General features: G+C 72.4%; 101 protein-coding genes, 1 tRNA gene and 3 pseudogenes (1 of these 105 running past the window's edge). 48 read left to right on the top strand and 57 right to left on the bottom strand.

The genetic code is table 11. From position 1 onward, the window contains the following. Positions 1 to 91: 91 nt before the first annotated feature. The 5 genes from thpR to FXF50_RS11925 form a co-directional block, all read right to left on the bottom strand. Positions 92 to 670 carry an RNA 2',3'-cyclic phosphodiesterase gene (gene thpR / locus FXF50_RS11905; protein WP_148427279.1) on the bottom strand — a complete coding sequence of 193 codons (579 nt, stop codon included), beginning with the start codon at positions 668 to 670 and terminating at the stop codon, positions 92 to 94. 3 nt (positions 671 to 673) lie between these two features. Continuing rightward, on the bottom strand, positions 674 to 1,183 hold the full coding sequence (locus FXF50_RS11910) for a hypothetical protein (RefSeq protein ID WP_148427280.1): 510 nt from the start codon (positions 1,181 to 1,183) through the stop codon (positions 674 to 676). 119 nt (positions 1,184 to 1,302) lie between these two features. Next, positions 1,303 to 2,589: an MFS transporter gene (locus FXF50_RS11915; protein ID WP_148427281.1), complete on the bottom strand. Its 1,287-nt coding sequence runs from the start codon at positions 2,587 to 2,589 to the stop codon at positions 1,303 to 1,305. Positions 2,590 to 2,665: 76 nt separating this feature from the next. Further along, on the bottom strand, positions 2,666 to 3,115 hold the full coding sequence (locus tag FXF50_RS11920; RefSeq protein ID WP_187399635.1) for a MarR family winged helix-turn-helix transcriptional regulator: 450 nt from the start codon (positions 3,113 to 3,115) through the stop codon (positions 2,666 to 2,668). Positions 3,116 to 3,179: 64 nt separating this feature from the next. After that, entirely contained in the window at positions 3,180 to 4,661 is a 1,482-nt protein-coding gene (locus FXF50_RS11925; protein WP_148427282.1) for an NCS2 family permease, read from the bottom strand. An 89-nt stretch (positions 4,662 to 4,750) separates the two neighbouring features. Between FXF50_RS11925 and FXF50_RS11930 the strand changes: the two genes are divergently transcribed. Next, positions 4,751 to 5,011: a DUF2530 domain-containing protein gene (locus FXF50_RS11930; RefSeq protein ID WP_148427283.1), complete on the top strand. Its 261-nt coding sequence runs from the start codon at positions 4,751 to 4,753 to the stop codon at positions 5,009 to 5,011. Between the two features lie 18 nt (positions 5,012 to 5,029). On the opposite strand, the gene FXF50_RS11935 is transcribed toward FXF50_RS11930, so the two are convergent. Beyond that, a complete protein-coding gene (locus tag FXF50_RS11935) occupies positions 5,030 to 5,869 on the bottom strand; it encodes a DUF3027 domain-containing protein (RefSeq protein WP_148427284.1) in 840 nt (279 codons plus the stop codon). A gap of 87 nt (positions 5,870 to 5,956) precedes the next feature. Here FXF50_RS11935 and FXF50_RS11940 point away from each other — a divergent pair, with 87 nt between their 5' ends. Then, positions 5,957 to 7,549 carry an MFS transporter gene (locus FXF50_RS11940; protein ID WP_148427285.1) on the top strand — a complete coding sequence of 531 codons (1,593 nt, stop codon included), beginning with the start codon at positions 5,957 to 5,959 and terminating at the stop codon, positions 7,547 to 7,549. Further along, positions 7,546 to 8,196: a futalosine hydrolase gene (locus tag FXF50_RS11945; RefSeq protein WP_148427286.1), complete on the top strand. Its 651-nt coding sequence runs from the start codon at positions 7,546 to 7,548 to the stop codon at positions 8,194 to 8,196. Before FXF50_RS11940 ends, FXF50_RS11945 begins: the two co-directional genes overlap by 4 nt. Here FXF50_RS11945 and FXF50_RS11950 read toward each other — a convergent pair. Further along, positions 8,168 to 9,025, bottom strand: coding sequence for a GNAT family N-acetyltransferase (locus FXF50_RS11950; protein ID WP_255510002.1), 858 nt, complete (start codon positions 9,023 to 9,025; stop codon positions 8,168 to 8,170). The two genes, FXF50_RS11945 and FXF50_RS11950, sit on opposite strands and share 29 nt — an antisense overlap. Positions 9,026 to 9,604: 579 nt before the next feature. On the opposite strand from FXF50_RS11950, the gene FXF50_RS11960 reads away from it, so the two are divergent. Continuing rightward, entirely contained in the window at positions 9,605 to 10,435 is an 831-nt protein-coding gene (locus FXF50_RS11960; RefSeq protein ID WP_148427288.1) for a 1,4-dihydroxy-6-naphthoate synthase, read from the top strand. On the opposite strand, the gene FXF50_RS11965 is transcribed toward FXF50_RS11960, so the two are convergent. Both FXF50_RS11965 and FXF50_RS11970 read right to left on the bottom strand, forming a co-directional pair. Then, the gene (locus tag FXF50_RS11965; protein ID WP_026267952.1) at positions 10,396 to 10,782 is read right to left on the bottom strand and encodes a cold-shock protein; all 387 of its coding nucleotides are present in this window, start codon (positions 10,780 to 10,782) and stop codon (positions 10,396 to 10,398) included. The two genes, FXF50_RS11960 and FXF50_RS11965, sit on opposite strands and share 40 nt — an antisense overlap. A 27-nt stretch (positions 10,783 to 10,809) precedes the next feature. Then, on the bottom strand, positions 10,810 to 11,433 hold the full coding sequence (locus FXF50_RS11970; RefSeq protein WP_148427289.1) for an HAD family hydrolase: 624 nt from the start codon (positions 11,431 to 11,433) through the stop codon (positions 10,810 to 10,812). A 61-nt stretch (positions 11,434 to 11,494) separates the two neighbouring features. On the opposite strand from FXF50_RS11970, the gene FXF50_RS11975 reads away from it, so the two are divergent. Beyond that, positions 11,495 to 13,960: a helicase-associated domain-containing protein gene (locus FXF50_RS11975; RefSeq protein WP_148427290.1), complete on the top strand. Its 2,466-nt coding sequence runs from the start codon at positions 11,495 to 11,497 to the stop codon at positions 13,958 to 13,960. Here FXF50_RS11975 and FXF50_RS11980 read toward each other — a convergent pair. Next, entirely contained in the window at positions 13,957 to 14,193 is a 237-nt protein-coding gene (locus FXF50_RS11980; protein ID WP_148427773.1) for a hypothetical protein, read from the bottom strand. The two genes, FXF50_RS11975 and FXF50_RS11980, sit on opposite strands and share 4 nt — an antisense overlap. Positions 14,194 to 14,296: 103 nt before the next feature. Further along, positions 14,297 to 15,163, bottom strand: coding sequence for a L,D-transpeptidase family protein (locus tag FXF50_RS11985; RefSeq protein ID WP_148427291.1), 867 nt, complete (start codon positions 15,161 to 15,163; stop codon positions 14,297 to 14,299). Positions 15,164 to 15,338: 175 nt separating this feature from the next. Between FXF50_RS11985 and FXF50_RS11990 the strand changes: the two genes are divergently transcribed. Further along, the gene (locus FXF50_RS11990; protein ID WP_148427292.1) at positions 15,339 to 17,018 is read left to right on the top strand and encodes a DNA repair helicase XPB; all 1,680 of its coding nucleotides are present in this window, start codon (positions 15,339 to 15,341) and stop codon (positions 17,016 to 17,018) included. Between the two features lie 58 nt (positions 17,019 to 17,076). On the opposite strand, the gene FXF50_RS11995 is transcribed toward FXF50_RS11990, so the two are convergent. Then, a complete protein-coding gene (locus tag FXF50_RS11995; protein ID WP_255510003.1) occupies positions 17,077 to 19,929 on the bottom strand; it encodes a hypothetical protein in 2,853 nt (950 codons plus the stop codon). Positions 19,930 to 20,135: 206 nt separating this feature from the next. Between FXF50_RS11995 and FXF50_RS29825 the strand changes: the two are divergent. Then, positions 20,136 to 20,385 (top strand): annotated as a pseudogene (locus tag FXF50_RS29825) (helicase); the annotation flags it as partial. A 223-nt stretch (positions 20,386 to 20,608) separates the two neighbouring features. Here FXF50_RS29825 and FXF50_RS12005 read toward each other — a convergent pair. Next, positions 20,609 to 20,839, bottom strand: coding sequence for a winged helix-turn-helix domain-containing protein (locus FXF50_RS12005; protein ID WP_148427295.1), 231 nt, complete (start codon positions 20,837 to 20,839; stop codon positions 20,609 to 20,611). A 359-nt stretch (positions 20,840 to 21,198) separates the two neighbouring features. On the opposite strand from FXF50_RS12005, the gene FXF50_RS12010 reads away from it, so the two are divergent. Next, positions 21,199 to 21,477, top strand: a complete 279-nt coding sequence (locus tag FXF50_RS12010) for a DivIVA domain-containing protein (RefSeq protein WP_255510016.1) — start codon at positions 21,199 to 21,201, stop codon at positions 21,475 to 21,477. Then, positions 21,474 to 21,716: pseudogene (locus FXF50_RS12015) on the top strand (hypothetical protein); the annotation flags it as partial. The gene FXF50_RS12010 and the pseudogene FXF50_RS12015, both read left to right, overlap by 4 nt. 342 nt (positions 21,717 to 22,058) lie before the next feature. On the opposite strand, the gene FXF50_RS12020 reads toward FXF50_RS12015, so the two are convergent. Continuing rightward, positions 22,059 to 22,913, bottom strand: coding sequence for a GNAT family N-acetyltransferase (locus FXF50_RS12020; RefSeq protein ID WP_148427297.1), 855 nt, complete (start codon positions 22,911 to 22,913; stop codon positions 22,059 to 22,061). Between the two features lie 99 nt (positions 22,914 to 23,012). Between FXF50_RS12020 and FXF50_RS12025 the strand changes: the two genes are divergently transcribed. Further along, positions 23,013 to 23,453 (top strand): DUF1801 domain-containing protein, encoded by a 441-nt coding sequence (locus FXF50_RS12025; RefSeq protein WP_148427298.1) that lies wholly within the window; start codon positions 23,013 to 23,015, stop codon positions 23,451 to 23,453. A 40-nt stretch (positions 23,454 to 23,493) separates the two neighbouring features. On the opposite strand, the gene FXF50_RS12030 is transcribed toward FXF50_RS12025, so the two are convergent. The 4 genes from FXF50_RS12030 to ligD (FXF50_RS12045) form a co-directional block, all read right to left on the bottom strand. Beyond that, positions 23,494 to 24,339 (bottom strand): patatin-like phospholipase family protein, encoded by an 846-nt coding sequence (locus FXF50_RS12030; RefSeq protein WP_148427299.1) that lies wholly within the window; start codon positions 24,337 to 24,339, stop codon positions 23,494 to 23,496. Positions 24,340 to 24,399: 60 nt separating this feature from the next. After that, the gene (locus tag FXF50_RS12035; RefSeq protein ID WP_148427300.1) at positions 24,400 to 25,137 is read right to left on the bottom strand and encodes a TIGR03089 family protein; all 738 of its coding nucleotides are present in this window, start codon (positions 25,135 to 25,137) and stop codon (positions 24,400 to 24,402) included. 110 nt (positions 25,138 to 25,247) lie between these two features. After that, positions 25,248 to 26,162, bottom strand: a complete 915-nt coding sequence (gene ligD / locus FXF50_RS12040) for a non-homologous end-joining DNA ligase (protein WP_148427301.1) — start codon at positions 26,160 to 26,162, stop codon at positions 25,248 to 25,250. Further along, positions 26,152 to 27,090 (bottom strand): non-homologous end-joining DNA ligase, encoded by a 939-nt coding sequence (gene ligD, locus FXF50_RS12045; protein WP_148427775.1) that lies wholly within the window; start codon positions 27,088 to 27,090, stop codon positions 26,152 to 26,154. Before ligD (FXF50_RS12045) ends, ligD (FXF50_RS12040) begins: the two co-directional genes overlap by 11 nt. An 84-nt stretch (positions 27,091 to 27,174) precedes the next feature. Between ligD (FXF50_RS12045) and FXF50_RS12050 the strand changes: the two genes are divergently transcribed. After that, the gene (locus FXF50_RS12050; protein WP_148427302.1) at positions 27,175 to 28,212 is read left to right on the top strand and encodes a Ku protein; all 1,038 of its coding nucleotides are present in this window, start codon (positions 27,175 to 27,177) and stop codon (positions 28,210 to 28,212) included. Between the two features lie 38 nt (positions 28,213 to 28,250). Here FXF50_RS12050 and FXF50_RS12055 read toward each other — a convergent pair whose 3' ends face one another. Continuing rightward, the gene (locus tag FXF50_RS12055) at positions 28,251 to 28,643 is read right to left on the bottom strand and encodes a PPOX class F420-dependent oxidoreductase (protein ID WP_148427303.1); all 393 of its coding nucleotides are present in this window, start codon (positions 28,641 to 28,643) and stop codon (positions 28,251 to 28,253) included. Between the two features lie 180 nt (positions 28,644 to 28,823). On the opposite strand from FXF50_RS12055, the gene FXF50_RS12060 reads away from it, so the two are divergent. The 4 genes from FXF50_RS12060 to FXF50_RS12075 all read left to right on the top strand — a co-directional run bounded on the left by FXF50_RS12060 (position 28,824) and on the right by FXF50_RS12075 (position 32,350). Next, on the top strand, positions 28,824 to 29,483 hold the full coding sequence (locus FXF50_RS12060) for an FKBP-type peptidyl-prolyl cis-trans isomerase (RefSeq protein WP_148427304.1): 660 nt from the start codon (positions 28,824 to 28,826) through the stop codon (positions 29,481 to 29,483). Between the two features lie 139 nt (positions 29,484 to 29,622). Further along, positions 29,623 to 30,480, top strand: coding sequence for a hypothetical protein (locus FXF50_RS12065; protein WP_187399660.1), 858 nt, complete (start codon positions 29,623 to 29,625; stop codon positions 30,478 to 30,480). Positions 30,481 to 30,524: 44 nt separating this feature from the next. Continuing rightward, positions 30,525 to 31,178 carry an HAD family phosphatase gene (locus FXF50_RS12070; protein WP_148427306.1) on the top strand — a complete coding sequence of 218 codons (654 nt, stop codon included), beginning with the start codon at positions 30,525 to 30,527 and terminating at the stop codon, positions 31,176 to 31,178. A 158-nt stretch (positions 31,179 to 31,336) separates the two neighbouring features. Next, positions 31,337 to 32,350 carry an NADPH:quinone reductase gene (locus tag FXF50_RS12075; RefSeq protein ID WP_148427307.1) on the top strand — a complete coding sequence of 338 codons (1,014 nt, stop codon included), beginning with the start codon at positions 31,337 to 31,339 and terminating at the stop codon, positions 32,348 to 32,350. A 186-nt stretch (positions 32,351 to 32,536) separates the two neighbouring features. On the opposite strand, the gene FXF50_RS12080 is transcribed toward FXF50_RS12075, so the two are convergent. Continuing rightward, entirely contained in the window at positions 32,537 to 34,186 is a 1,650-nt protein-coding gene (locus FXF50_RS12080; RefSeq protein WP_148427308.1) for a fatty acid--CoA ligase, read from the bottom strand. 84 nt (positions 34,187 to 34,270) lie between these two features. Here FXF50_RS12080 and FXF50_RS12085 point away from each other — a divergent pair, with 84 nt between their 5' ends. Continuing rightward, entirely contained in the window at positions 34,271 to 34,762 is a 492-nt protein-coding gene (locus tag FXF50_RS12085) for an NUDIX domain-containing protein (RefSeq protein ID WP_148427309.1), read from the top strand. On the opposite strand, the gene FXF50_RS12090 is transcribed toward FXF50_RS12085, so the two are convergent. After that, positions 34,755 to 35,651 carry a DMT family transporter gene (locus FXF50_RS12090; protein WP_148427310.1) on the bottom strand — a complete coding sequence of 299 codons (897 nt, stop codon included), beginning with the start codon at positions 35,649 to 35,651 and terminating at the stop codon, positions 34,755 to 34,757. The two genes, FXF50_RS12085 and FXF50_RS12090, sit on opposite strands and share 8 nt — an antisense overlap. Positions 35,652 to 35,734: 83 nt before the next feature. On the opposite strand from FXF50_RS12090, the gene FXF50_RS12095 reads away from it, so the two are divergent. Next, entirely contained in the window at positions 35,735 to 36,628 is an 894-nt protein-coding gene (locus tag FXF50_RS12095) for a LysR family transcriptional regulator (protein WP_148427311.1), read from the top strand. Positions 36,629 to 36,632: 4 nt separating this feature from the next. Here the strand turns inward: FXF50_RS12095 and FXF50_RS12100 are convergent, their stop codons facing one another. Further along, the gene (locus FXF50_RS12100) at positions 36,633 to 38,306 is read right to left on the bottom strand and encodes an MDR family MFS transporter (protein ID WP_148427312.1); all 1,674 of its coding nucleotides are present in this window, start codon (positions 38,304 to 38,306) and stop codon (positions 36,633 to 36,635) included. 51 nt (positions 38,307 to 38,357) lie between these two features. After that, complete coding sequence (locus FXF50_RS12105) at positions 38,358 to 38,906, bottom strand: type 1 glutamine amidotransferase domain-containing protein (RefSeq protein ID WP_148427313.1); 549 nt, start codon at positions 38,904 to 38,906, stop codon at positions 38,358 to 38,360. A gap of 121 nt (positions 38,907 to 39,027) precedes the next feature. Between FXF50_RS12105 and rfaE2 the strand changes: the two genes are divergently transcribed. Together rfaE2 and FXF50_RS12115 are read left to right on the top strand one after the other, a co-directional pair. Then, a complete protein-coding gene (rfaE2, locus tag FXF50_RS12110; RefSeq protein WP_148427314.1) occupies positions 39,028 to 40,875 on the top strand; it encodes a D-glycero-beta-D-manno-heptose 1-phosphate adenylyltransferase in 1,848 nt (615 codons plus the stop codon). Continuing rightward, the gene (locus FXF50_RS12115; protein ID WP_148427315.1) at positions 40,872 to 41,750 is read left to right on the top strand and encodes a glycosyltransferase family A protein; all 879 of its coding nucleotides are present in this window, start codon (positions 40,872 to 40,874) and stop codon (positions 41,748 to 41,750) included. Before rfaE2 ends, FXF50_RS12115 begins: the two co-directional genes overlap by 4 nt. Positions 41,751 to 41,753: 3 nt before the next feature. Here the strand turns inward: FXF50_RS12115 and FXF50_RS12120 are convergent, their stop codons facing one another. From FXF50_RS12120 to FXF50_RS12130, 3 genes are all read right to left on the bottom strand, one after another. Continuing rightward, positions 41,754 to 42,860, bottom strand: a complete 1,107-nt coding sequence (locus tag FXF50_RS12120; protein ID WP_148427777.1) for a glycosyltransferase family 9 protein — start codon at positions 42,858 to 42,860, stop codon at positions 41,754 to 41,756. Between the two features lie 61 nt (positions 42,861 to 42,921). Next, positions 42,922 to 43,458, bottom strand: a complete 537-nt coding sequence (locus tag FXF50_RS12125; protein ID WP_148427316.1) for an Hsp20/alpha crystallin family protein — start codon at positions 43,456 to 43,458, stop codon at positions 42,922 to 42,924. Beyond that, positions 43,455 to 43,961, bottom strand: coding sequence for a DUF2231 domain-containing protein (locus FXF50_RS12130; protein ID WP_148427317.1), 507 nt, complete (start codon positions 43,959 to 43,961; stop codon positions 43,455 to 43,457). Before FXF50_RS12130 ends, FXF50_RS12125 begins: the two co-directional genes overlap by 4 nt. Before the next feature lie 165 nt (positions 43,962 to 44,126). Here FXF50_RS12130 and FXF50_RS12135 point away from each other — a divergent pair, with 165 nt between their 5' ends. Next, complete coding sequence (locus FXF50_RS12135) at positions 44,127 to 44,747, top strand: pyridoxamine 5'-phosphate oxidase family protein (RefSeq protein WP_148427318.1); 621 nt, start codon at positions 44,127 to 44,129, stop codon at positions 44,745 to 44,747. A 36-nt stretch (positions 44,748 to 44,783) separates the two neighbouring features. Here FXF50_RS12135 and FXF50_RS12140 read toward each other — a convergent pair whose 3' ends face one another. Continuing rightward, positions 44,784 to 46,889, bottom strand: a complete 2,106-nt coding sequence (locus FXF50_RS12140; protein ID WP_255510004.1) for an acyltransferase family protein — start codon at positions 46,887 to 46,889, stop codon at positions 44,784 to 44,786. 325 nt (positions 46,890 to 47,214) lie between these two features. Between FXF50_RS12140 and FXF50_RS29830 the strand changes: the two genes are divergently transcribed. From FXF50_RS29830 to FXF50_RS12160, 4 genes and pseudogenes are all read left to right on the top strand, one after another. Further along, complete coding sequence (locus FXF50_RS29830) at positions 47,215 to 48,111, top strand: SAP domain-containing protein (protein WP_255510005.1); 897 nt, start codon at positions 47,215 to 47,217, stop codon at positions 48,109 to 48,111. A 139-nt stretch (positions 48,112 to 48,250) separates the two neighbouring features. Next, positions 48,251 to 48,700, top strand: a pseudogene (locus FXF50_RS29835) (SRPBCC family protein); the annotation flags it as partial. 365 nt (positions 48,701 to 49,065) lie between these two features. Then, positions 49,066 to 49,653, top strand: a complete 588-nt coding sequence (locus FXF50_RS12155; protein ID WP_148427321.1) for an N-acetyltransferase — start codon at positions 49,066 to 49,068, stop codon at positions 49,651 to 49,653. A 14-nt stretch (positions 49,654 to 49,667) separates the two neighbouring features. Further along, on the top strand, positions 49,668 to 50,339 hold the full coding sequence (locus FXF50_RS12160) for an ElyC/SanA/YdcF family protein (protein WP_187399636.1): 672 nt from the start codon (positions 49,668 to 49,670) through the stop codon (positions 50,337 to 50,339). 58 nt (positions 50,340 to 50,397) lie between these two features. Here the strand turns inward: FXF50_RS12160 and FXF50_RS12165 are convergent, their stop codons facing one another. Both FXF50_RS12165 and FXF50_RS12175 read right to left on the bottom strand, forming a co-directional pair. Continuing rightward, positions 50,398 to 50,934, bottom strand: a complete 537-nt coding sequence (locus tag FXF50_RS12165) for a GrpB family protein (RefSeq protein ID WP_148427322.1) — start codon at positions 50,932 to 50,934, stop codon at positions 50,398 to 50,400. A 548-nt stretch (positions 50,935 to 51,482) separates the two neighbouring features. Then, the gene (locus tag FXF50_RS12175; protein WP_187399637.1) at positions 51,483 to 52,331 is read right to left on the bottom strand and encodes a hypothetical protein; all 849 of its coding nucleotides are present in this window, start codon (positions 52,329 to 52,331) and stop codon (positions 51,483 to 51,485) included. A 120-nt stretch (positions 52,332 to 52,451) separates the two neighbouring features. Here FXF50_RS12175 and FXF50_RS12180 point away from each other — a divergent pair, with 120 nt between their 5' ends. The 5 genes from FXF50_RS12180 (at position 52,452) to FXF50_RS12200 (ending at position 59,208) form a co-directional block, all read left to right on the top strand. Beyond that, positions 52,452 to 53,180 carry a hypothetical protein gene (locus tag FXF50_RS12180; RefSeq protein WP_148427324.1) on the top strand — a complete coding sequence of 243 codons (729 nt, stop codon included), beginning with the start codon at positions 52,452 to 52,454 and terminating at the stop codon, positions 53,178 to 53,180. Positions 53,181 to 53,352: 172 nt separating this feature from the next. Next, entirely contained in the window at positions 53,353 to 54,081 is a 729-nt protein-coding gene (locus FXF50_RS12185) for an ALF repeat-containing protein (protein ID WP_148427325.1), read from the top strand. A 1,325-nt stretch (positions 54,082 to 55,406) separates the two neighbouring features. Then, positions 55,407 to 55,817: a hypothetical protein gene (locus FXF50_RS29545; RefSeq protein WP_148427326.1), complete on the top strand. Its 411-nt coding sequence runs from the start codon at positions 55,407 to 55,409 to the stop codon at positions 55,815 to 55,817. A gap of 745 nt (positions 55,818 to 56,562) precedes the next feature. Further along, a complete protein-coding gene (locus FXF50_RS12195; protein WP_148427327.1) occupies positions 56,563 to 58,044 on the top strand; it encodes an MFS transporter in 1,482 nt (493 codons plus the stop codon). 369 nt (positions 58,045 to 58,413) lie between these two features. Beyond that, positions 58,414 to 59,208, top strand: a complete 795-nt coding sequence (locus tag FXF50_RS12200) for a hypothetical protein (RefSeq protein WP_148427328.1) — start codon at positions 58,414 to 58,416, stop codon at positions 59,206 to 59,208. A gap of 1,237 nt (positions 59,209 to 60,445) precedes the next feature. On the opposite strand, the gene FXF50_RS12205 is transcribed toward FXF50_RS12200, so the two are convergent. Together FXF50_RS12205 and FXF50_RS12210 are read right to left on the bottom strand one after the other, a co-directional pair. After that, positions 60,446 to 60,685, bottom strand: a complete 240-nt coding sequence (locus tag FXF50_RS12205; RefSeq protein WP_148427329.1) for a hypothetical protein — start codon at positions 60,683 to 60,685, stop codon at positions 60,446 to 60,448. 188 nt (positions 60,686 to 60,873) lie between these two features. Next, positions 60,874 to 61,386, bottom strand: coding sequence for a hypothetical protein (locus tag FXF50_RS12210; RefSeq protein WP_148427330.1), 513 nt, complete (start codon positions 61,384 to 61,386; stop codon positions 60,874 to 60,876). A 498-nt stretch (positions 61,387 to 61,884) separates the two neighbouring features. Between FXF50_RS12210 and FXF50_RS12215 the strand changes: the two genes are divergently transcribed. From FXF50_RS12215 to FXF50_RS12225, 3 genes are all read left to right on the top strand, one after another. Continuing rightward, positions 61,885 to 62,352 carry a hypothetical protein gene (locus tag FXF50_RS12215; protein WP_148427331.1) on the top strand — a complete coding sequence of 156 codons (468 nt, stop codon included), beginning with the start codon at positions 61,885 to 61,887 and terminating at the stop codon, positions 62,350 to 62,352. Positions 62,353 to 63,067: 715 nt separating this feature from the next. Beyond that, the gene (locus FXF50_RS12220) at positions 63,068 to 63,820 is read left to right on the top strand and encodes a hypothetical protein (RefSeq protein ID WP_148427332.1); all 753 of its coding nucleotides are present in this window, start codon (positions 63,068 to 63,070) and stop codon (positions 63,818 to 63,820) included. Positions 63,821 to 64,013: 193 nt separating this feature from the next. Next, on the top strand, positions 64,014 to 64,742 hold the full coding sequence (locus tag FXF50_RS12225) for a site-specific integrase (RefSeq protein WP_148427333.1): 729 nt from the start codon (positions 64,014 to 64,016) through the stop codon (positions 64,740 to 64,742). 92 nt (positions 64,743 to 64,834) lie between these two features. Here FXF50_RS12225 and FXF50_RS12230 read toward each other — a convergent pair. Continuing rightward, positions 64,835 to 64,911 (bottom strand) — tRNA-Thr (locus FXF50_RS12230). 133 nt (positions 64,912 to 65,044) lie between these two features. Here FXF50_RS12230 and FXF50_RS12235 point away from each other — a divergent pair. Further along, positions 65,045 to 66,781 (top strand): metallophosphoesterase, encoded by a 1,737-nt coding sequence (locus FXF50_RS12235; RefSeq protein WP_148427334.1) that lies wholly within the window; start codon positions 65,045 to 65,047, stop codon positions 66,779 to 66,781. Positions 66,782 to 66,919: 138 nt separating this feature from the next. On the opposite strand, the gene FXF50_RS12240 is transcribed toward FXF50_RS12235, so the two are convergent. The 6 genes from FXF50_RS12240 to tmk form a co-directional block, all read right to left on the bottom strand. Continuing rightward, entirely contained in the window at positions 66,920 to 67,756 is an 837-nt protein-coding gene (locus tag FXF50_RS12240; protein ID WP_148427335.1) for a regulatory iron-sulfur-containing complex subunit RicT, read from the bottom strand. Between the two features lie 289 nt (positions 67,757 to 68,045). Continuing rightward, complete coding sequence (locus tag FXF50_RS12245; protein ID WP_148427336.1) at positions 68,046 to 68,714, bottom strand: hypothetical protein; 669 nt, start codon at positions 68,712 to 68,714, stop codon at positions 68,046 to 68,048. After that, a complete protein-coding gene (locus FXF50_RS12250; protein WP_148427337.1) occupies positions 68,714 to 69,019 on the bottom strand; it encodes a hypothetical protein in 306 nt (101 codons plus the stop codon). Before FXF50_RS12250 ends, FXF50_RS12245 begins: the two co-directional genes overlap by 1 nt. A 1-nt stretch (position 69,020) precedes the next feature. After that, positions 69,021 to 69,350, bottom strand: a complete 330-nt coding sequence (locus FXF50_RS12255) for a YbaB/EbfC family nucleoid-associated protein (RefSeq protein WP_148427338.1) — start codon at positions 69,348 to 69,350, stop codon at positions 69,021 to 69,023. A 125-nt stretch (positions 69,351 to 69,475) separates the two neighbouring features. Further along, a complete protein-coding gene (locus FXF50_RS12260; protein WP_148427339.1) occupies positions 69,476 to 70,792 on the bottom strand; it encodes a DNA polymerase III subunit delta' in 1,317 nt (438 codons plus the stop codon). Further along, positions 70,789 to 72,945, bottom strand: coding sequence for a dTMP kinase (tmk, locus tag FXF50_RS12265; RefSeq protein ID WP_255510006.1), 2,157 nt, complete (start codon positions 72,943 to 72,945; stop codon positions 70,789 to 70,791). The genes FXF50_RS12260 and tmk overlap by 4 nt, the downstream gene beginning before the upstream one ends. A 217-nt stretch (positions 72,946 to 73,162) precedes the next feature. On the opposite strand from tmk, the gene FXF50_RS12270 reads away from it, so the two are divergent. After that, positions 73,163 to 74,371 carry an amino acid deaminase/aldolase gene (locus FXF50_RS12270; RefSeq protein ID WP_148427341.1) on the top strand — a complete coding sequence of 403 codons (1,209 nt, stop codon included), beginning with the start codon at positions 73,163 to 73,165 and terminating at the stop codon, positions 74,369 to 74,371. 118 nt (positions 74,372 to 74,489) lie between these two features. Here FXF50_RS12270 and FXF50_RS12275 read toward each other — a convergent pair whose 3' ends face one another. After that, entirely contained in the window at positions 74,490 to 75,065 is a 576-nt protein-coding gene (locus tag FXF50_RS12275) for a TetR family transcriptional regulator (protein WP_148427783.1), read from the bottom strand. A 226-nt stretch (positions 75,066 to 75,291) separates the two neighbouring features. Between FXF50_RS12275 and FXF50_RS12280 the strand changes: the two genes are divergently transcribed. Further along, entirely contained in the window at positions 75,292 to 76,599 is a 1,308-nt protein-coding gene (locus tag FXF50_RS12280) for a D-arabinono-1,4-lactone oxidase (RefSeq protein ID WP_148427342.1), read from the top strand. 207 nt (positions 76,600 to 76,806) lie between these two features. Further along, on the top strand, positions 76,807 to 77,673 hold the full coding sequence (locus FXF50_RS12285) for a DUF559 domain-containing protein (protein ID WP_255510007.1): 867 nt from the start codon (positions 76,807 to 76,809) through the stop codon (positions 77,671 to 77,673). Between the two features lie 61 nt (positions 77,674 to 77,734). Here FXF50_RS12285 and topA read toward each other — a convergent pair whose 3' ends face one another. From topA to FXF50_RS12315, 6 genes are all read right to left on the bottom strand, one after another. Then, a complete protein-coding gene (gene topA, locus FXF50_RS12290) occupies positions 77,735 to 80,560 on the bottom strand; it encodes a type I DNA topoisomerase (RefSeq protein ID WP_148427344.1) in 2,826 nt (941 codons plus the stop codon). Positions 80,561 to 80,873: 313 nt separating this feature from the next. Then, positions 80,874 to 81,485 carry a hypothetical protein gene (locus FXF50_RS12295; protein WP_148427345.1) on the bottom strand — a complete coding sequence of 204 codons (612 nt, stop codon included), beginning with the start codon at positions 81,483 to 81,485 and terminating at the stop codon, positions 80,874 to 80,876. Further along, positions 81,476 to 82,015 (bottom strand): hypothetical protein, encoded by a 540-nt coding sequence (locus FXF50_RS12300; RefSeq protein ID WP_148427346.1) that lies wholly within the window; start codon positions 82,013 to 82,015, stop codon positions 81,476 to 81,478. The genes FXF50_RS12295 and FXF50_RS12300 overlap by 10 nt, the downstream gene beginning before the upstream one ends. Before the next feature lie 120 nt (positions 82,016 to 82,135). Further along, positions 82,136 to 84,484: a sodium-translocating pyrophosphatase gene (locus FXF50_RS12305; protein ID WP_148427347.1), complete on the bottom strand. Its 2,349-nt coding sequence runs from the start codon at positions 84,482 to 84,484 to the stop codon at positions 82,136 to 82,138. 300 nt (positions 84,485 to 84,784) lie between these two features. Further along, positions 84,785 to 85,225 carry an ATP-binding protein gene (locus FXF50_RS12310; RefSeq protein WP_148427348.1) on the bottom strand — a complete coding sequence of 147 codons (441 nt, stop codon included), beginning with the start codon at positions 85,223 to 85,225 and terminating at the stop codon, positions 84,785 to 84,787. Then, positions 85,222 to 85,578, bottom strand: coding sequence for an STAS domain-containing protein (locus tag FXF50_RS12315; RefSeq protein WP_091261160.1), 357 nt, complete (start codon positions 85,576 to 85,578; stop codon positions 85,222 to 85,224). The genes FXF50_RS12310 and FXF50_RS12315 overlap by 4 nt, the downstream gene beginning before the upstream one ends. A gap of 47 nt (positions 85,579 to 85,625) precedes the next feature. Between FXF50_RS12315 and FXF50_RS12320 the strand changes: the two genes are divergently transcribed. From FXF50_RS12320 to FXF50_RS12330, 3 genes are all read left to right on the top strand, one after another. Beyond that, the gene (locus FXF50_RS12320) at positions 85,626 to 88,106 is read left to right on the top strand and encodes a DEAD/DEAH box helicase (protein WP_255510008.1); all 2,481 of its coding nucleotides are present in this window, start codon (positions 85,626 to 85,628) and stop codon (positions 88,104 to 88,106) included. Between the two features lie 104 nt (positions 88,107 to 88,210). Then, positions 88,211 to 88,417: a hypothetical protein gene (locus FXF50_RS12325; protein ID WP_091315198.1), complete on the top strand. Its 207-nt coding sequence runs from the start codon at positions 88,211 to 88,213 to the stop codon at positions 88,415 to 88,417. Between the two features lie 123 nt (positions 88,418 to 88,540). Continuing rightward, positions 88,541 to 89,119, top strand: coding sequence for a hypothetical protein (locus FXF50_RS12330; RefSeq protein ID WP_091315200.1), 579 nt, complete (start codon positions 88,541 to 88,543; stop codon positions 89,117 to 89,119). 91 nt (positions 89,120 to 89,210) lie between these two features. On the opposite strand, the gene FXF50_RS12335 is transcribed toward FXF50_RS12330, so the two are convergent. The 7 genes from FXF50_RS12335 to ssd form a co-directional block, all read right to left on the bottom strand. Continuing rightward, positions 89,211 to 89,588: an Rv3654c family TadE-like protein gene (locus FXF50_RS12335; protein WP_148427350.1), complete on the bottom strand. Its 378-nt coding sequence runs from the start codon at positions 89,586 to 89,588 to the stop codon at positions 89,211 to 89,213. A gap of 17 nt (positions 89,589 to 89,605) precedes the next feature. Continuing rightward, positions 89,606 to 89,995 carry a TadE family type IV pilus minor pilin gene (locus FXF50_RS12340; protein ID WP_148427351.1) on the bottom strand — a complete coding sequence of 130 codons (390 nt, stop codon included), beginning with the start codon at positions 89,993 to 89,995 and terminating at the stop codon, positions 89,606 to 89,608. Then, entirely contained in the window at positions 89,992 to 90,159 is a 168-nt protein-coding gene (locus tag FXF50_RS12345) for a DUF4244 domain-containing protein (RefSeq protein WP_013283643.1), read from the bottom strand. The genes FXF50_RS12340 and FXF50_RS12345 overlap by 4 nt, the downstream gene beginning before the upstream one ends. 23 nt (positions 90,160 to 90,182) lie before the next feature. Continuing rightward, the gene (locus FXF50_RS12350; protein ID WP_148427352.1) at positions 90,183 to 90,917 is read right to left on the bottom strand and encodes a type II secretion system F family protein; all 735 of its coding nucleotides are present in this window, start codon (positions 90,915 to 90,917) and stop codon (positions 90,183 to 90,185) included. After that, positions 90,917 to 91,615 (bottom strand): hypothetical protein, encoded by a 699-nt coding sequence (locus FXF50_RS12355; protein ID WP_255510009.1) that lies wholly within the window; start codon positions 91,613 to 91,615, stop codon positions 90,917 to 90,919. The genes FXF50_RS12350 and FXF50_RS12355 overlap by 1 nt, the downstream gene beginning before the upstream one ends. Before the next feature lie 392 nt (positions 91,616 to 92,007). Next, a complete protein-coding gene (locus tag FXF50_RS12360) occupies positions 92,008 to 93,219 on the bottom strand; it encodes a TadA family conjugal transfer-associated ATPase (protein WP_148427353.1) in 1,212 nt (403 codons plus the stop codon). Continuing rightward, positions 93,216 to 94,319 carry a septum site-determining protein Ssd gene (gene ssd / locus FXF50_RS12365; protein WP_148427354.1) on the bottom strand — a complete coding sequence of 368 codons (1,104 nt, stop codon included), beginning with the start codon at positions 94,317 to 94,319 and terminating at the stop codon, positions 93,216 to 93,218. Before ssd ends, FXF50_RS12360 begins: the two co-directional genes overlap by 4 nt. 285 nt (positions 94,320 to 94,604) lie before the next feature. Between ssd and FXF50_RS12370 the strand changes: the two genes are divergently transcribed. Continuing rightward, the gene (locus tag FXF50_RS12370; RefSeq protein ID WP_148427355.1) at positions 94,605 to 95,051 is read left to right on the top strand and encodes a hypothetical protein; all 447 of its coding nucleotides are present in this window, start codon (positions 94,605 to 94,607) and stop codon (positions 95,049 to 95,051) included. A 494-nt stretch (positions 95,052 to 95,545) separates the two neighbouring features. Beyond that, positions 95,546 to 96,355 (top strand): HAD family phosphatase, encoded by an 810-nt coding sequence (locus FXF50_RS12375; RefSeq protein WP_148427356.1) that lies wholly within the window; start codon positions 95,546 to 95,548, stop codon positions 96,353 to 96,355. Positions 96,356 to 96,380: 25 nt separating this feature from the next. Here FXF50_RS12375 and FXF50_RS12380 read toward each other — a convergent pair whose 3' ends face one another. After that, positions 96,381 to 97,127 carry an oxidoreductase gene (locus FXF50_RS12380; protein ID WP_148427357.1) on the bottom strand — a complete coding sequence of 249 codons (747 nt, stop codon included), beginning with the start codon at positions 97,125 to 97,127 and terminating at the stop codon, positions 96,381 to 96,383. Positions 97,128 to 97,326: 199 nt separating this feature from the next. Between FXF50_RS12380 and acs the strand changes: the two genes are divergently transcribed. The 5 genes from acs to FXF50_RS12405 all read left to right on the top strand — a co-directional run bounded on the left by acs (position 97,327) and on the right by FXF50_RS12405 (position 108,861). Next, positions 97,327 to 99,315 (top strand): acetate--CoA ligase, encoded by a 1,989-nt coding sequence (gene acs / locus FXF50_RS12385; RefSeq protein ID WP_148427358.1) that lies wholly within the window; start codon positions 97,327 to 97,329, stop codon positions 99,313 to 99,315. Positions 99,316 to 99,556: 241 nt separating this feature from the next. After that, positions 99,557 to 102,349, top strand: a complete 2,793-nt coding sequence (locus FXF50_RS12390) for an immune inhibitor A domain-containing protein (protein ID WP_148427361.1) — start codon at positions 99,557 to 99,559, stop codon at positions 102,347 to 102,349. A 375-nt stretch (positions 102,350 to 102,724) separates the two neighbouring features. After that, positions 102,725 to 105,052 carry an immune inhibitor A domain-containing protein gene (locus FXF50_RS12395; RefSeq protein WP_148427362.1) on the top strand — a complete coding sequence of 776 codons (2,328 nt, stop codon included), beginning with the start codon at positions 102,725 to 102,727 and terminating at the stop codon, positions 105,050 to 105,052. A gap of 286 nt (positions 105,053 to 105,338) precedes the next feature. Then, positions 105,339 to 107,771 carry an immune inhibitor A domain-containing protein gene (locus tag FXF50_RS12400; RefSeq protein WP_148427787.1) on the top strand — a complete coding sequence of 811 codons (2,433 nt, stop codon included), beginning with the start codon at positions 105,339 to 105,341 and terminating at the stop codon, positions 107,769 to 107,771. A gap of 157 nt (positions 107,772 to 107,928) precedes the next feature. Next, a complete protein-coding gene (locus FXF50_RS12405) occupies positions 107,929 to 108,861 on the top strand; it encodes an alpha/beta fold hydrolase (protein WP_148427363.1) in 933 nt (310 codons plus the stop codon). Between the two features lies 1 nt (position 108,862). Here FXF50_RS12405 and FXF50_RS12410 read toward each other — a convergent pair whose 3' ends face one another. Then, on the bottom strand, positions 108,863 to 109,228 hold the full coding sequence (locus FXF50_RS12410; RefSeq protein WP_148427367.1) for a hypothetical protein: 366 nt from the start codon (positions 109,226 to 109,228) through the stop codon (positions 108,863 to 108,865). Next, positions 109,225 to 112,242 (bottom strand): SseB family protein, encoded by a 3,018-nt coding sequence (locus FXF50_RS12415; RefSeq protein WP_148427369.1) that lies wholly within the window; start codon positions 112,240 to 112,242, stop codon positions 109,225 to 109,227. The genes FXF50_RS12410 and FXF50_RS12415 overlap by 4 nt, the downstream gene beginning before the upstream one ends. 152 nt (positions 112,243 to 112,394) lie before the next feature. Here FXF50_RS12415 and mycP point away from each other — a divergent pair, with 152 nt between their 5' ends. Continuing rightward, complete coding sequence (gene mycP, locus FXF50_RS12420) at positions 112,395 to 113,597, top strand: type VII secretion-associated serine protease mycosin (protein WP_148427371.1); 1,203 nt, start codon at positions 112,395 to 112,397, stop codon at positions 113,595 to 113,597. A gap of 144 nt (positions 113,598 to 113,741) precedes the next feature. Here mycP and FXF50_RS12425 read toward each other — a convergent pair whose 3' ends face one another. Together FXF50_RS12425 and FXF50_RS12430 are read right to left on the bottom strand one after the other, a co-directional pair. Next, positions 113,742 to 114,035: a WXG100 family type VII secretion target gene (locus FXF50_RS12425; protein ID WP_091315243.1), complete on the bottom strand. Its 294-nt coding sequence runs from the start codon at positions 114,033 to 114,035 to the stop codon at positions 113,742 to 113,744. Between the two features lie 20 nt (positions 114,036 to 114,055). Continuing rightward, the gene (locus FXF50_RS12430) at positions 114,056 to 114,373 is read right to left on the bottom strand and encodes a WXG100 family type VII secretion target (protein ID WP_148427373.1); all 318 of its coding nucleotides are present in this window, start codon (positions 114,371 to 114,373) and stop codon (positions 114,056 to 114,058) included. A 237-nt stretch (positions 114,374 to 114,610) separates the two neighbouring features. Here FXF50_RS12430 and eccE point away from each other — a divergent pair, with 237 nt between their 5' ends. After that, positions 114,611 to 115,343: the beginning of a type VII secretion protein EccE gene (gene eccE, locus FXF50_RS12435; protein WP_148427374.1), read on the top strand. The gene runs 1,076 nt beyond the window's last position; the window shows 733 of its 1,809 coding nt (coding positions 1-733); it begins with the start codon at positions 114,611 to 114,613; its stop codon lies beyond the right edge, outside the window.

Genomic DNA, 115,343 nt, shown 5'->3' on the forward strand with positions numbered 1-115,343 from the left:
CCCCGCCGATCTTGCAGTTGGTGCCCTCGGTGTGGGCCGTTTGGGCCTTTTGTCGGGGCACAAAGTGCAAGATCGCGGGGGATGGTGGGGGTCAGAGGGGCCAGGTGGCCAGGCGGTCGTAGGTGGGGTTTGGGCCGGGGTGGCTGCGGACCAGGACGAGTTCGTCGGCGCTCCACTCCGGGCCCAGGTAGTCGTGCAGGGTTTCCCGGTCGGCCAGCACGTCGGCGCGGTCGATCCGGTCGCCGGGGCGGGCGATGGTCAGGTGGGCCCGGAAGGGCTTCTCGTCGTGCGGCAGCCGGGCCCGGCGCAGGCCGGACCGGATCAGCCGGGCGAGCACGGCCAGCGCGTCGACCTCGCCTTGTACGTCCACCCAGAGCACGGTGAACCGGCCGCGCCCGAAGCTGCCCCCACCGCCGAGCCGCAGCCGCGGGGAGCTGCCCCGGGCGTCGCGGAACGTCTGCGCGGCGAGGCCGAGCGCGCTCTCCACGTCGACCAGCCGGTCGTCGGGAGTGTCACCGAGGAACGCCAGCGTGAGGTGGGCGTTGGCCGGGTCGGCCAGCCGGACGTTGGTGCCGGCCGCGGAGGCGGCGCCGGTGCGCAGGCGGGCGACCTGGGCGCCCAGGTCGTCGACCACCGGTTTCGGCGGGTAGACCGCGACGAACAGCCGCACCGGTCAGCGGTGCCGCTGGTGGTGCCCGGGACGGGCGGCGGGCAGGGTCAGCCCGGCGGCGTGCAGGAGGCCCTCGACGCGGACCCGTTCGATCTCCCGGTCGACGCCCTCCAGCTCGGTCAGGTGCTCGGCGATGCCCAGCGCCCCGCAGGCGGCCCGCAGCCGCTCGTCGTACGCGTCGATGACCGCGCCGTGCCACACCACCGAGCGGTCGCTGGCGGCGAGCCGGTGGCCGCCGAGGCGGCGCAGGTCGGTGGCGAGCTGTTCCAGCGGGCGGCGGCCGGCCCGGTCGAACTCGGTGAGGTCGATGTCCCGGGTGAGCGACTCGGCCTCGATGGCCCGGTCCAGCCGGGCGATGGTGCGACGTTCCCGCCGCTGCTCGCGCCACTCGGCCCACCCGCAGGCCACCCGGTCGAGGATCTCGTCGGCGCAGAAGACCAGCGCGAACAGGGCCGGCAGGCAGCAGACAGCGAGGATCGCCAGCATCAGCAGCAGTCCCCGCCCCACTCCCACGTATCGACGCTATTCCCCCGTGTCCCCGCCCGCCACCCGATTGGCGAGATCCGGACGCGAATGAATGAGGAAGGACCGGTCCCCACGGGCGGGAACCGGTCCTTCGGGCGGTCGACGGGTCACTCGGCCCCGGGCGACACCACGTAGAAGCGCGGCATGGGCAGCACCCGCATCCGCAGCCGGGCGCCGGAGCGGCGCAGCTGCCAGGTGAGCGCGAGCAGCGCGGCGGCCAGTGAGATGAGGCCACCGATCCAGATGCTCGCGCCGGCGCCGTAGGTCTCGGCCACCCAGCCGATGATCGGCGCGCCGACCGGGTTGGTGCCGAGGAAGACGAGCACCCAGAGCGCCATGACCCGGCCCCGGAAGGCGGCGTCGACGCCGAGCTGGACCCGCTGGTTGGCGGCCTGGGCGAAGAACACCATGAAGAACCCGGTGGGCAGCAGCAGCGCGACCGCCAGCCAGTACGCCGGGGCGAGCCCGACCAGGGTGCCGAAGCTGGCGCAGCCGACCGCCGCGCCGAGCACCAGCCAGACGGAGGGCCGGCTGCGCCGTCCGGTGCCCGCGAGGGCGCCGACCAGCGCGCCGACCGCCAGCGCGGTGCTGAACAGGCCGAACGAGGCGGCGCCGGTGTGGAACACGGTCTTGGCCAGCGCCGCGAGAGTGAGCTGGAAGTTGAACAGGCTCATCCCGATCACCGACATGACGACCATGGGCAGCAGGAGGTCGGGGCGGCGCGCGACGTACCGGAGGCCGTCCACGACCTTGGCCTGGTCGCGCTGACCGGCCGGCGGCAGGTCCTTGCGGTGCAGCTCGGCGGCGCGCATCCGGACGACGTTGACCAGCGGGGCGATGGAGCTGAGCGCGCTGAACAGGAAGACCGGGCCGACGTCGAAGGCGGCGATGGCCAGGCCGGCGACGGCCGGGCCGACGATCCGGGCCGAGTTGAAGGTGGCCGCGTTGAGGGAGAGCGCGTTCGGCAGCAGCGGCACGCCGACCAGTTCGGAGACGAACGCCTGCCGGACCGGGGTCTCCACGGCGTTGGCGACGCCGAGCAGGGCGGCGAACGCGAAGACGTGCCAGAGCTGCACCAGACCGGTGATCACCAGGATGCTCATCACCAGCGCCAGCACGGTCCAGAGCGCGTTGGCGACGAAGAGCAGCATCCGCTTGTCGTAGCGGTCGGCGAGGCGGCCGGAGAGCAGGGTCAGCAGGAGGACGGGGGTGAACTGCAACGCGGTGACCACGCCGAGCGCGGTCGCGGAGTTGTCGCTGAGCTCGAGGACGAGCCAGTCCTGGGCGATGAACATCATCCAGACGCCGATCAGTTTGATCAGCTGCCCGGTGGCGAAGAGTCGGTAGTTACGGACTCGTAGGGACTGGAACATCGTGCTCAACTTGGCCTGCACTCTAGGTGCGCCTCCTCGCGATCAGGTACGCCTCATCCACAACGGACGAAGCGGACCGCGAGACGCGGATACCCGTTCAGGCGCGAGCGATGCCCTGGAGGATGTCGGCGGCACGGCTCAGCGTGTCGCGTTCCTCCTCGGTCAGCGCGGCCAACCGGCTGGCCAGCCACTCGTTGCGGGCCCGCTCGAACTGGTCGAGCACGGCCCGTCCCCCCTCGGTCGCCGCCAGGATGACCTGCCGTCCGTCGGTCGGGTGGGGGGTGCGCTGCACGAGGCCGCGCTCCTCCAGCTTCGCGACGATCTTCGTCATCGTGGGCGGCTGCACCCGCTCGACATCGGCCAGCTCCCGGGGTGTCAGGGCGCCCGCCAACTTGAGGCTGGTGAGCGCCGAGAGCTGGGTGACCGTGAGGTCACCGACCGGTCGGGCCTGCCGGACCCGCCGGTTGAGTCGGGTGATCGCATCACGCAGCTGAGGGGCCAGCTGCGCCGGTGGCACGCGTTTCGCCGTCACCGTCCGCTCCGTCACAGTAGTTAGCTTAACTAATGAGCCTGGCTAACGACATGCGATATGACCAGGCTCACCAGCGACTTCAGAGCACCACGGCCTCGATCGGCCCGCGCAGGAAGTAAAGGATGAACAGGGCCGCCACTCCGTACAGCAGGGGGTGGACGTCCCGGACCTTGCCCTTGGCCAGCTTCAGCAGGACGAACGTGATCACGCCCGCGCCGATGCCGTTCGAGATCGAATAGGTGAAGGGCATCAGCACGATGGTGAGGAACGCCGGGATGGCGATCTCGTAGTCGGTCCAGTCGATGGTGCGGACCGCCGTCATCATGAGGAAGCCGACCACCACGAGCGCCGTCGACGCGGCCTCGAAGGGCACCACCACGGCCAGCGGCGCGAGGAACATGGCCAGCAGGAACAGGCCGCCGGTGACCAGGTTGGCCACCCCGGTCCGGGCGCCCTCCGCGACGCCGGCGGCGCTCTCGATGTACGACGTGTTGCTCGACACCGAGGCCGCGCCACCCGCGGCGGCGGCGATCGAGTCGACCAGCAGGATCTCCCGGGCCCGCGGCGGGGTGCCCCGCTCGTCGAGCATGTCGCCCTCCTGGCCGATGGCGACCATCGTGCCCATGGTGTCGAAGAAGTCCGTGATGAGCAGGGTGAACACGAACATCAGCGGGACCAGCCAGCCGACCCGGGTCCACGAGTCCAGCACGTTGAAGTTGCCGAGCAGGGAGAGGTCGGGGACGTCCACCACCTTCTTCGGCAGTTCGGGCACGTTGAGCGCCCAGCCCTTGGGGTTGGGCTTCCCGTTGACGAAGGACGGCCCGATGTTGCCGACCGCCTCCACGATGATCGCCAGCACGGTCGAGACCAGGATGCCGATGAGGATCGCGCCGCGGATCCGGCGTACCACCAGCACCAGGGTGAGCAGCAGGCCCACCACGAACACCAGCAGGGGCCAGCTGACGATCTTGCCGCTGATGCCCAGCCCGACCGGGACCGTGGTGTTCGCGACGTCCGGCACCCGCCGGACGAAGCCGGCGTCGACCAGGCCGATGATGGTCAGGAAGAGGCCGATGCCCACGCCGATCGCCGTCTTGAGCTGGGTCGGCACCGAGCGGAACACCGCGGTACGCAGCCCGGTGAGCACGAGGATGCCGATGAGCACACCCTCGATCACCACGAGACCCATGGCGTCCGCCCAAGTCATCTGCGGCGCGATCTCGAACGCGACGAGCGCGTTCACGCCCAGCCCGGCGGCCAGCGCGATGGGGAACCGGGCCACCACGCCCATGAGGATGGTCATCACGCCGGCGACCAGCGCGGTGGCCGCCGCCAGCGCCGGGATGGCGAGCTTGCGCCCGTCACCGTCGGCGGCGCTGCCCAGGATCAGCGGGTTCAACACCACGATGTACGCCATCGTGAAGAACGTGGCCAGACCGCCCCGGACCTCCCGGCCCGGCGTCGACCGGCGGGCGGAGATCTCGAAGAAGCGGTCGAAGGCGTTGCGCGGGTGCGCGGGATCGGGTGGGGTGCCGTGGTCCGGCGGCGGCGCTATGGCCATCGGGTCCTCACATATCGATCGACCGGTTGTCGCGCGCATCGTCCCAGATCACTCACGGGCAGGGAAGGACGATCGCGTACGCTGGGAGCGTGCCCCAGGAGCAACCACCACGGCCCGAGCCGCTCGACCCGCCGATGGTGCCGATCGCCGTCGCCGGGCTGGTCGTCTGGGCGGTGGCCGGGCTGGTGCTGCTGCTCTTCTTCCGCGACTGGCTCACCGAGCACGGCCACGAGAACTGGCTCTGGACCTGCCTCGCCGGTTTCCTGTGGGGCTTTCCCGGGCTGGCCGTGATGATGCGGCACGACGCCAACCGGCGCCGCCGCCGGGCGGCCACCGCCCGTCAGGGCTGACCGCTCAGCGCTGACCGCTCAGGGGTGGCCGTACGGCTCCGCCGGCTCGGCCGCCTCCACCGAGCCCGGGGCCCGGCTCACCGACACCGCTTCCACCGCGCTGTCGTCGTAGACCGTGGGCAGCTCGTCCACCGGGCTCTCGGCCGCCTCGATGAGCGTCTCGGAGTGCGCGCCGCAGCCGTGGTCGGCGCTGACCACCCGACCGTCGTCGGGGGCGTAGAAGTTGCCACAGGCGCCGAAGGCCTGCCGCATCGCGCCGGCGAGCGGCAGGTAGAAGCCGCAGGTGCCGCAGCGGGCGGCGGCCGGCGCGGCCACCGAGATCGCCGCGTCGGGACCGTGGTCGCCGTCGTACCAACGCTGGGCCGCCTCGGTGCGCCCCTCCCGGGACAGCACCCGGGCCCGGCCGAGGCCGAGCTCCCAGGCGGTCTCCTCCACGGCGGGGTCGTCGGAGAGCAGGTAGCCGGGGGCGAGCCGCTCGTCGTCCGCCGGGGTGGGCAGCAGGTCGCCCGGGCCCAGGTCGCCCGGCTTGAGCCGCTCCTGCCAGGGCAGCCAGCCCGGGGCGAGCAGCGCGTCGGCGCCCGGCAGCAGCACCGTCTCGCAGACGGTGACCTTGCGGCTGCGCGGCACCCGGGTCACCGTGACGGCCCAGCGCCAGCCGCGGTAGCCGGCCAGGTGGCACTCGAAGTAGTGGGTGACGAGCCGGTCGCCCTCGGCGACGGCCTGGAGGTGGTCGCCGACGTCGGCGGGGTCCACCTCGGTGATCGCGGCGCGGGCCACGTCAACGGCGGCGGCGCACACCTGGTCGAGCCGGGGAGCGCGGGCGGAGGCGGGCCTGGTCACCGGACCATTGTTCCCCATGCCGGCGGTGGAGTCACAGGCACTCCCCGGTGTCGTTCTCCCCGGGTGGTGCGGCACACATGGATGAGATGGGCGAGGATGGGACGCATGCCGCTGTCCTCCCGCTCCGGCCGGTCCGTCCTCGGGCGGACCGTCGGCACCGGCATCCGCGCCACCCGCCTGCTGCTCCGGGGCTCGCTGCGCGGCGGGCGGTGGATGACCCGGCGGGCCGGGACGGCCCGCGCCCGCAGCGCCGGCAACGAGGTCGGCATGGTCCGCCTCTTCGACCTGCACGCCCTCTCCTGCGCCGGGGACACCCTGATCGCCATCGGCCTGGCCGGGACGATCTTCTTCGACGTGCCGCTGGGCGAGGCCCGCAACAAGGTCGCGCTCTACCTGCTGGTGACCATGGTCCCGTTCGCCATGCTCGCCCCCGTGGTCGGCCCGCTGCTGGACCACTTCCGCCACGGCCGCCGGTACGCGCTGGCCGCCACCATGCTCGGCCGCGCCTTCCTGGCCTGGTTGATCTCCGACTACATCGGCGGCTTCGGGCTCTACCCGGCCGCGTTCGGGGTGCTCGCCCTCTCCCGGGCGTACGGGGTGGCCCGCTCGGCGGCGGTGCCCCGGCTGCTGCCGGAGGGGCTCGGGCTGTCCCAGGCGGGCGCCCGGGCGAGCGTCTACGGCACGGTGGCCGGCGCGCTGGTCGCGCCGATCGGGCTGGCCGCGTTCTGGTTCGGGCCGCAGTGGCCGCTCCGGGTCGCCTCGCTGATCTTCCTGATCGGCATGGTGATCGCGCTCCGGCTGCCGCCGCGGGCCGACTCGGAGCCGCCGGAGCGGGTGCCGCGTCCGCTGCGGGCGCTGCGCCGCCGGGACGGGGAACGCCCGCTGGGCCGGGGGCGGCCGGCCGGCCGGCTGGTGATCGCCACCCTGATCGGGTCGGCGGCGCTGCGCGGGCTGTACGGCTTCCTGCTGCTCTTCCTGGCCTTCGCGATCAAGTCCGGCGACCTGACCACCGACTTCTTCGGCCGGAACCTGGGCGCCCAGGGCGCGCTGGGCCTGGTCGGCGGCGCGCTGGCGGTGGGCAGCTTCCTGGCCACCGCGATCGGCACCCGGCTGCACATCCACCGCCCCACGGCGATCCAGTCCAGCGGCACGATCATCGTTGCCGGGGTGGCGGTGCTCGCCGCGCTGAAGTTCTCGCTGCCCCTGGTGGCACTGCTCTGCCTGGTCGCCTCCCTGTTCAGCGGGATCGCCAAGCTCGCGGTCGACGCCTCGATCCAGGAGCGGATTCCGGAGCGGCTGCGGGCCAGTTCCTTCGCCCACTCGGAGACCGTGCTGATGCTCGCCTTCGTGGCCGGCGGCGGCCTCGGGCTGGTCCCGTTCACCGGCCGGGTCGGCGTGGCGGTGGCCGCCGGCGTGGCCGCGCTGGTGGCCGCCCGCGGGGTCCTGATGGCCACCCGGCTGCGCGGCGAGCACCTGGTCGGCCGCCCGCTCGGCGACGACGAGCTGGCCAACGAGGCGGAGTTCGACGACCCGACCCCCACCTCGCCGGCCCCGCCCCGGGCCGACCCGCCCCCGCCGGTGGACGACGACGAGCTGGCGCCGCCCGGGTTCCACATCTACCGCCCGTCCTCCTCGGTGGGCGGGCCGGGCGGCACCGAGGACGAGAACCGCCGGGAGCCCCGGGGACCGGTGGCGTGACGGGACTGCTGGTGGTGACCGCCGTACCCGCCGAGGCGGACGCGGTCCGGGCGGGCCTCACCGATCCCACGGTCACCGTCGTGCCGGTCGGGGTCGGCCCCGCCGTCGCCGGCGCGGCCACCGCGCGGCTGCTGGCGCTGGCCGAGGCGGCCGGACGGCCGTACCGGGCGGTGGTCAGCGCGGGCATCGCGGGCGGTTTCGTGGGCCGGGTGCCGGTCGGCGGCACCGTGCTGGCCACCCGCAGCGTCGCCGCCGACCTGGGCGCCGAGTCGCCCACCGGCTTCATCCCCGTGGAGGACCTCGGCATGCCGGCCGAGCTGCTGGGCGGCGGCAGCGTCGTGCCCGCCGACCCGGGCCTGCTGGGCGCCCTGCGGACCGCCCTCCCGGCGGCCACCGTCGGCGCGGTGCTCACGATCAGCACGGTGACCGGCACGGCCGCGAGCACCGCCGCCCTCGCCGACCGGCACCCCGACGCCGTGGCCGAGGCCATGGAGGGGTACGGCGTCGCCGTCGCCGCCACCCAGGCCGGCCTGCCCTTCGCTGAGCTGCGGACGGTGTCCAACCCGATCGGCCCCCGCGACCGCGGGTCGTGGCGGATGCGGGAGGCGTTCGCCGCGCTCACGGCTGCTGCGGCCGCGCTCCGCTAAATCCCGGCCGGTCGAACCGCAGCGCCGCCGGCCGGCTCGCCTCCAGTTCGAACCCGCACGCGAGCAGGAAACTGGCGCCGCCGCTCTCGGCTATCGCATGCGCCGACCGCACGCCGGCCTCATCCATCTCCGTCAGGAGCGCGGCGATCAGCCGCCGTCCGATGCCCAGTAGCCGGTAGGCCGGGGCGACGAGCACCCCGTCCAGCACGATCTGTTGCTGGCCCAGCTCGGGGTACCCGATGAGCAGGTCGCTGGTGCGTTCGTGCGCGCGCAGCTCACCGACGAGATCGCCGTCCGGCAACTCGGCGACGAACCGCCAGGAGGTCGACGGCAGCGCCGGATCGACGTAGCGGCGGACCAGGTGGTCGCGGCGCGCTCGTTCGCGCACCCGTTCGCGGTCCCGCACGGTGCGATCGAGCCGGAACGTCACGGCTGGCAACGGCGGCCAGCGGTCTGCTGGCAGGTTGAACCAGTGCGCCCACCAGGCGCCGGGCCAGTCCCTCGGCTCACGCACCTCGCGGGCGTCCAGGTGAGCGGGGCAGTGCCGCCCCGCGGCGTCCCGCAGATCCTCGTGCGGCACCGTCGCCAACTCCGTCGCCAACTCACCGGCCACTGGCCCTCCTCGGAGCACGATCCGACCGTCAACGGCACCGATCAGGCGCTCGACGGTCCGGAAGCTCGGATCCGATGACCGCCCCGACTCGATGCGGGCGATCGTGGCCTGCGGCACCCCGGACCTTCCAGCCAGCTCCCGCTGACTCAGGTCGGCCGCGCGGCGTAGCGCCCGCAGGGTCGCAGCCAGATCGGTCACAGCTCCGGCGTCGGTCACCGGGCCATGGTGAGCCGGCGTCCCAGCCTCCCTCAACCCCGGGTTTCCACCTGTGGATAACCATGTGGAACACCGCGTCTGGCTGGGGAGCGGGTGATGTCCCGGGCGACTACAAACTTGATGACGTGGGTGACTCATGGCCCGAGGCCCGAGGCCCGAGGCCCGAGGCCCGAGGCCCGAGGCCCGAGGCCCGAGGCCCGAGGCCCGAGGCCCGAGGCCCGAGGCCCGAGGCCCGAGGCCCGAGGCCCCGAGACGCTAGGCCCCCGCAGCATCGGATGTCCGGCGCCGGCAGCCGCTGTCAAGCCGTTGCCGCGATCCATTCACGTCATCAAGTTTCTAGCGGCCGAACAAGGGGTCCCGACACTGGCAGGACGCCCACGCGACGAATTCACCGTCACGGCCCGGGCGCCGGGGCCCCGGACAGCAAGACTGAAGAGTCAACGGTTGCCGCGATCCATTCACGTCATCAAGCTCCTAGCGGCCGGAGTCGTCGGGTTCGACGGGCGGCACGACCGGTCCCCGTCACACCCGGCGGGCCGGGGTGGCGGGCGCCGGACGGGGCGGGGTTACGGTGGGGGCGTGGCGCTCTCCCTCGCGATCTCGCCCTGCCCCAACGACACGTTCGTCTTCGACGCCCTGGTGCACGGCCGGGTGCCCGGCGCGCCGCCGGTCGAGGTGACCTACGCCGACGTGGATGTCACGAACACGGCCGCCGAGCGCGGGGCGTTCGACCTCGTGAAGGTGAGCTACGCGGCGCTGCCGTGGCTGCTCGACGACTACCACCTGCTGCCCTGCGGAGGCGCGCTGGGCCGGGGTTGCGGGCCGCTGGTGCTCACCCGGGGCGACCGGGAAGACCTGTCCGGGGCGACGGTGGCGGTGCCGGGCGAGCGGACCACGGCGTACCTGCTGTTCCGGCTCTGGGCGGCCGACCAGGCGCCGGCGCGGATCGAGGTGGTGCCGTTCCACGAGATCATGCCGGGGGTGGCCGCCGGGCGGTACGACGCCGGCCTGGTGATCCACGAGGCGCGCTTCACCTACCCGCGGCACGGGTTGACCGCCCTGGTCGACCTGGGCGAGTGGTGGGAGGGCGACACCGGGCTGCCGATCCCGCTCGGCGCGATCCTGGCCCGCAAGGGCGCGGTCGACCCGGTCGAGGCGGCCGCCTGGATCCGCGAGTCGGTCCGGCAGGCGTGGGCCGACCCGGAGGCCAGCCGGGAGTACGTGCTCGCCCACGCGCAGGAGATGGAGCCCGACGTGGTGGACCGGCACATCGGCCTCTACGTGAACGAGTTCACCGCCGACCTGGGAGAGGCCGGCTTCGCCGCCGTGGAGGCGCTGCTGGGCCGGGCCGCCGACGCCGGGCTCGTCCCTCAGACCTCCAGCTCGCGCGCCACGGCGTGGACCAGCTGAGCGATCTTCTGCGCGGTCTTCCGGTCCGGGAAGCGGCCCCGACGCAGGTCCGGCTGGACCTTCGCCTCCAGCACCTTGATCATGTCTTCGACCAGGCCGTGCAGCTCCTCGGCCGGCCGGCGGCGCAGCTCCGCCACTGACGGCGGCGCCTCCAGCAGCTTGACCCCCATGGCCTGGGCGCCCCGCCGGCTGTCGACCACGCTGAAATCGACCCGCTGGCCGCCCTTCAGGTCGGCGACACCCGCCGGTAGCGCGCCCTTGGGCAGGAACACGTCGCCACCCTCGTCACTGGTGACGAACCCGTATCCCTTGGCCGCGTCATACCACTTCACTCGACCCGTCGGCACCTGAAACCCCTGCTTCGCTCGGAACCTCTACCCCTCCCAGGCTAGCCCGATGATCCGGTCCAGCGCCGCTGGGAATCCGGTGAGATCATCCAGCACCACGTGCGCTCCGGCGGCGCTCAGCTCGTCCCTCGTGCAGGGGCCGGTTGCCACTCCCACGCCCGGGATTCCCGCAGCTTGCGCGGCGGCCATGTCGGCCACGTGATCGCCCACGTAGAGGGTCCCGCCGTGCTCCCGGAGCGCGGTCGCCTTCTCCTCCGCGAACAGGTCGCCGGCCAGCTCGTCGACGGCCAGCCCGAGGTGGTCCAGGTGCAGCTTCGCGAGCCGACCGATCTTCGAGGTCACCACCATGACGCGGCCGCCGCGGGCGTGCACCGCCTCGATCGCGGCCTCGGCGCCGGGCATCGGCAGGGTCGGAGTGATCGCGTACGCGGGATAGAGCTCCCGGTACGTCGTCACCGCCTCGTCGACCTGCTCGGGCGGGAACCAGTGGGCGATCTCGGTGCGCAGCGGCGGCCCGAGGCGGGAGACCGCCAGGTCGGCGTCGACGGGCACGCCGGTCAGCGCGGTGAGCGCCCGGTAGGCGGCCGCGATGCCGGGGCGCGAGTCGACCAGGGTCATGTCGAGGTCGAATCCGACCATGAGCGGGGGCATGCCGAGAACGTACCCGTCCGACGGGCGGGACGGCCCCCGGCCGGGCTAGCGTGGAACGACGATGACCACCTCACTCGCCGACCACCTGCGGACCCTCCCCGACGAGTCCCTGGCCGCGCTCCTCCAGCTGCGGCCGGACCTCGTCGTGCCCGTGCCGGCAGACGTCTCGGCCCTCGCCATCCGCGCCCAGTCGCGGGTCTCCGTGGCCCGGGCGCTCGACGGGCTGGATCAGTTCACCCTTCTGATCCTGGACGCCGCCCGGCTCACCCGGGACCCGGAGGGCGGCGGCACCAGCACCGAGGCGATCCTGGCCCTGGCCACCGCCGGGCCGCACCCGCCCGCCCCGGCCACCGTCCGCGGCGCCGTGAACAAGCTCCGTGCGCTCTTCCTGCTGTACGGCCCGGAGCACGACCTGCACGTGGTGGGCGGCGTCGACGAGGTGTCCCCGTACCCGGCGGGGCTGGGCCGGCCGGCCGCGGAGCTGGACCCGCGCGCGGCGGCCGTCTGCGCGGACCCGGCGAAGTTGCGGCGGACGCTGCTGTCCGCGCCGCCCTCGGCCCGGGCGATCCTGGACCGGCTCGCCGCCGGCCCGCCGGTCGGCACCGTGCCCCCGGGCGCGCTGGACGCCCCCGCCACCGGCGAGGAGGACGCCCTCCCGCCGGACCTGGTCAACGGCGGCGCGGCCACCGGCTCCCCGATCCGCTGGCTGGTCGAGCACCGGCTGCTGGTCCGGATGTCGGCCGTGAAGGGCGGCGGCACGGTCGAGCTGCCTCGCGAGGTGGCGCAACTGCTGCGCCGCGACAGCGGCCCGCTCGGCCCGCTGCGCACCAGCCCGCCGCTGGTGTCGAGCCCGCCGCGCGAGGCCAAGGCCGTCGACTCGGCCGGCGCCGGGCAGACCATGGAGGTGGTCCGGCACACCGAGGCGCTGCTGGAGGCCCTGGCCGCCGAGCCCGCCCCGGTGCTGCGCTCCGGCGGCGTGGGCGTCCGCGACCTGCGCCGGCTGGCCCGCGGCCTCGGGCTGGACGACCCGACCACCGCGCTGATCTTCGAGGTGGCGTACGCGGCCGGGCTGCTCGGCGAGCTGGACCTGACCGGCACGGTCACCGCCCGCTACGGCGGCGACCAGCAGATCCTGCCCACCGGCGGGTACGAGGTGTGGCGGGCCGCCTCGCTGGCCCAGCGCTGGGAGCAGCTGGCCCGGGCCTGGCTCAGCATGACCCGCCAGGTGGGCCTGGTCGGCCAGCGCGACGACCGGGACCGGCCCATCTCGGTGCTCTCCGCCGAGGCGGAACGGGCCGGCGCGCCAGCTGCACGGCGCTCGGTGCTCGCCGTGCTGGCCGACCTGGCCCCGGCGACCGCCCCCACCCCCGACGAGGTGCTGGAGCTGCTGGACTGGCGCGCACCCCGGCGGGCGCGGGGCCGAGAGGCGGCGCACCGCGAGGTGCTGGCCGAGGCCGCCCAGCTCGGGGTGACCGGGCTCGGGGCGCTCACCTCGTACGGGCGGCTGCTGCTGGCCGAGCTGACCGACGACGAGCGGGGGGAGGATCCGCTCGGGCTCTACTCCGACGCCGAGTCGGGCGAGCCGTCCACCGCCGTCCGCGCGCTGGACGCGCTGCTGCCCGCGCCCGTCGACCACTTCCTCGTGCAGGCCGACCTGACCGTCGTGGTGCCCGGCCCGCCCGACCCGGCGCTCGCCGCCGAACTGGACGTGGTGGCCGAGCACGAGTCGGCCGGCGGGGCGAGCGTGTACCGGGTCACCACGGCCAGCGTTCGACGGGCCCTGGACGCCGGCTATTCCGCCGACGACCTGCACGCGCTGTTCCGCCGCCGGTCGCGTACCCCGGTGCCGCAGGGCCTCAGCTACCTGGTGGACGACGTGGCGCGCAAGCACGGTGGGCTGCGCGTCGGGTCGGCCGGCGGCTACGTGCGCAGCGACGACGAGGCGCTGCTCACCGAGGTGCAGTCCGACAAGCGGCTGGAGGCGCTGGCCTTCCGGCGGCTGGCCCCCACGGTGCTGGTGACCCCGTACCAGGTGAACCGGATGCTGACCGCGCTGCGCGACGCCGGCTACGCGCCGGTGCCCGAGGATGCCGGCGGCGCCGCGGTGCTCGCCCGGCCGAAGACCCGGCGGGCGCCGGCCCGGGTGCCGGTGACCAGCCGCAGCCTCGACCCGCTCGCGGCGCCGCGGCTGCCCATGCCCCGGCTGCTCGGGGTGGTCGAGCAGATCCGCCGGGGCGAGGCGGCCGCCCGGGCGGCCCGGCGGGCGCCGGAGGTGGTCCGTGGGACGGCACGCAAGGGCCCGGGCCCGGCGCACACCCACAGCGACGCCCTGGCCGTGCTCCAGCAGGCGGTACGCGACAAGGCGCTGGTCTGGGTCGGCTACGTCGACGCGCACGGGGCGACCGCGTCCCGGCTGGTCCGGCCCGTCTCGATCGGGGCCGGCTACCTGCGCGCCGAGGACGAGCGCACCGAGATGCTGCACACCTTCGCGCTGCACCGCATCACCGCGGCGGTGCTGGAGGACTAGTCCCCGTTGCGGCGCAGGGTGCCGATCACCGAGACGGCGAGCAGCAGCCCGAACGCGGCCCCGGCCGACTCGCCGACCGAGTCGACGAAGCCCTGCCGCTGCACCAGCAGCCCAAAGAGGAACCAGCCGAAGATGCCCGTGGCGGCGGCCGCGTAGCCGACCATGGCCGCGGTCGAGACCTCCTGCTGGCGCGCCCGGTCGTTCTCGGGAAGCACGTCGTGATCGACGGTCATCTCCAGTCCCTCCCGCCCCGTGGTGGACCCGACCTCCAGCGTGGCACCGGAGGGGGTCACCCGGACAGGGGATAAAACCCTGATCCGGGCGGGACGGTGATGCTCAGGTGCCGGCGCGGTGGCCGAAGACGACCACCCGGGTGCCGACCGAGCCCAGCTCCCAGAGGCGGACCGCGTCGCGGTGCAGCAGGTTCACGCAGCCGTGCGAGCCGATCCAGGGGTTGTGCAGGTAGGTCGTGGTCTCGTGGAAGCCGATCCCCCCGTTGAACCGCTGCCAGTAGGGCAGCCACACCTTGTACGGGTTGGACCACTCCCGCATGTTCTTCCCACCGACCGAGTAGGTGCCGGTCGGGGTGGCGTAGCCGGCCATGCCGGTACGGGTCACCGTCGGGCCCATGACCACCTTGCCGCCGCGCATCGCGAAGACGGTCTGCCGGGTCAGGTCGACGCAGAAGGTGAGGCCGGAGCCGGCGCGGCAACGGCTGGTGTCGGTGTCGGCCAGCCGCTTCGCCACGTCGTACGTGGTGGCGCCGGCGCGACCGGCGGCCGGGCTGATCCCGTACCGGATCTGGAACTTCTTGATCGCGGCGCAGTCGCCGGCGGACTGCTTGCCGTCCACGGTCAGCGTCCCGAAGCCGCCCAGCCGCGTCAGGTACGTCTCCACCGCCTTCTGGTGCTCCCCCTGCGGGCACCCGGCGGACTTCGACGGCTTCGGCGTGGCCGGCTTCGGGGTGGTGCTGCGGGAGGGTTTCGGCGCGGCCGTCCGGCTCGGCTGCGCCGACGGGGACGCGGTCGGCTGCTCCGGCGTGGGCGGCGCGCTCGCCCCCGATGCCTCCTCCGTCACGCCGACGGGGGCCGGGGCGGCCGCCCCGGATCCGTCGCCCTGCGGATCGTGCGCGCACGCACCGACGCCGACCAGCACGACCGCTGCCAGGCAGACGACCCGGGTGGTGATCCGGACACGCTTCATGGGCCCTCCCCCTGGACAGTTGTCCCGCTTGCTAGACGTACGGGAGGAGTGTGACGTTGCCTGTCCAGTGAGTCTTTTTCCGGACACCCATTCGCGTGCAACACTGGATGGTCCGCCTTCGGCAGGTCAGCCGCCGTGCGGGCGAGAATTTCCGGCTCTTGGAGAGGACGCTGGCGTGAGCGGTGGACCACTGATCGTGCAGTCGGACAAGACCCTGCTGCTGGAGATCGACCACCCCGACGCCCAGGCGTGCCGGATGGCGATCGCGCCCTTCGCCGAGCTGGAGCGCTCCCCCGAGCACGTCCACACCTACCGGCTCACCCCGCTGGGGCTGTGGAACGCCCGGGCCGCCGGCCACGACGCCGAGGGCGTGGTGGACACGCTGATCAAGTACTCCCGCTACCCGGTGCCGCACGCGCTCCTGGTCGACGTGGCCGAGACCATGGACCGCTACGGCCGGCTCCAACTCGCCAACGACCCGGCGCACGGCCTGGTCCTCCGCGCGCTCGACCGGGTGGTCCTCATCGAGGTCGCCAAGAGCAAGAAGCTCGCCGGCATGCTCGGCCCGAAGCTCGACGACGACACCATCCAGGTGCACCCCTCCGAGCGCGGCCGGCTCAAGCAGGCGCTGCTCAAGCTCGGCTGGCCCGCCGAGGACCTGGCCGGCTACGTCGACGGCGAGGCGCACCCCATCGAGCTGGCCGAGTCCGGCAAGGACGGCGGCAAGCCGTGGACGCTGCGGTCGTACCAGCGGGAGGCCGTCGAGGCGTTCTGGGCCGGCGGCTCCGGCGTGGTGGTCCTCCCCTGCGGCGCCGGCAAGACCCTCGTCGGGGCGGCGGCCATGGCCGAGGCCAAGGCCACCACGCTCATCCTGGTCACCAACACGGTCGCCGGCCGCCAGTGGAAGCGCGAGCTGATCGCCCGCACCTCGCTCACCGAGGACGAGATCGGCGAGTACTCGGGCGAGCGCAAGGAGATCCGCCCGGTCACCATCGCCACGTACCAGGTGCTCACCTCCCGCAAGAAGGGCGTGTTCACCCACCTCGACCTGTTCGGCGCCCGCGACTGGGGCCTGGTCGTCTACGACGAGGTGCACCTGCTGCCCGCGCCGATCTTCCGCTTCACCGCGGACCTCCAGGCCCGCCGCCGGCTCGGCCTCACGGCGACGCTGGTACGCGAGGACGGCCGCGAGGGCGACGTGTTCAGCCTCATCGGCCCGAAGCGGTACGACGCGCCCTGGAAGGACATCGAGTCGCAGGGCTGGATCGCGCCGGCCGAGTGCACCGAGGTCCGGGTGACGCTGACCGACGCGGAGCGGCTGGCGTACGCGACGGCCGAGGCCGAGGAACGGTACCGGATGGCGGCTACCGCGCGGACGAAGCTTCCGGTGGTGCGGGCGTTGGTTGAGCGGCATCCCGACGAGCAGGTGCTCGTCATTGGTGGGTACATCGATCAGTTGCACCAGCTCGGGGAGTATCTCGACGCGCCGATCGTGCAGGGGTCGACGACCAACAAGGAGCGGGAGCGGCTGTTCGACGCCTTCCGGTCCGGGGAGGTTAAGACTCTGGTGATTTCCAAGGTCGGGAACTTCTCCATCGACCTGCCGGAAGCTGCTGTCGCCATTCAGGTGTCGGGGACCTTCGGGTCGCGGCAGGAGGAGGCGCAGCGGTTGGGGCGGGTGCTGCGGCCGAAGGCCGACGGGCGGCAGGCGCACTTCTACACGGTGGTGTCGCGGGACACGATCGACACGGAGTACGCGGCCCACCGGCAGCGGTTCCTGGCCGAGCAGGGGTACGCGTACACCATCGTGGACGCCGACGATGTCCTCGGGCCGAAGCTACCGACCATCGACTGAGCTGCCCCGCGTAGCACGGTGGGCCGCCCCGTCCGGGGCGGCCCACCGTGTCTCCGGGTCAGGAGAAGTCGACCAGGAAGTAGTAGCTCGTCGTGTCGGTCCACACCCCGTCGGCGGTCCGTCCGCGCACCGTCATGGTGTGCGAGCTGACCGAGGTCGGCGTGTAGGTCACCGTGGCAACCCCGGCGGCGTTCGCCGCCACCGTCACCGGCTGCCCGTCGTCGACGGTGTACTCGAACTCCACCACGCCCGGGCTGCCCTGGGTGAAGGTGAACTCACCCGGCACGCCCACGCCACCGGACCACTGGCCGGCCGGGTAGGTGCTCGACGTGACCTGTGGCGCCGTGCCGACCAGGAACGGGTAGTCCGTCTGCGGCGTGTACTCGCCCGCCGCGGTGCGGCCCCGCACCGAGAAGACGTTCGCGCCATTGCGGTCCATGGTCACCGAGATGTCGGTGACCAGCGCGTCGGGCGTCTTCGGCACGCTCTGCCAGGCGCCACCGTTGAGCTGGTACTCGAAGGTGGTCACCTCGCTGATCTCGGTGTAGACCCCGAACCGGCCGACCGCGCCGATCCCGCCACGCGGGGTGTACTCGTCGTACGCGCTGCTCACGTTCACCCGCGGGTCGCGGACCCGGAAGTAGTACCGGCGCTCCGGGCTGACCGTGCCGTCGGCCGCCCGGCTGGTGACCGTCAACAGCGTGTACCCGGAGTGCGTCGGCGTGATCTCGACCGTGGCCTTACCGTCCGCGCCGGCGGCCACCACCTGCTCCTCGCCGCTGTACTCCAACGTGTAGCGGTACTCCGTCACGTCGGGGCGGCCCGGGCTGAACGTGAACCGGCCGGCCTGGCCGGGCTGGCCACCCTCGCCGTTCTCGGGGTAGTCGCTGGACGTCACCACCGGCGCGTCGCTGACCTCGAACGTGTACGTCCGCGTCGGCGAGAAGGTCCCGTCCAGGAACCGGGTACGCACCGTCAGCGTGTTGCTGCCGGAGCGGTCCGGGGCCAGCGTCACCCGGGCCCAGCTGTACTCCGGGTCCACGGTCTGCTCGGGCCCGTCGTTGAGGCGGTAGAGGTAGGCGTCCACGTCCGGCATCGCGGTGTCGAAGTTGAACTCGCCGGGAATGCCCACGCCGCCCCACGCGCCGTACTCGTAGTAGGTGCTGGAGTAGACCGTCGGCTTGGTGTCGATGACGTTGAACTGGTACTGCTCGACCTCGGAGACGGTGCCGTCGGCGCTGATGCTGCGCACGTTCAGCGCGTACCAGCCCGGCTCCGTCGGCGTCCACCGCAGCTCCGCGGTGCCGTCCGCCGCCGCGTCGATGCGCCGCATCTCGTCGTACAGGAACGCGTACTCGTACGCCACCACACCGCTGCGGCCGGGCCGGAAGGTGAAGCTGCCGGGGCGGTCCACCACCCCGTCGTGGTCCGGGAAGGCGAAGTCGGCCGACTCCACGGTCGGCGTGTCGCGTACCGACACGTCCTCGGTGTGCCCGCCGACGAACTCGCTCCCGACGTAGCTGCGTACCTGGACCTTGATAGTGCCCGCCTGGGTGAACACCACCGGGACCTCGGCCGTGCCGTCGGCGTCCGCCGGCACCCGGACCTCGTCGCCGTCACCGATCCGGTAGCCGAACTCGGTGACCCCCTCGACGTTGGTGGAGATGGCCAGCTTGCTGGGCAGCCCCACACCGCCCACCGTCACCCGCACCTGCGGTGCCGTGGACTTCACGAAGAACCGGTACTCGGTCGTCTCGGAGGAGTTCGAGGCGCTGTCCACGCTGCGCACGCTCAACGACTCGGAGAACGAGGTCGGGGTGTACTCGAGGGTGACGTCCGCACCGGGTGCGGGCGCGGGAATGTAGTTGTACGTCTCGCCGTAGCGCCCCCAGTAGTAGCCGACCACGTCGGGCGACCCGTTCGCCTTGAACGTGAACGTCCCCGGAACGCCGGAGCCGCCGTGCGGCTCGCCATCGTTCGGGTACTTCGTCGAGGTGATCACAGGGGCGGCCGGCCGCTGCGCGTCCACCTTCACGTAGCACGGCTTGGCCCACGCCGAGAAGTCGTGACCGTCGTAGGCGCGGGCGGTCCAGGCCACCACCGTGCCGTCCGGGTACTGCGACATGTCCCAGTTGACCTTCGACAGGGCGCCCCCGTAACTCGACCCGAACTGCTCGGCACGCTGGTCCTCGTGGCCGAGCGGCCAGGCGGCGAACTGCCCGTTGTAGTTGTAGTCGTTGGTGTCCGCGTCCGCGCCCTTGACCATCAGGCTGTAGTAGCGCGGCCCCACGGGCTGCGGCTTCTCCTGGGTCCCGCAGGCCCAGGAGGGGAACTCCAGACCGATCTGCCCCACCGTCGGCGGGTGGTTCGACTCGGTGTGGATGACCGGGAACGGGCGGAGCTTCCGGCCGTGGGAGAGCTTGCCCTCGTAGCCGTGCGGCACCCGGATCTCGACGGTCAGCGTCTGGCTGTTCTCATCCGCCAGCTTCTGCAGGGCGGGCATGATGTCCCAGACCAGATAGCCCGGGCAGGCCGCCTCCCCGCCGGCCTGGACGGTGCCGAGCAGCTCACGCTGGCGCGGCGCCGACTCCCAGCTCGTGGTCGCCTTGATGGGATCGGTGCGCCAGAGCTCGACCGGCTGGGCCGTCGCGCAGTCCGCCGCCGACCGCTCCGCGATGACCAGGTCCGCCTTGTGGATGACGGCCGCACGGAACCGCGAGACGTCGAAGGTGAAGTAGGACCGGGACTTGTGCTTGGCGCCCGCCGCGTCCGTCCAGGAGCCGATCGGCGCGTCTCCGGAGGGGTTGACGAACGACTTGTTCGGCTGCTGAGAATCCGTGTAGGCCCAGCCGGACTTGCCCACGTCCCGCCACTCGTACGCCTGAGCCGGAGTGGTGTTGATGCTGACCATGCCGGCACCGAGCACTATGCCGAGTGACGCGGCAAGCAATCTTCGTGCGCGCACGACGATGCCCCTTCCCCCCGTTGACGATGGCGCGCGTCGCCATCGAGTGGCCGCAGCGTATCGAGGCACGGCTACGCGGCGCCTACGCGATTCGGGTCGTCTACGACCCACCAACCGGCCTACCGTCGGCTGGTACGGCACACCGTGACCTCGACGTGGTTCACCTGCTGCCCCGTGCCGATCTTCCGGATCACCGCAGACCTCTAGACCCACCGCCGGTTCGCCTCACCGTCACATTGGTACGCGAGGGCGACGTGTGCAGCCTGATCGGCGCGAAGCGGTACGACGCGCCGTGGAAGGACATCGAGTCGCAGCGCTCGATCCCGCCGGCCGAGTGCAACAAGGTACGGGTACCGAGTGCAACGAGGTACGGGTGACGCTGACCGAGCGGAGCGGCTGGCGTAGGTGACCGCGGAGGCCGAGGAGCGCTACCGGATGGTGGCCACCGCACGGAAGAAGCTCGCCTAGATCGAGCCGAATCTGCGCCTCATCGTTGCCCGCGACTCAAACTGGTCCCCCATGAGGCTTGAACCGGCGTCAGTCCTTTCGGGTGGATGCTGAGTGAGTCCTGATTGAACTCTCTCGCATCTGGCACCACTTGCAGCACACACGGTCGGCGATCTAGTCAGCTGCCGAAGGAATCCCCGGTCACATATACGCCTTTGCCTTGATGACCCTCGACCAAGCCCTCAGCCTGCAGGATCAGCAGAGCTGACCGGACCGGTTCGGCGGAGACGCCGTAGTGCGCGGACATCTCGCGCAGCGAAGGCAGCTTGAAACCCGGGCCGTACTCGCCCGAGCTGATCTTGTCGCGGATGTCCTGAGCAATGCGTTGACGGTCTGGGATTCGGGGCATGGCAACTCCTGGTAGGCCCCAAGATCCTCCCACGCCGCCACCTCGGCAGCCAAGACTTCGCGTGCTTAGCATGTTCGGCTCTTGTTCTTTGCATGCTTTGCATTGTATGTTGAGCCCCGGAAGCCCGGCACTGGATCGCCTGGTAGGCAACCGGCCCTCCCGGTTGGGCATCCACCGCCGCTGGCACGGCTGACTTGGTTCGTCGGCTGTGCCAGCACCCCAACACTGAATGCAAGCTCCCTGCTGCCGTACCCCCGAACAGGCCGCAGGGCAGGGCGGCCTCCGCCGACCGCAACCGGCGGAGCCCGCCCCCACCACACTTCGACGCGACCCGACGAAGGGCGGTCCCCGTGCGCAACCTGATCCGTCGGCTGGCGAGCCGACGCGACGAGAGACAACCAATCGCACAAACGAACAGACGCCAGCCACTCCGCCCCTGGCAGATCCGAGAGCGCTGCTTCAACGTCGGCCGCCGCGGCCTCGACCCCGTCGAGATCCGCACCTTCCTCCACCAAGTCGCCGACGAACTCACCGTCGCCCAGACCGCGCTGCGAGCGGTCCAGGAGAAGAACGCCCGCATCAAGAACGCCCTGCGCTCCTGGCAGAGCACCCAATCGGCGAACCGCCGCTACCGATGACCGACCGCTGGGTGATCCACCTCCCCGTCACCGCCCCCGACCTGCACCGCGCCCGCATCTTCGCCCGCACCGCCGCCCGCCTCCTCGCCCAACTCAGCGCCCGCGTAGAGCCCGGCGGCGTCACCGTCTCGGCCGAGGACCAGCAGTGCGTACGCCATTGGGTCTTCTGCGACCGCCCACTACCCGGCGGCGGCCGATGCGCCCTGCCGGTCGACCACACCTCGCCCTGCGCCCGACGCGCCCTGCCGGTCGACCACACCTCGCCCTGCGCCCGACGCCGCAGCCAGCGCCGGCGGAATGGCGGCCGCCCCACCGGGTACGCGCACTGGAGGCAGGTCGGGAGACGCCCTGCCGCGGAAGCGCCATCTCCGAAGAGAAGAGAGGCACGCGATGAAGGACAGAATTCTCACCCCGATCAAAAGGGCGACAAAGAGCATCCAGGTGCGCCGTAGACGGGGAGACTCCCTGGTCAACAAGGGGAAGGCGACCCGGCCCGGCCGGCTCTTCCAGTAAGCCCACACACCGGACCGCCCGGTGAAGACAGCGCGCTCGGCCTCCACGAAGGCCGAGCGCGCCCAAGCCTACGAACGGCGGCGCAGGTAGCGAGCCCGCCGGCCAAAGTCCTCGAACCCGAGCCGCCGGTACAGCCCGGCAGCCGGGTTGTTGTCGTTGACGCAGAGCCACACCTCCCGCGCCCCGTCCGCAGCCAGACCCCGCAACGCACCAGCCACCAGATACGCCCCGACCCGCAGCCCCCGCCACCCCGGCACGACGCCCACCTGGTCGATCCAGTTGTCGATGACGTTGACGAACCCCACGGCGGCACCGTCAGGCCCACGAGCGATGAGCGACAGGTCCGCCCGGTACTCGTCGTCCTCCCCCAGCTCACCCAGCCACTCCTCGGCCGTGGGCGAACCGAAGCCGGGCCTGTCGACGAACGACGCCCAGTAGGTCGAGAACAGCTCCGGGCCGAGCGTCACCGGCTCGGTGGTCACGCCATCGGGACGAGCGACAACAGGAAGAGAGCAGAGGTCGTGCCGCTGCACCCACTCCATGAACGTCCGCTCGAAGCCGCGCGCCGTGAACAGCGCGTCCGCGCCCGGGCTCCACGACTCGGTGGTCACCAGCAGGTCGGCGTCACCGGCCTGCTCACCGGCCCAGCTCAGCAGCCGCCCGCCGAGATCCCGCCCCCGCCAGTCCGGATGCACCAGGCCGGTGCCGGTGGCGGGCTGTCCGCCGAGGCCGACCCCCACGGCCGCGACCAGGCCGCCGTCGTGCCAGGCGCCGAGGGTACGCGTCTGGAGCAGCCGCGCCCGCAACAACGGGGTACGGGCGAACAGCGGCAACCCGCCGTCGACGGCGAGGCAAGCCTCGGCCAGCCGGGTCAGCTCAACGAGGTGCTCCTCGCCGAACTCCTTCCAGATGAGCCCGTCCACTTCCCACCCCCGATGACAATCGCCGCTGGGCAGTAGGCCCCGCGCCCGGGACCGGTGTCAACCGGATTCGCTGTCGTACTCACCTGGGAGCATCAGCACATGGCGACCTCGAAGCAGCCGGTGACCGTGCCGACCGACGCCAGCGTCGACGACTTCCTGGCGGCCGTGCCGGACGACCGCCGGCGGGCCGATGCCGAGCGCCTCTGCGCGCTGCTGCGCGAGGTCACCGGCGAGCCGCCGGTGATGTGGGGGCCGAGCATCGTGGGCTTCGGCGCCTACCGCTACACCTACGCCAGCGGGCGCACGGGCGACTGGCCGCTGGTCGGCTTCTCGCCCCGCAAGCAGCAGCTTGTCGTCTACCTGGTGGGCGGCTACGAGGAGCGCTACCCGTCGGTGCTGGCCCGGCTCGGCCCGCACAAGACCGGCAAGGGCTGCCTCTACCTGAAGCGGCTCGACGACGTCGACGAGAGTGCCCTGCGCGAGCTGGTCGACCGCACGGTCCGCGTGCACAGGGGCGTCGACCGGGCCAGCCAAGGCTGACCGGCCCGAGGATCAGGCCGCGACCTCCGGCACGAACGCGTCAGTCCCAGACGGCCGCGACGGCGGCGGCGTGCGCGGTGCCGACGGCCCGTCCGGCGCGGGCGGACGCCGCGCGGGTCGCGGGTGACAGCGAGTTGGTGCCGAACGCATCGACGGACGCCTGGTCGGCGCTGATCACGTGGACGGTGGCCGGACCGAGCGCGGCGATCTCGGCGTCGAGGTCGCCCCACGGCTGCGGCGTGTCCGCGAGGGTCGGCTGGATGACCAGCACGCGGTCGGCGCCGGCGGCCAGGTCGGCGTTGGTCATGGAGCGCACTCCGCCGTCGACGTAACGGCGGTCGCCGATCACGACCGGCGGCCAGATGCCGGGTACGGCGCAGCTGGCGGCGACGGCGTCGCGCAGCGTCACACCGGACTCGCGGGTGAAGATGGCCTCGTCGCCGGTCTCGGCGTCGACGGCGGGCAGCAGCAGTCGCCGGTCGGGCCACTGCTTCACGGGGAGCCGGGCGTCGATCGCGGCGAGCCGGACGGCCGGGTCGACGGTCCGCGCGGCGAGGGCGATCCCGCCGAGCCGGCGGCGGGCGTCCTGCGGCCCGGTCGCGCCGGTCAGCACGGCGGCGTACTCGGCGAACAGCTTCTCCATGTTGACGTCGACCTCGACCTCGGCCGTCTCGGGGCGGAGCTGGGCCGCGTACAGGTCGTCGAGCGCGACGCCGCTGGTGATCTGGGCGGCGACCGCGGAGCCGGCGGAGGTGCCGACGATCAGGTCGGCGGCGAGGATCCGGTCGGCGAGGGTGGGATCGGCGTCGGCGAGGCCGCGCAGGACGCCCAACTCCCAGGCAATCCCGGCCACGCCGCCACCGGCGAGTACGAGTGCGTTCGTCATGATCAGCAGCCTTGCACAGCGGGCGGGGCGCGGTGGTTCCCGCCGATCGTGACGGTCGCCTCAGAGAACCCGGGTGGCCTGCTCCGCCGTGACGTGGGCGTCGAGCCGCGACCGGTCCAGGTTGGCGCAGAGGACCACGGACGCCCCGGCCGCGAGCGGGGCGAGCAGCCACTTCAGCGGCTGCTCGTGTTCGGCCGCGTCGACCAGCAGTCGGTCGCCGGCGCGCAGGTCGAGCTGCTTGGCGTACTCCCGGGCCACCGCGCCCCACTCGCCGTAGCTGGTGCCGTCCGGGCTGGCCGGGTCGGACGGGCGGAGAGCGCCCAGGTCGGGTGCGATCTCGGAATGCCGGAGCACCTCCGGGGACCAGTCCAACCAACCGGGCGGCACCTCGTCCAACGGGCCGGGGCCGGTGCCGACGAGGTAGCGGTGCGTGCCCTCGGGCACGTCCTCCAGCCAGTCGTCGAGCCGTTCCGGGGTGACGAACACCGCGTCGTACGGCAGGTCGGCACCGGGTTCGAGGACCGGCAGCCCGGCCAGGGCCCGGGGCCGGAACGAGACCGACAGCCCGACCGACCAGGCCCCGATGAGAACGGCCGCGGTACGCCAGTGCGGCGGCAGCAGCACGGCCACCCGGTCGCCGGGGCGCAGCCCGCAGCCGTCCCGCAGCAGCCCGGCGCTGCGGGCCGCCCACGCGCCCAACTGCTGGGCGGTCAGATCGGTGCGCTCGCCGGTCGCGTCGTCGAGGTAGCTGAGCAGCGGCTCGTGGGTCGCTACGGCGACGGGTGCGTGGTCGGCCATCGAGTGCGCTCCTCCCTGGCGGTCAGCTCACCCTAGCGGGGCGAACCGGTCCACCAGGAGGGCCAACCGCCGCGCGTGTTCCTCCCGCGGCCTGGAAGGCGACGTGGCGGTCAGCGGAGCGGTAGCTCCGGGCCGCCGTCGAGCAGCGGGGCCAGCAGGTCGCCCTGCTTCTCCACCCGCTTGAGCACCTCGGGGGCGGTGTACGGCTTCGTCGACGGGCGCTTGCCGGCCGCGCCGGCCTCGACCTCGTCCCAGGTCAGCGGGGTGGAGACCGAGGGCACGTCCTGGGCCCGCAGCGAGTACGGCGCCACGGTCGTCTTGGCCGCGTTGTTCTGGCTCCAGTCGATGAAGACCTTCCCGGGGCGCAGATTCTTCGCCATCTTCGAGACGATCAGCTTCGGGTGCGCCTTCTCCAGTTCCTGCGCGATCCGCTTGGCGTAGTCGGAGACGAGATCGGCGTCCTGGGTGCCGGCGATCGGGCAGCAGAGCTGCATGCCCTTCTTCCCCGACGTCTTCGGGTAGCTGTCGATGCCGTCCTCGGCGAGCCGGTCCCGCATGAGCAGCGCCACCTGGCAGCACTGCTTCAGCGCGGCCGGGGCGCCCGGGTCCAGGTCGACCACCATCATGTCCGGGTGCTCGCCGATCTTCCACTGCGGCGTGTGCAGCTCCAGCGCCGCGAGGTTGGCCAGCCAGACCAGGGTGGGCAGGTCGTCGGCCACCACGTAGTCGATGGTCTCCCGCCCCTTGCTCGACCCGGGGGCGGGCAGGTTCTCGGTGCGTACCCAGGCGGGGGTGGCGGCGGGGGCGTTCTTCTCGAAGAACGAGCCGCCGTCGACGCCGTTGGGGAAGCGGATCCGGGTCAGTGGCCGGTCCTGGAGGTGCGGCAGCAGCACCGGGGCGATCCGGGTGTAGTAGTCGATCACCTCGCCCTTGGTGAAGCCGGCCTTCGGGTAGAGGACCTTGTCCAGGTTGGACAATTCCAGCGAACGGCCCTCCACGTCCACCTTCAGGCGCTCAGCTGGCATCGTCGACCTCCTCGGCCGGCTTGTCGGGGCGCAGGCGCAGGATCCGGGGAAAGCGCAGCCGGCCGTCGGGGGTGCGCTGGCCGTACTTGACCTCCACCACGACCTGAGGAGTTACCCAGTTCGCGCCGCGGGCATCCTCGCGCGGCACGTCCCCGGCGAACGGCGACGCGGTGGTGCGCAGCGGCTCCAGTTCACGCAGCAGTTCGCGTTCGAGCGCCGCGCCGATCCCGCCGCCCACCCGGCCCCGGTAGGTGAGCCGCCCGTCCGGCCGGGGCACCCCGATGAGCAGGCCGCCGATCTTCCGCGCCCCGGGCCGCCAGCCGCCGACCACGAAGTCGCCGGTCACCTCCAGCTTGACCTTCACCCAGTCCGGCGAGCGCACCCCGGGCCGGTAGAGGGCGTCGACCCGCTTGGCCATCACCCCCTCCAGGCCGTGCTCGCCGGCCGCCGCGTAGGTGGCCGGGCCGTCGCCGAAGACCGGGGGCACCGCCCACCGGGCAGCGCCGAGCCCGAGGTACTCCAGGATCTCGCGCCGCTGCCGGTAGGGCCGGCCGGTCAGGTCCTCGCCGCGCAGCCGCAGCACGTCGAAGATCATGTACGTGACGGGCACGGTCGCCGCGAGCCGTGCGGCCTTGGCCGCGTTGCGGACGTGCATCCGCTCGGCCAGGGCCGTGAACGAGGGCTGGCCGTCGGTGAAGAGGACCACCTCGCCGTCCAGCAGGGCGTCGTCGACCTGCTCGGCCAGGGGGATCAACTCGGGGTACGCGGTGGTGATCTCGACGCCGGAGCGGGCGTACAGGTGCTGGTGGCCGCGGCTGATGTCGGCGAGCGCGCGGACCCCGTCCCACTTGAACTCGTACGCCCAGCCGTCGCCGGCCGGGAGCTGCCCGGTCATCGCGAGCATCGGCTTCAACGGCGCGCCGGGCACCTCATGACTGTAGTTGCGCACGGAAGCGCGTGCGTCCCGTTCGATCATTTGCGATTCTGGTCAGAACCGGGAGAGGAGCGCGTCATGCGGGCGATCTGGAAGGGAGCGGTGTCGTTCGGCCTAGTGTCGATCGGGGTGAAGGTCTACTCGGCCACCGAGGAGAAGGACATCCGCTTCCATCAGGTGCACCGCGACGACGGCGGCCGCATCCGCTACAAGCGCACCTGCTCGGTCTGCGGCGAGGAGGTGACCTACGACGACATCGCCAAGGGCTACGACATCGGCGGCGGCGAGATGGTCATCCTCACCGACGAGGACTTCGCCGAGCTGCCACTGACCACCTCGCACGCCATCGACGTGCTGGAGTTCGTGCCGGCCGAGCAGGTCGACCCGATCCTCTACAACAAGGCGTACTTCCTGGAGCCGGAGGGCTCGGCCACCAAGCCGTACGTGCTGCTGCGCGACGCGCTCGCCGACTCCGAGCGGGTGGCGATCGTGAAGGTGGCGCTGCGCCAGCGGGAGCAGCTCGCCACCCTTCGCGTCCGCGAGGGCGTGCTGCTGCTCAACACCATGCTCTGGCCGGACGAGGTGCGCCAGCCCGACTTCGGCTTCCTCGACGAGGATCTGAAGGTGCGGCCCCCGGAGCTGGCGATGGCCAGTTCGCTGATCGACTCGATGGCCGGCGAGTTCGAGCCGGACGCCTTCACCGACGACTACCGGGCGGCGTTGCAGGAGGTCATCGACGCCAAGATCGAGGGCCGCGAGGTGGTCCAGCCGGAGGAGGAAGAGGCCGCGCCGGCCGCCGCCGTGGACCTGATGGCCGCCCTCAAGGCGTCGGTCGACCGGGCCCGGGCGGCCCGGGGCGAGGCGCCGGAGGGCGGGGCGGCCGAGCCGACCCCGATCTCGGCGGCGCGCTCGGCCCAGAAGGCGGCCAAGGCCACCAAGGCGCCGGCCAAGAAGGCGGCCGAGAAGAAGGCACCGGCGAAGAAGGCGCCCGCGAAGAAGGCGGCGGAGAAGAAGGCCGAGCCGGCCAAGAAGACCGCCGCCAAGAAGACCGCGGCGAAGAAGGCCCCGGCCAAGAAGGCCGCTGAGAAGAAGGCGGCCCCCCGCAAGACCGCCTGACGTCGAGGGCCGGACACCGGCCCCTCGGCGGCGGTGGTTCAGCCCCGGCCGAGCTTCTCGGTGGGGGTGACGCGGACGATCACCCGTTCCTCGCCCGGCTGGCGGAACGGGTAGGTCTCCTGCCCCAGGTACTTCTGCGCCATCCGGTCGATGTGCTCGTCCGCCCCCTCGGTGACCAGCTCCGCGGTGCCCTTGACCCAGAGGGTGCGGAAGTCGTCGGCCTTGTCCACGACGGAGACCGCGACCACCGGGTTGCGGGTGATGTTGAGGTACTTCTGCCGACCCTTGGTGGTGTTGAAGATGATGTGCTCGCCGTCGGTGTCCACCCACACCGGGGTGACGTGCGGGGTGCCGTCGGCCTCGATGGTCGCCACGTGGGCGAGCTGCGGCTCGGCGAGCAGGGCCAGGTCTACTTCGGTGAGGATCGCCATGGTCGAAAATCTACTCTGCCGAGCCCCGCGTCACGGCTGTTCCCCAAGGGCCGCCAAGGGGGTGGCTGTCCGAATCCCTGCTGGCCGAGGGAGCACCGGGGGCGTTCGGACGGGTACCGTGTGCGCTGGCCTCGGCGGCGGCCCGCCGGGGGCACCCACCCCACCCAGCAGGGAGTCGACGTGAGCGAGCGCGTGCAGAACCGGTCGGCGGGCCAGAGCCCGGGCACCAAGGCGGAGCGGCGGCTGGCCGCCCAGCTGGCGGCGAAGAAGGCCGCCGAGGCGAAGCGCCGCCGGCAGTCGATCCTGGGCGCCTTCGTCGGTGTGCTCGCCGTGGCCGGCCTGATCGCGGGCATCGTGTGGAAGAACAGCGGCGACGACGACAAGCCGGCGAGCACCGCCGCGTCGGCCAGCGCCGCCCCCTCGGCCGAGCCGACCGCGCCGCCGGCGCAGCAGTTCCCCGCCGACATCGACCCGGCGCTGAAGACCAAGCCGACCGTCGAGGCGGGCAAGGGCGAGCTGACGAAGCTCACCGTGACCACGCTGGTCAAGGGCAAGGGCCCGGCGGTCAAGGCCGGCCAGAACATCACCACGAACTACGTGGGCGTGTTCTACAAGGACGGCAAGGAGTTCGACGCGTCCTGGAACAACGGCCAGCCGGCCACCTTCCCGATCGGCGTCGGCCAGGTCATCCCCGGCTGGGACAAGGGCCTCGTGGGCGTGCCGGTGGGCAGCCGGGTGCAGCTCGACATTCCGGCCGATCTGGCGTACGGCAACGACGCGTCGGGCGGGCGTCCGGCCGGGCCGCTGCGCTTCGTCGTCGACGTGCTCGCCGCGCAGTAGCTCACAGCAGGCTTCCGTACGGTCACCCTGCGGCAGTAGGTTCAAGGTCACCGTGGGCGGTCCACCCGCCCGCGGCGACCTGCCCACCGATGCGGAGGTGCACGTGGCGGCGCTGGACGACACCGGGCTGGCCCGGCTGATGTGGACGCACTTCGAGCCGGTCCACGCGGTGACCTACTTCCACCCCCGGGCCCGCGCCGCCTACGAGGCGGTCGGGCTGCGCGGCTACTGGCGGGGCTACTTCGCCGGCCGGGCCGCGCCGCTGGGGGCTGTCGGCGCGCCGAGCGTGGTGGCCGCCTTCTTCAGCTTCGCGCCCGCCATGGTGGCCCGGGCGCTGCCCTCGGTGTGGCGGCTGGCCACCCCGGAGGAGGCGCTGCGCGCCCGGCTCACCGGCGCCGTGCAGGCGCTCGCCGAGTTCACCTACGAGCTGCCCGAGTCGCACCTGGTCGAGGCGGCCGACCTGCTGGAGGAGGCGGCCGGGCACGTGGAGCCGGCCGGCCGGGTGCTCGGCGCGGTCAACGCCGCCCTGCCCCGGGGCGAGTACCCGCTGGCCCGGATGTGGCAGGCCGCCACCACGCTGCGCGAGCACCGGGGCGACGGGCACGTGGCCGCGCTGGTCGGCACCGGCCTGGCGCCGGCCGAGGTGGTGGCCTGGCGGTGCCGCGTCGACCAGTCCCGGGAGTTCCACCAGGCGGCCCGCGGCTGGACCGACGACGAGTGGTCCGCCGCCGAGGAGCGGCTGGTCGAGCAGGGCTGGCTGACCGCCGACCACGCGCCGACCGAGCACGGCACCGCGACCTTCCGGGCCGTCGAGGAGGCCACCGACCGGGCCGCCCTGGGCCCGTGGCGGACGCTGGGCGCGGAGCGGACGGCCCGGCTGCGCGAACTGCTCGACCCGATCGCCATCCGGTGCCGCACGATCATCCCGCCGAAGGCCCCGATCGGCCTGCCGGCGCAGCGCGGCGTCGCGACCGACACGGCGGCCCCGGCCCGCTGAGCGGCCCGCCGGCACGCGGCCGGCCCGTCCGGCAGGATGGGTACGTGGTGGACGCGGTGCTCTTCGACCTGGACGGCGTGATCGTGGACTCCGAGCCCGTCTGGGAGGAGGTCCGGCGGGCGTACGTGGCGGAGCACGGTGGCACCTGGCAGCCGGACACCCAGCGCCGGCTCATGGGGATGAGCACCGGCGAGTGGGCCGCCTACCTGAGCGGTGAGCTGGGCGTCGACCGGAGCGCCGAGCAGGTCGCCACCGAGGTGGTGGCCGAGATGACCCGGCGGTACGCGGAGCGCGTACCCCTGATCGACGACGCGGTGGCGGTGGTGCGCCGCACGGCCGCGCGGTGGCCGCTGGGGTTGGCCAGTTCCTCCCCCACCCGGCTGATCGCGGCGGCGCTGGACGCGACGGGCCTGGCCGACGCGTTCGGCGCGACCCTGTCGACCGAGGAGACCGCCCGGGGCAAGCCGGCGCCGGACGTCTGGCTGGCGGTGGCCGCGCGGCTCGGCGTCGACCCGGCCCGGTGCGTGGCCGTGGAGGACTCCTCGAACGGGGTCCGCTCGGCGGCCGCCGCGGGTTGCCTGGTGGTGGCCGTGCCACACGGCTCCTACCCCCTCGACCCGGACGCCGAGAAGCTGGCGGCGGTGGTGCTGCCCTCGATCGACGCGCTCACCCCGGAGCTGGTGGCGCGCCTCGGCTGAGGCCCGGGCCGATCGCGCGGCGTTCGACCACCGGTACGTCCGACATGTCGCGCTCCTGCCGCTGACCGTCCGGTTGTACCGTTTCCGGGGCGCGTCCGATCGGAATGATCGCGGGGCGGCCGGGTAGCGCAGCCGGCACGACGGCGGAGGGGACGGCGATGAGGGCGATCGTGTACGAGACCAACGGGGACGCCTCGGTGCTCCAGCTCGTGGACCGGCCGGTGCCGAAGCCGGGCCGGGGCGAGGTGCTGGTGCGGATGGCCGTGGCCGGGGTGAACCCGACCGACTGGAAGGCCCGCCGCGCCTGGCCGCTGCCGCAGGGCTGGCAGATCCCCGGGCAGGACGGCGCCGGGGTGATCGAGGCGGTCGGCGAGGGCGTCGACCAGATCCTCATCGGCGAGCGGGTGTGGCTCTGGGAGGCGGCCTGGCAGCGGCCCTGGGGCACGGCCAGCGAGTACACGGTGGTGCCGGTCCGGCACGCGGTGAGCCTCGGGTCGGCCTCGTTCGACCTGGGCGCCGCGCTGGGCATCCCGTTCATGACGGCGCACCGCTGCCTGACCGCCGGCGAGTTCATGCCGGACAAGCTGCACGCCGGCGCGTTGAGCGACCACGTGGTGCTGGTGCAGGGCGGTGCGGGCGCGGTGGGCAACGCGGCCATCCAGTTGGCCCGCTGGGCCGACGCGTGCGTGATCGCCACGGTGAGCAGCCCGGAGAAGGCGCAGCTCGCCGCGGCGGCCGGGGCCAGCTTCGTGGTCAACTACCGCGAGCAGGACGTGGTCGAGGAGGTCCGCAAGATCGCGCCCGACGGGGTGCACACGATCGTCGAGGTGTCCGCCGCCCAGAACGCCGCCGCCGACGTGCAGTTGCTGCGTACGGGCGGTGCGGTCTGCGTCTACGCGGACGACGGAGGCGAGCAGGTGACCCTGCCGATCCGGCCGCTCATGATGCCGAACGCCCGCTGGCAGTTCGTGCTGATCTACACGGCGCCCAAGGCGGCCAAGGCGCAGGCGGTGACGGACATCGCGGCGGCGGTGGCCCAGGGCGCGGTGCGGGTGGGCCAGGAGGCCGGCCTGCCGCTGCACCACCACACGTTGGAGGCGGCCCGGGCGGCGCACGAGGCGGTGGAGAACTCGGTGGTCGGCAAGGTGCTCATCACGACCAGCGAGACATGAGAACGCGAAACCGATTTCGCCATCATCGGGACAGAGACGAACAAGTTTCGCGAGAATGACATTGCGGGTCGCCCCGCAATTGGACGGGCGGCCCCGGCGCGGTGCGAACGCCGGGGCCGCCCTCTGGGGAGGAATGTTCGAGAGGAACATGTCCTACCCGTGCTGGCGACGGTACGCCGGAAAGTGTTACGGCGCGGTCAGTTCACGTACGTCCAGACCACCGTCGGCGTACCGGGAACGCACCACCTTCTTGTCGAACTTGCCGACGCTGGTCTTCGGAACCGCGTCGATGAACGCCCAGCGCTCCGGCAACTGCCAGCGCGCCACCGACTTCCCGAGGAAGTCGCGCAGCTCCTCGGCGGTGACCGAGGCGCCCTCCCGCACCACCACGGTGGCGAGGGGCCGCTCGTCCCAGCGCTCGTCCGGCACGCCCACCACGCACGCCTCCAGCACGGCCGGGTGCGCCATGAGGGCGTTCTCCAGCTCGACCGAGGAGATCCACTCCCCGCCCGACTTGATCACGTCCTTGGCGCGGTCGGTGAGGGTGATGTAGCCGTCCGGCGACAGCGTGCCGACGTCCCCGGTCCGCAGCCAGCCGTCGCGGAACTTCTCCTCGTCCGGGATGTCGTCGCCGACGTACCGGGCGGTCACCCACGGCCCGCGGACCTCCAGCTCGCCCACGGACGTGCCGTCGGCGGGCAGCGGCTCGCCCAGCGGGCCGACGATCCGCGCGGCGACCCCGGCCGGCACCCGGCCCTGGGTGTAGCGGTAGCGCCAGGCCGTCTCGCCGGTCGCGCCCGCCGGCGGCCGGGAGACCGAGCCCAGCGGGGACATCTCGGTCATGCCCCAGGCGTGGATGACCTCGATGCCGTGCCGCTCCTGGAAGGCGTGCATGAGCGACGGCGGGCAGGCCGAGCCGCCGACGATCACCTCCGTCAGCGAGGAGGTGTCCACGTCGTGGCTGTCCAGGTAGGCCAGCAGGTCGGTCCAGATGGTGGGCACCGCGCCGGCCAGCGTGGGGCGCTCGGCGGCGATCATCGCGGCGATCGGCTCGGCCTGGAGGAACCGGTCCGGCATGATCAGCGACGCGCCGGAGAGGAACGCCGCGTAGGGCAGGCCCCACGACATCGCGTGGAACATCGGGACGATGGCCAGTTCCCGGTCCTGCGGGCCGAGTCCGAAGCCCTCGGGCATGCAGACCTGGAGCGAGTGCAGGTAGATCGAGCGGTGCGAGTAGGCGACGCCCTTGGGGTTGCCGGTGGTCCCGGAGGTGTAGCAGAGCGCGGCGGCGTCGCGCTCGTCCACCTCGGGCCAGTCGTAGACCTCCGGCCGGTCGGCCAGCAGGGCGTCCCAGTGGTGTACGGCGATCCGGTCGCCGGCCGCGGCCACCAGCGGGCCCGGGTCGCCGCCGCCGACCACCACCACGTGCCGGACCGTGGTCATCTGGCCGATCACCCGGGCCAGCAGCGGGATCAGCGTGGTGTCGACCAGCACCACCCGGTCCTCGGCGTGGTTGGCGATGTAGGCGACCTGGTCCGGGAAGAGCCGGAGGTTGAGGGTGTGCAGCACCGCGCCCATGCTCGGCACGGCGAAGTAGGCCACCAGGTGCTCGTTGTTGTTCCACATGAACGTGGCGACCCGCTCGTCACCGGTGACGCCGCACTCGTCGCGCAGCGCGTGGGCCAGCCGGGCGGCGGTCCGCCCGACCTCGGCGTACGTCATCCGGCGGGGCTCGGCGCCGGTCCACGTGACGACCTCGGCCGTGCCGTGCACGGTGGAGCCGTGTTCGAGGATCCGGGCGACCTGGAGGGGGGCGTCCATCATCGTGCTACGCATGGGTAACAACGTAGTGTCGCCGGTCACACCAGCGGAACCCCCGGAACGGCCGAGCCGATCAGGGAAGGTGCGTAGATTGTCCGGGTGAGCATCTCGTGGGCCGACTCGTACGTGGGGCAGCTCCGGGCCCTGGCCGGTGACCGCACCCTGATGTTCGTCGGGGCGCGCGCCGTGGTCCGGGACAACGCCGCCCGGGTGCTGCTCATCCAGCGCTCGGACAACGGCCAGTGGGCGCTGCCGGCCGGCGCCATGGAGCTGGGCGAGTCGATCGCCGACTGCGCCGTCCGGGAGGTGCGCGAGGAGACCGGACTGCGCGCCCTGCGGGTCAGCGCCTTCGCCCTCTACACCGGCCCCGACTTCACCAACACCAACATGTACGGCCACACCTACCAGGTCTTCACCACGGCGTTCCGGGTCGAGGAGTGGGACGGCGAGCTGGCCCGGTTCACCGACGAGACGATCGACGCCGACTTCTTCCACCCGGAGGAGCTGCCCACCCCGCTCTCTGCCAGCGTCGTCGAGACCCTCGCCGACCTGGACGTCTTCGAGCAGACCAACCGCCTCATCCTCAAGTGACGGCGCCGGCCTCCACGGGCCGCTCCTCCGCGGCCGTGCCGGTGCGGTCCGGCCGGGCGCCGGAACGTTCCGCGCCGATCCCGGCCACCACCACGAAGGCGATCCCGGCCACCGCGGCCGGCCCGGGCACCTGACCCAGCGCGACCAGGCCGACCACCAGCGCGATGGCCGGCTCCAGGCTCATGAGCGTGCCGAACGCGGCGGTGGTGAGCCGGCGCAGCGCCAGCAGTTCCAGCACGAACGGCACGACGGGCAGCAGCACGGCCAGCCCGAGGCCGGCCAGCAGCACCGGCCAGGTCAGGTCGCCGAGCACCGACGGGCCGACGACCAGGGTCGCGACGACGGCGGCCACCGGCATGGAGACCGCCAGGCCGCGGACCCCGGAGACCTCGTCCCCCACCCGCTGGGTGAGCAGGATGTACGCCGCCCAGCAGGCCCCCGCCCCGAGCGCGTACGCGACCCCGACCGGGTCCGCGCCGCCGTGCCACGGCTCGGTGAGCAGCAGCACCCCGACCGCCGCGAGCGCCGGCCAGAGCTTGGCGCCGCCCCGACCGCGGGCCACGGCCACACCCAGCGGCCCGAGGAACTCCAGCGCGCTGGCCGTGCCCAGGGGCAGCCGGGCCACCGCCGCCATGAACAGGATCGTGACGCCGGCGGTCACCGCGCCCAGCGCCACGCAGGCCCGCAGGGCGGAGCGGGTGAAGGCCGACGGGCGGGGCCGGACGAAGACCGCCAGCAGCACCCCGGCCCAGGCCAGGCGCAGCCAGGCGGCGCCCTCCGGGCCGACCCGGTCGAAGAGCCCCACCGAGGCGGCCAGCCCGAGCTGGACGCAGGTCATGGAGGCGACGGCCATGGCGGTGCCGGCCCGGGCGGGAGTCACGGTGGTCATGGGGACAGTAGAGCCGGTCCGGACCGCTCGCGTCCACGTGCCATTCCTGGATGAACCATTAGGCAATCGTGAATAATCGCCTCGTGGACCTGCGTCGCCTCCGCCTGCTGCGCGAACTGGCCCGGCTCGGCTCGATGCGCCTGGTCGCCGACGAGCTGCACGTCACCACCTCGACGGTGTCGCAGCAGCTCGCCGTGCTGGCCCGGGAGGTGGGCACCGACCTGGTCGAACCGCACGGCCGCCGGGTCCGGCTCACCCCGGCCGGGCGCCGGCTGGCCGAACACGCCGTGACGATCCTCGCCGCGGTCGACGCGGCCCGGCTCGACCTCGACCCACGCGCCGAGCCGGCCGGCACGGTCCGCGTCGCCGGCTTCGCCACCGCCGTCCGGCGCTCGCTCCTGCCGCTCACCGCCCGGCTCGCGGCGGACCACCCACGGGTGCGCCTCCGCATCGACGAGCACGAGCCGGCCGAGGCGTACGCGCTGCTCGCCACCGACGACGTCGACCTGGCGCTGACCTACGACTACAACCTGGCCCCGATCACCGCCGACCCCGCGCTCGACACCACGCCGCTGTGGACGGCGGCCTGGCACCTCGGCGTGCCCTCCGGCGCGGCGGCCCTCCCGGAGGCGGACGCCCCGGCGGTGTTCGACCGGTTCCGCGACGGGGACTGGATCGTCAACTCGCGCAACACCGCCGACGAGGTGGTGGTGCGGACCATCGCCTCGATGGCTGGCTTCGAGCCCCGGATCGTGCACCGCGCCGACAGCCTCGACCTGGTCCAGGACCTCATCGTCGCGGGGCTCGGCGTCGGCCTGCTCCCCGGCGACCAGCCCACCGGGCCCGGGGTCCGGCTCCTGCCGCTCACCGGACCGCAGGCCCTGCTGCGCGCGTACGCCGTGACCCGCCGCGGCCGGGCGGCCTGGCCGCCGCTGGCGCTCATCCTCGACCTGCTGGCCGCCCGACCCGAGGGGTAGCGGGTCAGAGCATCGTCTGGGACTTGGACTCCATGTCGGCGGCGGCCTCCTCCTTCGACTCCCGGGTGAGGGGCTTGCCGCCGGGGGCGGCCGCCGGGCCGCCGAGCGGGTCCGCGCCGCCGGCCGACCCGTGCGGGCCGGCGCCGCGCAACTGCTCGTTCGGCATGAGCAGGGTGACCACCACGGCCAGGATCGCGACCAGCCCGGTGGTCAGGAAGACCAGGTGCAGCGACTCGACGAACGAGGCCTGGATGGCGCCCCGCACCGGACCGGGCAGGGCCATGATCGTCGCCGGGTCGTTGATCGAGATGTTGGCGCCGCCGCTTGCCGCCACGGCCGCCCGCTGGTCCGGCGGGAGCTGGGCGATGGCCGCCGGCAGCCGCCCGGCCAGCTCGCTGGTGAGCCGGGACGACAGCACCGCGCCGAGGATGGCCACGCCGAACGAGCCGCCCAGCGAGCGGAAGAACGTCGCCGACGACGTGCCCGCGCCCAGGTCGCGCGGGTCGACCGAGTTCTGCACGCCCAGGATGAGCGACTGCATGCACAGGCCCAGCCCGACGCCGATCACCACCATGAAGCCGAAGGCGACCCAGAGCGAGGTGGCCACCTGGAGCTGCCGGAACAGCAGCATGCCGGCCACCAGCACGGCCGCGCCGGCCACCGGGAACCACTTGTACCGGCCGATCCGGCTCATGGCCCGCCCGGTGATGATCGAGGTGAAGATGATGCCGGCCATCATGGGCAGCATCAGCAGGCCGCTGCGGGTCGGCGAGGCGCCCTTGACGATCTGGAGGTAGAGCGGGATGAAGATGATCGACCCGAACATCACCAGACCGAGCACGAAGCCCGCCGAGTTGGCCAGCGCGAAGGTGGGGCTGCGGAACAGCCGCAGCGGCAGGATCGGCTCCTTCACCCGGGCCTCCTGGAGCACGAAGAGCGCGCCCAGCACCGCCCCGGCCACGAACAGCCCGATGATCACCCCGGAGTCCCAGGCGTACTCGTTGCCGCCCCAGCTCAGCGCGAGCAGCAGGCAGCTCACCCCCGCGACCAGCAATCCCGCCCCGACCCAGTCGACGCTGTGCTCCCGGCGCTGGAAGGGGACCAGCCGCATGACGTGGTAGCAGACCACGATGGCGAGGATGGCCAGCGGCACGTTGATGTAGAAGATCCACCGCCAGTTGGTCTCCGCGAAGTAGCCGCCGACCAGCGGGCCGGCCACCGAGGAGATGCCGAAGACCGCGCCGAACAGGCCCTGGTAGCGGCCACGTTCCCGGGGTGGCACCACGTCCGAGATGATGGTGAACGCCAGCGTCAGCAGGCCGCCCGCGCCGAGGCCCTGCACGCCCCGGGTGACGATGAGCTGGGTCATGTTCTGCGACAGGCCGGCCAGCAGCGAGCCGAGCAGGAACGTGCCGATCGAGAAGAGGAAGACCGGGCGGCGCCCGTACAGGTCGGCCATCTTGCCGTAGAGCGGCGTCGACGCGGTGGAGGCGAGCAGGTACGCGGTGACAACCCACGAGTAGTGGTTGATCCCGCCCAGCTCACCGACGATGGTGGGCAGCGCGGTGCCGACGATGGTCTGGTCGAGCGCCGCCAGCAGCATGCCGGTCATCAGGCCGAGCATCAACAGGCGGATCTGGCGGGCGTGCAGCACGGGACGAGCGGCCTGGGCTGTCATCCCGCTTCCTTTCCCACCGGGGGCGGATCATGCCCCCGGTGGGAGAAGAAGTCAGTGCCTGCCCTCGGCGAACTCCTCGACGATCTTGTCGCAGAACGCCGGCAGGTCGTCCGGCTTGCGGCTGCTGACCAGGCCGTTGTCGGTGACGACCTCCTGGTCCACCCAGTTCGCGCCGGCGTTGGTGAGGTCGGTGCGCAGGCTCGGCCAGGAGGTGATCGTCCGACCGCCCACCACGTCCGCCTCGACAAGCGTCCACGGGCCGTGGCAGATCACCCCGACCGGCTTGCCGGCCTCGAAGAACGACTTCACGAACCGGACCGCCTCGGGATCGGTCCGTAGGAAGTCCGGGTTCGCCACGCCGCCGGGCAGCACCAGCGCGTCGTACGCCCCCGCGTCCGCCTCCTTGGTCGTCACGTCGACCTGGTACTGCTTGCCGTGGTCGAGGTGGTTGAAGGCCTGGATCGAACCGGACTCGATCGAGACCAGTTCGACCCGGGCGCCGGCGTTCTCCACCGCCTCGCGGGGCTTGGTGTACTCGACCTCCTCGACGCCGTCGGCGGCCAGGAACGCGATCCGCTTGCCCTGCAGTGTCGCTGCCATGGTGGTTCTCCTCTCCGGGGTCTGTCTGCACCCGTTCCCGGGCCGGATCCGCCGAAACCGGACGGCCAGGGTGTCCCGGGCCGCAGGTTTGGCCGGTCCCGCTCGGGGGACCCGAAGGGGCATGGCAGGAGCAGCAGCGGAAGAGCGCCGGCTCGCCACCGTCGTGGCCGGCTGGCAGGGGCGTCCCGTGCTGGTCGTGGGCGACGCCATGCTGGACGAGTGGCGGTTCGCGGAGTCGGAGCGGCTCTGCCGGGAGGCGCCCGCGCCGGTCCTGACCCTGCGCCGCCGGATCTCCGCCGCGGGCGGGGCCGCGAACACCGCCGTCAACGTGGCCGCCCTCGGCGGCCGGGCCGCCCTGGTCGCCCCGGTCGGCGCGGACGTGGCCGGTGACGAGCTGCACGACTGCCTCGACCGCGCGGGCGTCTGGGACCGCACGGTCGGCCACCCCGGGCGCCCCACGCCGGTGAAACGGCGGATGCTCGCCGGCAACCAGATCCTGCTCCGCGAGGACTCCGGCGACCCGGAGGACCCGCTCGACGACGACGGGGTGGCCCGCCTGCTCACCGCGCTGCACTGCGCCACGGAGGAACTGCGCGCGGTGGCCGCCGGGCAGCCGCCCACCCTGGTCGTCTGCGACTACGGCCTGGGCGCGCTGCCCTCGGCCGTGCGCGCCTGGCTGGTCGCCAACCGGGACCGGTACGCCACCGTGGCGCTCGACGCGCACGACCTGGCCGACTGGCGCGGCCTCAACCCGACCGTGGTGACGCCGAGCTTCGCCGAGGCGACCCGCCTGCTGGCCCGGGCGGCCGCCGGCTTCAACGGCGGGCACCGGAGCGCGGCCCGCGGCGCGACCGCCGGCCACCTGCACCTGGACCACCTGGCCGACCCGGCCGACGGCCCCTCCGAGCTGGTCGTCGGCGCGGCGCCCGGCGGCGCGGGCGAACGGGAGCCCGGCAACCCGCACCCGACCTCCGGGGCGCCCGCGGCCGAGCACGGCGGCGGGGCGGCCGGACCGACCGGCGAGCCGACGCCCGGCGAGGAGCGGGTCGCGCTGACCGGGGACGGGCTCAGCGTCACGGGCACCGGCGTGACCGTCAACGCGGCGGCCGGGGCCGGCGTGGACCGGGCCGTGCTGGCCGAGTCCCGCCTGGACGAGCTGCGCGAGCACACCGGCGCGGACGTGGTGGCGGTGACCCTGGACACCGAGGGCGCGGTGGTCGGCGGGGCCGACGGCGAACCCCGGCGCAGCCACAGCACCCCGGTCCCGGCCAGCCACGCCGTGGGGGCCGGGGACGCGTACCTGGCGGCCATGACCCTGGCGCTGGCGGCGGAGGCGAGCCTGCCGACCGCCGCGCAGCTCGCCCAGCTCGCCGCCACCATCACGGTCTCCGACACCGGCACCTGCGTGTGCCGGCGGGAGGACCTGCTCGACGCGCTGGGCAGCGGGCCGGAGGAGGCCGGTCGCCCCACCCAGGTGGGCGCCGAGGAGCTGACCGCGATCGTCGCGGAGCACCGCCGGGCCGGCCGGTCGATCGTCTTCACCAACGGCTGCTTCGACGTGCTGCACCCCGGGCACGTCCGCTACCTCACCCAGGCCCGCGCGCTCGGCGACCTGCTGGTCGTGGCGGTCAACTCCGACGGCAGCGTACGCCGGCTCAAGGGCCCGGACCGGCCGGTCAACCCGGTCGAGGACCGCGCCGCCCTGCTCGCCGCGCTGGAGTGCGTCGACCACGTGGTGGTCTTCGAGGAGGACTCCCCGGCGAAGCTCATCGAGGCGATCCGCCCGGACGTCTACGTCAAGGGCGGCGACTACCCGCCCGAGATGGTCCCGGAGGCCCCGCTGGTCCGCCGGCTGGGCGGCCAGGTGCGCACCCTCGGGTACGTGCCGGACCGCTCCACGTCGGCGATCATCGACCGCATCCGGTCGCACCCGGTCGTCCCGCCGGTGAACGAGGGCAGGCCGGCGTGAACCGACCGCTCGACCTCGGCGCGCCCGAGGAGTTCCGCCGCCCCCGGCAGCTCGACGTGTTGATCCCCACCCGCAACCGGCCCGCCGAACTGGCGGTCACCCTCTCCGGGCTGGCCGCGCAGGAGGGCGTACCGGACTTCGGGGTGGTGGTGAGCGACCAGTCCGACGGCGACCCGGCGTACGCGCACCCCGCGGCGGCCACCATGGTCCGGGCGTTGCGCCACCGCGGCCACCCGGTGCTGCTGACCCGGCGGCTGCCCCGGCGCGGGCTGGCCGAGCACCGCGCCTACCTGCTGGACCGGTCGGCGGCCCGGTACGTGCTCTGCCTCGACGACGACGTCTGGCTGGAACCCGGCACGGTCTCCCGGCTGGTCACCGCGATCCGCGAGCTGGGCTGCGGGTTCGTCGGCAACGCCGTGCACGGACTCTCCTACGCCGACGACGTGCGCCCCGAGACGCACGGGCACTACGAGGAGTGGCCCGGGCCGCCGGTGCCCGAGCGGATCCGCCCCGGCACCCCGGAGTGGCAGCGGGCATCCATCCACCCGGCGGCGAACCTGCTGCACGTCACCGAGAAGCTGCGGCTGCCGGCCGGGGCGTGGCGGGCGTACAAGGTCTCCTGGATCGGCGGGTGCGTGCTCTACGACCGGGCCAAGCTGCTCGACTCCGGCGGCTTCGAGTTCTGGCGCCGGCTCCAGGAACGGCACCAGGGCGAGGACGTCGCCGCGCAGCTCGCGGTGCTGGAGCGGCACGGTGGCGCCGGCGTCCTGCCCAGCGGCGCCTACCACCTGGAGTCGCCGACCACCGTCACGGAGCGGGACGTGGAGGCGTGGGAGGTCGTGGTCGCCGAGTCGGACACCCCGCAGCCGGCCTGACGCTCAGCCCGCCAGCAGGTCGCGTGCCGCCTCGACCACCTCGGCGGTCGGCACGTCCGCCACGAACGAGTCGCGGTGCGGGCACTCCCCGCCGCCGGGCCGGTGCGGGTAGATGTCCCGGGTGCAGTCGACGCCGCAGACCGGGCAGTTGGTGGTCCACGAGGCGATCGGGCGGTGCCGGACGCGCAACGGCGTGGCCCCGTTGATCAGGTTGCCGATCCAGTAGACGCCGACCGTCGGGGCGCCCACCGCGGCGGCCAGGTGCAGCGGGCCGGTGTCGTTGGAGACCACGAGCGCGCAACCGGAGTACGCGGCGGCCAGCCCGCCCAGGCTGAGCGTGCCGACCTGCGGGCGCACCGGCACGCCGGCCGCCGCGACCACCTCGTCCACGGTCTCCCGCTCGGCGGGGGTGCCGGTGACCAGCACCTCGTACCCGTCGCCGGCCAGCGCCCGGGCGACCTCGCCGAAGCGCTCCGGCGGCCAGCGCCGCCGGGTGTCGGTGGCCCCCGGGTGCAGCGCCACCCGGGGACGGTCCGGCTCGCCGAGCACCGTGCGGGCCTCGGCCCGGTCGGCGTCGGTCACCGCCAGCGCCGGGGTGATCGTCACCGCCGGCGCACCGACCAGGGCGACCGCCTCCAGGTAGCGGATCACCTCGTGCTGGTAGTAGACGTACCGGATCCAGCGGTCCAGCGGCGGCGCGTCGTCGGCGCGCAGGCCGGCGGTGACCCGGGCGCCCAGCCCGGCGATGATCGGGTTGGAGTTGGCACCCCCGCCGTGCAGTTGCAGGGCGAGGTCGAACCGCTCCTTCCGGGCCGCCGCCAGGAAGTCCGCCAGCTCGGACGGCACCTCGTCCGGGCCGGGCTCGCGGATGCCGGGCGCCGGCGGCACCACCAGCACCCGGTCCACCGGGCCGGGCCGGTCGCGCCACAGCTTCGCGTGCCACGGCGCGCCGAGCAGCACGATCTCGGCCGACGGGTACGCGGCCCGCAGTGCCTCCAGCGCCGGCAGGACGAAGATGAAGTCGCCGAGCGCGTTCGCCCTCAGCACGGCGATCCGCTCGACTTCGGGTACGCGCTCGCCGACCGGGCCGAGCACTGACGACGGCTCCAGGTCGCGGCGCGGCGACAGACGCGCCGAGCTGGAGTCGTCGGCCGGGGCTGCCACGCGACCCCTACGGCCGGTCGATCTCGTCGACCGCGGTGTCCGGGTGGTGCAGCTCCCGGTCCGCGGCCGGGTCGGTCACGGTCCGCGTACCCCCGGAGGTGGTGCTCGGGCCGGCGCGCCCGACGGTGATGGTGCGCGGCGCGGGCCGGGCCGCCCGGGGCAGGCGCACCCGCAGCAGGCCGTGGTCCATCACCGCGTCGATCCGGTCCGGGTCCACCCGGGACGGCAGGTCCACCCGGTACTCGAAGCCCCGGGTCGTGAACCCGCCCGGGATGCCCTGGTCGGCGTTGACCTCGGCCTCGGACCGGGCCCGTACGCACAGCTCCCGGTCGTCCAGCTCGACGGCCACCTCCTCGGGGGCCACGCCGGGCAGCCGGACGACCACCTCCCAGCCGTCGGCGATCTCGGTCAGCTCCACGTCCGGGCTGCCGCCGCGGCCACCCACCAGGCGGCTCAGCTCGGCGCGCAGCGACTGCAGCTCGCCCATGGGGTCCCAGCCCTGCTGGCGGCCCCGCCAGCCCCGACCGCCGCTCTGTTCCGTCATCGCACGTCTCCGATCCGCTGGGTCGCCGAGGGGGGTCGCAGCGAGCTCGGCGCGTTCAGGTCGTGCTCCGGGTCGACGCCGACGCCCAGCCGGTCCACCAGCTCGCCGCCGAGCCAGGCGCTGACGCCGAGGATCGCCACGGCGACCACCTCGATGGCGATCAGGGCGCCCCCGGCGGCCCGGGAGTCGGCGTTGAGCCGGACCACCCAGACCGCGGCGAAGAGCAGGATGACCGCGACGTTGGCGGCGGCGTGGGTGAGCCCGACCCGCTTGGCGCGGGTGCCGGTGGGCAGGGCGAGCAGGTCGAAGGCGCCGGCCGCCGCGGCCAGCAGGCCGCCGACCAGGCCGACCGTGATGTTCCAGTACGCGACCTCGCCGAGGAAGTCCGGCCCGCCCACGGTGTCGATGACGTCGAATATCACCGCGGTGACCAGCAGGGCCACCGGGAACATCACCAGCATGGGATGGACGGGATGGCCGAGCACCTTCAGTCGGCTCTCCATCTCGGCCTCCATCGATCGCGTCCGGGCGCGCTGCGGCTCAGTCCGTACCCGCCGGCTCCGGGGGCAAACCTCGCCGTCGACGCGCTCTCCTAGGCTGACCCTGACGGAAACCGGCCGTCCGTGGGCCGGAATCGCCGTCAAGGTCAACGGACGGGGGAGGCAGACGTGACGGCACGGGAGATCACCAGCCCGGAGGAACTGGCCGAACTGCTGGGCACACCGAACCAGCGGGCGCGGGACAAGGAGCGCACGACGCTGCACCAGCGGGACCGGGAGTGGCTGGCCGCCTCGCCGTTCTGCCTGGTCGCCACCGCCGGCGCGGACGGCAGCTGCGACGTCTCCCCGAAGGGCGACCCGGCCGGCTTCACCCGGGTGCTGGACGAGACGACCATCGCCCTCCCCGAGCGGCCCGGCAACCGGCGGGCCGACGGCTACCGCAACATCCTGGCCAACCCGCACGTCGGGCTGATCTTCCTGATCCCCGGCCGCACCGACACGCTGCGCATCAACGGCCGGGCCCGGCTGGTGGCGGACGCGCCGTACTTCGCGGACATGGAGGTCAAGGGACACCGCCCGGTGCTGGCCGTCGAGGTGTCCATCGAGCAGATCTTCTACCACTGCGCGAAGGCGTTCCTCCGCTCCGAGCTGTGGAAGCCGGAGACCTGGCGGCCCGACGCGCTGCCGACCCGCGCCCGGCTCGTCAAGGAGGTGGAGGCGCCCACGGAGAACCTGGCCGACCTGGAACGCCACCACGGCCCGGACTACGCCCGCAAGCTCTACGTCTGAGCCTCCGCCCTCACCGCCCGGGCGCCGCGGCGGCGATCAGCTCACCGGGGAGAAGCGCGTCGGCACGCCGGCGTCCGACAACGCCCGGGCGAGGTGCGGGGCCGTGGTCCTGGCGTAGGTCGCGCCGATGTGCGAACCCCCGCGGTAGACGAGGACGTTGCCGAACGCCACCGGGCAACGCTCGGTCGGGCAGATGGCGTCGAACAGGTCGATCATCTTGACAGCGGGCATCCCGGCCACCGCCTTCCGCTGCATCTGGAACGCGGGGTCCTCGTCGTGGCGCTCGCGGTCGAACGCGCAGGCCGACAGGTGGTCCCGGTTCCTGTCGGCGCACTGCACGATCCCCGAGCCGGGATGGGGGTTGTTGGCGAGGACGACGACCTTCGTGCCCACGGAGTCGAGCGCCTTCCACGAGGACCGCACGCCCGCGACCATCGCGTCGACCGACCGCTTGCCCGCGGCGTCGACGGCGCTCCCCGCCGACTGCGAGGTGACCACGTAGTCGGGCCGTTCCTCGATCAGTCCGCGCAGCAGCGTCTTGTTCCACTCCATGCAGTCGGTGTAGAGCTTCTTCGAACCATCGGCCATGAGGACACGGGCGCCGGTGAACGGGCAGGACGCCTTGACGTGGATGACCAGCTTCCAGTCGTTCTGCGCGGCGAGCACCTGGAACGCCGGCAGCCACTGGTCCATCTTCGAGTCGCCCACCAGGGCCACCGTCGTGGCCCCGTTCGGATTGCCGTAGGTGCAGGACAGGACCTCGGCGCCCACGATCTGCTGGAAGCACCTGTCCCGGTTGGTGTCCGGCACGTCGAGGAAGCCCTGGGTGAACCGCAGGGGATCCGGCGAGATGAAGTCGAACCGCTCCGGGACCGGGCCGATCGGGGCGGTGCCGGGCGTGGTCGACAGCAGCGCGGCGCCGGGCGCGTACCGGCCGACGCCGCTCGGCGTCGCGCTGGCCGCCAACGCGGCGGTCAGGACCAGGGCGAGGCCGGCGCAGATCCCGGCCAGGGTGAAGTTGCCACCGAGGCTCAACGCGAGACGCGGCGACCGCGAAATCGCCCGCGAGTACCGCAGCGGGTTCTCCACGAGCCGGAAGGTGATCCAGGCAGGAAGCAGCGAGGCGAGCGCCACCAGCAGGCCGCGCTCCACCGAGAGGCCGCCCCAGTACGCGCCGGCGACGATCAGCATCGGCCAGTGCCACAGGTACAGGGAGTACGACAGGTCACCGACCCACCGGAACGGGCGCGTGCCGAGCACCAGGACCGGGCCGCGGGGGCCCGCCGCGGCCCCGGCCGCGATCACGGCGGCGGCGCCGAGTGTGGGCAGCGCGGCAGCGTACCCGGGCCACGCCGTCTCCTTCGTCATCAGCAGCGCCGCCGTCACGATCGCGGCGAGACCGAGCCACCCGAGGACGACGGCCGGCGCCCGGGGCAGGCGCGCGGCGCCGGCCGCGACCAGGGCGACGCCCGCACCGACCGCGAGCTCCCACAACCGCGTCGTGGACACGAAGAACGCACGCTGCGGCGAGGCCGCCGTCTCGACGATCGACCAGGCGAACGACGGCACCGCCAGGACCGCGAGACCGACCCACAGGACCGGCCGCACACTGGCCCGCCGGAGCCTCCTCGCCGCGAGGATCGCGAGGATGATCAGCAGGGGCCAGACCAGGTAGAACTGCTCCTCCACGGCGAGCGACCAGAAGTGCTGGACCGGCGAGGGCGGGGCGTCCGCGGCCAGGTAGTCGACCGCGCGGTCGGCGAAACGCCAGTTCACCACGTAGGTCGCCGCGGCGGCGATGTCGCCGCCGATCTCCTGCCACTGGCTCCGGGGAACAAGCAGCCGGGCCGCCACGGCGGTGGCCACCAGCACCACCGTCGCGGCGGGCAGGATCCTCTTGGCCCGCCGCGCGTAGAACCCCACCAGCGAGATGCGGCCGGTGCGGTCGATCTCGCTGAGGAGCTGCCCGGTGATGAGGAAACCGGAGATCACGAAGAAGACGTCGACCCCGACGAAGCCACCCGGGAGGAACGGCAGGCCGGCGTGGTAGAGCAACACCAGCCCGACGGCCACGGCGCGAAGCCCGGCGACGTCGGCGCGGAACCGGCTCGGTTCCCGGCGCGGCTCCGGCCCGGCGGCCACGCCCGGGAGGGTGTCGGGGCCCGCCGGGGTCGACTTCTCGATCTGGGAACTTCCCGAAGCGGCAACCGTCGTCAACTCCGGGGAAGTCATCACGATCCTCGAGCTTGGGAAATTTCAGCCTCGGGAACAGTAGCGGCTGGTCAGGCGGGTGGGCAATCACGCTTGCCCGCGGCCACAGCCGCCCCTGGAGGCACCCGTGAAAGCGGCGGCGGCCGAGCGACGGACGTTTGGACGGGCGGCTGAGGGTACTGATTCGGGGACGGCCCACCGCGAACACGCGACGCCGGACACCTCCTGGTACCGGGTCGAGGAAGGATGATGTGCGATGCCCACGAAGAACGGCTCCGGGCGCGGCAGCGGCTCGACCGCGACCACGAACCCGCCGGGCAATCAGACCCCGAACACCCCCGACATCAACGAGAGCGAGATCGCCCGACTGAAGGTCGACCAGCTCCGCGACCGGCTGCGCCGCCGCGGTGTGACCGGCACCGCCGACATGCGCAAGGACGACCTGGTCAAGGCCCTCGTGAAGGCCATGAAGGATGGCGCCAAGAAGGGCACGTCCGCCCGCGCGGGCGGCTCGTCCGGCTCCGGCTCGTCCCGCTCGGGCTCGTCCGCGAAGAAGACCACCTCGTCGTCGGCGAACCCGCCGGGCAACCAGACCCCCAACACGCCGGACGTCAACGAGAGCGAGATCGCCCGGCTGAAGGTCGACGAGCTGCGCAGCCGGCTTCGCGCCCGGGGCGTCGCCGGCACCGCCGACATGCAGAAGGCCGAGCTGGTCAAGGCGCTGGTGAAGCGCCTGACCGACGACTCCGGCGCGTCCTCCTCCCGTAGCGGCGGTGGCGGCGGCGTCCGCAAGGGGCCGCAGAACTCGAAGTCGATCAAGTACGCCCAGGAGGTCACCTCGGTCGACGACGAGCCGGAGCGGCCCGGCCGCAGCCTGGTCACCACCGACCACGAGGTGATCCGGCGCTGGGCGGAGGCCCGCAAGGGCGTACCGACCACCGTGGACGGCACCGAGCACGACGGCCACGCCGGGGTGCTGCGCTTCGACTTCCCCAGCAACGGTCGCGAGCAGCGGCTGCGTGAGATCAGCTGGGAGGAGTGGTTCCGCACCTTCGACGAGCGGCGCCTCAACTTCATCTACCAGGAGGAACGCTCCGACGGGAAGCAGAGCAACTTCTTCCGGCTGGAGAGCCCGGACCGCGAGGACGGCTGAGCCCCCGATCGTCCGGAGGCCCGGGTCGGCGCGTCGACCCGGGCCTCCGGCATGTCCGTCGAATCGGCGCCGTCCTGGTTAGCCCGGGCCTCCTGGGGTACGGATTTCAGTACCGACGACTGAACGACAAGGAGTGCCCATGACCACGAAGGTCGAGAAGTCCATCGAAGTCGACGTGCCCGTCAGCACCGCCTACAACCAGTGGACCCAGTTCGAGGAGTTCCCGCGGTTCATGGGTGGCGTGCAGGAGGTCCGCCAGCTCGACGACCGGCGGATGCACTGGGTCGCCGAGATCGCGGGTGTGAAGCGCGAATGGGACGCCAAGGTCCTGGAACAGGTGCCGGACCGCAAGGTCGCCTGGGCCGCCACCAGCGGCGCCACCAACGCCGGCGCGGTCTACTTCCAGCCGATCGGCACCGACCGCACCCAGGTCCGGCTCTCCCTCGAGTACGAGCCGGAGGGGCTGGTCGAGAAGGCCGGCGACAAGCTGCACATCGTCGAGAAGCGGGCCGAAGCCGACCTGGAGAAGTTCAAGTCGTACATCGAGGGCCGGGGCGCGGAGACCGGCGCCTGGCGCGGCACCGTTGACGAGGGCCGCACCCTCGGCACGCCCGGCGTGGAGCACGCCGCGTCCTCCCGCGGTGACGACGGCAAGGCCGGCGTCTCCGGCAAGGCGGTCGCGGCCGGCGCGGTCGCCGCGGGCGCGGCCGTGGCCGGAGCCGCCGCCGTGGCCAAGCACCGCTCGGAGGGTGACGAGGAGCCCACGCCTCCGACCGAGACGGAGTACGTGGTGACCGACGTCCCCACGCAGCGGACCGGCGTGTTCCCGCCCGACCCGGCGGACCCGCGCCGCAACGTGTAGGACCTTTCACCTCCCTGCCGGAGTGAGCCCGGTGGGCCGGCCCCCGCGCCGCGCCCGCCGGGCTCGCTTCGTTCGGCGTATCGTTACCGCCCGTGACCGACCTCGAACGACGCACACCGGAGATCACCGTCGCCACCCCGGCGGACCGCGCGCGGGTCGTCGACTCGCTGGTCGCGGCGTTCGCCACCGACCCAGTCCTGACCCACCTCTTCCCCCACCCGGCCAGCTACCCCCGGCACGCCGCCGCCTTCTTCGGGCACCTCTTCGACAAGCGGGTCCACCGGGAAACGATCTGGACGATCGGTCGGGGTGCCTCCGTGGCGATCTGGGAACCACCCGTCCCGCCGGAGCCGCGGCCGGCCGACCCGCTCGCCGCCCAGCTGCCCGCCGACGCGCTGGCCCGGGTCCACGCCTACGACGCGGCCGTGCACGCCGCGCTGCCGGCCGGCCCGTTCTGGTACCTCGGCGTGCTCGGCACCCACCCCGACAGCGCCGGGCGCCGCTGGGGCCACGCCGTCATGCGGGCCGGGCTGACCCGGGCGGCGGCGGACGGGCTGCCGGCGGTCCTGGAGACCAGCAACCCGGCCAACGTCGAGGTCTACCGCCGGGCCGGCTGGCAGGTGGTACGCGAGGTCCCCGAACCCCTGCCGACCTGGATCATGCAGCAGGGAGACTGGTGAATTCCTCTCGGATCGTGCGTGAGGAGGATTTCTTTGGTTGCAGCACCGGCCAGTTTCTGGAGCTGCTGAAAGCCCTCACGGTGATCCTCACGCTGCCCCAGTCAGCCGCCGACCACGTCGAGGCACTCGTCGTGGCCACCGGTCAGGGCGAGGAATGGCGCCTCACCCACGCGATCCGCGCCTGGGAGGCGAACCCGAAGCTGCGCCATCTCCTGGTGGCGAACGGGAACCCGGCCGAGAGGACCTACGCGGAGGTCACGCTCGACCAGCTGCGGAGCCTCGGCCTCCGTCGTGTCGAGGGAGTCCACGTCCAGGCCGAGCCGGCACCGAACACCGGCCTGCAGGCCGCCTGGGTCGTCGACCAGGTCCAGGCCTGCGGCATCAGGAGCCTCGCGCTCACCGTCTCGCCCTACCACCTGGCCCGCGTCTACCTCACGGTCCTCAAGACCTTCACCCGGCGTGGCATGCGGCTGCCGATCATCCCGCTCCCCGTGGCCGTCTCCCCGGACACACCCGTCCCCGAGACCGGAGCGACCGCCTACGACCTGGTGCCCGGGGAAGCCAGGCGGATCCTGGCCTACATGGAGGAAGGGTGGGTCGCCACGCCGGCGGAGCTGCAGGCGTACCTGCGGTGGCTGTGGAGCCGGCACAGGGCCCTCCTGGTCGGGCCGGATCCCGCCCGGTGACGGGAGGCTCTGCCGCCCGCCCGGCCTCAGCTCTCTGGCTCTGGCTCTCTGGCGGCCGTTACCCGGCCGAGCCGCCCCAGAGGCGGGCTTCGGCTGCCAGTTGCCGCATCGCCTCCTCCTTTGCGGCGCCGTACCGCGCTCGGCTGTCGGGATGCCGTTCGGCCGCATGCCGCTTCGCCGCCTCGTAGCGGCGCGCGGCATCGGCGTCGGCAGCGATGTAGGCGCGGAAGAGCCGGTTCTCCGCCGGCACCGGCGAGGCGACGCCGAAGACGTGCAGGTGCTCGGTCCGCCTTCCGGCGGTGTCCTTGGCGAAGAACAGGTGCTGGTCGTCGTCGGGAAAGACCAGCGGGCGGTAGACGTACCCGAGTTGCTCCAGGGGCCGGAGGTCGGCGAGCACCACTTCGACGTCGGGCACCACCGCCTGGAGGTCGATGATCGGCTTGGCCGCCAAGCCGGGGACGCTGGTGGAGCCGATGTGCTCGATGCTCACCGCCGTGGGCAGTGCGCCCACCAACAGCCGCTGTGCAGCCGTGAAGCGCTCCGGCCACGCCGGGTCGTAGGCCACCACCTCGACCACGCGCGCAACGTCCTTCACCTCGTCACCGTAGCGTCGGTTGTCGGCGTACCGGTGCCCGTAGCCTCCCTCGTGGCGGCGGCACCGGCACCCGCGAGCGGTCGGGTTCCGCTAGCGTCCGGTCTGTGGCAGCCGAAGCAGCGGGAGCGTTCCGTCGGACGCCGATCGAACGATCAGATCAGCGTGTGGCATGGGAACGGACGGACCAGGCCTTCTTCGCGGCCGGAGCGTGCCACATCCTGGCCTGGGTCTGCCGGGGCTCCTACCCTGATCGCCCCATCGAGATCGCCGGCGTGCGTCCGGCCGGCGAATGGCAGGTCTTCCACGTCTACGCGACCTGGAACGGCTGGGCGTTCGACCACTCGGGCTGGAACCCCGAGCCGCAACTGCTCGCGGTGAACACCGAGTTCGAAGGCCGCCCGCTGGAAAGCGTGACGATCACCGACGACCTCGCTGGGTTCTGCGCGACGCACCACTCCCGCATGCCCGGCGACTACTGGCAGGATCCGCTCCCCCGTGCCCACGACTACGTGAGCCGGCACCGCCCGCCCTGGGCGGTGCATCCGTCCTCAGTTCCAGTTCAACCTGCTCATTTCCCGCTTGAACTGCATGAGGCTGACGGTGCTGCCCTCCGTCGGCGTCAGCCGGAGCGAATAGGTGACCTCCCCGGCAGCCCACCACAGCGTCCATGAGTCTCCCGCCCCACCGGTGATGACGCCCTTGCGCCCGCCGATCGTGAGGGTCCCGACGGTGGCCGGTCGACTCGCTTCGGCCGTAGGACGGGCAGCCGCAAGGAGACCCAAGCCTCCCGGACCGTTGTAGCCCTGAAACCAGCCGTCCTCGGTGGACGCCCACTGGCCTGGGTGCGGGCTCCACCGCTTGTCGCTGCTCAACCCGGGAAGATCGCGTTCGAAGTACGTCGGTGGCGGGACTGCGGTGGCGGCGTCGCGCAGCACCCGGTCGCCGAGAGGCTGCGGCAGCGGCACCACGAGGGGAACGGCTGCGCCGCTCGTGGTGCAGTCGGTCGCACGGCCGACGCGCGCCTTCACCGCGATGACCACCCGCGTGCCGTCCTGCTCGGCCACCGCCGCCCGGGGCTGCACGAGTTCCTCGCACTCGGCGCTCGTCCCGGCGTACACCGTGACGGACGTGCCGTCGCGGGCGACCAGCGCCGACAGCCAGGCCAGGGTCGAGGGCGGCTCCGCCGGTGTCTCCCGCGCCGACACCTGCCGGGGCGCCACCGGATCGGTTGCGCGCTGTTGCCGGAGGACGAAGCTGCCGACGAGCGCCAGCCCGATGGCGGCGGCCGCGACCGTGAGGGTGACCCGCCCGTGGCGGCGTGGCCGGTCAGCGGGAGGGTGCCCGGTCAGCAGGTCGCCGCCGACCATCAGGTCGGGCAGTTCCTCGTCGGATCTCATCAGCCGCCTTCACCTTCCCGCGGGACGCGCAGAAGCGGAGCGTACGCGAGCATCGGCCACCACACGTGCCCCCCGTTGTGGGACCCCGCCCCATGGACCGTGGGCCCTATCGTCACGGACATGATCAGCAAGGTTTCCGCCGCCACGGCGCGCCATCGGCACGTCGTTCTGCTGCTTGGTCTGCTGGTGGCGGGCGTGAACGTTGCTGCGGTCGGGTTCGCCTCCTCCCTCGGACAAGTGCTGTTCACCCCGCTTCTCCTGCTCACCCTGGCCGTCCTGGTCCTGTCGGTCATCGCCATGGCGATCCGGCCGGCCAGCCTCATGGCGCTCCCGCAGGTGCCGGCCTTCGCCACCCCGGCGCCGGCGTGGAAGGTGTTCTTCGCCCTGGGCTTCCTCGGTCCTGCCTCGGCCAGCGTCGGCGCCCTGGTGCGCTCAGCCAGGGAGGGCATGGTGTCGACGCTCGACCTGGGCTTCACGATCTCCTGGCTGGCGCTGGTCGCGCTGCTGGTCGTGGAGGCGTGGCGAGGGCACGAGGTGCAGCTACGGCCCGACGGCATACGGCATCGCTGGGTGCTCGGCTCGCTCACTGTGCCGTGGGAGGCCCTCCCGACCGCTCATGTTGCCCCGAGGGCGGACCGCCCGTCGCGGCTCCGGATGACCTTCGCGGAGCCTCTGCTCGTGAGGCGGCGTGGCCTTTCGTGGAGCTGGAACGCGCTGCGCACGGACAGCGTCGACGCCAGGTTCCTCGCCGCCGCGATCCGGCACTACGTCGGTCATCCCGAACACCGGGCGGCCATCGGCAGCCAGGCCGAATACCGGCGGCTTCTCGCGGCTCTGGCCGCCGTCTGATGCCCACCTCGCACACTCCCTCCCTGTCCGCCGGCCTCCTGCGGACTGGATGCGGACCGCTGACCCCCTGATCCCAAGCCTCGACGCGAGGCGGGTCACGGATGGGGCAACGACTTGGTGTGAGCGACGGTAATATCGCCACGTTTTGGCCTGCACGGGGAGGAAAATCTACATGCGATGGAAGCTACCGGCTGGCGTCCTGATGGCACTGGCCTTCCTGGTTCCGGCGGGGCCGGCGATGGCTCAAACCGAACCGCCCGTGCTGAACGAGGCCTGCCAAACGGTCGAGCGCAAGGTGTACAAGGACATCCGCGAGCTTGTCACCATCGACCTTGACACCGCCACCAATGTGGAGGTGCGGGTGTTGGCGAACCAGATCCTGGCCGCGGCAAACACCGACTCGTTACCCGTTCTGCCAGACGCCATTCAGGAGCGCCTGGACGGCACCGCGGATGATCTGCGCGCATTCCTCAAGGCGGACTTGCAGACCGCCTGGTCAACGGCCCTGCGCGTCACGGTGGTCCGGACATTGACCGGCGCTGGCACCAACGTGAAGGCGGCCGCCCAGAAAGCCCTCGATGACGGGACCGTCGACGCCTACCTGGCTTACCTGAACAACGGCCTGTACGCCGCACGTGCGCTCGATTGCGCGTCTCAGCCCACAGCGACGCCGACGTCCCAGCCCACAGCGACGCCGAGCCCCACGCCCAGCGCCACGACGACCATCGCACCGGCTCCTACTTCCTCCACCAGCCTGGGCGCCCCCGGCGGCGAGGGCGGTGGGCTGCCCGTCACCGGTGACGACACCGCGACCGTGGCCGGCATCGGCGGTGCGCTTCTGCTCCTCGGCGGCGCTGGCTACCTGATCGGACGCCGACGCCGTTCCCGCTTCGTGGCATAGCCCGCTCGACGCGCCCGGCCCGATGCTTCGTCGGGCTGGGCGCGATCGGCGCTGCGCTTGGCGCGGTTCGTCGCGGCCTAAGGCGTGCTGCCAGTTTCGGAAGCAGCCGCAACGTATGTGGGCCGACGAGCCGCCGGCACGTCCGGCGGGGACGTGATCGACCTTGAGAAACGGCGAAGCCCAGGTCGTTGACCTGGGCTTCTGCGCCGAGCCGCCTGACGGAATCGAACCATCGACCTACGCATTACGAGATCAAGATGGGCCTCCCGGCGACCTGCACAACCAGGCCCCTACCAGCGGAAACACCTCTCGACATTTCTCACCACTCCCTCGCCATCCGTCGGCCTCTTGCGGACCAGATGCGGACCGCCGGCCTGCCGGCGGCTCGCCATGTGTCCGGACCGGCACACGGTTTAGGAAGTGTGGACACGGACGAACGTCGTTCAGCAGCGACTTGGCTTGACCTGCCTCGCCACGCTGGCCGCCGCGTTCAGGGACTGTCTGCTGATGACCGCCGTTGTCCAGCCGAACGGGCACGCGAGGGGCACGGGGTCACCGGCCGACTGTCGGGCCAAGAAGTGCTAACTCGGCAAGTTACCGATGGAGGGCCGGTCTCGGCAGTCCCTTGTCGCCTCGATTGCCTGCTGTCCTTCACCAAGGGCACGCTAATGGCACCTCACGTGGTTACCTCGACCGTCCGGTGGAGTTCGATCAGGCATTCCGCAGTCGGCTGCGGCACCGCTTGCGTTGCAAGCGAGACCTGGCCGCCAGCACCTTCTGGAAGCTCGGTCTCCACCAGCTCGCTACATCAAGCCTCAAGATTTCCTCAACGACCATCCTTGGGGCAACGTGGAGACCGATCTCAATGTATGGTCGTGCTCCACCACATCGATTGGGATGGGAGAGGGCATGCGAAGGACTTTCCGCGCAGCATCGGTGATCGGGAGTGCAGTAGCGCTAGGAGCACTGCTCTCAGCAACGCCAGCTAGCGCTGCTGACGTCGTCGCGACTCGCAACAACTTCAACGGGAAAGACTGCGACGCCTCAGTCTGGACCAGCGACACGACTACGAGCGGCAAAGTAGAAGGGTTTACCGGCTTCGTCTGCCCGCAAAATGTGTTGTTGACCGGTGACATCTCGGTCACCCTCTACAAGAACGGGGTGAAGGTATGCGAGGATGCGCACTCTTTCAGCATGCAGTCCACGATGCATGCAGAGTGTGCGGTAACCGACCCCAGTGGCAGCCAGACGTGGAAGTCGACTCTGAGGCTTAGGGTGCTGGGCGGGTCCACCGGGGTCACCCTGACTACTGGGGGGCTCACCTCATGAATCTCCGCCGGCTACTAGCAGCCGTAGCCGTCGCCTGTGTTGTCGTTGGCGGCTTCACACCCTCGTCGGCGCAAGCGGCTTCGGCTAGCACCGGTCGAGACAACTTCTACGGCACCTGCGACGCTCAGGTCCACGTAAGCGACACCACGACCGCAGGCAGGGTCGAGGTATTCGGCGGCTGGGGATGCCAGGTTGACAAGTACTTCACCGGCACGCTGGTTTGCGTTCTCTACCTGAATGGCGCTGAGAAGGCACGTGTAGCCACAGATTTGAAGACTTCCTCCACCGAGTTCTGCGCAGTCACGTACCCCGACTACAGTTCAACTGACACCTTCTATGGAAAGTTGATTGTCAAGGGTGCCGGAAGCACGAACTTTACCCTAACAACGGGCTCCATAAGGACCTAGACTCGTCGCCTTCAGGGGCGTGCCGCATTCCTGGCACGCCCCTGAACGACGGCAGCCAAGGTAGGGGCGCAAAGCAGCCGTAGGATCGGTTCAAGTTCAGGCTGACAGGCCAATTCTGCTGCGATAGTCCTGTTGACTTGCGCGGAAGGGCATATATGGCTGCGTGAGAGACTGAAGCTAAGTAGGCGGATCTCCTCGTCGGCAGTTGTGGACCTTCCAGGCTCCCCGGTAGCCCTTGTGGTGCCCGGCGAGGAAATCCGCGGCCGATCTCTGAGGAGGGCCGGGGTTCGGGGCGGAGCCCGGAGGTCTTCAAGATGTTGTCGTCCGTCAGCCTGGCCGGCCGGCGCGGCCCGCGTGCGGGCCGCCTTGACGAGGCGGTCGCGGCGGGGGATGCGGACTATTTGCGGACTGGCACCGCCAGCGGCGGCCTTGTCGACCTCGGGAAACGGCGAAGCCCAGGTCATTGACCTGGGCTTCTTCACCGAGCCGCCTGACGGAATCGAACCGTCGACCTACGCATTACGAGTCGGTCCCCCAGCACTGGTCCACGACCTGGGCCTCGTGCCAGTCCTGGTGTCCCGGTCCGCCCTCGTCCGCCGACGATCGCTGGCTTGGCTGCTTGTTTGGCTGCTCGACCTTCAGACCTTGGTGGTGGCGATCGAGCACATCGGTTGCCTCTACCAAGCCGGGCGGTGAGACGGCGCCACAGGCCTGCGCAGATATCGACCGCCGTAACACGTACGCCATGATGACCGGCGCCGGCATCGAACCGCTCGACGAGGGTTTGATGGCCTTGAACCGGAGGCATGAATACGTGTGGTTCCTCGAGCAGTCGGAAGGCGGGGCCGGAGAACTCATCGGCGGCAAGGGGAGACGGCGCGACGACGGGGATGTGAACAGAGTGACCGATCGTCAATCTTCGTGGCTCCCTCCACTGGGCCGCAACGCATGGCTGGTGCTGGGCGTCAACATGCTCGCGTGTCTAGGTAGCGGTCTCACGATGCCGTTCCTGATCGTCTACCTGCATCAAGTCCGCGGGTTCACCCTGCCCACGGCAGGCATGATCCTGGGAATCGTGGGCGTCGCCGGCATCATCACCACGCCGCTGACCGGCCCGTTGATCGACCGGGTCGGTTCCCTCCGGGCCTTCATCGCCGGCCTGCTGGTCGCCGCCATAGGCATCTCCGCCTACACGCTGGCCACCACCGTGCCGACGGCGATCCTCGCCGCAGTCGTCTACGGCTTCGCCAGCGGCCTGATGTGGAACGGGTTCGCCACACTACTGACCCACCTTGTCGCGCCGGCCGAGCGCGGATCGGTCTTCGCCCTGCGGTACATGAGCGCCAACGTGGCGTTCGGCGCTGGTGCGCTGATCTCCGGTTTTGTGACCGTCTCAGCGAGGCCGGGCCCGTACGTGGCAATCCTGCTCGCCGACGCGTCGTCCTACCTGCTGTTCGCCGTGGCCCTGATCGCCCTGCGGCCGGTGCTGGCCCCCTCGCCGGCGGTTGCCACAGGCAAGGAGCCAACCCCACACGGGCAGCGGATCGGCTACCGCCAGGTGCTGCGCGACCGGACCCTGCTTGGCGCGCTGCTGGTCAACAGCATGTTGATGGTATTCGCGCTGTCGCAAACCAACTCCGCGTTCGCGGCGTGGGTCACCGGCGACGGCGGCGGCAGCACCCGCGTCGTGGGCTTCGCGTTCGTCCTCAACATCACCGTGCTGCTGTTCGCGCAGCTCCCCGCGATCAGGCTCGCCCGCGAGCGATCGCGCTGGGGCGGCGCAGCCCGGGCAGCGCTCTTCTTCGCCGCAGCGTGGCTGGTGCTGATCCTGCCGACCACGCTCGGCCTGCACGGTCTCACCCGCGACCTGATGCAGATCGCCTCCCTGGGCATCTTCGCCCTCGGTGAGGCCACCCTGTCGCCGACGCTGCCGGCGCTGATCAACGATCTGGCGCCGGAGCGCCTGCGCGGCCGGTACAACGCCATCTTCAGTCTCTCCAACCAAGTCGGCCCGATCCTGGCTCCGGCGCTCACCGGCTTTGCGCTGGGCAACGGTGCTGGGCAGCCGTACTTCTACGGCCTGGCAGTGGCCTGCGTGGCCATCGCCGGCCTCGCCCTGCTGCTACGGCGGGTGACCCCACGCCCGGCCGACCTCGGCACCGCGCGGGAACCAGCCGAGGTGCCCGCTGATAACGTCCCAGTCCCGGCCCGTCCGGCGCGCCACTAGCTTCTGCGATCTCGATGTCTATGGATGTCATGCCCAGTCAACGGGGTCTAGCCGGCGACGCTTGAGCTCTTCGTCCCGAACGCGGGTGCGAACCGCCGCTCAATGTCGTCGGACGCGGTTCTATAGGCCTTAACATCGCATCTTTACTGACTCTTGTCGCCTGGTGCCGGTTGCAGCCGATGCTCCTGCTGCCTCCTGGCTGCCTCAGGCCGCGAGGCGTGCTCCTTGGCGTTGAACTGTTGCCCCCTTCTTGACCCGTTCTACAACTCGGGTGCGGAGCTGCCGTGTTGACCTACCGCTAGGCTCCCCCGTTGTCATCTGCCGAAGTCAGGCAGGAACCTCCGTCGGGCCCATCGGTAGGCTGCCGCCGTGAGCACATTCGGCTCCCTGGTCCTAGCCCGCTCCGAGCCCCTACTAGTCCATCTGCCGCAGGTCAGGTCGGCGTTTGGCTCGATGTGGCGGCACCTGGAGGAACGGGGGGGCGGTTGGCAACTGCTCGACATGGCACCACCCATGCCCCACCAGTGGCCGACAGTTGGTGCCGGACCAGCTGACCTGGCCGCCGTCACCGGCGCACCGGTGCTGGCCGCCTTCGTCTCCGACACGTCGTGTGTCCAGCTGGTCGGCGCTGTACCTGACGGCCGGTCCTTCTCGTCGCATGTTGTCGAGGACAGTGACGGCAAGTGCGGCTTCGACCACCACCGCTTCAACACACTGCGACTGCCCGTCGGCGTCGATCCGTCGCCACCGGATCTGCCGGCGCTGGCGGCAGACCTGGCCACCTGGGCCACCGCGGCTGGTCTCGACGCTTCCCCACACCGCGTCCGGGCCACGCTCCATGAGTCGGAGTACCCGGAGCTGTTCTACGACCTCGCAGACGCACTCGGGCTGCCAGCGGGCGAGGACATCGACGCACTCTTCGATCATCAAGAACTCGACTGGTATTGGGCCTGGCAACGGGGATGGGACGCCGGTACACGGGTCTGCCGTCGTTGGACCTCAGCACTCCGCGCGACCGCTTCCCACCAATGCGACCTGCCGCAGCCAGCGGACCAAGACTTCATCGGTTTCATCGAGCGGGTCGCCGATTCGATGTACGGCGGGCCCCTGACCCGACAGGACCTAGTCGAGGAGGCTTGCCGACTCACGTCCAAGTGGCCGTAGACGGTCCAGGCAGGGCGACAGGCCCATGTGCTGCCTCGGTCGACGGTCGACAAGCTGACCCCCTCGAGTGGATTGCGCTAGACCCCTCGCTTGTAAGTTCTGGGCGCTTCGCGTGTTGGCATCCGACTGCGTACGCGATCTCGGGCGACTTTCCGCGCCCGGCAGCCGGAGGCCGTCCTTGTGCCAACCCGTTGCTGTCACTGTTGCTGTCACCAGCTCCTTGCCTACTCGTACCGCCCAGGCTCCCTGACAGTCGGCCCATACAAGTCTGGGGCGAGCAGCAGGAAACGAGCCAGCGGAGGCATAGTCGGGTCAGCCGCCGCCACCACACGTGCAGCGCGGCGCCACTCCACCCCCCTGCGCGTAGGTAGAACGCCCTTGATGACACGCCTAAGTCCTCGCATGACGCTGAGACTGGTAGCTCAACCATGCTTGAGGTCAAGCTTGCACGTCGGCGCGGGTTGGTCGGGCTCCACCCGCTACAGAATCCGGCGTACAGGTCGACTCGTCCGTCGCCCACCAGGTCAGCCGCCCGTGCGCGGTGGCTGACCTGCTGCTCCCTCGGGTGCTGCTGGCCGTCGTCGGTCATGGTTGGTCGGCGTTTGACGGCCCGGTGACGGCCCAGACGGCCCAAGGACGGCCCAGACGGATCATGAAGGCTGCAGTTCACCAACTACAGGTAAGGAGGCACCGGCCGGCCTGGGCATCGGCCCGGTCACGCCTTGTTACCTGGGCAGACGTCGTCACCGGTGGTCGTCGTTGGTCGCTCGTAATCGGCCTCCGGCGGCCTGGTGACGGCCTGGACCTGGTCCTCGTCGACCCGCCCGGAGCCGGCGCGCCCCGGCCTCTGATCCCTCGCTTGTAAGCTCCCCGTCTCGCCTCGGGCGAGCATGTCTAGCTTCGCCCGCCGCGCCTTCGCCTCACCGGCATATCCTTTTTGCGGCGCGGCCTGGAGTGCGAGTCATGGACGCCTGCGAGGCAGAGGCGGAACAAAGGTTTTCCGCCGGTCAGAGGAGGCATCGTCTGAGTACCGGGGTTACATCCCTCCGGGCCGCGCTCATGCCGCGCCAGCTCCCGCTCGTACGGCCTAGACCTGGTCCTCACGGACCCCTTGACCCCCAGGCAACCAACACGAAGCAGTGACGTGCTGCTACACCCCGGCCGAGCAGTCCGAAGGGTCCACCGGTGTCCACGCTCGTCCGTGGGCGTCCGGCCCGATCGTCACCCAGTTAGTCACTCACTGGCCGTGCAGACGGCCCTGCTTTCTCACCTCTGCCGCGCAACTGAGCAACGCCCTAGCCAGCGCCTCCGCCCGGTCCGCCGACAACCACAACGAGCCGTGTGGCACGTTGTCATCGGGACCAGCCAACCCTTCCGTCAGGGTCTCTCCCGGCACTTCGACGTCAAGCCGAACGAAATGATGCCCTCTGCTGAAGTCCACAAAGGCACCCAGGTACCGGTCATCATCGAACGTCACCGCTGCATGCTGCCACGACACCATGCCCCACCTCGCCCTTCCGGCTCGACTGCTCGTCCCGAACGAACGACCGGCCGGCGAGGAGCTGCGTATGCCGCAGGGCTGAGCTGCCCCAACGGTCCGTCAACGTCCATGGGGGTCCGGCCTCGGACCCGTCCACTTGGTCACCGAACCGGTGTCACTGTTGCCTACCGGGTGGGGCTACGACGGCTTTCGCCGGGAGCGGTCGGCTCGGGTGCTCGCTTGCATTCATTCGAGCACTTCACGTATGTCCGGCCAATGCCTCCCAGGACAACGGTGGACCCGCTGAGTTGGGCGTAGAGGGATGTACTGCGGTTCCCCGGGACAGTCCGAGGACCGACGGAGAGTGCGGTGATCCGTAGATTGATGACGGACATCGCCTCGCTCTTGTCGCGCTCAAGCTGCCAGGTGCCGGAGCCATCCAGGCGGTCTCGCGACTGGTCAAATGGTGACGGTCGGTACTTCTCACGGTCACCCGAATAGAGCCGCTCAGCGATGTCTGTCGCCTCGAAACTGCCGTCGGCATTGAAGTGCAGCAGTGCACCACTCGCTGCATGCTGCCAAGATCCGACGACGTCGGCCGGCGTCATCGACGCCGTCGGCGCGTAGGTGCGGCATGACTCCCCGAAGCAGCCGGTGAGCATCGCGAGCAGCAGAATCGCGAGTACAAGCTTGCGCATGCCTGTCATCGTGACCGCGATCGATCGTCAGGCACAAATCACGTGCGCCGTCGTTGGGCAACGGCGCTTGCTGATGGCCTTGAACCTGCGTCAAGGTCACCTTGACGGCTCGTACGAACGCCGCGACGGGTCGTTGCGCGCCGAGGCTGTGGTGGGGATGCGGCGCGAGCATCACGGGCAGGCCCCCGCCTGCCGGCGACGCCGGCCCGAGGGGTCGCAGAGGCTCCGGGGCCGGGGGCCGGGTGGCCCGCAAGGCGGAAGTGATGGTTGCCGAGCCACCCAGCTTCAGACGTTGAAGCGGAACTTAGACGGCCTCTCCCGTGACCTGCGACGACCTCGTCGGCGCGCTGGTCACGCTCGCTCTTGGGCTCACATCGTTGATGGCTGGTTGCCGACGTTTCACGCTGTCTTGTGCCCGTGTGTGCCCCGGGAGACCTCTTGCCCCCCATGCAGCACTTGAGGCTTCGGTCTCGATCGCAGCTGGATACGCTGCCCCGCATGACCCGGATGCACGTCCCGCTCGCCGCCTTGTTTCTGGCCCTAGCCGGCTGTTCCAGTGACGGCGTGCCCGCTGCGCCATCCGCGAGCCCAACGTCGACCACCACCGATAAGGCCCTATTGCCCAGCGCACCACCGGGCGTGGACGAATACGCCCAGAGGGCCTGCCTGAAGCTCGTTGAAGCCCAGAACGACAGCTCCATCTATATCCAGCCCTTGCGGGATGTCGCAGACTTGGCAATGTTGTCGGCTGTAAACGAGATCGCCCGGACTGGTGTCGTACTTGACGAGCGAGTCAAGCTCGCCGAGGCCGCCAGGGCCAGGTCTATGAAGGAACGCGGCAACCCGGTCCAACAAGCGGAGGTCGAGCTTGAAGCACAGGCCGAGGCGGAGGACGCCTCGTTCAAGCTGACTGCCGCCTGTGTCAATGCTGGCCTCATAAGCTCGTCTGAAATCCCAGCAGACTGACCAAGCTCAGCCCTGCTGCTGCCATCCTCACTGTCTGCCGCCGATCCGCCCTCATGGGGAGCGGGCCGCCGCCGGCCCGCCACGTCAAGCGGACCTTGACGCACGGACGGACGCTGCCGGGAGAGACTGAGTCGGCTCTCGTGTCACGGACCGCGCCCCCGGCGGACACCGCCACAGTGGCGCAGTTGACCCAACCTCACCCGGCACGGACCCGGCTCCCGGGGTCGAAGCTGGCAACCGGCGGCCACCCCTCCCCCTCCCAGGTGAGCGGTTGACCTGACCCTAAGCGGCTGCGAGCCGGCTCCTGGACGACCGGCATTCCCTCGGCGGCCACCGCCCCCATGCTTGGGGCTTGCCGCGCGGACCCGACGCGCCCCCTCCCTGCGCCGCGCTGCTCAGGCGCGGCGCGGCCGGCTGCCGGCGACGAACCTCCACCACTCTTGCCCGCTATCCCGTCTGCGGCGGCCCCGGGCTCCCCGCTCTCCGCGCCAGCCGCCGGGCGTCAGGCGTGACGGCCGCAGAGCGACAGCGGCAGCGGCCGGCGCGCGCCCAGGCGGCGGCGCGTGCGGCCCGTTCAGGGCCGCCTTGAAGACGTACAGAAACTTTGAACCACCCCGCCGGCAGCCGGTCTGTCCGGTCTCGGGACCTGCGTGGCAGATCGGTCTCAGGACGTGCGTGACGCTCGGCCGAGCGCTAGGGCGCTACGCTGACCGACGTGCCGATCGATGCAGACCATGCCCGGCAGGCGTTAGCGAAGTGGGAGGGTTTCCCGGTCCACCGCGAGCCACGCCCGATCGTGCTGACGCAGATGGGCGTCCTGGCGCTCGACCGGCTTATGGCCGACACCCAGTGGCGAGCGCTGTTTGATGGCCCTGCCGTCCCGGCGTCTGAGTTACCGCCGGAGATCGTTGCGGCCGCGATCGACTACTGCCGTGATGTGCAAACAGGGGCGCCAAGGCCGTTAGCGCGCCTCATTCAGGCGAACGGGCCCTTCGCCACCGACCGGGGCCCCCGTGAGCTTCCGGCGTGGATGATGTACCCCGACGACCGGCGATGGCCGTTCATCGCCCTGGATCCAGACTTCGAGCGGCGCATGACGTGGTGGCCGCCGGGCATGAGCGCTTACGGAGACGAAGAATGCACGCTCGCGGATGACGGCCGCACCCTGACGTACCGATTCACGGGAACACCCGCGCAATATGCCGACTATCCCTCCGCAGAGGTATTCGAGTCGGACACGGCGGTGCTCGTCGAGCCAGTGGAAGTTCCCCTCGACGGGCCGGACGGCATTCGACTGGACTACGCGGAGACGCGCGAGGTGGTGGTCCGCCTGACCGCTCCGCTCGGTAACCGCGTCCTGATCCGCGTGGCCCACGGCCCCGGCTTCAACACCTTCGGCTCGCCCCTAACAGTGATCACCTCGGCGCACCGGAGCATGGACACAGCTCCGGGGCCGTGCCAGAACTAACCGTCCAACCACCTCTGATCATCTAGCCGGACGTGTCACGCACGTCCCGAGACTGGTCTGTCACGCATGTCATGAGACCCGACACCGCCGGCAGCCGGTCGTCCGGTCTCGGGACCTGCGTGACAGGCGTCCCACCACATGCTTGACACCACTGGCTGAGAGCGTGTGAAGTCGGCCCACTTGCGTCTGGCGCATGCACGCCAACCTCCGGCGGGCGCTCAACGTGGCAGTGCGATGGCAACTCATCCACAGCAACCCGGCGGCACTAGTTGAGCCGCCTTCCCTGCCCCACGTCGAGGTGCGGCCCTACTCGCTCGCCGAAGCGCGACGCTTCCTCAAGGCCGTCGAAGGCCTGCGGCTGGAAGCTCGATGGCTCATCGGGATCGCACTCGGGCTCCGTCAAGGCGAGGTACTTGGACTGCGGTGGGACGACATCGACCTGGCCGCTGGGACGCTGCGCGTGCGGGGGCAGTTGCAGCGGGATCCTGAGACAGGTGGTCTGGTATTCGTCGAGACGAAGACGGCCCGGTCTCGTCGGACTCTCCCGCTGCCGCCCACCGTGCTAACGGCACTCCTCCGGCACCAGCAGCGCCAGGCAGCGGAACGTTTCGACGCGGACAACTGGGCAGATCCAGGGCTGGTCTTCGCCACCAGCGTCGGCACGCCCATCCACCCACGCAACGACTACCGGTCGTTCCGCAAGATCATCCAACGGGCCGGCCTACGGCAGGTTCGTCTCCACGACCTGAGGCACACGGCGGCCAGCGTCCTCCTCGCTCAGGGAGTGCCAGCCCGCGTGGTCATGGAGATACTCGGCCACTCGCAGATCAGCGTGACCCTCAACATCTACGCGCACGTGGCTCCAGAGATCGCCCGGGAAGCGGCGTCGCGGCTGGAGGGGGCGCTGTGGTCGGGTGAGTAGCTTGGCTGCTCGCTTGGCTGCTCGGCCTCGTGATGACAAGCAAAAGGCCCAGGTCATGGTCGGCGATCAAGCCGGTGACCTGGGCCTTTCTATGGAGCCGCCTGACGGAATCGAACCGTCGACCTACGCATTACGAGTGCGTCGCTCTAGCCGACTGAGCTAAGGCGGCAACGATCGTCAAGTGTACGGCACACCCCGCCGGACGCCGAACGGGATCCCCCTCCCCTCCGATCCGGACATCCGGGAGTTCCGGTACGTCCGCGGGAGAGACTTCGCGCTCGGTCAGGACTACCCTGCGGCGGGTGAGCGACGATCACGTACCGCCGCAGCAGCCGATCCCCGAGGCGCACCCCGGCGAGCGGGCCACCCGACGGCCGCGCAGCCTGGACCCGCTGGAGCTGGGTTTCACCCCGCGCAAGCCGGTCCCCTGGCTCGCGCCGCTGCTGCTCATCAGCACCGGCGTGCGGACCCTGCTGGCGATCCTGTTCGGGGCGTACCTGGACAAGCGCGAGTTGCAGAACGCGTTCGGCGACGACACGTTCCGGCAGGTGGGGCCGGACGGCGGGCTCTGGCTGGACTACGTGGCGGACCTGGGTGACGGCTTCGACGCCACGTACTCGGTGGCGTACCTGCTCGCCCAGCCGGAGCTGGAGGTGGACGGGCACCGGCTGCCCCGGGCGCAGACCCTGGTGATGGGGGGCGACCAGGTCTACCCGTCTGCGGCGTACGAGGCGTACGAGGACCGGTGCAAGGGGCCCTACCAGGCGGCATTGCCGGTCGCCCCGCCGCAGCGGCCGACGCTCTTCGCGGTGCCGGGCAACCACGACTGGTACGACGGGCTGACGGCGTTCCTGCGGCTGTTCGTCCGGTCCCGGGACCGGCACTTCGCCGGCTGGGGCACCGGCCAGTCCCGCTCGTACTTCGCCGTGGAGCTGCCGGCCGACTGGTGGCTGCTGGGCCTCGACGACCAGTCCGGGTCGTACCTGGACGACCCGCAGCTCACCTACTTCGACGAGGTCGCCCGGAAGCTCAGCCCGCGCGCGAAGGTGATCCTCGCGGTGCCGGCCCCGACCTGGGTCAAGGCCCACGACCATCCCACGGCCTACGACTCGATCGACTACTTCATCCGTACGATCGTCGCGCCCACCGGCGCGCAGGTGCGGCTGCTGGTCTCCGGCGACCTGCACCACTACGCGCGCTACACCGGCCCGGAGCGGCAGCTCATCACCTGCGGGGGCGGCGGCGCCTACCTCTACCCCACCCACCAGCTGCCCGAGCGGCTGGAGGTGCCGCCGCGGGACACGCTGGCCCGCCGGTCCAGCCGCACCCGCGAGTACGAGTTGGCCGCCCGCTATCCGGACAAGGCCCGCTCCCGAAAGTACGGCTGGGGCATCTTCACCCGGCTGCCGTTCCGCAACCCGGGCTTCACCACCTTGCTGGGCACCCTGCACACGCTGCTGATGCTGGCCATGGCCGGAGTGGCGGCGAACCACGTGGGCACCACCGAGCAGCGCCTGTTCAGCGTCCCCCTGGTGATCATGCTGGTGGTGACCCTGCTGAGCGCGGCGTTCTTCGCCAAGCCACCCAGCTCCGGCGGGAAGCGGCACGCCCGGCACTGGATCCTCGGCGTGACGCACGGGCTGGCCCACGTCGCGCTGGCCGCCGGCGGGACCTGGGTCTGGCTGCACCTGCCGTTCTACGACTGGCCGTGGCCGCTGCCGGCGGTCGCCGCAGCGGTCCTGTACGGGCCGGTGAGCGGGCTGGTGGCCAGCCAGGTCGTGGCGCTCTACCTGCTGGTGGCGGGGTCGTTCGGGGTGAACGTCAACGAACTCTTCGCCGGCCAGGGCATCGAGGACTCGAAGTCGTTCCTCCGCTTCCGCATCGACCCGGACGGCACCCTGACCATCTACCCGATCGCCCTGGACAAGGTCTCCCACGCCTGGCAACTCAACGAAGACGAGTCGCCGACGTCAAGCTGGCTCCTCCCGAAATCCCCCCTGACCCCCCGCCTGGCCGAACCCCCCATCGTCCTCCGCTGACCGTGAACGGCCCGGCCCGGCGCAGGGTCGATCATGAGGTTAGCGGCACGGAAAGAGATCGCACTCGCCGCTAACTTCATGATCGACGCGGGAGGCGCCGGAGGCGCGGGAGGACGGGAGGACGGGAGGCCGGGGCCGTCAGGAGTAGTGCTGGTCGTGGGCCTGGCGGGGGGCGCAGACCGAGGCGCGGCTGCAGGAGCAGCGGGAGCCGTCGGCGTCGAGGCGGACCGTGACCGAGTCGCGGGGGACGCTGTGGCCGACGACCTTGCCCTCGCCCTCCGGGGTAGAGACGCGGCTGCCGATCGCCGGGGCGGACTCCTGGAACCGCTGGTAGAGCGGATGCTCGTACTTCAGGCAGCACATGAGCCGGCCGCACGCGCCGGAGATGCGCAGCGGGTTGAGCGGCAGGTCCTGGTCCTTGGCCATCCGGATGGTCACCGGCTCGAAGTCGGTGAGGAAGGTGGCGCAGCACAGGTCCCGCCCGCAGGAGCCGATCCCGCCCTGCACGCGCGCCGAGTCGCGGGCGGAGAGCTGCCGCAGCTCGACCCGGCAGTGCAGGGTCGCCCCCAGGTCGCGGACGAGGGAGCGGAAGTCGACCCGGTGCGGGGCGGTGAAGTAGATCGTCGTGCGGTCGCTGCCGGTTTCCGGGGTGGCGAAGACGTGGTCGATCGCCACCACCTTCATGGGCAGGCCGTGCTCGCGGATCAGCCGCTTGGCGGCCACCTTGGCGTCGGCCTTGCGGCGGCGCAGCAGCTCGTCGCGGCGCAGGTCCTCGTCCCCGGCGAGGCCGGCGAGCCGGGGGAACCCCTCGGTGTCCTCGCTGACCCACTGCGCCGCCCAGACGCACTCGGCCACCTCGGGCCCCTCGTCGGTGGGCACCAGCACCTTGTCGCCCACCTGCGGACGCAGCTCACCCGGGTCGAGGTAGTAGAGGCGCCCGTACCGGTTGAAACTGACCGCGCAGAGCATGCCCATGCCCACCACCCTACGACCTTCGCGGGGTTCGGGGACGGCCGCCCGTCGCCGTCCGGTCACCGGGCGCAGTGATCCATGATTGTCGACTCGACCGAACCCGCCTCGACCCCTCGTGCCGTTGATCCTCGCCCGGACGGCTGAAACATGAGTCGGTTACGGGACAATCGGCGGCCGACCGCGTTGAGTGAAGGCATACCTGCGGGGGGTGCAGGGGAAGGCCACGGCGTCGCCGCCGGAGCCCGGCCACGGCCGGTTCGGCGTGCGACGCCGTGGACCTGCCAGGGCCCGTTCAGTGCCCGACGCGGGTGGTGCCGCCGTAGCGGGGCGCGGTCGTGGCCCGGTCCCGCCAGGTCGTCTCGGCCAGGCTGGGCGCCCACTGACGCAGCAGCGTCTCCGCGCCGTCGTACGCCACCCCGAGCACGCCCAGCACGCGGGTGGCGATCTCGGCGGCCGCGAGCGCCCCGGCCCGCCCCGCGTCGACGCCCGGGCGGGTGGCGGCGTGCACGGTGACCGCCTCGGCCGAGCGCAGCACCTCGGCCAGCGCCCGGGCCAGCGTGAGCCGGCTCCCCTCCACCCAGTCGGCCAGCGCGTCGGCGTAGCCGGCGGTCGACTCCAGCCGCCCGACCAGGCTCTCCGGCCCCTCGTCGAGGTGCCGGAGCAGGGCGGTGCGGGCCTCGTCGTAGGCCGCTGCGGCCGCCCCGGACCAGGCGACCGGGTCGGTGAGCATGGCGCAGGTGTCGTCGTACCCCCGGACGAGCCGGCGCACGGCCTGGCCGGCGCCGGTCAGCGGCGCGGGGTGCAGGTCGAGGAACTCGCGCACGGCCGCGCCGGGGAGCACCTGCATGCGGCGCAGCAGCGGCCAGAGCCGGTGCCCCTCGGGCGCGCCGGCGGCGAGCAGCGCGTCGACCCGGGCGAGCAGGTCGAGAGCCGGCTCGGCGAGGCGGTCGAGCGCGTCCATCAGGCCTCCCGGGCCAGCCGCCGCCCGACGGACTCGTCGGCGGCGGAGTAGCGGTCGGCGGCGCTGCGCAGGGCGGCCGCGGCGGCGGCCAGCCGGGTGGCGGCGGCCTGCGCCTCGCGGGCCCGGTCGCCGGTGGCGGTCGTCCACTGCCGGTGCAGAGCCCGGCCGACGTCGCCGGGCCGGCCGGCGGCCTGGGCGCCGAACGCGGGGTGCGGCGGGTCGGTGGCGGTCACCGTGCGGGCCAGCGTGGCGAGGGTCGCGCCGGCCTCGTCGAGGCGGGCGGCGAGGGCGCGCAACGTCTCCATGTCAGGCTCCCGCCAGCGGCCGGTAGGCCGCGAAGGTCTCGTTGTGCAGCTTCTCCCGGGCCCACTGCGCCGCGTCAGCGGCGGCGGTGACCGCGGCCTTCACCGAGCCGGCGACGTCCCGGGGGCTGCGCTGGTGCAGCGGGCCGAGGAAGCGCACGTCGGTGATCCGCCCGCCGGCGGTCACCACCACCTCGACGAGGCCGTCCGGCGAGCGGACGGTGACCTCGACCGTCGACACCGCCTGGTCGAACTCGGCCTGGAGGGTCTCGATGCGCCGGTAGCGGCGGACCGCCTCCTCGATCCAGGCCTCGTCGATCTCCCCCCGCGGCATCGGCGGACTCCTCCCGGCTGACCCTCGTCACTGAGCGTGCCGCCATCGTCACCGCGGCCACACCGGACCGTACCGCAGTCAACAAAGCCTGTCGATGCCCTGTGGACAACGCGGCCGGGTGGCGGTCAGCCCTTCCACAGGGAGAGCATCATGGCCTCCACCGCGATCCGCGGCTTGACGTTCGCCTCGATCGCCGCCCGGCACTCCAGCACGGCCTCCAGCCGGCGCAGCGCCCCCTCGGCGTCCCACTTCTGCGCGCCGGCCCCGGCCAGCGCCGCGGTGTCGGTGTGCACCGGCGCGACCGGCGCCCGCAGCGCCATGGTCAGCGCGTCCCGGTAGAAGCCGGCCAGGTCGACCAGGGCCCGGTCGAGGGCGTCCCGCTGGGCCCGGGTGGCCCGCGACTTCTGCCGCTTCTCCAGGTCCTTGAGCTGGCCGGCGGCCCCCCGCATGGCCCCGGCCGCGCCCCGGCCGGTGCCGCCCGCGCCGAGCGCGGTCTGCAGCGCGGCCCGCTCCGCCTCGTCGAGTTCGGCGACCGACGCGGCGGCCTCCGCCTCGGCCGCCTCGATGAGCGCGGAGGCCGCGTCGAACGCGGCCCCGACCCCGGTCAGCCGGCGCGGCACGGCCAGCACGGCGTCGCGGCGCTGCCGGGCCTCCGGGTCGCGGGCCAGCCGTCGGGCCCGGCCCACGTGTCCCTGCGCCGCCGCGGCGGCCCACTCGGCCACGTCGGGGGCGATGCCGTCCCGGCGTACGAGCACCTCGGCCACCGCGCCGGCCGGCGGCTGCCGCAGCGGCACGACCCGGCACCGTGACCGGATGGTCACCGAGATGTCGTCCGGGTGGGTGGAGGGGGCGCAGAGCAGGAAGACGGTACGCGGGGGCGGCTCCTCGATGGCCTTGAGCAGCGCGTTGCCGGCGGCCTCGGTGAGCCGGTCGGCGTCCTCGATGATGACGATCTGCCAGCGGCCGCCGGACGGGGTGCTGGCCGCCCGGAGCACCAGCGCGCGCATCTCGTTCACGCCGATGGAGAGCCCCTCGGGCACCACCAGCCGCACGTCGGCGTGGGTGCCGGTGAGGGTGGTGTGGCAGCCGGGGCAGTGGCCGCAGCCGGTGCCGTGGACGCACTGCAACGCGGCGGCGAAGGCGCGCGCGGCCACCGACCGGCCGGAGCCGGGCGGCCCCGTGAAGATCCAGGCGTGGGTCATCCCGGCGCCCGGATCGGCCCCGGCCCGGTCGCGCGCCGCGCCGGGCCCGTCGGCCTGCTCGGCGAGCGCGTCGAGGTCGTCGTGCCCGCCGTCCGGGTCCGCTCCGCCGGCCACCGGGGCGCCCGTCCGGGACACCGCGGGCGCGGCGGCGCGGAGCAGGGCGGCGGCCGAGGCGGCGGCCCGCCGCAGCGTGACCACCGCCTCGTCCTGCCCGACCAGGTCGGCGAAGACGTCCGTCATGGTTTGGGGCGCTCCATCGTCACCAGCTCCGCGTCGGATAACTCGGGCTGGACCGTGGTGTCGGGGCCCTGGGCCGGGCGCGGGTGCACGATGCCGGCCGGGTCGACGAGGAACTCGTCCACCCGCCGGGCGACCGCCGCGGCGATCTCCTCGACCGGGCGGGACGCGTCGAGCACGAGGTAGCGCTTCGGGTCGGCGGCGGCCAGGTCGAGGAAGGCGTAGCGGACCCGCTCGTGGAAGGCGAGCGACTCGGCCTCCAGCCGGTCGGCGCCCCGGTTGCGGGAGTCGACCCGGGACCGGCCGGTGTGCGGGTCGACGTCGAGGAGCACCACGAGGTCGGGCTTGAGACCGCCGGTGGCCCACGAGGAGAGCCAGGAGACCTCCTGCACGGGCAGGGTCCGCCCGGCGCCCTGGTACGCCAGCGACGAGTCGACGTACCGGTCGCTGACCACCACCGCGCCGCGGGTCAGCGCCGGCCGGACCACGGTGGCCACGTGGTGCGCCCGGTCGGCGGCGTAGAGCAGCGCCTCGGCGCGCGGCGACGGGGCGTCGTCGCCGGAGGTCTCCAGCACCAGCGAGCGGATCCGTTCGCCGATGCCGGTGGCGCCCGGCTCCCGGGTGACCACGACGTCGCGGCCCTGCCCGCGCAGCCGGTCGGCGAGCGCGGCGAGCTGGGTGGACTTGCCGGCGCCCTCGCCGCCCTCGAAGACCACGAAGAGGCCGCTGGAGACGAAGGGCTCCGCCGGCATCAGCGGGCGGCCCCGGATCGAACCCCAGAGGTCGGCCAGGACCGGCACGCCCTTCTTGTCGTCCATCTGGCCGAAGGCGCTGATCCCGGCGAAGATGCCGGCGGCGCCGGCGGCGAGCAGCAGCAGGCGGGTCGAGGAGACCGAGATGCCCAGGTCGGCGATGGTCAGCTGGCGCGAGCCGCCGACGCCGACCAGGAGGCTGCTCAGCGCGATGGCCAGGATCAGCACCAGCCGGGTGCCGATCTGCACCACGGCGAAGACCCGGCCGCGCACCTCGTCGGCGACCTCGCCGCCGAGCAGCGTGGTGCCGGCCAGGAAGGCCATGCCGGCGCCCGCGCCGACCAGGATCGCGCCGAGCATGGCCATGGACAGGTGGATGGCGAAGGCGAGCACCAGCACCGAGGCGCTGGCCAGCACGATGCTCATGCCGAACCAGCGGCGGCGGGACATGTCCCGGACGATCATCGGCCCGAGCCCGATGCCGATCGCCAGGCCGATGAAGATCGCGCCGAAGAGCAGCGAGAAGGCGGCGTCACCGGCGCCGAGCGAGTTGGCGAAGAACTTGGCCGTGCCGACCACGATGCCGCCGCCCGCGAAGGCGCCGAAGATGCCCAGCACGAGGCCGCGGACCAGCGGGGTCTGGCCGATGTACTTCCAGCCGTCGGCGAACTGGCGGAACATGCTCTGCTCGACGCGCTCCGTCTCGCCGCGCTGGGCCTCGCTGATCTCCTTGATCCCGAAGGCCACCACCAGTGCGGTCGCCAGCCGGGAGAAGGCGTTGAACCAGAGGGCGAGCTGGGCCGGCTCGGCCCAGTCGGGCAAATCGCCGCCGACCGCTCCGCGTACGCCGCGGTCGAGCACCGCCAGGGCGATGGCCGCGGCCACCGGCGTCAGGCCGTACGTGGTGATCAGCGTGAGCTGGTTGGCCGTCTCCAGCCGGGTGCGCGGGATCAGGTTGGGGACCGCGGCCTCCTTGGCCGGGATCCACAGCAGGGTGACCGACTCGATCAGGAACGTGGCGATCAACGCCCAGCCGACCACCAGCCCGCCGGCGGCGCCGGTGAGCGCGTAGAGCGGGATCGAGGCGAAGAGCACGAAGCGCAGCAGGTCGCAGATGACCATCGTCCAGCGGCGGTCGAACCGGTCGGCGAAGACGCCGGCGACCGGACCGAGCACCAGCGCCGGGAGCAGCCGGATCGCGGTCACGCCACCGAAGGCGGCGCCCTGGGCGGTGCTGCCGGAGACCTGGGCGGCGGCGAAGAGGGCGGTGGCGAGCAGGCCGAGCCAGTCGCCGAAGGAGGCCACGCCGAGCACGATCCACAGCCGGCGGAACGGCCGGATGCGCAGCACCGACCGGATGGCGGCCGCTCCGGAGCGGTCGGCCTGCGCTGCGGGCGACGACACGCCGGGCGACTCGCCGTTGTTCTGGCTTTCGATGGCCGTACCTCCACGTGCCGGCCCAGAGCTGGGCATCCCCGGTGGAACACTCTAGTCGCGCGAGATGCGTCCCCCTCCGCGACATTCGCCTGCTCGCCGAGCCTAGGCCGCGGGCACCAACGACCGCAGCCCGGACAGACGCGAGGGTATTTCGCATTGGCGTCCAGACAGTTAGCGTGCAGACGTGGCCACCGACCGTGACAAACTTCGCGATCGCCTCGATCGGGCGACCGCCCACCTCGACCCGCCCTACGCCGTGGTCGATCTCTCCGCCTTCGATGCCAACGCCGCCGCCCTGGTCGACCGGGCCGCCGGCAAGCCGGTCCGGATCGCCAGCAAGTCGATCCGGGTCCGCGAGCTGCTGACCCGGGCGCTGACCCGGCCCGGCTGGCGGGGCGTGATGGCGTTCACCCTCCCCGAGGCGCTCTGGCTCGCCCGCGGCGGCGTCAGCGACGACGTCCTGGTCGCCTACCCCACCGCCGACCGGAGGGCGCTCGCCGAACTGGCCGCCGACCCGGCGCTCGCCGAGGCGGTGACCCTGATGGTCGACGACCCCGGGCAGCTCGACCTGGTCGACCAGGTCTGCCCGCCCGGCCGACGGCCGGCGCTGCGGGTCTGCCTCGAACTGGACGCCTCCTGGCGACCCCTGGGCGGCCGGGTGCACGTGGGTGTGCGGCGGTCCCCCGTGCACAGCGCCGGAGCGGCCGGCACGCTCGCCGCCGCCGTGGCCGGCCGGCCGGGCTTCCGGCTCGTCGGCCTCATGTCGTACGAGGCGCAGATCGCCGGCCTCGGCGACGCCCCGCCCGGGCAGGCGGTGCTGGGCACGGCCATCCGGGTCACCCAGCGCGGGTCGTACCGGGAACTGCTGGCCCGCCGGGCGGCCGCGGTCGCCGCGGTACGCGAGCACGCCGACCTGGAGTTCGTCAATGGCGGCGGCACCGGCAGCGTGGCCGCCACCAGCGCCGACCCCGCGGTCACCGAGGTCACCGCGGGCTCCGGCCTGTACGGGCCGACGCTCTTCGACGCGTACCGTGCCTGGCGGCCGACCCCGGCGGCGTTCTTCGCCTGCGCGGTGGTCCGCCGCCCGGGGCCCGGGCTCGCCACCGTGCTCGGCGGCGGCTGGATCGCCTCCGGCCCGGCCGCCCACAGCCGGCTCCCCCGGCCGTGGCTGCCGGCCGGGCTGAAGCTGCTGGGCGCGGAGGGCGCGGGCGAGGTGCAGACCCCGCTGGCCGGCGATGTCGCGACCGCCCTGCGGATCGGCGACCGGGTCTGGTTCCGCCACGCGAAGGCCGGCGAGCTGTGCGAGCACGTCAACGAGGTGCATCTGGTGGACGGCGACAGCGTGGTGGCCACCGTGCCGACCTACCGCGGCGAGGGCCACGCGTTCCTCTAGATGGTGACGGCGGGTCCCGGCGAACCTCGGGAACCCGCCGCTCGGCGTCCTGCCCCGGTCGCACCCCGGGCATCGCACCCTTGCCGTCACCGCCGACACCGCGGCGGTGACGTCCTGATCAGCCCTGCTGGACGGCCTCCGTCCGGGCGTCGACCTGCCGGTGCAGGTACTCCCGGATGAGCGCCTTCGCCTCGACCAGCACCCGCTCGTCGCCCTCGGTCTTCCGGCGGAACGCCAGCTTGATCAGGGAGTCGGCGGCCTCCACCGCGACCTCCAGGTGGAACCGGAGGTCGGGCACACCGGCCAGACCGAAACGCTCCGTGAGCACCCGGGCGAGCTGATCCGCGATCACCCCGTTGTTGTCCCGCTGCTCGTCGAGCAGGTGCAGGTCGACCACGTCGCCGAAGTGCAGGGTACGAAACCCCGGGACCGTCCGGTGCATCGAGATGTACTCGTCGATCGCCGCGTCGACCCCGTCCCACCAGTGGGTCAGGTCGGCGGAGGCGAACCGCTCGTCGAGCCGCTGGAGATAGGACTCCATCGTGCGCAGCGTGAGCGCCTGCACGATCGCCCGCTTGTCCGGAAAAAACTGGTAGACCGACCCGATCGCCACCTCGGCACGCTCGGCGAGCAGGGTCGTGGTCAAGCCCTCGTACCCCACTTCGTCGACGAGCTCGGCGCAGGCGTCCAGCATCCGCTGGACCCGCGCCACACTTCGACCCTGCACCGGTACCCGACGCAGCGGCCCGGTCGTGGCGGCTGGTGTGGACACTCGGCGCCACCCCCCTTCGACGGATGAACATATCTGCACGTCACGAGTCCGTGACTACCGGTACAACGAGCCGGGCTCGATTGCGGTATTTACCAGGTACAACGTTCCTGATATGAAGTCAGTTCATATTCACGTCGAGGAGCGTCCCATGGTCGGCACGCCAGCCGCCTGGTCCAACTGGGCCGGCAACCAGCGCAGCACCGCCGCCCTGACGGTGCGCCCCCGCACCGTCGAGGAGGTCGCCGAGGCGGTGCGCCACGCCGCCGGCACCGGCCGGACGATCCGGGCGGTGGGCAGCGGACACTCCTTCACCGCGACCGCCGTCGCCGACGGTCATCGGCTCGACCTCGCCGACCTGGACACCGGGGTCACCGTCGACCCCGCTCGCCGCCTGGTCACCGTACCGGCCGGAATGACGCTGCACACCCTCAACGACCTGCTCGCCCGCCACGGCCTGGCACTGCCCAACCTCGGCGACATCGACGCGCAGACCATCGCCGGCGCGCTCTCCACCGGCACCCACGGCACCGGCGCGAAGCTCGGCTGCCTGTCCACCTTCGTCACCGCGCTCACCCTCGTCACCGGGACCGGCGAGGTGCTGCGCTGCTCCGCCGACGAGCACCGCGACGTGTTCGCCGCCGCCCGGGTCGGGCTCGGCGCCGTCGGGGTGCTCGTCGAGGTCACGCTGCGGTGCGTCGACGCCTTCGTGCTCCGCGCGCACGAGCGGCCGGCCGCGCTCGCCGCGGTGCTGAACGACCTGCCCGACCTGGTCGAGCAGCACGACCACGCCGAGTTCTACTGGTTCCCGTACACCGACCGGGTGCAGGTCAAGACCAACGACCGGGTACCCGCCGACGACCGGCCGCTGCCCCGCTGGCGCGGCTGGCTGGACGACGAATTCCTCTCCAACACCGTCTTCGCCGGGGCCTGCCGGCTGGGTCGCGCCGTGCCGGCGCTCGCGCCCGGGATCAGCGCCATCTCCGCCCGGGCGCTCACCGAACGCACCTACACCGGCCGCTCCGACCAGGTCTTCTGCACCCCGCGCCGGGTCCGCTTCGTGGAGATGGAGTACGCGCTCCCGCGCGCCGCCCTGCCCACCGCCCTGGCGGAACTGCGGCGGATCGTGGACCGGCTGCCGTTCAAGGTGCTGTTCCCCGTCGAGGTGCGGTTCACCGCCGCCGACGACATCTGGCTCTCCCACGGATACGGGCGGGACTCCGCGTACATCGCCATCCACCAGTACGTCGGGATGCCGTACGAGCCGTACTTCCGGGCGTTCGAGGAGGTCGCCACCGGCCTGGACGGCCGCCCCCACTGGGGCAAGCTGCACTGGCGGACGGCGGACTCCCTGGCGACGGCGTACCCGAAGTTCACCGACTTCCACACGGTCCGCAAGCGCCTGGACCCCGACAACCGCTTCTCAAACCCGTACCTGGAGCAGGTGCTGGGCGCGTAACCCTCCTGAGGATCTTGGTATGAAGCTGCCCCTGGAGGGGCGGCGCTGTACCAAGATCCATGGGTTGTCCACAGGGGGTGGTGGGCGAGGCCCGCATCCGGACGAATGGACGGTGTGTGGGCGGGCGGGGAATCGGCGGGGTTCGGGCGGCAGGTGCCGGGTGATGATGCTGATGAGTTGAGCTGGGTGCTCTTTCGGCAGGGGGACGTGCTCAGTGCCTCACAGGCGCGGCGGTTTCTGTCCGAGAAGGCGGTGCGCCACCGGGTGGCCAGCGGGCGCTGGCGTCAGGTGCACCGGGGGATCTACGTCGCCCACAGCGGTCCCGTCGGCCGGGCGCAGATGCGCTGGATCGCCGTGCTCGCGGCGGGCCCGGCGGCCGTGCTCGCTGGTCTCACCGCCGCCCAGGCGTGGGGGCTACGCCGCTACGAGTCGGCCGTCGTCCACCTGCTGCTGCCCGCCCGGCACCAGGCGAGGTCGCTGCCGCCCTGGGTACGGCTCCACCGGACGACGTCGCTGCCCGACGAGGACGTGCTTGCCGTCGGGCAGCCGCCACGGACGATGCCCGCCCGGTCCTTGATCGACGCGGCGCAGTGGGCGTCAACCGACGACGAGGCCCGGGCGGTGGTCGCCGCCGGCTTCCAGCAGCGCCTCGTCGGTGGCGACGACCTGCACCGCGTGCTGGACAGGTTGCCCCGGGCTCGCCGGCGCGACCTGATCCGGGTGACCGCGACGGATGCGGCTGGCGGCGCCCACTCGCTCGCTGAAATCGACTTCCTGAGCCTGGTCCGCCGGGCCGGCCTCCCCGAACCGTCCCGACAGGCGATCCGCCGGGACGCGAAAGGACGGCGCCGCTACCTCGACGTGTGGTTCGCCCAGTGGCGGGTGCACGTCGAGATCGACGGCGGGCAGCACCTCGATCCGCGCACCGCGTGGGCCGACATGCAGCGGCAGAACGACCTGTGGGCCAGCGGCGACAGGCTCCTCCGCTTCCCCGCCTGGGCCATCCGCCACAACCCGGACACTGTCGTCACCCAACTCCGCACCGCCCTCCGCGCAGCCGGCTGGCCCGGATGAATCTTGGTACGCATCCGCCCCCGGGAGGGCAGATACGTACCAAGATCTCGAAGGGAGCGACCTACTCAGGTGACGTGGTGGCCTTCTTTGGGGTTGCCTTCTTGGCCGGGGTCTTCTTGGCCGTCGTGGCCTTGGCGGTGGTGGTCTTCTTGGCGGCCGTGGACTTGGCGGCCGCCGTCTTCTTGGCTGCCGTCGTCTTCTTGGCCGGGGCGGCCTTCTTCGCCGCCTTCTTCTTCGGGGCCGGACCCTTCGCCCGCTTCTCTGCGAGCATCTCGGAGGCCTCCTCGAGGGTCAGCGCCTCCGGGGTCTGCCCGCGCCGCAGCGACGCGTTGGTCTCCCCGTCCGTGACGTACGGCCCGAACCGGCCGTCCTTGATGACCAGCGGCTTCTCGGTGGCCGGGTCGTTGCCCATCTCCCGCAGCGGCGGCGCGGCGGCCCGGCGCTGGCGCGTCTTCGGGGCGGCCAGCAGGGCGAGCGCCTCGTCCAGCGTGACGGTGAACATCTTGTCTTCCGAGTCCAGCGAGCGGAACTCGTCACCGCGCTTGACGTACGGGCCGTAGCGGCCGTTGTTGGCGACGACCTCGTTGCCCTCGGGGTCGGTGCCGATCACCCGGGGCAGGCTGAGCAGCTGCAACGCCTGGTCGAAGGTGAGGCTGTCCGGCGACTGCGAGCGCAGCAGCGAGGACTTCCGCTCGCCGCTGGCCACGTACGGGCCGAACCGGCCGGACTTGAGCAGGATCGGCTCGCCGGTGGCCGGGTCGTCGCCGAGCTTGCGTTCGCCCCCGCCACCGAGGAACAGCTCGTGCACCTTCTCGGGGGTCAGCTCGTCGGGGGCCAGCCCCTCGGGGATCGGCGCGCGGTCGCCCTGGCCGCCGCCCTCCTCGCCCTCCGCGGGGGGCGCCGGCTGCTCGCCGGGCAGCGCCCGCTGGAGGTACGGCCCGTACCGGCCGACCCGGACGACGACCTCGCGCCCGTCCTCGTCGGTGAAGAGCGGGATCGAGTTGACGCTGCGCGCGTCGATGTCGCTGAGGTTCTCGGTGACCAGCTTCTTGAGCCCGCCCGCGTGGGCGATGGCCTGGTCGCCGGTGCCGTTGGCGCTGCCGAAGTAGAAGGAGGTGAGGAAGTCGACGGCCGCGTGGTCACCGCCGGCGATCTCGTCCAGCTCGTTCTCCATGCTGGCCGTGAAGTCGTAGTCGATGAGGCGCGGGTAGTGCCGCTCCAGCAGCCCGATCACCGCGAACGCCAGGAACGACGGGATCATGGCCTGGCCGCGCTTGAACACGTACCCGCGGTCCTGGATGGTCTGCATGATCGACGCGTACGTCGACGGGCGGCCGATGCCCAGCTCCTCCAGGGCCTTGACCAGCGACGCCTCGGTGTAGCGGGCGGGCGGCTGGGTGTGGTGGCCCTGGGCGGCCAGCTCCTCGGCGGTGAGCGGCTGGTCCTTGGTGAGGGTGGGCAGCCGGCGCTCGGCGTCCTCGGCCTCGGCGTTCTCGTCGTCGCTCGACTCGACGTAGGCGCGCAGGAAGCCCGGGTCGGTGATGGTCTTGCCGCTCGCGCCGAAGTCGGCCTCCTCACCGGCGGAGGAGAGCGCCCGGATGCGCACCGAGACGCTGGAGCCGACCGCGTCGGTCATCTGGGAGGCGATGGTGCGCCGCCAGATCAGCTCGTAGAGCTTGAACTCGTCGGCGGACAGCTCCTTGGCCACCTCGCCGGGGGTGCGGAAGTTGTCCCCCGCCGGGCGGATGGCCTCGTGCGCCTCCTGCGCGTTCTTCACCTTGCCGGTGTAGCGGCGGGGCTCCGGCGGCACGCTGCGCTCGCCGTACAGCTCGACGATCTGCCGGCGGGCCGCCGCGATGGCGGTCTCCGACAGGTTCACCGAGTCGGTACGCATGTAGGTGATGTAGCCGTTCTCGTAGAGCCGCTGCGCGGTGCGCATCGTCTGCTGCGACGAGAGCCGGAGCTTGCGGGCCGCCTCCTGCTGGAGGGTCGAGGTGATGAACGGCGCGTACGGGCGGCGGCGGTAGGGCTTCTCCTCGACCCGGGTGACCGTGAACGGCCGCCCTTCGAGGCGCGCGGCCAGCCCCCGGGCGCCGCTCTCGTCCAGGTGCACCACCCCGGCGCCGGGCTTGACCCGGCCGGTGGTCGGCTCGAAGTCCTTGCCGGTGGCGATCCGGTCGCCGCCCAGCGCGATGAGGGTGGCGTTGAAGGTGCGGGGGCCCTCGCCGGGGTTGGCGACCGCGAGGGTGGCCAGGATGTCCCAGTACTCGGCGGTGCGGAAGGCCATCCGCTGCCGCTCCCGCTCGACCACGATCCGGGTCGCCACGGACTGCACCCGGCCGGCGGACAGGCCGCTGCGGACCTTCCGCCAGAGCACCGGGGAGACCTCGTAGCCGTAGAGGCGGTCGAGGATGCGCCGGGCCTCCTGGGCGTCGACCAGGTCCCGGTCGATCTCCCGCGGGTTGGCCACCGCGGCCTGGATGGCCGGCTTGGTGATCTCGTGGAAGACCATTCGCTTGACCGGCACCTTGGGCTTGAGCGTCTCCACCAGGTGCCAGGCGATCGCCTCGCCCTCGCGGTCCTCGTCGGTGGCGAGGAAGATCTCGTCCACCTCCTTGGCCAGCGACTTCAGCTTGGTGATCTGCTTCTTGCGGTCGGCGGAGACCACGTAGAGCGCGGCGAAGCCGTTGTCCACGTCCACGCCGAGCCGGGCCCAGGGCTTGTCCTCGTAGGCGGGCGGGATCTCGGCGGCGTTGCGGGGCAGGTCCCGGACGTGGCCGAAGCTGGCCTCCACGACGTACCCCGGGCCGAGATAGCCCGAGATCGTCTTGGCCTTCGCCGGTGACTCGACGATGACCAGACGGGTGGTTCCAGCGTTGCTCGGCACGTCTCTCCCCGACCTCACTCCTACGCAATGCCCGCTTCGGGCCGTGTTGCACCCTGCCGGACCAGCGGCGGTCCGGATGTCCAACGTAACGCGCCGTCCGCGTTCCGGGTTTCGTGGGCGGCAAATGATCAGATTGCGGTGACCATCGGCCGGCACCCCGCCGGACGGCGCCACCGTACACCGTGGGTAGGGCGCCCAGCGGGTCACTGTGACGATCACGCACCCATGGCGGAGGGGACACCGGTCGTTTTCCTGCGCAAACATCCGCACGGCGTGTCCGGGATCGGACAGCCAGCGGGGTTGCGCCGGAAAATCAGTCGTGCGTCCCCGGCCACTCGGCCGCCGGCACGGCCCGTGGCCGGTCCCCGACCAGCTCCGCGAGCCGGGCCACCCGCCGTCGGCCGGTGATCCGGTACGCCGGCCCGCCCTCCTCCGCCTCCACGAACGCGGCCGGGAGCCCCACCGCGGCGAGCGCGGCGCGCACCGGCGGCCAGCACTCCTCGTCGGCCGGGCCGAGCCGGAGCCGGAACCCGGCCGGGTCGGCCGCCCCCGCGGCGGCGAGCCAGAGCCGCAGCCGCCGCCCGTTGAGGTGGAACCGCGCCGGGGGCCGCTTCACCGTCCCCCGCAGCCAGGCCAGGGCGAGCGGGGCCAGCGTGGTGGCGTACGCGGTGCGCACCAGGTGCCGGCCGTCCTCCGTCGGCTCCCAGCTCGTCGGGATCCCCCGGGCGCCCAGCTCGGCCACCAGCACGTGCACCCGCCAGGCGGCGTCCACCACCACGGCGACCCGGGCCGTCCCGCCCATCCGCACCACCTCCCCGGGCCCGGCGAGCAGGCCGGCGAGGTCGGACAGCGACGGGTCGGCCGCCTCGGTGGAGAACAGCGAGGGCTGGCGGGCCGGGTTCTGGGAGGGAGGGGTCAGCGACACTCCGGGACCTCGTCGAAGGCCTCTTTGAGCTCGGTCGAGTTGAGCTTGCTGGTGTCCAGCGCGCTCGCGTCGTACTCCTTGTTGAGCGTGTCCACGGCGGCCCGCACCCCGTCGTAGAACGGGCCGGCCTGGGCGGTGTCCAGGCGGTCGATGGTGTCCCGGGCCCGCCCGTACGCGTCCCGCACCTTGCTGAGCGAGGAGCGGAACCCGGCGGAGATCTCGTCGCCGTGGTCGGTCTCGGGCACGCCCGCCTCCTCGACCTTGCGCCGGGCGGTCTCGCTGGCCTGCTCGGCCCCGGCGAAGAGCCGGACCAGGTTCTCCTTGGCCTGCGCGGGGGTGGTCTGCGCGGTCATCTGCTGCTGGGTGCTGCTGGTCAGCTTGTTGATCTCGGCGCGCCACGGGCTGAGCGCCTGGCAGACCGACGCGGCCCAGGCCTGCGGGCTGGGGCCGCCGCAGCCCGCGACGACGAGGACCAGCGTGGCCAGGACCACCGTGAGCTTTCCGGCGGTTGCCGCCCGGCGCGTACGCATGCGAAGCAGCGTACGACCTCCCGGTGGAAGTGCCACCGGTCAGGTTTCGTGCACGGGACCGCCGGACGGCACGGTTCCCGGCCGGCTGAGGGCCGACCGGGAACCGTCGCGTCGTCCGGGTCAGGCGTTGACCGTCTCCGGGCGCTGGTCCGGGGTGCCGGCGCCGCTGTCGGAGTCCGCCATCGCCACGCCCTTGCGCTTGCTGAACACCACGGCCGCCACGATGATCAGCGCGGCCACCACGGCGATCGCGATGCGCAGCGCGGGGTTCTTGTCGTCGCCCACGCTCCAGGCCACCACGGCCGGGGCGATCAGCAGCGAGACCAGGTTCATCACCTTGATCAGCGGGTTGATCGCCGGGCCGGCGGTGTCCTTGAACGGGTCACCGACGGTGTCGCCGATGACGGTCGCGGCGTGCGACTCGGAGCCCTTGCCGCCGTACGCGCCGTCCTCGACCAGCTTCTTGGCGTTGTCCCAGGCGCCACCGGAGTTGGCCAGGAAGACCGCCATCAGGGTGCCCGCGCCGATCGCACCGGCCAGGTACGAGGCCAGCGCGCCCGGGCCGAGACCGAAACCGACCGCGATCGGGGCCAGGATGGCCAGCAGGCCGGGGGTCATCAGCTCGCGCTGCGCGTCCCGGGTGCAGATGTCGACGACCTTGCCGTACTCGGGGCGCTGGGTGCGGTCCATGATGCCGGGCAGCTCGCGGAACTGCCGGCGGACCTCCATCACCACGGCGCCGGCCGAGCGGGACACCGCGTTGATGGCCAGGCCGGAGAACAGGAAGACCACCGCCGCGCCGATGATGAGACCGACCAGGTTGCGCGGGTTGGCCACGTTCAGCGAGTTGAGGATCTCGGCGCCCACGTCGCCCACGCCCGCGTCCTCGTACGAGGAGCGCAGCGTGTCGGTGTACGAGCCGAACAGCGCGGTCGCGGCCAGCACCGCGGTGGCGATCGCGATGCCCTTGGTGATCGCCTTGGTGGTGTTGCCGACGGCGTCCAGTTCGGTCAGCGTCCGCGCGCCGTGCTCGTCGATGTCACCGGACATCTCGGCCACGCCCTGCGCGTTGTCGGAGATCGGGCCGAAGGTGTCCATGGCGACGATGACGCCGACGGTGGTGAGCAGGCCGGTGCCGGCCAGCGCCACCGCGAACAGCGACAGGGTGATGGAGCTGCCGCCGAGCAGGAAGGCGCCGAAGACGCCCGCGCCGATCAGCAGCGCCGAGTAGACCGCCGACTCCAGGCCGACGCTGATGCCGGCGAGGATGACCGTGGCCGGGCCGGTCTGGGAGCTCTTGCCGATGTCCTGCACCGGGCGCCGGTTGGTCTCGGTGAAGTAGCCGGTGAGCGCCTGGATCGCGGCGGCCAGCACGATGCCGATGACCACCGCGCCGATGGCCACGAGGCGCGGGTTGCGGTCGACGTCGGTCAGCCCGCCCTCCAGCTCGCCGAAGGTCGCCGGCAGGTAGGCGAACGCCGCGATCGCCACCAGCACCGCGGAGATCACCGCGGAGAGGTAGAAGGCCCGGTTGATGGCGGTCAGGCCGTTGCGGTCGCTGGTGCGCAGCCGGGTGATGAAGACGCCGACGATCGCGACCAGCACGCCGATGGTGGAGATGATCAGCGGGAAGACCAGGCCGTCCTCGCCGAACGCGGCGCGGCCCAGGATCAGCGCGGCGACCAGGGTGACCGCGTACGACTCGAAGAGGTCGGCGGCCATGCCGGCGCAGTCGCCGACGTTGTCACCCACGTTGTCGGCGATGGTGGCGGCGTTGCGCGGGTCGTCCTCCGGGATGCCCTGCTCGACCTTGCCGACCAGGTCGGCGCCGACGTCGGCGGCCTTGGTGAAGATGCCGCCGCCGACCCGCATGAACATGGCGAGCAGCGCGGCGCCGAAGCCGAAGCCCTCCAGCACGGTCGGGGCGTCACCCTTGAACAGGATGACGACCAGCGCCGCACCGAAGAGGCCGAGACCGACGGTGAGGAAGCCGACCACGCCACCGGTGCGGAAGGCGATCTTCATGGCGCCCTCGCGCCCGCCTTCCCTCTCCCGGGCGGCCGCGGCGACCCGCAGGTTGGCGCGGGTGGCCAGCCACATGCCGGCGCCCCCGATGAACGCGCTGAACAGCGCGCCCACCACGAAGAAGGCCGACCGGCCGATCTTCACGAGGGTCTCGTTGCCGTCGGTGTCGTGCACCGGCAGCAGGAAGAGCAGCACGACGGCGATCACGACGAAGATCGCCAGGGTGCGGAACTGCCGCAGCAGGTACGCGGACGCGCCCTCCTGCACCGCCCCGGAGATCTCCTGCATGTTCGTGGTTCCCGTACCGGCCGCCAGGACCGCCCTGGTGAGGGCGGCCGCGAAGACGAGCGCCACCAGCGCGATGACCGCGGCGATGACGACGTACGTCACGTTGGCTCCGGTAAGGGACAGTGCGCCGCCGTCGGCGGCCAAGGTCCCGGACATCTATGTCCTCCTGTACCGAACAACTCGCGCCGGCCAGTGGAGACGCACGGACCGACGCCTGGATGCGGACTCGCCAGCGCGCCAACCCACTCCGGCGGACCGTTCCCGCTGGCTGCGGGACGGATCACTTGCTGACAACCCGCGTACTGTAGCCCTCCGACGTGTTGGAGGTCACACCGAGGGGGCACCCTGTCGCGATGATCTTCGTCGCTGTGTTATGCGAGGAAATCTGATATATAGAGCGGCCAACACGTTGAGGCCGCGCTCCCCGAGGGGAACGCGGCCTGCGGCAGGACAGGGTCAGGCGCGGCCGACCGGCCACACCATCCGGACCTCGGTGCCGACGCCCTCGTCGACCGGGCGGACCTGGAGGTCCTCGACGAAACCGGCGAGCAGGGCGAAGCCCACCCCGGTGGTCAGCGCGTCCTCGCTGAGCGACTCCTTGGCCAGCTCGTCCGGGGGCAGCGCGGCGAGACCGATGCTCGCCTCGATCGGGGCGTGGTCCACCACCCGCACCGTGTACGCCCCGCTGTCGGACATCTCCACGTACACCGGGTCGGGCACCCCGTACTGCCGGTGCAGCGCGACCGCCCGGGTGCACGCCTCACCGATGGCCAGGCGCACCTCGTCGAGCAGGTCCTCGCGTACCCCGGCCCGGCGGGCCACCGCGACACCGACCAGGCGTGCGGTGCGGACGTGCACCGGCGCCGGGGAGAAGGAGAGCTTGACGGTCGCCATCACGCGCCGGCGCCGGTCGCGTCGGCGTCGATCGCCGCGTCGACCGTGGGATGCAACGGGAAGACCTGGTCCAGGGCGGTGATCCGGAAGATCTTGAGCAGCGGCTCCTTGTCGCAGACCAGCGCGAAGGAACCCCCGGCCGAGCGGAGCCGCTTGAGCGCGCCGACCAGCACACCGAGGCCGGTCGAGTCCAGGAAGTCGACCCGGCCCAGGTCCACCACCACCCGGCGGGCACCGCCGTCGATCAGCTCCAGGAGCCGTTCCCGCAGGCGCGGCGCGGTGTAGACGTCCACCTCACCGCCGACCTCGAGCACCGTGTGCTCCCCCACGGTGCGGGTCGCCAGCGACAGCTCCATCGGTCCCTCCTCGGTAAGCTCTCCTGGGCATCTAACCATCCCGCCGAATGGCCCCTTCCAGGTCACCGGCGAAGCCTCCCCCATACCCCCACCCCCGCTTCCCCATTCCGAACACCAGTGCGAGAGTGCAGGACGTGACTTCACCGGCCACCGTATCGGCGGGGAGTGGCCCCGGCCGGTCGCCGGGCGAGCTGCTCCGGCGGCTGCGCCTGCGGCACGCCGCCGACCCGGTCACCCACGTCGAGCGGGTGCCGGCCCGGGCCGGCGAGCCGGCGCCGTGGCCGGACTGGGCCCCCGACGAGCTGCGGGCGGCGTTCGCCCGGCGCGGCGTGGTCGCCCCGTGGCGGCACCAGGCCGAGGCCGCCGAGCTGGCGTACGCGGGGAAGCACGTGGTGGTGGCCACCGGCACGGCGTCCGGCAAGTCGCTGGCGTACCAGCTCCCGGCGCTGGGCACCCTGCTCGCCGACCCGCGCGCCACGGTGCTCTACCTGGCCCCGACCAAGGCGCTCGCCGCCGACCAGCTCCGCGCCGTCGCCGGCCTGGAGCTGGAGGGGGTACGCCCCGCCACCTACGACGGGGACACCCCGCGCACCGAGCGGGAGTGGATCCGGCGGCACTCCCGGTTCGTGCTGACCAACCCCGACATGCTGCACCACGGCATCCTGCCCGGGCACGCGCACTGGTCCGGCTTCCTGCGCCGGCTCGCGTACGTGGTGGTCGACGAGTGCCACACCTACCGGGGCGTGTTCGGCTCGCACGTGGCGCACGTGCTGCGGCGGTTGCGTCGGCAGTGCGCGCGCTACGGGCGTACCCCCGTGTTCGTGCTGGCCTCGGCCACGTCGGGCGACCCGGCGACGGCGGCCGGGCGGCTCACCGGCCTGCCCGTCGCGGCCGTCACCGAGGACGCCTCGCCGCGCGGCGGGGTGACCTTCGCGCTGTGGGAGCCGCCGCTGCTGCCACCGCCCTCCTCGGACGTGGAGCTCGCCGACCTGGTGTCGGTCCGCCGCTCGGCGCTGCGGGAGACCGCCGACCTGCTCGCCGACAGCGTCATCGAAGGGGTACGCACGCTCGCCTTCGTCCGCTCCCGGCGCGGCGCCGAGGTGGTCGCCGCGAACGCCCGGCGGGCCCTCGACGAGGCGGTGCCCGGGCTGGGCGACCGGGTGGCCGCCTACCGGGCCGGCTACCTGCGCGAGGAGCGCCGCGAGCTGGAACGCGCGCTGCTGCACGGCGACCTGCTGGGGCTCGCCTCCACCAACGCGTTGGAACTCGGCGTCGACCTGGTCGGCCTGGACGCCGTGCTCATCTGCGGCTGGCCGGGCACCCGGGCCTCGCTGTGGCAGCAGGCCGGCCGGGCCGGCCGCTCGGGCGACGAGGCCCTCGCGGTGCTCGTGGCCCGGGACGACCCGCTCGACACCTACCTGGTCCACCATCCCGAGGCGCTGTTCGGGCGGCCCGTCGAGGCGACCGTGCTCGACCCGGCCAACCCGTACGTGCTCGCGCCGCAACTCGCCTGCGCCGCCCACGAGGCCCCGCTCACCCCGGCCGACCTCGAACTCTTCGGCGAGGGCGCGAAGGAGGCGGTCGACTCGCTGGTCGAGGCGGGCGCGCTGCGGCAGCGCCCCACCGGCTGGTACTGGCGGCACCGGGAACGCCCCGAGGTCGACCTGCGCGGCGAGGGCGGGGCCCCGGTCTGCGTGGTGGAGGAGTCCACCGGGCGGCTGCTCGGCACCGTCGACGGCGGCTCCTCGCACTTCCTGCTCCACACCGGCGCCGTCTACCTGCACCAGGGCGTCTCGTACGTGGTCGACTCGCTCGACCTGGCCGACGGGTGCGCGCTGGTGCACCCCGAGGAGCCGGACTGGTCCACCCACGCCCGGGATGTCACCTCGCTGTCCGTGGTGTCCGTCCGGTCCTACGTGGACGCCGGGCCGGTCGGGCTCTTCCTCGGCGAGGTGGACGTGACCAGCCAGGTGGTGTCGTACCAACGGCGGCGGATCGCCACCGGCGAGGTGATCGACACCCGGCCGCTGGACCTGCCGGCCCGGGAACTGCGCACCGTCGCGGTCTGGTTCACCCTTTCGCCGGAGTCGCTTGCTGCCGCCGGCGTGGAGGCCGCCGACATTCCGGGGGCGCTGCACGCCGCCGAGCACGCCGCGATCGGCCTGCTGCCGCTCATGGCGACCTGCGACCGGTGGGACATCGGCGGGCTCTCCACCGCCCTGCACCCGGACACCGAGGCACCCACCGTCTTCGTCTACGACGGCCACCCGGGCGGGGCCGGCTTCGCCGAGCGGGCGTACGGGACGGCCGCCGCCTGGCTGCGCGCCACCCGGGACGCGATCGCCGAGTGCGGGTGCGAGTCCGGGTGCCCGTCCTGCGTCCAGTCCCCGAAGTGCGGCAACGGCAACAACCCGCTCTCCAAGCCGGACGCCGTCAAGGTCCTGGACGTGGTCCTCGCCAACCTCGCGGCGGTCGAGGCCGACCGAGGGGCGGTTCTGCCCCGGCAGGAGGGCCGCGCCGCGGACTGACCTCCTGGTTGGTGGGATGGGCGCATGAGCGGGGCGACATCGGGGCATTGATGCATGGGAGCGCTTCCATGTCCCCGAGATTCTTCGCGCCGGGAGGTACCGCCGTGGCCGACACGATCGCCGAGACCGTCGACCTGCTCTACACGATCGACCAGGAGAACCTCACCCCCGACCAGCAGATCGCGCTGGGCGCGGCGCTGGCCGGCCTGGCGCAGGCGGAGCGCCTGGAGCAGATCAACGAGCGCCTGCGCGGCATCCACCAGGTGCTCAACGCCTGGGCCATGAAGGCGACCGTCGACGGTGGCCGCTGACCGGCGGCCCGCCGGGGGTGGACGGCGGTCGATCGGATCACCGGCCGGAACCCGCCGGCCACGGGCGGGCGGCGACGGTCGGGCTGTGCGAGACTCCGGCGTTCGCCTCTTCAAGGAGATCAGATGCAGCTCGACAGCTTGCAGGCCCAGCAACGGTTCATCGTCCGCCAGCGGATCCGGATGATGGTCAACCAGTACGAGGTCCACTCCGTGGCGCCGGACGGCTCCGAGGGCGGGCTGCTCGCGTTCGCGCAGCAGAAGCGGCTCGCGTTCAAGGAGCAGGTGACCATCTACACCGACGACTCCAAGCAGTACCCCCTGCTCGGCTTCAAGGCCCGGCAGCGCCTCGACCTCGGCGCCACGTACGACGTGACCGACCACGCCGGCACCCCCATCGGCCTGTTCCGCAAGGACTTCGCCCAGTCGCTGCTGCGCTCCACCTGGCACGTCGAGCAGGCCGGCCTGCCGCAGATCACCGGGCAGGAGCGCAGCCTGCCGGTGGCCCTGCTGCGCCGCTTCGTCGACTCGCTCTCCTGGCTGCCCTACCACTTCGACTTCGTGGCCAACGGCCAGCCGGTGTTCTCGGTCGACAAGAAGTGGGGCCTGCGCGACCGGTACGTCGTCGACATCCACCACCCGCAGATCGACCGGCGACTGGTGATCGCCATGGCGGTCGGCCTGGACGCCCTCCAGTCCCGCTGACGCCCGCAGCTCATCCGACCGGGCCGCGAGGAATCGAGCACCCGGTGGTGTCGGGGCGGTAGGACTTCCGCCCCGACACCACCTTCCGGCGTCAGCCTCGGGCGGGGCCGGCACGGGAGGTCGCGCTCGCCGCGCGGGCGAGCCAGGGCACTGGAGCGACCCTCACCTCCGCCGTCGCGACCACGTCGAGACCGTCCAGCCGGCACGCCGTGAGCCGAGCGCCGTTCGCCGCGGCCAGGTCGGCGGCCCGTCCACACGCCTCGCCGGCGCCCTCGATCGCCCGGCCGGCGCCACCCAGAGCCGCGAAGTCGGCGGCGTTCCGGGCCTGGTGGCGTGCGCACCGGGCCGCGCCGAGCCCGGCGCCGAGGAGCCCGACCAGCACGAGCACCAGCCCGACCGCGAGCAGGCAGACGGTCGCCCCACCGCGTTCGGCACCCTGGCGTCTCCACCTGTTGACTGCCCGGCGCACCGACGGCTCCCGCCCGGTCACGGCAGCGGCCCCGGGGAGCCGGGTTCGACGGCGGCCACCGCGGTGCCCGACACGCTGAGCCGGGGCAGCCGGGCGCCGAAGCTCCGGACCGGCGCCCGTACCGTCACGGTGACCCGGTCGCCGGCCACCGTCACCGAGACCTGGGCGCCGGCCGGGGCGTACCGGGAGCCGGCGGCCGACCCGGGTTCGCCCCGCGCGGCGGCGAGCGCCGCCTCCCGGGCCGCGTCGACGCAGCCGGCCTTCGTGGTGACGGCGTCGACGGCCGTGAGACCGGCGAAGAGGAGAAGCATCAGCGCCGGCAGGCCGGCCGCCAACTCGGCCGTGAACGAGCCCCGCTCCCGCGCACCCCACGGCCGCTGGCGGCCGGCCCACCGGCGACCGGTCACTTCAAGGCCCGGTCGATGACGGCGGTGAGCGCGGACTGCACGTTGCCGGAGGTGAGCACCTTCAGCAGGATCCCCGCGAAGGCGACCGCCGCGAGGGTGCCCACGGCGTACTCGGCCGTGTTCATCCCGGCGTCGCCGCGCAGGCGGGTGAGGAGTTTGCGCATGTCGTACTCCCTTTCTCGGGGATTCACAGCACGTCGCCGAGGACGGCGACGATCACCGGCACCAGACCGGCGAGAATGAAGGCGGGCAGGAAGCAGAGCCCGAGCGGCAGCACGATGAGCACCCCGGCCCGCCGGGCGGCCGCCTCGGCCGCGGTCGAGCGGTCGGACCGCAGGTCGTCGGCGAGCCGGGTGAGCGCGCCGGCCAGCGCGGCGCCGCTGCTCGACGAGCGGATGGCGCCGGTCACCAGGCGCTCCGCGCCGGGCACGGGTCCCAGGTGCTCCCACGCCTCGGCCGCCGTGCCGCCGAGTTCCAGCGTCCGCCCCACCCGGCCGAGCCGGTCGGCGAGCGGTCCACCGAGCGCGTCGGCGACCGCCAGCACCGAGCGGTCCACCGGTGCGCCGGCCCGGAGGGCGGCGGCCAGCAGGTCGGCGGCGAGGGGCAGGTCGGCCGCCTCGCGGAGCCGGCGGTCGCGGACGGCCCGTGGCTCGATCCGCCGCAGCAGGCGGTCGGCGGCCATCCCGGCCAGCGCCCCGACGAGCACGCCCGCCCAGCCGCCCACCACGACCAGCGCGGCCACCCCCGCGAGGCCGGCGCCGAGCCGGATCCGGTCCGGCCACCAGGCCGGGCGGTTCCGCTCCGCCGGCCGGCTGGGGACGAGGAGGCGCAGCCGCCGCGCCGGACGGACGGCGGGCCCGGACAGGACCAGGAGCAGCGCCGCCGCGGCCAGGCAGGCGGCGGCCACCACCGGACGGGACATCAGGCGGCCCGCCCGGGCGCCGCGCCGAGCCGCTCCGCCCAGATCAGCCCGCCGATCTGCAACGCGACGGCTGCGACGGCGCTGCCGCCACCGACCGGGGTGTGCAGGAGCACGGCGACCGGGTCGACGCCGATGGCGTACCCGAGCCCGATCCCGCCGAGCGGCAGCCCGGCGAGCAGCCAGGCGGTCGCCCGGGCACCGGCCGCCTGCGCGGCGGCCGCGGCCAGGCCCCGGTCCGCCGCCCGGGCGTCGGCCTCGACCCGTTCGAGCAGCTCGGCCAGGGGCGCCCCGGTGCGGTCGGCCAGCCGGACGGCGGCTCGCGCCAACCGGGCGACGCGTCGCGGACCGTCGCCGATCGCCCCGCCCGACGGCAGCCCGGCCCGTAGGTCGGCGGCGAGCGCGCCGAGCTGGTCCAGCTCGTGGCGGTGGGCCCGGTCGGCCGCCCGGCGGAGCCGCCGACGACGCACCGCCCGCGCCGCGAGCGTGCCGTAGGCGGCCAGCACCACTGCGGCCACCGGGCCGCCGACCAACGCTCCGGCCCCGGCGCCGACCACGGCCGCCGCCAGCAGGGCAGTCCGCCCGGCCAGCGGCAGGCGGGTCACGGGGCCGGACGGCGCCGGGCCCGACGGCGGAGCGACGGCACCCGAGCGCCAGGACCTGAGCAGGGCGGCCAGCCGGGACCGGGGCGCACGGTCCATGGGGACGAGAGCGTCGCTCGGCGGGCGCCAGGCCGCGCCATTCGGGGAGACGAGGGCAACGGCCAGCCGGCTTCGCGGCACACGATTCCGGGGATCGAGCCCGGCGGCCGGGCGGGTCGGGTCACGCCGCCCCGGCGGCCGGCCGGGAGGGGGACGGTCGGCGGGGCTTCCGAGCCCGGTGGCGGGCCGGTGGGGGACGCCGGGGTGCGGCGTACGGACGGACGGCCGGGGGCCTGCGTCCGGGAGCACACACGCGGACCGGCTGGCGCCAGGGGCAGGGCGATTGCCCAGGTCGAGGACGGCGTGCCGGCGGGTCCGGCCGGCGCGTACCGGCCAGGCGACCGCCGCGGCGGCACCGGCCAGGAGAACGGCCACCAGCCACACCGGGCCGGTCACGACGGGCCCGCCGAGCCGGGCCATGCCGCGCAGAGGATCGGCGGCACGGACACCCCCCGCTCGCGGAGCAGGGCGCCGAGTGGCCGGGCCGCGAGCCCGAGCCCGCGGCCGCGTAGCCAGGCCGGGACCACGGTGACCACCCGGTCGGGTCCCTCGGGCAGGAGCAGGCTGACGGACTCCAGCACCCGGCCCTCGGTGGTCCGCCGGACCTGCAGAAGGACCTGGATCGCGGCGGCGACCTGGGCGTGCAGGGCGGCCCGGGGCAGACCACCGAGCATCCCGAGCGCCTCCAGCCGGGCCGGTACGTCCGTCGCGGCGTTGGCGTGCAGCGTCCCGGCCCCGCCGTCGTGGCCGGTGTTCAACGCGGCGAGCAGGTCGACCACCTCGGCGCCCCGGCACTCGCCCACGACCAGCCGGTCCGGCCGCATCCGCAGCGCCTGCCGGACCAGGTCGCTCAGCCCGACCGCACCGGCGCCCTCCACGTTGGACGTGCGGGCCTGGAGGCCGATCACGTGCGGGTGCACGGGCCGCAGCTCGGCCGCGTCCTCCACGAGCACGATCCGCTCGGTGCCGGGCACCAGCCCGAGCAGTGTGTTGAGCAGGGTGGTCTTGCCGGAGCCGGTCCCGCCCGTGACCAGGTACGCCAACCGGGCGGCCACCACGGCGGCGAGCAGCGGGGCGACCGGCCGGGGCACCGTGCCGTGCCGGACCAGTTCGTCGAGGGTGAACGGCCGCTGCCGGAAGGTGCGTAGCGACAGGTAGGGCCCGTCGGTGGCCACGGGTGGCAGCACGGCGTGCAGCCGGGTGCCGTCGGGCAGCCGGGCGTCGGCGTACGGGGAGGCGTCGTCGAGCCGGCGCCCGGCGGCCGCGGTGAGGCGCTGGGCCAGCCGGCGGACGTCGTCGACCGTGCCGAGCGGCACGGCCACCTGGTGCAGGCCCCGTCCCCGGTCGACCCAGACCCGGGTGCCGTTCACCAGCACGTCGGTGACCTGCGGATCGGCCAGCAACGGCGCGAGCGGGCCGGCGCCGACGAGGTCGTCGTGGACCCGGTCGGCGATCCGCAGCAGGGCGGTGTCTCCGAGCACGGCGGCGTCCGGCTCGGCGCGTACCGCGGAGACGACGGCCGCGGGCGTGACCGGGGTGGCCTCGGCGGCGAACCGGTGTCGGACCCGGGCGGCCAGTTCCCCGGCGTCGGCCGGCCCGGTCACGCCGCACCCGCCGCGGGCACGTCGGCCAGTCCGTCGAGGAGCCGCTGGCAGAGCACGGCGAGCGGGCCCTTGCCGGTGGCGGCCGGCGCCTCGCCGCGTTCCAGCCCCCGGCAGAGCCCGGGCTCGGGCCGGAGTGTGCCGGCCAGCGGCAGCCCGAGCGCCCGGGCCACCTCGCCGGCCCGGAGCCGGCCGGGTGCGGGACCCCGCACGACCACCGCCAGGTCGGCGCAGTGCGGGGCGGCCACCGCGACGACGCGGGCCGCGGCGGCGGTGGCCCGCAGCTCGGCCGGTACGACGATCAGTGCCCGGTCGGCCGCCTGGAGGGCGACCACGGCCGCGTCGTCCAGGTGCCGGGGCAGGTCGAGGACGACCACGTCGCGGCCTCGGCGGGCGGCGTCGACGGTGGCGGCCATCGCCTCGGCCGGCAGGTGCCGCAGGGCGCCCCGGTCCCAGGAGAGGACGACGAGGTCGCCCCGGCTGGGCAGGGCCCGGACCAGCGACGGCGGGTCCATCCGGCCGTCGGTGGCGGTGAGGCCGGGCCAGCGCAACCCTTCGAGCTGTTCCCAGCCGAGCACGAGGTCGAGGCCGCCGCCGAGCGGGTCGGCGTCGACCAGCAGGGTGCGCAGCCGGGCCCGGGCCGCCGTGACGGCGAGGCCCCCGGCCAGCACGCTGGCGCCGGCGCCGCCCCGCCCGCCGAGCACCGCCACGACGCGGGCGGGGTTGCCGCCGGGCAGTTCGACGGCGCACTCGGCGAACCGGTCGACCAGCCAGGGCTCGGCCGCGGGCAGGGTGGCGACGTGCTCGGCGCCGATCAGCTCGGCGACCTGCGTACCCGGATCGAGCTGGCCGGAGCGACCGACCAGCACGGTGCGGGGCCGGCGCGGCAGGCGGGCCCGCAGGCATGCCTGGGCCTGGTCGGCGCCGACCAGCACCAGCGGCGCGGGCGTCCAGCGGGCCCGGGCCGCGGCGGGATCGGCGGCCAGCTCGACCTCGGTGCCGCCCGCAGCGGCGAGCCGCAGCAGTTCGTCGAGGAGGTCGCCGTCGGCGGTGACGAGCAGGGGCAGCCGGCGGAACGGCGGCAGCGGGGTACGGGGCGGCATGGCGGCCTCCAGCGGTCGGACTCGGACGTGCCGCGGAGCAGCCTGCCGGCGGGATCGGCGCACCGGCGTCCGACCGGCTGCGGCTGTGGACGACGGGACCGCCTGTGGACAGCCGCCGATCGCCCGGTCGATCTGCTATGGGCCGCCCGTCGCCACCGGCCGTCCTTAATGCACTGATGTGTCGCTGCGGTCTGACGGCGGCGACGGTGTCTGCGGTAATTGACCGACAGCAGTGTTCGGGTGAGCAGATGCCCGGCTGTCCGACTGCGGAGAGAGGAACGGGGAATGCGGAGAACCTGGCGGAGGGCGGCCCTCGCGGCCAGCCTGTCGATCACGGGGGCGCTGGGCGGGTTCGTCGCCGCCGCGCCGGCACAGGCGGAGACGGTGCCACTGGAGCTGGGGCTGGCCGTCGCCCCGGACGGCACGGCCAGCACGATCAGCGGCAAGGCGATCGTGCACGGCACGGTGACCTGCAGCCAGCCGACCTCGGTCACGGTGAGCGGCGTGGTCGACCAGGTGGTCAAGAAGGTGCTGGTCCGTGGCCGCTTCGGGACCCTGGTCGACTGCACCCCGGGCGCGCCCGTGGCGTGGACGGCCGCGGCGACCCCCCTCGACACCACGCCGTTCGGGAAGGGACCCGCCGAGGTGAGCACCGAGGCGTCCGCCTACGACGCCGAGTACCAGCAGTATTTCGTCTACGACACCTCGATCGTGGACCTCGTCAAGTCCTGACCCACGGTGACGCGGGCGGCCGGACCGGCCACGGACCGGCCGCCCCCTGGCTCGCGCTGCCTGGTCGTCGGCGCGGCCGCGTCTCCCGTGCTGTGGTTGGTCGCCGGCTCCGCTTGTCAGAGCGGTCAGCGGCCTGCGGCACGGAGCGGTTGTAGCGCTTCCCGGAAAGGGACGACCCCCGTCGGGGGGAGACGGGGGTCGTCGTGAGGTTCGGCTCCGGGGGGGTCGAGCCGAACCCACTCAGCGGTCACGGGGGGTGCAACCGCCGAGGGTCCATATTCTTCGCGATCGACGTGACGTGAACTCTCGTCGCGAGCACAAGCATGCCGCAATGGACCCTTATACGTCGAGTGGTGTTCACTCCACGCAACGCTAATTTGTGGCTCACAGGTGTGACAGCCGTCACTCTCGCGGGTGCACCTGCCCCACCGGGCGGCCTCGGGAGCCCCCGGGGGACCAGCCGAGCGTGCCCCGTCGGGCTAGACTTTCGCGCCGTGGGCCGGAGTGCCGCTTTCTTCGATCTCGACAAGACCGTCATCGCCAAGTCGAGCGCACTGGCGTTCGGTCGGCCGTTCTACCGGGACGGGCTGATCACTCGCCGTGACGTGGTCAAGTCGGCGTACGCGCAGCTGATGTTCCGGCTGGGCGGCACCGACGAGCAGACCATGGCCCGGACCCGGGACTATCTCGCCACGCTCTGCAAGGGCTGGCCGGTGGAACAGGTCCGCCAGATCGTCGCGGAGACGCTGCACGAGCTGATCAACCCCTACGTGTACGCCGAGGCCGCCGCCCTCATCGAGGAGCACCAGGCCGCCGGGCGGGACGTGGTGCTGGTCTCCGCCTCCGGCGAGGAGATGGTGCGTCCCATCGGCGAGCTGCTCGGGGTGACCGACGTGATCGCCACCCGGATGGCGGTGGCGGACGGCCGCTACAGCGGCGAGGTCGAGTTCTACGCGGCCGGCCCGCGCAAGGTCGACGCCGTCGGCGAACTGGCTCTCGAACGGGGCTACGACCTCGCCGACTCCTACGCCTACTCCGACTCGTACAGCGACCGGCCGCTGCTGGAGTGCGTGGGCCACCCGACCGTGGTCAACCCGGACCGGGCGCTGCGCCGGCTGGCCGTGGAGAACTCGTGGCCGGTGCTGGAGTTCCGGCACCCGGTGCCGCTGGGCCGGCGGCTGCGGGAGCGTCCCGCCGTGCCGGTCGCCGCGGCGGCCCTGGGCGTGGGCGTCGGCGTGGCCATCGGCATCGCCTGGTACGGCCGGCACCGCCGCACCCGCGCCGCCACCACCCCCACCGTCTGAGGCCGGGGCCGGGCAGCGCGGTGGCTCAGGACGCGGCGAGGATCTCGTCGCCGATGAGCGTGATCTGATCCGCGCCGACCTCCACGGCGGCCATGTAGTGACGCAGCCAGGAGCGCAGCCCGTCGGGGGTGCCGGTGGCGAAGGCGCCGGCCGCGCCGACGTACTCGGGCTCCCGCTCCCGGTGGCCGACGTCGACGGCGACCAGCCCGCGCGGGTCGAACCCGGTGGAGATCAGAACCAGTCGGGCGGCGGCCCGCGCCACCACCCCGGACGGGCCGGCGAACGGGCGCAGGTTCAGCAGCTCGCCGTGCACCACGGCGGCCAGCACCAGCGGCGGCACCTTCGTGCCCCCGGCCACCAGCGCGGCCAGCCCGTCGAGGCGGGCCGCCACCACCGGGTCGGCCACCGGGCGGCCCAGCTCGGCCTCGGCGACCACGTCGCGGGCCGCGAGCACGTGCAGCCGGGCGAGGGCCTGACGCGGCGCCTTCGGCCAGAGGTCGCTCAGCCCGGGCAGCGCCCCGGCCACCCGCAGCGCGCCCTGGAGCAGCGGGTCGGTGACGGTCCCCGCGCGTACCTCCTCGCGGTCGTGCGCCCGGCCCTCCAGCGCGGCGCTGGCCACGGCCGAGCGGAGGCTGACCTCGGCGGCGACCTGGCCGCCCTGGCGGCGCAGCGCGCGGTGCCGGTGGGCCTGGTCGACCCGGTCACGGGCCCGCTCGACGGCGGGCGCGATGTCGGCGAGCGCGAGCAGCGGGGCGAGCGGGTCGGTGGTCACCCCGCCACGCTAGCGATCCCCGCGCCCCGCCGGAGCGCCAGCCGTCGGGAAGCGACGCGAACCACTCTCCTCTGCTGCTCGGCGCGTCCGGAGGGCCACTGGGCGCGTGACGGGTGACCGGGCGGTCGCGGCGGGGGGTGCGCCGGGACTAACCTCACCCGGGTAGGAGACGCAGGTCACGCGATGAAGGAGTCACCGCATGAGCGAGGCATTGGCCAACTTGCTGAACGAGACGCGCCAGTTCCCGCCGCCGGCCGAGCTCGCCGCGAACGCCAACGTGACCGCGGACGCGTACGCCGAGGCGGCCGAGGACCGGCTCGCCTTCTGGGAGCGCCAGGCCGGGCGGCTGCACTGGGCCCGGCAGTGGAACCAGGTGCTCGACTGGTCGAACGCGCCCTTCGCGAAGTGGTTCGTGGGCGGCCAGCTCAACGTGGCGTACAACTGCCTGGACCGGCACGTGGAGGCCGGGCGCGGCGACAAGGTGGCGATCCACTGGGAGGGCGAGCCGGGTGACACCCGCACCGTCACCTATGCGGACCTGCACAAGCTCACCTGCCAGGCGGCGAACGCGCTGACCGAGTTGGGCGTCACGGCCGGCGACCGGGTGGCGATCTACCTGCCGATGATCCCCGAGGCGGCGGTGGCGATGCTCGCCTGCGCCCGGATCGGCGCCACCCACAGCGTGGTCTTCGGCGGCTTCTCGGCCGACGCGCTGACCAACCGGATCCAGGACGCCAGCGCCAAGGTGGTGATCACCGCGGACGGCGGCTTCCGCCGGGGCAAGCCGTCCGCGCTCAAGCCGACCGTCGACGAGGCGGTGGCCAACTGCCCGTCGGTGGAGCACGTGCTGGTCGTCCGCCGCACCGGCGAGGAGGTCGCCTGGTCGGCGAAGGACCACTGGTGGCACGAGACGGTGGAGACCGCCTCGCCGGAGCACACCGCCCAGCCGTTCGACGCCGAGCACCCGCTCTTCATCCTCTACACCAGCGGCACCACGGCCCGACCCAAGGGCATCCTGCACACCACCGGCGGCTACCTCACCCAGACGTCGTACACCACGCACGCGGTCTTCGACCTCAAGCCGGAGACGGACGTCTACTGGTGCACCGCCGACATCGGCTGGGTCACCGGGCACTCCTACATCGTCTACGGCCCGCTCTCCAACGGCGCCACCCAGGTCATGTACGAGGGCACCCCGGACACCCCGCACAAGGGCCGGTTCTGGGAGATCGTCGACAAGTACAAGGTCACCATCCTGTACACCGCGCCGACCCTGATCCGCACCATGATGAAGTGGGGCGAGGACATCCCCGCCGGCTACGACCTCTCCTCCCTGCGCCTGCTGGGCAGCGTGGGTGAGCCGATCAACCCCGAGGCGTGGATCTGGTACCGGCAGTACGTCGGCCGGGGCGAGCTGCCCGTCGTCGACACCTGGTGGCAGACCGAGACCGGCGCGATCATGATCTCCCCGCTGCCGGGCGTCACCGAGGCCAAGCCCGGCTCGGCGATGACGCCGCTGCCGGGCATCGTCGCCGACGTGGTGGACGACCAGGGGCAGTCGGTGCCCAACGGCGGTGGCGGCTACCTCGTGCTCCGCGAGCCGTGGCCGTCGATGCTGCGCACCATCTGGGGCGACGACAACCGCTTCATCGAGACCTACTGGTCTCGCTTCGGGGCCGGCGCCAACCAGGGCGGCGACTGGGTCTACTTCGCCGGCGACGGGGCGAAGAAGGACGACGACGGGCACATCTGGCTGCTCGGCCGGGTCGACGACGTGATGCTGGTGTCGGGCCACAACATCTCCACCACCGAGGTGGAGTCGGCGCTGGTCAGCCACCCGTCGGTGGCCGAGGCGGCGGTGGTCGGCGCGACCGACCCGACCACCGGCCAGGCGATCGTCGCCTTCGCCATCCCGCGCGGCAGCACGGAGATCTCCGGCGAGGCCGGCGAGCAGCTCATCGCCGACCTGCGCAACCACGTGGCCAGGACGCTCGGCCCGATCGCCAAGCCGCGCCAGATCATGCTGGTGCCGGAGCTGCCGAAGACCCGCTCCGGCAAGATCATGCGCCGGCTGCTGCGGGACGTCGCGGAGCACCGGTCCCTCGGCGACGTCACCACGCTCCAGGACTCCTCGGTGATGGACATGATCTCCTCCGGCATGGGGGCCGGAAAGTCCGACGAGGACTGAGCGCAGACGTACCCCTGACGGTGGGTGGCGGTCCGGACGGGCCGCCACCCACCGTCGTTCTGTTGAGACACCTGTCGGAAATTCGGTGGAGGCCTGCCAGGCTGATCGGCCAGAGGCTATGTCGCCCCCTGTCGATGAGAGCCCTCTTCGGTTAGGTTCGCCGCATCGGACCGGTTCGACGGGCGTCGCTACGACGCGCGACCGGCCGGCTCCCCCTCCCATGCCCTACGAACGGAGTGGCATGCACACATTTCCGCAGTCCGGGTCACGCCGACGCCTACTCGTCGCGCTGCCCGCCATCGCCCTCGCCGCCACGTCGCTGACCGTGACTGGCAGCGCGGCCGCCCAGACGTCCGGCCCCGCCCGGGCAACCATCGGGGCGGACGACTACTACATCAACTACGCCGAGCCGGAGGTCCAGCCGGACACGGCGGGCAAGGAGGTCAAGGGCAAGGACGGGGTCTACACCAGCCCGGTCGACGCGGCGCGGGCCTACGACCGCAAGTTCGCGGGCGGCAACCCGAAGGCCGCCCGGGAACTGGCCAAGCTGGAGGCCAAGGCGATCAAGACGGGGCAGAGCCCCCGCCAGATCAAGCAGGCCAAGGGCACCCAGACCGCCAAGCTGCTCACCCTGCTGGTGGAGTTCAACGACAAGGCGAACGACGACTTCACCAACGTGTACGTGCCCAAGACGGTCTTCGAGGACCGGAGCTGCGTCCTCGGCACCGTGCAGAACGGCCCGAAGCACAACACGATCCCCAACCCGGCGAGCCTGCCGCACAAGGACAACAACTCGATGTGGGTGCCGGACTTCTCCCCGGCGCACTACGACAAGATGCTCTACACCAAGGAGGGCATCACCGATCGGGTCCGTACGGACCTGACCGGGCCGGACGGCAAGCCGGGGATCGACATCTCCGGGCGCACGATGCACAACATGTACCTGGAGATGTCCAAGGGCGCGTACACGGTGGACGGCGAGGCCAGCCCGTGGATCACCGTGCCGCACTCGGAGGGCTGGTACGCGGCCTCCCGCTGCTTCCAGGACGAGAACGGCAACTGGGTCGCCGGTCGTGAGCAGTCGATGAACGGCCACCCGGACAACCCGCAGGGCGCCGGCCGGCTTGCCACCGACGCGGTGGACGCGCTGGCCAAGATGCGGCCGGACTTCCCGTGGGCCGACTACGACATCGAGGACCAGGGCGACGCCGACGGCGACGGCAACGTCAACGAGCCGGACGGCGTGATCGACCACCTGGTGCTGGTGCACGCCAACCAGGGCAAGTCGCGCGGTGGCGGCGACGTGGGTGTCTACTCGGTGTGGGCGCACTCCTCGACGGTGGCCGGCGGCTACACCATCCCGGGCACCAACAAGAAGGTCGCGAACTACATCGTGCAGCCGGAGGACGCCGGCGTCGGTGTGTTCGCCCACGAGTTCGGTCACGACCTCGGCCTGCCGGACCTCTACGACACCTCCGGCAACGCCGACTCGGACGTCGACTTCTGGGACCTGATGGCCTCGGGTTCGCACAGCGGCGAGATCTTCCAGGCGCTGCCCACCCACATGGGCCTCTGGGACAAGTGGGTGCTCGGCTGGGCCGACCCGTTGCAGCTGAACCCGGGCGACGACCCGCGTGACGTGCAGCTGGGCCAGACCTCCAACACCCCGGTCGGCACCAAGGACGGCATCAAGATCAACCTGCCGAACAAGGTGATCACCCTGGCACAGCCGCACAGCGGGGCCAACATGTGGTACTCCGGCGCCGACCAGGACTGGGCGGACGTCAAGCTGAGCCGCACGGTGACCGTCCCGAACGCCGCGGACGCGAAGTTCTGGATGTGGAACAACTACGTCATCGAGGCGGACTGGGACTACGGCTTCCTGGAGGTCTCCACCAACGGTGGCGCCACCTGGTCGGAGCAGAAGGTCTACGACGCCACCGGCAAGCTCGTCAGCACCAACGACGGGTACGCCGACCCGAACGGCCGGATGGTCGACTACGGCAACAAGAAGTACGGCCTGACCGGCAGCACCGGCGGCTGGCGCCACGACTACGTCGACCTGTCGGCGTTCGCCGGCCAGACCGTCCAGGTCCGGCTGCGGTACGCCACCGACGAGGCGTTCGTGGAGCGCGGCTGGTTCGCCGACGACTTCTCGGTCACCGGCGGCGGCGCCACCACCTGGAGCGACGACGTCGAGGGCGGCGCCAACGGCTGGACCCAGACCGGCGGCACCTTCACCGACACCACCGGCGCCGGCTGGCACGTCGACGGCGGCACCCAGGTCAAGGCGCACTACTACCTGGCCGAGTGGCGCAACTTCGACGGCTTCGACAAGGGCCTGAAGTACGCGTACGACACGGTCTACTCGCACGAGGCGTGGAAGGTCGACAAGCTCTCCTACAACGCCCCGGGCATGCTGGTGTGGTACCGGGACACCGTGCTCGGCGACGTCAACCACGTCACCGCGCAGATGACCGCGCTGCCCAGCTACGGGGCCAAGGGCGGGCTGCTGATCGTCGACTCGCACAACGACCCGCTGCGCCGGCAGGGCGAGGCGGCCGTCAAGGACCCGTCGACGCTGGACAACCTGCCCAGCCGTCCGCAGTCGTCCAACGCGGCCTTCTCGCTGGGCTCCACGTACCCCTTCAAGGAGTGCCTGGAGGCGGCCGGCGAGCCGTACAGCGAGTACTGCACCAACTTCGCGGCCCAGGGTCCGGTGCGGGCGTTCAGCGACGCCAAGGGCTGGTACCCGGGCATCGAGATCCGCAACGGCTCCGCGTACGCCCGGGACAACGACGCGTCGGTCGTCATCCCGTCGCGGGGCAACGCGAAGTACACCACCCGGGTGACCAACCCCGACGGCACGCCGGCCACGGCGTACTACGGGGCCACCCTGGGCGGCGGGGCGATCGTGCTCGGCACCGGCAACCCCGGTGACGCGGGCGTCGCGTACGGCGTCACGATCACCATCAAGCGGGCGGCCGCGAACAACTCGTACGCCACGGTGTACGTGACCCCGGCAACCCCGTGACCTGACACGCCGAGGGGCGCGTCGGACCACACGACGGGGCCCGTCTGGAGCACACTGCTCCGGACGGGCCCCGTCCGTCTTACGCGCCGGCAATTTTTCTCCGCAACCGTGTGACATTTTCGCGGCCTCCTGCGCTCCCCTTTGGGGACCTCATAATCACCGTTACTCAACGTGATCGTGGCCAAAACGTAATGTGAATCGGCGTCGCAGCGCTGAATGCTTTCGCCCGGATTTGCCCCGGAATCAAGGCCTACTCATCAGGTGATTGACCGATGACAACGATGCAAACACCTGTCATTGTGAGTGACGCATGACATGACACTGATGGTTCTGGCTGTCTCTGTCATGTAACAGATCCACAAAGGAGGAGGACCTTTGAGGAGACGAGTCACAGCGGGCCTGGCCTCGGCCGCGGCCGCGCTGCTGGCAGCCGGTGTCGTCACGGCGCCGGCGTCCGCCGCCCCGGCGGCGGAGCCCACCCCCGGCGCCGACAAGGCGAAGCACGGCAAGGACAACCTGCCCGATCCCAAGGCGGATCAGCAGCGGGAGCTCAAGAAGCAGGCGATCTCGAACCTGCTTCAGGGCAAGGCCAAGCTTCAGACGCGCAACGGCTCGAAGGTCATCCAGGTCAAGGACGACCTGTTCGTCGAGTACCAGCAGGCGCCGAAGGAAGACCCCATCTTCACGATGCTGGTCAACTTCGGCACCAAGACCGACCCGCGCGCCGGCGGCTCCGCCGGACCGGTGGTCAACCAGATCCCGGAGCCGGACCGCAACTGGGACGGCAACTCCACCGACGACAACAGCACCCTGTGGCGCTCCGACTTCCACCGCGAGCACTACATGGACATGTTCTACGGTGAGGGCGAGTCGTTCCGGGACTTCTACCTGAAGCAGTCCGGTGGTCGTTACACGGTCAAGGGCGACGTCAGCGACTGGATCACGGTGCCTTACAACGAGGCCCGTTACGGTCACAACGACGACCCGAACAACCCGAACGACAACATCTCCGAGGCCGAGGGCTACTGGAACTTCGTCCGGGACAGCGCCACGTCCTGGTACCAGACCCAGGTCGCGGCCGGGAAGTCGGCCCAGGAGATCAAGGACTACCTCAAGCAGTTCGACGTCTGGGACCGGTACGACTTCGACGGCGACGGCAACTTCAACGAGCCCGACGGCTACATCGACCACTTCCAGGCGGTGCACGCCGGTGAGGGCGAGGAGGCCGGCGGCGGCGCCCAGGGCGAGGACGCCATCTGGTCGCACCGCTGGGCGGCGTTCACCAACCTCGAGGGCAAGGCCGGTCCGGCCGGCAACCTCGCGGGCGGTGTGCAGATCGGCGACACCGGGCTGTGGATCCGTGACTACACCACGGAGCCGGAGAACGGTGGCCTCGGCGTCTTCGCGCACGAGTACGGTCACGACCTCGGTCTGCCGGACCTGTACGACACCCAGGGCGGCGACAACGGCGTCGGCTTCTGGAGCCTGATGTCCTCGGGTTCGTGGCTCGGCCACGGCACCGACGACATCGGTTCGACCCCGGGCTACATGGACCCGTGGTCGAAGCTCTTCCTGGGCTGGCTGAACCACACCACGGTCGACTACGGCAGCGGCAGCACCCAGGTGACCCTGGGGCCGGCCGGCGACAGCGACGGGCCGAAGGCCCAGGCGGTCGTCGTCAACCTGCCCGACCAGACGCAGACCACGAACTACAACACGCCGTTCGGCGGGTCGTACGAGTGGTGGGGCGGCAGCGCGGACGACCTGAACACCTCGCTCACCCGCACCCTGGACCTGACCGGCGCGACCACCGCGTCGATCACCTCCAAGCTGCAGTACGACATCGAAGAGGACTACGACTACCTCTACGCGGAGGTGTCGACCGACGGTGGCGCCACCTGGGCCGACCTGAAGAACAACCTGGTCGACGCGGGTGACAGCGGCATCGACGGCTCCAGCAACGGCACCTGGGTCGACTCGACCTACGACCTGTCGGCGTACGCCGGCAAGTCGGTGCTGTTCCGCTACCGGTACGCCACCGACGGCGGCGTGCACTTCGGCGGTCCGTTCCTGGACAACATCTCGCTGACCAAGAACGGCGCGGTCGCCTGGACCGACGACGCGGAGACCCTCGCCGCGGAGTGGACCGCCAAGGGCTGGACCCGGATGGGCGGCTCCGTGACCGACAGCTACCCCCGCTTCTACATCGCCGAGAACCGGACCTGGTTCGGTTACGACGACACGCTGCGGACCGGCCCGTACAACTACGGGTTCGCCAGCCGCCCGAACTGGGTGGAGCACTTCTCCAACCACCAGGGCATGCTGGTCTGGTATGTGAACTACGCCTACGGCGACAACAACACGTCGGCCCACCCGGGCTACGGCTTGAACCTCCCGGTCGACGTCCGCCCGGGCAGGATCCAGGTCGGCAACCAGGGCAACATCACCAACCGGCGCAACGGCTACGACGCCACGTTCAGCCTGTACGCCAAGCCGGCGCAGACCTTCCACAAGAACGACGTGGCGGTCACCGTGCCTCAGCTCGACCCGAACCCGGTGTTCACCGACAGCGGGGTCAACAAGTACTGGACCAGCAACAACCCGTGGAACTCGGTGAAGGTCGCCGGCACCGGCACCAAGATCGAGATCCTGCAGCAGGGCACCACCCCGACCAGCGACATGGTCGTCAAGATCACCAACTGATCGGGTAGCACCAGACGGAAGGGGCCGGTGGCGGCGACGCCACCGGCCCCTTTCGCGTACCCCCGAAACATTTCGTCCCAGCTCACCCCACCCGATCGACCGATCCTGATGTGACGGAGAGGAGCGTTCCCATCAAAAACTTGCTACAAATCGACGCGCCTGTCTTCCCACGCGTCACGGGACTGTCTATCTTCACCAGTGGTCCCACAAGTGGGACCGTCCACCGGCCCGTACCCCCGTAGGGCCGGTTCCCTCACACCGGAGGTACCACGTGCGCAAAGTCGCAGTGGGTCTGCTCGGGCTTTCGCTGACGGCGACGGGACTGGTGGCGGGCTCGGCCGCCAGCGCGGCGCCGACCCCGAAGCTGCCGGCTGCCGCTCCGGCGGCGGCCGAGCCGCAGGCCCCTCACGATCTGCCGGACAAGCTCGAGGACAAGCGGCGGGCACTCCGCCAGGAGGGCCTCAGCGAGGTTCTGTCCGGCCGGGCCAAGGCCCAGAAGATCAACGGCAGCACCGTCGTCAAGGTCGGCGAGACCGCCGGCGGCGCGGCGGCGGCGGCCGGCGCCCGGACCGCCAGCAACAAGGCGGGCAAGAAGGACCAGTACGTCGAGCTGGCCCGGGAACGGACCGACAAGATCTTCGTGATCCTCGCCGAGTTCGGCGACGAGCGCGACCCGGCCTACCCGGACAAGGACACGAACCCGGACATCGCCGGTCCGACCCGGTTCGACGGTCCGCGGCACAACGAGATTCCGCAGCCCAACCGGGCCGTGGACAACTCCACCGTCTGGCAGGCCGACTACAGCGCCGACTACTTCCGGCAGCTGTACTTCGGCACCAAGCCGGGCGACGAGTCGCTCAAGCAGTACTACGAGGCCCAGTCGTCCGGCCGCTACACGGTGGACGGCGAGGTCACCGACTGGGTGAAGGTCAAGTACAACGCCGCCCGGTACGGCCGCTCGGACGACCCGATCGCGGACGACTCGGACGACCCGGCCAACGACCCGGCGGTCTGCGCGGACAACGTCTGCCCGAACACCTGGGACCTGATCCGCGACGCCGCCAACCAGTGGGTCGCCGACCAGAAGGCCAAGGGCCGCACCGACGCCCAGATCAAGGCCGACATGCAGTCGTTCGACCAGTGGGACCGGTTCGACTACGACGGCGACGGCAACTTCAACGAGCCGGACGGCTACATCGACCACTTCCAGATCGTCCACTCCGGCGGCGACCAAGCCGACGGTGACCCGCACCAGGGTGAGGACGCCATCTGGAGCCACCGGTGGGCCGCGTACAACACGTCCCGCGTCGGTCCGCCGAACTTCCCGATCGGCGGCACGCAGATCGGCAACACCGGCGTCTGGATCCGCGACTACACGATCCAGCCGGAGAACGGTGGCCGCAGCGTCTTCTACCACGAGTACGGCCACGACCTCGGTCTGCCGGACGACTACAACGTCATCAGTGGTGGGGACAACAACAACGAGCACTGGACCCTGATGGCCCAGAGCCGGCTCAGCGGCAAGAACGACGCGGGCATCGGCGAGCGCGGCGGCGACCTCGGCGCCTGGAACAAGCTCCAGCTCGGCTGGCTCGACTACGAGGTGGTCAAGGCCGGGCAGAAGCGGGACCTGAACCTGGGCCCGCAGGAGTACAACTCCAAGAAGGCGCAGGCCGCGGTCGTGGTGCTGCCGCAGCGGGAGTACACCTTCCAGTACGGCGCTCCGTTCGAGGGCACGAAGCAGTACTTCTCGGGTAACGACGACGACCTGAACAACACCATGACCAGGACGTTGGACTTCACCGGGAAGACCTCGGCGGCGCTGTCCATGAAGGGGCGCTTCAACATCGAGACCGGCTACGACTACCTCTTCTTCGAGGCGTCGACGGACGGCGGCAAGACGTGGAACGCGCTGAACGGCACGGTCAACGGCAAGCCGATCCCGCCGGTGTCCAACACCGACCCGACGCCGGGCCTCACCGGCAGCAGCGCCGGCAAGTGGGTGGACATCAACATCCCGATGGACGCGCTGGCCGGCAAGGTCGCGCAGTTCCGCTTCCACTACCTCACCGACGGTGGGGTCTCCTCCGGCGGATTCTTCGGTGACGCCATCACCGTGACCGCCGACGGCCAGACCGTGCTCAGCGACGGCGCCGAGGCCGGTGCCGGGGACTGGGCGCTCGACGGCTGGAGCATCACCGGGGAGAGCTACACCCGGCTCTTCGACAACTACTACATCGCCGGCAACCGGTCGTACGTCTCGTACGACAAGTACCTGAAGACCGGCCCGTACTTCTTCGGCTACGCGAACACCCGCCCGGACTACGTGGACCACTACGCGTACCAGGAGGGTCTGCTGATCTCGTACTGGAACCTCCGGTACGCGGACAACGACACGTTCGCCCACCCGGGCGAGGGTCGTAACCTGATCATCGACGCGCACCCGCGGCCGATCTACAACCTGACCGGCGCCCCCTGGCGGGCCCGCGTCCAGGTCTACGACGCGCCGTTCGGCCTGAAGAAGGCGGACTCGTTCACGCTGCACATCAACAGCCAGCCGCAGTACATCCGTGGCCAGGCCGCGCAGCCGCTGTTCGACGACACCAAGCAGTACTGGTACCCGGAGCTGCCGAACCACGGCGTCAAGCTCCCGGCCGCCGGTGTCAAGATCAAGGTTCTCCAGCAGGACGGCACCTCGATGAAGGTCCGCTTCTCCTGAACCGCTGATCACCGCTACACCCCGCGATGCCCGGGCAGGTCACCTGCCCGGGCATCGCCCTTTCCGGCCGCGGCCTGTCCGGTGCCGTCCCGGAGAATCCCCTGATCCTCGCGACCTGCGGGGCCACCCGCGCGGCGCCCGCCCTAGGCTGTGCCCCATGACCGACCAGCGCGGCGGACCCGTCGACGAGTCCTGCGTCCTCCCCGAGGGGCCGTGGACACACCGGTTCGTCGGCGCCAACGGCAGCCGCTTCCACGTCGTCGAGGCCGGCACCGGCCCCATGGTGCTCTTCCTGCACGGCTTCCCCGAATACTGGTACGCCTGGCACGAGATGCTGCCGGCGGTCGCCGACGCCGGCTTCCGCGCCGTCGCGGTGGACCTGCGCGGCTACGGCGCGAGCGACAAGCCACCCCGGGGGTACGACGGCTACACCCTCGCCGCCGACGTGGCCGGGCTGATCCGGGCCCTCGGCGAACGGTCGGCCACCCTGGTCGGCAGCGGCGCCGGTGGGCTCATCGCCTGGACGGCCGCCTCGTTCCACCCCACCCTGGTACGGCGGCTCGTGGTGCTCGGCGCGCCGCACCCGCTCCGGCTCCGGGCCGCCATCTTCGCCGACCCGCGCGGCCAGTTCACCGCGTCCACGCCCACGCTGAAGTTCCAGCTCCCCCGCTACGAGCACGTGCTGACCCGCGACGACGCCGCCGAGGTCGAGGCGATGCTGCGCCGGTGGGGCGGGCCGCGCTGGGTGAACAGCCCCGACTTCGACGCGTACGCCCGGTGCTGCCGGGTGGCCATGCAGATCCCGCAGGCGGCGTTCTGCGCCATGGAGGGCTACCGCTGGGCGTTCCGGTCGGTGCTGCGGCTGCACGGCTACCGGTTCGTCCGGCTGATGCAGAAGCCGCTGACCACCCCCACCCTCCAGCTGCACGGCGCGCTCGACCGGGCCTCACTGCCCCGCACCGCCCAGGGCTCCGGCCGCTACGTCACCGCCCCGTACGAGTGGCGGCTGCTCGACGGCGTGGGCCACTTCCCGCACGTGGAGGCCCGGGACCTGGTCCTCGGCGAGATCCTGCGCTGGACGAAATCCTGACTCAGACCCGCTGCTCGCGCAGGTCGGTCACCTCGTTCGCGGGCGCCCAGCCCTGGTAGACGCCGAAGTCGAACGCCTCCAGCCCCATCTTCTGGGCCACCGGCCAGCGGCCGCCGGTGTATTCGACGCGCAGCCACCCGTCGTGCTCGGCCAGCACGATGAACGGCTGGCCCTGCCAGGTGCAGGTGGTCCGCACGTACGCCAGGTCCTCGATCTCGGCAGCCGGCACCACCCGGACGTGCCGGCCCGGGCGTACCTCGGTGAAGCCCTCGCCCGGCTCCGGTCGGTACAGGCGGACGTCGCCGCCGTCCGGGCTGGCCTGGTACTCCCGGCCCCGCCAGCGGGCCACGTAGCCGTCGCGGGTCACGCCTCGTCCGCCTTGACCCAGAGCAGCGCGTCGGTGTCCAGCACCGCCACCACCCGCTCGCTGCGATCCGCGCCGATCCGCCACAGCTCGGCGCCGTGCGGCAGCCGCGCGCTGTCCACCTTGAACTCGGCGACCACGTCGCTGCTCTCCCCCGGGGCGAAACCGTTGCCGCGGAACGGGGGCCGCTCGATCACCCAGCCCTCCATCGCCCGCATCGCGCCCTCGTTCTGCCCGCCGTAGGGGATCCGGTAGAGGCTCGGCCGGTAGGCCGGCCAGCGCAAGACGTAGATCTCCTCGGCATCACGGGAGAACGGCGAGCCGGGGTGGCCGAGACCGAGCGCGTCGTACAGCTCGGCCGGGGTGCGGAGGTGGGCCAGCTCGCCGGCCCGGTGCACGAAGCCGGAGACCCGGTCGTAGCCGCGCTCCAGGTAGTAGGCGAGCTGGCTCGGGGCGATCGCCTTCTGCATGGTCACGGGGCGGGTCGGGTCCACCGCCGGCGGGGCGGGCCGGGGCTCGGCCGCCGGCGCCGGTGCGGCGGCGGGCGGCTCCGGCTCGGTCTCCGGGTCGTCACCCAGCCCCACCTCGGCGGCCCAGTTGGCCAGCGCGAGAACCTGCTCCCCCGGGTACGTCGCCCCGACCGGGGTGCCCGGGTTCACGGCGAACGACCAGCTCACGTCCGGCCAGCGGCGGATGAGCTGGACGAACTTGACCCGTACGGTCTCGGTCGGGCGGCCGGTCCGGTCCGCCAGCCGCTCGGGCGAGGTGTAGACGACCACGTACGTCCCGCCGTCGATCTGCTCGGTGCACCAGACGAAGCCGGGGTCGCCCGGCCGGCTGCCCGCCACGGAGTCGGCGGCGACCGGAAGCAGCACCCGGGCCAGCAGCAGGGTGGTGAGGAAGCTGTCGGTGCTGCCGCCGCCGGCCGCGCTCAGCAGGTCCTCCTCCACCTCGTTCGCCGGCACGAAGTCGGCCTCCCGGGGACCGTCCACCGGGGACGCGGCGGAGCCGTCGGTCGTCGGTCTTTCCGGCACGGGACCGGCCGCGGTTGCGGGGGGGAACACCGACGTCGTCGGCTCGCCCGCGCCAGCGGCCGGCGCGAACACGGACGTGGCCGGCTCGTCAGCGGCGGCGGTTGGCGCGAACACCGAGGTGGTCGGCGCGTCAGTGGCAGCGGCCGGCGCGAACACCGACGTCGTCGGCTCGTCCGTGGCGGCGGCCGGCGCGAACGGCGGCACGTCCGCCCGCGCGGGCCGCTCGAACAGGGGAACGTCCGGCGGCGCGGGCGGCTCGGGCAGCGGCGCCGTCGGCTCGTCCCCGGAGCCGGCAGGGGTGAACAGCGACGAAGGACCCGGGTCCGACCCGTGCGGCGCGGCCCGGCCGGACAGCGGCACGGTCGGCTCGGCCGGCGGGTCGACCGGCATCTCCGCGGCGGGAGCGGCCCGGAAATCGGACGACCCGGCGGCGGCACGATCGAGGGTCGGCGACGGCGGTGGGTCGACCAGCAGCGGCATCGTGGGGTCGGTGGGACCGGCCCAGGGCGCCGCCGTAGCGCCGTCGCTCGGTGACACGGCCGGCGCCGTGGCCGACGCCATGGCGGAGGCGGCGGCGGGCACCGTGGGCACCGCGTACGGCTCGGGCGGCGGAACGGCGGCGGGGCGCGGCGCCGGCTCGGTCAGCTCGCGGGACTCGATGACGGTGCCCTCGATGACGATCGGGGTGAAGCCCCGGCGCGACGCGGGCGGGCCGGACACCGGCTCGGCGATCGACGGCGGAAGCTCCTCGGCCTCGGCGACGTCGGCCGGACCGGGGATCGGCTGGGTCTGCTCCTCCGGTTCGGGGTCATCGCCCGTGCCGGGGCGCCGCCGGGGCAGCGCCTGGGTGGTCTCCGCGGCCGGGGCGGCGGGGCGGAACGACCGCTGCGGTTCCGCCCCGCTCGCCGGGGTCGGTTCGGCGGGGTCCACCCGGAACGCCTGCGTCGGGTCCTCCGGAACCGGCTCGTTCAGCGGCCGCCGGCGCGGGAACGGCTGGCCGCCGCCGGCGAACCGGGAGGGCGGCGTCGCCCGGTCCCCGCCGCGGCGCGGGGCGTCCAGCGGCGAGGTCCGCCGGGGCGAACGGCCGGAGGTGGGCTCGAAGAAGGACCGGGCGGGCGGCGGCGCGGGTTCGACCGACCGGCCGTTGGTGGGGCCGGAGCGGCCGGCGTCGGCGAACGGATCCGGCTCGTCGGGACGTCGGCGCAGGTCGGTGAGCCAGCCGTCGAGATTGTCCGCGCCCGGATCGCTGCCGGCGGGGCCGGTGGGCCGTGCGTCGTCCAACGTGCGGCGGCCGAGCGGGCGGGCCGGACGGCCGTTCGCCGGGTCGGGGTGGCGGGACGGTGACGGGGCGGCCGCGTCGGCCGCGCCGGGGACGGCGGGCCGGGTGCTCGGGGCGGGAACGGTCGGGATCGGGACGGTCGACGGCTCGCCGGCCGGCTCGGGTCCACTCCGGGCCGGCGGGACCCGCCCTCCGGCCGCCGGGGAAACGGGCGGCGGGGGGACGTCCCGGCCGGGCGCGGACGGGCCACCCCGGGCGGCCCGGGCGGCGCTCTCCACCCGCTCCAGGCGGGCGCGGGCGCCCATGGTCCGGCCCGGCAGCCGGACGTCGCCCCGGGCGAGCTGGGCGACGAACCAGGCCGGCAGGTAGCCCTCGACGGGCAGCCCCGGATTGACCGCCAGCCACCACTCGTGGTTGGGCCAGTCCGCGGCCAGGTCGGCGTACGGGACCCGGCGGGTGGCGCCGGCGTTCTCGCCCAGGCAGGCGTGCAGCGCGGCGGCGGAGGTGAAGGCCAGCACGTGCGTGCGGCCACCGGTGGTCCAGGTGCCCCAGCCCACCGGGCCCCGCCCGGCGGGCTTCTCCGCGGCGACCGGCAGCAGCAGATCGACGCGGGTCAGGATGCGGAAGTAGAGCTGCTGGTCCTGTGCGCGGAGCGCATCCCGCATCGCCACCTCGGCCTCGGTGGCCGGCTCCCATCCGGTCACGGCCACCTCTCCTTCCGCGCACAGGCCACAGGCATCGCCTACAACCTACAAGGTGGTAACAAGATCACAATGCCTGGCCATCGGCGGTCGGCCGGGTCGTCGGCGAGGCGCTAACATCCCGTTCCGGAGTCGACACGATACGGAGGCCGTCGATGTCCCGGCCCACCGCGCGCCCGGCCCTGGCCGTTCTGGTGACCCTCCTGGTCGCCGGGTTTCCGGCCGCCCCGGCGGCGGCCGCGCCGTCGGCCTGCGCCGCGCCGCCCGCGCCGGCCCGCCCCGTCGCGGAGCAGCCCTGGCCCCAGCAGCGGTACGCGCCGGACCGGCTCGCACCTCTCGCCACCGGTGCCGGGGTGGTGGTCGCGGTGGTCGACTCCGGGGTGGACCGGTCCCACCCGCAGCTCGCCGGCCGGGTGCTCGACGGGGTCGACTTCCTCGACCCGGGCGGCGACGGCACCCGGGACTGCGCGGGGCACGGCACCGGCGTGGCGAGCATCATCGCAGCCGCGCCCCGGCCGGGTGTGGCCTTCCGCGGGCTCGCGCCGGACGCGCGCATCCTGCCGGTACGCGTCAGCGAGCAGCAGGTGGTCGACGGGCGGGAGTCGGGGCGTACGGTCGGCGCGGCCGACTTCGCCCGGTCCATCCGCTGGGCGGTGGACCACGACGCCGACGTGGTGAACCTCTCCGTCGTGCTGTACGCGGACGACCCCGCTGTGCGCGCCGCGATCGCCTACGCGGTCCGGCGGGACGTCGTGGTGGTGGCCGCCGCCGGCAACCTGCACGACAGCGGCGACCCCCGCCCGTACCCGGCCGCGTACGACGGGGTGCTCGGGGTGGGCGCGATCGGGGCGGACGGCACCCGCGCCGCCTTCAGCCAGACCGGCCCGTACGTCGACCTGGTCGCTCCGGGCGGCGACGTGCTCATGGCGGCGCCCCGGCAGGGTCACCACCGGGCGGAGGGGACGAGCTACGCGGCGCCCTTCGTGGCCGGCACCGCGGCGCTGGTGCGGCAGTACCGCTCCGAACTGGACGCGACCCAGGTCGCCCGGCGGATCGTGGCGAGCACCGACCCGGCCCCGGGACGGGCGGACGGTTACGGCGCGGGGGTGCTGAACCCGTACCGCGCGGTGACCGAGTCGACCGGTGGGGCGGTCGCTGGCCGGGAAACCGGGGCGGCGCTCCCGGTCGACCGGCCGGACGCCGCGGAGCTGGCCCGGCAGGCACGCAGGACGACGGCCCGGGACCGGGCGCTGCTGGTGGCGGGCGCGACCGGGGCCGCCGCCCTCGTGGTGGTGCTGCTGGCCGTGGTGCTGCCCCGCGGGGCCCGCCGCCGCTGGCACCCGGCCGGCCCGGCCTGACCGGGCCGGAACGGACGCCACCCGGCCCGAACGGACGCAGCCCGGCCGAAACGGACGCAGCCCAGCCGGAACTGGCGCCACCCGGCCGGAGTTGACGCAGCGGCGGACGGCACGGGCGGGAGTGCCCGTGCCGCCCGCCGGCGGTCACTGGAACAGGTTGACGTTCCGCTTCTCGGTGTCGAGGTAGTCGGCCGCGGAGTCCTCCACGGCCAGCTTGATGTCGCGCAGCATGGCCTGGAGGTCCTGCGAGGCGGCCCGCCAGCGGGCCTGCCGCTGCTCGTACGCCTCGCGCGCCTCGCCGGACCAGCTCGTCACCAGCGGGGCGGCGTCGCGTTCGAGCTGCCCGAGCTGACTTTCGAGGGTGGTCAGCGCCCTCTGGATGTCCGCGCCGGCCTGTTGCAGGGCGGCGAAGTTGACGACCAGCACACCGTGGTCCATCGATCGGTCCTTCCCGTGCGTCAGAGCGGCAGCTGGATGCCGCGGTTGGTGCCCGCCACCCGGCTGGCGGCCTCGGTGTCGGACACGTCGTACTGCCGGCCGGCGGTGCGGATCGCGGTCGCGGTCTCCCGCAGCGCCCGCTGCAGAGCCGCCTGATCCTGCGCCCACTGCTGCTTGACCTGCGCGAAGGAGCGCCCACCGGCGCCCCGCCAGGCCTGCTGCAACACCTCCAGCTCGGCCATCAGGCCGCTGAGCATGGTCTGCAGCGACTGGTCGACCTGCTCGAACTTCGCGGCGGTCTGCTGCATCACCGCGGCTTCTGCCTGGGTCTGGGACACCCCGGACGTCACCTCGTCTCTTCGGTCGTGGCTGGTCGCGGGAGCGACCACCGTGGACTCGCCGGAGCGCGCCGCCGGAGAAGGGGGGAAGGGGACGGCCGGCACGCTCGACGGAACTCGTCGCTGACGGTAGCCGTCCGACTCCGGTTCTGCTACCCCCTCGGGCTCCCCTGTGGACAATGAAGCTCTACGATGAGCCACGGCGGCGTCACCCGGCGAACAGGCGGAGGAGGTGCGGTGACCGCGACCACGACCGACCGGCCGGCTCCCGCACCCGCCCCGCCGCCACGGTGGACACGACGGCCGGCTCCGGCCGTTCGCGCCGGACAGGTGGTGGCCGCGCAGGTCGCGGTGGCGGTGCTGGTCGCGGCCGTGGGCCGGGGCGTCCCGGTGACCGCGGCGGCCCTGCTGCTGGCGGCGGTCCTGCTGCCCGCCGCCTGGGTCCGGTTCCGGGGCCGCTGGCTCTTCGAGTGGGTCGCCGTCGGCGCGGCGTACCTGACCCGGCGGCGCGGCCTGCCGGCGGCCTCCGGGCCGGCGGTGCTGCTGGAGCTGGTCCACCCCGGGGCGGTGGTGCGCGCAACGGAGCTGGCCGGCGGCCCGGCGGCGGTTCTGGAGGACGCCGCCGGGATGACCGCGCTGCTGGAGATCGGCGACCCGGACGACCTGCTCGGCGAGGGGCCGCGGGAGCTGCCGTCGCCGCTCGGCCTGCTGCCCGCGCCCGGGCCGGAGAGCCCACCGGTCCGGATTCAGCTGCTGTGCTCCGCGTCGCCCGCGCCGGCGCCCGCCACCGGGGCGGGCGCGGCCGGCACGTCGTACCGCCAGCTCACCGACGGGCGGCTGGCCGGGCGGGCCCGGGCGGTGCTGGCCGTCCGGGTGCTCCGGGCCGACGGCTGGTCGGACGAGGAGCTGCGCCGGGCGCTGTCCGGCACGGTCCGGCGGATCGTGCGCCGGCTCGGCCCGCTCTCCGGTC

The sequence above is a fragment of the Micromonospora sp. AP08 genome (assembly GCF_008085935.1).
Classification (GTDB): Bacteria; Actinomycetota; Actinomycetes; order Mycobacteriales; family Micromonosporaceae; genus Micromonospora; species Micromonospora chersina.

Coding starts and splice junctions, on each gene's coding strand:
- FXF50_RS11925 (WP_148427282.1), bottom strand. CDS start 4,661: ATGGCCATAGCGCCGCCGCCGGACCACGGCACCCCACCCGATCCCGCG.
- FXF50_RS11935 (WP_148427284.1), bottom strand. CDS start 5,869: ATGGGGAACAATGGTCCGGTGACCAGGCCCGCCTCCGCCCGCGCTCCC.
- FXF50_RS11940 (WP_148427285.1), top strand. CDS start 5,957: ATGCCGCTGTCCTCCCGCTCCGGCCGGTCCGTCCTCGGGCGGACCGTC.
- FXF50_RS11970 (WP_148427289.1), bottom strand. CDS start 11,433: ATGCCCCCGCTCATGGTCGGATTCGACCTCGACATGACCCTGGTCGAC.
- FXF50_RS11975 (WP_148427290.1), top strand. CDS start 11,495: ATGACCACCTCACTCGCCGACCACCTGCGGACCCTCCCCGACGAGTCC.
- FXF50_RS11980 (WP_148427773.1), bottom strand. CDS start 14,193: ATGACCGTCGATCACGACGTGCTTCCCGAGAACGACCGGGCGCGCCAG.
- FXF50_RS11985 (WP_148427291.1), bottom strand. CDS start 15,163: ATGAAGCGTGTCCGGATCACCACCCGGGTCGTCTGCCTGGCAGCGGTC.
- FXF50_RS11995 (WP_255510003.1), bottom strand. CDS start 19,929: ATGGTCAGCATCAACACCACTCCGGCTCAGGCGTACGAGTGGCGGGAC.
- FXF50_RS12005 (WP_148427295.1), bottom strand. CDS start 20,839: ATGCCCCGAATCCCAGACCGTCAACGCATTGCTCAGGACATCCGCGAC.
- FXF50_RS12025 (WP_148427298.1), top strand. CDS start 23,013: ATGGCGACCTCGAAGCAGCCGGTGACCGTGCCGACCGACGCCAGCGTC.
- FXF50_RS12030 (WP_148427299.1), bottom strand. CDS start 24,339: ATGACGAACGCACTCGTACTCGCCGGTGGCGGCGTGGCCGGGATTGCC.
- FXF50_RS12035 (WP_148427300.1), bottom strand. CDS start 25,137: ATGGCCGACCACGCACCCGTCGCCGTAGCGACCCACGAGCCGCTGCTC.
- ligD (WP_148427301.1), bottom strand. CDS start 26,162: ATGCCAGCTGAGCGCCTGAAGGTGGACGTGGAGGGCCGTTCGCTGGAA.
- FXF50_RS12050 (WP_148427302.1), top strand. CDS start 27,175: ATGCGGGCGATCTGGAAGGGAGCGGTGTCGTTCGGCCTAGTGTCGATC.
- FXF50_RS12055 (WP_148427303.1), bottom strand. CDS start 28,643: ATGGCGATCCTCACCGAAGTAGACCTGGCCCTGCTCGCCGAGCCGCAG.
- FXF50_RS12065 (WP_187399660.1), top strand. CDS start 29,623: ATGTGGACGCACTTCGAGCCGGTCCACGCGGTGACCTACTTCCACCCC.
- FXF50_RS12075 (WP_148427307.1), top strand. CDS start 31,337: ATGAGGGCGATCGTGTACGAGACCAACGGGGACGCCTCGGTGCTCCAG.
- FXF50_RS12080 (WP_148427308.1), bottom strand. CDS start 34,186: ATGCGTAGCACGATGATGGACGCCCCCCTCCAGGTCGCCCGGATCCTC.
- FXF50_RS12090 (WP_148427310.1), bottom strand. CDS start 35,651: ATGACCACCGTGACTCCCGCCCGGGCCGGCACCGCCATGGCCGTCGCC.
- FXF50_RS12100 (WP_148427312.1), bottom strand. CDS start 38,306: ATGACAGCCCAGGCCGCTCGTCCCGTGCTGCACGCCCGCCAGATCCGC.
- FXF50_RS12105 (WP_148427313.1), bottom strand. CDS start 38,906: ATGGCAGCGACACTGCAGGGCAAGCGGATCGCGTTCCTGGCCGCCGAC.
- rfaE2 (WP_148427314.1), top strand. CDS start 39,028: ATGGCAGGAGCAGCAGCGGAAGAGCGCCGGCTCGCCACCGTCGTGGCC.
- FXF50_RS12125 (WP_148427316.1), bottom strand. CDS start 43,458: ATGACGGAACAGAGCGGCGGTCGGGGCTGGCGGGGCCGCCAGCAGGGC.
- FXF50_RS12130 (WP_148427317.1), bottom strand. CDS start 43,961: ATGGAGAGCCGACTGAAGGTGCTCGGCCATCCCGTCCATCCCATGCTG.
- FXF50_RS29830 (WP_255510005.1), top strand. CDS start 47,215: ATGCCCACGAAGAACGGCTCCGGGCGCGGCAGCGGCTCGACCGCGACC.
- FXF50_RS12175 (WP_187399637.1), bottom strand. CDS start 52,331: ATGAGATCCGACGAGGAACTGCCCGACCTGATGGTCGGCGGCGACCTG.
- FXF50_RS12180 (WP_148427324.1), top strand. CDS start 52,452: ATGATCAGCAAGGTTTCCGCCGCCACGGCGCGCCATCGGCACGTCGTT.
- FXF50_RS12185 (WP_148427325.1), top strand. CDS start 53,353: ATGCGATGGAAGCTACCGGCTGGCGTCCTGATGGCACTGGCCTTCCTG.
- FXF50_RS29545 (WP_148427326.1), top strand. CDS start 55,407: ATGAATCTCCGCCGGCTACTAGCAGCCGTAGCCGTCGCCTGTGTTGTC.
- FXF50_RS12195 (WP_148427327.1), top strand. CDS start 56,563: ATGATGACCGGCGCCGGCATCGAACCGCTCGACGAGGGTTTGATGGCC.
- FXF50_RS12210 (WP_148427330.1), bottom strand. CDS start 61,386: ATGCGCAAGCTTGTACTCGCGATTCTGCTGCTCGCGATGCTCACCGGC.
- FXF50_RS12215 (WP_148427331.1), top strand. CDS start 61,885: ATGACCCGGATGCACGTCCCGCTCGCCGCCTTGTTTCTGGCCCTAGCC.
- FXF50_RS12225 (WP_148427333.1), top strand. CDS start 64,014: ATGCACGCCAACCTCCGGCGGGCGCTCAACGTGGCAGTGCGATGGCAA.
- FXF50_RS12240 (WP_148427335.1), bottom strand. CDS start 67,756: ATGGGCATGCTCTGCGCGGTCAGTTTCAACCGGTACGGGCGCCTCTAC.
- FXF50_RS12245 (WP_148427336.1), bottom strand. CDS start 68,714: ATGGACGCGCTCGACCGCCTCGCCGAGCCGGCTCTCGACCTGCTCGCC.
- FXF50_RS12250 (WP_148427337.1), bottom strand. CDS start 69,019: ATGGAGACGTTGCGCGCCCTCGCCGCCCGCCTCGACGAGGCCGGCGCG.
- FXF50_RS12255 (WP_148427338.1), bottom strand. CDS start 69,350: ATGCCGCGGGGGGAGATCGACGAGGCCTGGATCGAGGAGGCGGTCCGC.
- FXF50_RS12260 (WP_148427339.1), bottom strand. CDS start 70,792: ATGACGGACGTCTTCGCCGACCTGGTCGGGCAGGACGAGGCGGTGGTC.
- FXF50_RS12275 (WP_148427783.1), bottom strand. CDS start 75,065: ATGCTGGACGCCTGCGCCGAGCTCGTCGACGAAGTGGGGTACGAGGGC.
- FXF50_RS12280 (WP_148427342.1), top strand. CDS start 75,292: ATGGTCGGCACGCCAGCCGCCTGGTCCAACTGGGCCGGCAACCAGCGC.
- FXF50_RS12300 (WP_148427346.1), bottom strand. CDS start 82,015: ATGCGTACGCGCCGGGCGGCAACCGCCGGAAAGCTCACGGTGGTCCTG.
- FXF50_RS12305 (WP_148427347.1), bottom strand. CDS start 84,484: ATGTCCGGGACCTTGGCCGCCGACGGCGGCGCACTGTCCCTTACCGGA.
- FXF50_RS12315 (WP_091261160.1), bottom strand. CDS start 85,578: ATGGAGCTGTCGCTGGCGACCCGCACCGTGGGGGAGCACACGGTGCTC.
- FXF50_RS12320 (WP_255510008.1), top strand. CDS start 85,626: ATGGCCCCTTCCAGGTCACCGGCGAAGCCTCCCCCATACCCCCACCCC.
- FXF50_RS12330 (WP_091315200.1), top strand. CDS start 88,541: ATGCAGCTCGACAGCTTGCAGGCCCAGCAACGGTTCATCGTCCGCCAG.
- FXF50_RS12345 (WP_013283643.1), bottom strand. CDS start 90,159: ATGCGCAAACTCCTCACCCGCCTGCGCGGCGACGCCGGGATGAACACG.
- FXF50_RS12350 (WP_148427352.1), bottom strand. CDS start 90,917: ATGTCCCGTCCGGTGGTGGCCGCCGCCTGCCTGGCCGCGGCGGCGCTG.
- FXF50_RS12355 (WP_255510009.1), bottom strand. CDS start 91,615: ATGGACCGTGCGCCCCGGTCCCGGCTGGCCGCCCTGCTCAGGTCCTGG.
- ssd (WP_148427354.1), bottom strand. CDS start 94,319: ATGCCGCCCCGTACCCCGCTGCCGCCGTTCCGCCGGCTGCCCCTGCTC.
- FXF50_RS12370 (WP_148427355.1), top strand. CDS start 94,605: ATGCGGAGAACCTGGCGGAGGGCGGCCCTCGCGGCCAGCCTGTCGATC.
- acs (WP_148427358.1), top strand. CDS start 97,327: ATGAGCGAGGCATTGGCCAACTTGCTGAACGAGACGCGCCAGTTCCCG.
- FXF50_RS12390 (WP_148427361.1), top strand. CDS start 99,557: ATGCACACATTTCCGCAGTCCGGGTCACGCCGACGCCTACTCGTCGCG.
- FXF50_RS12405 (WP_148427363.1), top strand. CDS start 107,929: ATGACCGACCAGCGCGGCGGACCCGTCGACGAGTCCTGCGTCCTCCCC.
- mycP (WP_148427371.1), top strand. CDS start 112,395: ATGTCCCGGCCCACCGCGCGCCCGGCCCTGGCCGTTCTGGTGACCCTC.
- FXF50_RS12425 (WP_091315243.1), bottom strand. CDS start 114,035: ATGGACCACGGTGTGCTGGTCGTCAACTTCGCCGCCCTGCAACAGGCC.